The organism is Marilutibacter chinensis, assembly GCF_021725675.1.
Lineage (GTDB): Bacteria > Pseudomonadota > Gammaproteobacteria > Xanthomonadales > Xanthomonadaceae > Marilutibacter > Marilutibacter chinensis.
The window spans coordinates 112,615-223,730 of sequence record NZ_JAKJPO010000005.1 but is presented as its reverse complement, the minus strand read 5'-3'; the positions used below and the strand labels follow the sequence as shown (position 1 = coordinate 223,730).

The following is a 111,116-nucleotide window of genomic DNA, read 5'->3' as shown; positions in this document are numbered from 1 at the left end:
CGGTGGCGACGGGATGTTCACCGTCGGCGACCAGGACAACGAGGACATCTATCACCTCTCCCGCCGCCACTTCCGCCTCAATGGCCGCCGCCACGAGCTGGTGATGCTTCGGCTTCTGACCGCTGAGCTGCGACGCCAGGAGGTCCAGACCTGGAAGAAGGTGATCCGCGTCATCAGCCACGAGCTCAACAACTCGCTGGCGCCGATCGCGTCGCTCGCCCATTCCGGCGCCGAGCTTCTGCGTCGCGGGCAGTACGAGAAGCTGCCCACCGCACTGGCCACGATCGAAGAGCGGGCGCGGCACCTTGAAGGCTTCATCCGCGACTACGCGCGCTTCGCCAAACTGCCTGCGCCGCGCACGCAGCCGGTCGAATGGTCGCGTTTCATCTCGCAGCTGCAGTCGCAGGTCGACTTCGTCGCCGAAGGCGTGCCGGACAGTGGCAGCGGGCGCTTCGACTCCGCGCAGATCGAGCAGTGCCTGCTCAACCTGCTCAAGAATGCACATGAATCAGGCTCGCCGCCGGAGGAGGTCAGGCTGTCGCTGCGCCGTCTGCCCGACGCATGGCGGATCGATGTGCTGGACCGCGGCAGCGGCATGAATGAAGCGGTGCTCGCCAACGCGTTGTTGCCGTTCTACTCGACCAAACGCCACGGCACCGGCCTGGGGCTGGCGCTGGCCCGCGAGATCGCCGAGGCGCACGGCGGCCGTATCGCCCTGCTCAACCGCGAAGGTGGCGGCCTGTGCGTGAGCATGGTGCTGCCGGGCTGACACCCGGGCTGTGCCCGGGTGTCCCCAAAGTTTGCTGCGCAAACCTTGGGCCCGCCGTGCACCTCCACACCCCCATTCGCGCCTGCGGCGCGAATCGCCCCCTGACTCAGGGGGCTGGGTTCCGCGACCGCGTCTCGTGACTACGGTCGTTTCTTTGCCGGGCGCTGCCAGCCGTCGATCGTGGCCTGGCGGGCACGGGCGACGGTCAGCTTGCCTTCCGGCGCCGGCCGGGTGATCACCGATCCGGCGGCGATGGTGGCCTGCGCACCGATCTCGACCGGCGCGACCAGCGAGCTGTTCGAGCCGATGAAGGCGCCATCACCGATCACCGTCTTCGACTTGTTCACGCCGTCGTAATTGCAGGTGATCGTCCCCGCGCCGATGTTGACGCCGGCCCCGACGACAGCATCGCCCAGGTAGGTCAGGTGATTGGCTTTGCTGCCGACGCCGAGATTCGCGTTCTTGGTCTCGACGAAATTGCCGATGCGGGCGCCGTCGGCGAGCACGGTGCCCGGACGCAGGCGGGCATACGGCCCGACGGTCGCGGCACCTTCGGTGACGGCGCCTTCCAGGTCGCAGTGCGCGTGCACCTGCGTACCCGGCCCGAGGCGCACGTCCTTCAGGCGGCAGAACGGGCCGACCTTCACTCCGTCGGCGAGTTCGACCCGGCCCTCGAACACCACGTCCACGTCGATCTCGACGTCCCGTCCCACGGTCACCTCGCCGCGGATGTCGCAGCGTACCGGATCGGCCAGGCGGGCACCCGCCATGCACAATGCACGCGCGGCACGCAGCTGGAACGCGCGCTCAAGCTGGGCGAGTTGCCACGGGTCATTGGCGCCCTCGACCTCGATCGGCGCATGCACATGCACCATCTCGGCGGCATTGAACTCCCCGGCGGCGGAAGTGAACACATCGGTCAGGTAGTACTCGCCCTGGGCGTTGTCGTTGTCGAGCCGGTCCAGCCAGCGCCGCAGCGGCTCGCCGTCGGCGACCAGGATGCCGGTGTTCACCGTGCGGATCTCGCGCTGCTCGTCGTCGGCGTCCTTGTGCTCGACGATCCGCGCCACGTTGCCCTCCGCGTTGCGGACGACGCGGCCGTAACCGGTCGGATCGTCCAGATCGGCGACCAGCACCGCGATGCGGCCCGTCGCGTCCAGCAGGCGCCGCAGGGTATCGGCGGTGATCAGCGGCACGTCGCCGTACAGGATCAGCACCCGTGCATCCTGCGGCACCTCCGGCATTGCCTGCTGGACCGCGTGGCCTGTCCCCAGGCGCTCGGCCTGCTCGACCCACGTGAGATCCGCGTCCTCCGCAAAGGCATCGCGTACCGCCTCTCCGCCATGGCCGTAGACCACCTGGATGGCGGCCGGTTCCAAGGCTCGGGCGGTATCGATCACATGGCCGAGCATCGGCTTGCCGGCGATCTTCTGCAGCACCTTCGGCGCGACCGATTTCATGCGTTTGCCCTCGCCGGCGGCGAGTATGATGACGTTCAACGGAGATGGCATGGAAAAGGTTGTGAGATGGGCGGTCGAATGAAGATTCTAGCGGGTATCCGGGGACGGAACGCCATCACATGACGATCGCACCTCACCGCCAGAACGTCGCGCACAGAGTTCCTCAACCGTATGCCGCTGACGCCGGTGCCGACGGCCGATGAGCGTATTGCGCCAGGGCAAGTATTTCCTGCTCGTAGGTGTGCTGCAGGTCCTGCTGGACTGGGCGGTCTTCGTCGGTCTGAGCGCGTTGGGAGCAGGCCCATCGGCCTCCAACGTCGGCGGTCGCGTCAGTGGCGCCTGTCTGGGCTTCTGGCTCAACGGGAGGATAACCTTCGCCAAGGACGGACAAGCGCGTCTGGGCGGGGGACGCCTGCTGCGTTTCCTTTTTGCGTGGACATTCCTGACCTGCGTCAGCACGTGGGCGATGACATCGCTGGCCACCGGGCCCGGACTGGGCTGGGCGTGGCTCACGAAGCCGCTGGTGGAAGCGCTGCTGGCTCTGTTGAGCTTCTTTGCCTCCCGTCATTGGATCTATCGCTGACGTCATCCCCAGGATCGCGATCGTCCCCTGTTCTCGCGTTGCGAGCGACTTGCTTTCCGTGCTCGTTGGATCGGTAACGAGGTCGACTCGATCTTCGTGGTCGACGATGCCTGCCCCGAGCACACGGGCCAGCGGATCGTGGCCCACAGCAACGATCCGCGCGTGCAGGTGATCACCCATGCCACGAATCAGGGTGTCGGTGGCGCCGTCGCGACCGGCTACCGCGCCGCGGTCGCGGCCGGTGCCGAGGTCGTGGTCAAGCTCGACGGCGATGGCCAGATGGATCCGGCACTGATTCCCGCCCTGGTCCGTCCAATCGCCGCCGGTACTGCCGACTACGTGAAGGGCAACCGTTTCCATCGCCTGGGCTACCTGCGCGGAATGCCGGCAACGCGCCTCTTCGGCAATGCCAGCCTGTCGCTGCTTACCAAGGCGTCAAGCGGCTATTGGCAGCTGTTCGACCCGACCAACGGTTTCACCGCGATCCATGCCACGCTGTTGACGGAGATCGACCTGAACCGCCTGGCCAGGCGCTATTTCTTCGAGTCCGACCTGCTCTACCACCTCAATCAGGTGCGTGCGGTGGTCGCCGATCTGCCAATGCCGGCGACCTATGGCGAAGAGACGTCCAGTCTGCGCCCGGCCCGCATGGTCGTTCCCTTTCTTGCCGGCAATCTCTACAACCTGGTGCGTCGGATCGGCTACAGCTATTTCCTGCGCGGGTTCTCCGTCGCCTCGCTGGAGCTGCTGGCATCACTGCCCCTGCTGTTGTTCGGGCTGGGTTTCGGCGCCTGGCACTGGCTCGTTTCGGTGCAGTCCGGTGAGACCGCCAGCGCAGGCACGGTCATGCTTGCTGCATTGCCGCTGATCCTCGGCACGCAACTGCTGCTCTCGTGGCTGAACTTCGACGTCGGATCCGAACCCCGACAGCCGATCCATCCAATGCTGGCACGGATGCGGCCATCTCATGGAACAGACAGCAGTATGTAGCGGACGTACAGCGCCAGAGACGAAAAACGCCGGCGATCGCCGGCGTTTCGAAGGCCCGCGGACCGCAGCCGCGGCTCAGTGCTTCATGTTCCTGCGCAGGCGCTCCAGCGCCTGCAGCTGCGCCATCGCCTCGGCGAGCTTGGCCTGGGCCTCGGCGACTTCCATCTGCTCGCCGCGATTGGCGAGGATGCGCTCGGCCTCGTCCTTGGCGGCACGCACGGCCGCCTCGTCGATATCCTCGGCACGGATCGCGGTGTCGGCCAGCACGGTCACCACCTGCGGCTGGACCTCGAGCAGCCCCCCGGAGATCGCGAAGTCGAGCTTCTCTCCGCCGGGCAGGGTCACCACCACCTTGCCGGGCTTGAGCCGGGTGATCAGCGGTGCATGCTTGGGCGCGATGCCGAGTTCGCCCATCTCGCCGGTGGCGACGACCAGCTCGGCCTCACCGTGGAAGATCTCGCTCTCGGCACTGACGATGTCGCAACGGATGGTGGTCATAGGTAAACGCTCTTCTGCCTTGTCCTTCTCTCCCGCTTGCGAGGCCGTTCGCTTCGTCCGAACCAGCGGTCCGGGAATCGAACGGTGCCCGGGCGGTGCGAGGACCGGGTGCTGCCTGACCAGACGATGCCGGGTCCAACAGCGGCTGCGGTGCGGGTAAGGGCCGACTCCTCGCGCCCTCACCCCGATCCTCTCCCGCGAGCGGGAGAGGAAACGCGGATTACGCCTTCTCGGTGATCTTCTTGCCCTTCTCGATGGCCTCGTCGATGGTGCCGACCATGTAGAACGCCTGCTCCGGCAGGTGGTCGTACTCGCCTTCCACAATCCCCTTGAAGCCGCGGATGGTGTCCTTCAGCGACACGTACTTGCCCGGCGAGCCGGTGAACACCTCGGCGACGTGGAATGGCTGGCTGAAGAAGCGCTCGATCTTGCGCGCGCGCGACACGGCCTGCTTGTCCTCTTCCGACAGCTCGTCCATGCCCAGGATCGCGATGATGTCCTTGAGCTCCTTGTACTTCTGCAGCGTCGCCTGGACCTTGCGGGCCACGTCGTAGTGCTCGTTGCCGATCACGTTCGGGTCGAGCTGGCGGCTGGTCGAATCCAGCGGATCGACCGCCGGGTAGATGCCCAGCGAGGCGATGTTGCGGCTCAGCACGACTGTGGCGTCGAGGTGGGCGAAGGTGGTCGCCGGCGACGGGTCGGTCAGGTCGTCCGCGGGCACGTACACGGCCTGGATCGAGGTGATCGAGCCGGTCTTGGTCGAGGTGATGCGCTCCTGCAGCACGCCCATTTCCTCGGCCAGGGTCGGCTGGTAGCCCACCGCCGACGGCATGCGGCCCAGCAGCGCCGACACCTCGGTGCCCGCCAGGGTGTAGCGGTAGATGTTGTCGACGAACAGCAGCACGTCCTTGCCCTTGCCGCTCTCGTCCTTCTCGTCGCGGAAGTACTCGGCCATGGTCAGGCCGGTCAGAGCGACGCGCAGGCGGTTGCCCGGCGGCTCGTTCATCTGGCCGTAGACCATCGCCACCTTGTCGAGGACGTTGGAGTCCTTCATCTCGTGGTAGAAGTCGTTGCCCTCGCGGGTACGCTCGCCCACGCCGGCGAACACGGACAGGCCCGAGTGCGCCTTGGCGATGTTGTTGATCAGTTCCATCATGTTGACGGTCTTGCCGACGCCGGCGCCGCCGAACAGGCCGACCTTGCCGCCCTTGGCGAACGGGCACATCAGGTCGATGACCTTGATGCCGGTCTCGAGCAGGTCGTTGGCCGAGGACTGCTCCTCGTAGGTCGGGGCCGAGCGGTGGATCTCCCATTCGGCGCTGGCCTCGACCGGGCCGGCTTCGTCGATCGGGCGGCCCAGCACGTCCATGATGCGGCCCAGGGTGCCGGCACCGACCGGCACCGAGATCGCCTTGCCGGTATTGGTTGCGACCAGGTTGCGCTTGAGGCCGTCGGTCGAACCGAGGGCGATCGTGCGCACCACGCCGTCACCGAGCTGCTGCTGCACTTCCAGCGTGATTTCGGTGTTGTCGACCTTCAGCGCGTCATACACCTTCGGAACTTCGGCGCGCGGGAACTCGACGTCGACGACGGCACCGATGATCTGAACGATCTTGCCCTGACTCATTTTGGTTTCCTCTGAACTCTCTAATCTTGTTGTAGGAGCGGGGGGGGGCCCGACCCCCGGCGGTGGGGGGGGGGGGGGGCCCCCGCCGCCGTCTTGGGGGGGGGGGGCGGGCCGCCCCCCCCCCGCTCCTACGATGGATTCCGTCAAACGGCTGCCGCGCCGCCGACGATCTCCGAGATTTCCTGGGTGATCGCCGCCTGGCGGGCCTTGTTGTAGACCAGTTGCAGGGTGTCGATCAGCTTGCTGGCGTTGTCCGACGCGGCCTTCATCGCGACCATGCGCGCTGCGTGCTCGGACGCCACGTTCTCCAGCACCGCCTGGTACACCAGCGACTCGACGTAGCGGGTCAGCACGGTATCGAGCACGTCCTGCGGGGCCGGCTCGTAGATGTAGTCCCAGTCATGCTTGGCGACCTGCGTCTCCGGCTTCGGCAACGGCAGCAGCTGATCGAAGGTGGCGCGCTGGGTCATCGTGTTGATGAAGTCGTTGTAGCAGACGAACACCCGGTCCAGGTTGCCGTCGCTGAAGCCGTCCAGCATCACCTTGACCACGCCGACGATCTGCTCGAGCTTCGGCTGGTCGCCCAGGTGGGTGACCGAGCCGACCATGTTGACCTTCAGGCGGCGGAAGTAGACCGAAGCCTTCTGGCCGATGGTGACCACGTCGATCTCGACGCCCTTGTCCTGCCAGGCCCGGAACTCGCCCAGCAGCTTGCGGAACATGTTGTTGTTCAGGCCGCCGGCCAGGCCTCGGTCCGACGACACGATGATGTAGCCGACCCGCTTGACCTCGGCGCGCTCCTCCAGGAACGGGTGCTGGTAGTCGGTGTTGGCCTGGGCGAGGTGGCCGATCACCTGCTTCATCACCCGCGCGTAGGGGCGGGAGGCGCGCATCCGGTCCTGCGCCTTCCGGATCTTGGAAGCCGAGACCATCTCGAGCGCGCGCGTCACCTTGCGGGTGTTCTGCACGCTCTTGATCTTGGATTTGATTTCGCGTCCGCCTGCCATGTATCGCTCGCTGTTGTCGCTGCTGGGGCCGGGCCCGCCGGGCGGGCCGTCCGTACTGTCCTGTGCTTACCAGGTACCGGTCGACTTGAACTCTTCGATGCCCTTCTTGAAGGCGGCCTCGATGTCGTCGTTCCAGGCACCGGTCGAGTTGACCTGGTCGACCAGATCGCCCTGGGTGTTGGTGAAGTGGGCGTGCATGCCGTCCTCGAAGGCGCCGATCTTGTTGACCGCGACGTCGTCCAGGTAGCCCTCGTTGACGGCGTAGATCGACAGCGCCTGCATCGCGATCGACATCGGCGCGTACTGCTTCTGCTTCATCAGCTCGGTGACGCGCTGGCCGCGCTCGAGCTGCTTGCGGGTGGCTTCGTCCAGGTCCGAGGCGAACTGTGCGAACGCGGCCAGCTCGCGGTACTGGGCGAGCGAGATGCGGATGCCGCCCGACAGCTTCTTGATGATCTTGGTCTGGGCCGAGCCGCCGACGCGCGACACCGAGATGCCGGCGTTCACGGCCGGGCGGATGCCGGCGTTGAACAGATCGGTCTCGAGGAAGATCTGGCCGTCGGTGATCGAGATCACGTTGGTCGGCACGAACGCGGACACGTCGCCGGCCTGGGTCTCGATGATCGGCAGCGCGGTCAGCGAACCGGTCTGGCCCTTGACCTTGCCATCGGTGAACTTCTCGACGTAGTCGGCCGACACGCGCGCGGCGCGCTCGAGCAGGCGGCTGTGCAGGTAGAACACGTCGCCCGGGTAGGCTTCGCGGCCCGGCGGGCGCTTGAGCAGCAGCGAGATCTGGCGGTAGGCAACGGCCTGCTTGGACAGGTCGTCGTAGACGATCAGGGCGTCTTCACCGCGATCCATGAAGTACTCGCCCATCGTGCAGCCGGCATAGGCGCTGATGTACTGCATCGCGGCGGATTCGGAAGCGGTCGCGGCGACGACGATGGTGTGGTCCAGCGCGCCGTTCTCTTCCAGCTTGCGCACGACGTTCGCGACCGAGCTGGCCTTCTGGCCGATCGCGACGTAGATGCATTTGATGCCGGTGCCCTTCTGGTTGATGATCGCGTCGATCGTCAGCGCGGTCTTGCCGGTCTGGCGGTCGCCGATGACCAGCTCGCGCTGGCCGCGGCCGATCGGAATCATCGAGTCGACCGACTTGTAGCCGGTCTGCACCGGCTGGTCGACCGACTTGCGCCAGATCACGCCCGGAGCGACGCGCTCGACCGGCGCGGTCAGCGCGGCGTTGATCGGGCCCTTGCCGTCGATCGGCTCGCCCAGCGCGTTGACCACGCGACCGAGCAGCTCGCGACCGACCGGCACCTCGAGGATGCGGCCGGTGGTCTTGGCGACGTCGCCCTCGCGCAGGTGCTCGTAGTCACCCAGGACCACGGCGCCGACCGAGTCGCGCTCCAGGTTCAGCGCCAGCGCGAAGGTATTGCCTGGCAGCTCGATCATCTCGCCCTGCATCACGTCGGCCAGACCGTAGATGCGCACGATGCCGTCGGACACCGAGGTGACGGTGCCTTCGTTGCGCGCCTCGGCGGTCAGCTTGACCTGGTCGATGCGGGTCTTGATCAGTTCGCTGATTTCGGACGGGTTGAGCTGGGTGGTTGCCATGGGTGGTTCCCTTGATCCGGCCGCAGCCGGAGTGAATGCGTATGCGTGAGTTCGGTTACTGGGCGAGCTGCGTCTGCAGGCGCGCGAGCTTGCCGCGGAGCGAGCCATCGATGACCACGTCGCCGGCGTCGATCACCGCGCCGCCGATCAGCGACGGATCGACTGCGGTGCTGACCTCGACCTCGCGGCCGAAGCGGCGCTTGAGCGCGGCCTTGATCGACTCCAGTTCGGCGACCGGCAGCTCGCTGGCGGACGTCACCTTGGCGTTGACCACGCGGTCGGCCTCGGCGCGCAGATCCTCGTAGAGACCGGCGATCTCCGGCACCAGCGCGGCGCGCCGGTTCTCGACCAGCAGGCCGAGGAAGCGCTTGAACGTGTCGTCGGCGCCCTCCGGAGCCAGCAGGGCGACGGCATCGGCCTCGCCCAGCTGCGGATGCCCGAGCAGGGCATGCGCCCGCGGGTCGGCCGCAACGCGGGCGGCGAACGCCAGCGCCTGCGACCATTCGGCGGTCCGGCCGGCCTCGCGGGCCAGCTGGAACGCCGCGCGGGCGTACGGACGGGCGAGAGTCAGGGCCTGGGTCATTCTGAAGCGTCCTCGCGAACGTTGAAGCTCATTGCCTTCGGCGACATCCAGCCGTCTGCCGCGCAGACGGCTGTTGGAGCATGCCTCCACATCCCCCGTACCGCGGCTACGCCGCGGTACCGCCCCCTTGACTCAAGGGGGCTCGGAAGAGTCAAAAGCACGGTGCCGACCATCGTCAGATCTCGGCCGCGAGTTCGTCGAGCAGCGCCTTGTGGGCGGCGGCGTCGATCTCGCGACGGATCAGCTTCTCGGCGCCGCTCACCGCCAACGCCGACACCTGCTTGCGCAGATCCTCGCGGGCGCGGTTGGCGGCCGCGGCGATCTCGTCCTCGGCCAGCGCCTTCTGGCGGGCCGCCTCGCCGATCGCCTCGTTCTTGGCCTGGTCGATGATCTGGTTGGCGCGCTGGTGCGCCTGTTCGATGATCTCGTTGGCCTTGGTGCGGGCTGCGCGCAGTTCGGCGTCGATCTTCTCCTGGGCCTGGGCCAGGTGCTTCTGGCTCAGGTCCGCGGCGGCGAGGCCCTCGGCGATCTTCTTCTGGCGCTCCTCGATGGCATTGAGCAGCGGCGGCCAGATCTTGGTCGCGATGATCCAGATCAAACCGGCAAACGCCAGCGCCTGGGCGAATAGGGTCAGGTTGATGCTCATACGTAAGGCTCTGCCAGATGGAATGGGGCGAACGGCACCTCCGGTGCCGACCCTTCATCTCCACACCGGGCGCCCCGCGGGCACCCGGTGCGACGCTCAACCGTTGCTTAGCCGGCGAACTTCGCGGCTTCGGCCAGCAGCGCGGAGGCCAGCGGGTTGGCGAAGGCCAGCAGCAGGCCGACCGCGACGCTGATGATGAACGCGGCGTCGATCAGGCCGGCGGTGATGAACATGCGGACCTGCAGGACCGGGATCAGCTCCGGCTGGCGCGCGGCCGACTCGAGGAACTTGCCGGCCATGATCGCCAGGCCGAGACCCGCACCCAGCGCAGCCAGGCCGATCATGATGCCGACGGCCAGCACGGTGGACGCCTGGACTTGAGCGAGGTGGGCAAGAATTTCCATGGTTTTCTCCGAACGGGTTTGTTGTGTTGCTTAAGGGTGGAAGGGTGAAGCCGAAAAGTTTGGCGCGGCCTGCGCGGCGATCAGTGGGCGTCTTCCGACAGGCTCAGGTACACGATGGACAGCATCATGAAGATGAAGGCCTGCAGCGGAATCACCAGCAGGTGGAACAGCATCCAGCCCAGGCCGAACGCACCACCGGCAAGGGCGCCGAGGATGCCGGCGCCGCCGAGCACCCAGATCAGCAGGAACACGATCTCGCCGCCGAACATGTTGCCGAACAGTCGCATCGCCAGCGAGATCGGCTTGCTCAGCCACTCGACGATGTTCAGGATCAGGTTGAACGGCATCATCCACTTGCCGAAAGGCGCGGTCAGGAACTCCTTGGTGAAGCCGCCGAAGCCCTTCGCGCGGATCGCGAAGAACAGCATCAGGAAGAACACGCTGATCGACATGCCGAGGGTCGCGTTGACGTCGGCGGTCGGAACCGGCTTCCAGTAGTGCACGCCGACCAGCTCGAGCGGCTTGGCGATGAAGTCTGCCGGAATCATCTTCAGCAGGTTCATCATCAGGATCCAGAAGAACAGGGTGATCGCGATCGGCGTCACCAGCTTGCTCGGACCGTGGTAGGTGTCGCGCGCCTGCTTGTCTACGAACTCCAGGCAGATCTCGACGAAGGCCTGCCACTTGCCCGGCACGCCCGAAGTGGCCTTGCGGGTCGCGGCCCAGAATGCAACGACGATCAACAGGCCCATCAGCACGGCGGTGATGAGCGTGTCCAGGTGGAGGGTCCAGAAACCGCCCTCGCCAACCGACGTGGTCAGGTTGTGCAAGTGGTGGTTGATGTACCCGGTGGGAGTCAGTTCCGCCTCGCCCGCCATCTATCCTGAATCCTGGAGTTGAATGAAGTGAATTGGGGTCAATCGATCGGGTCAGCGCCGGCTCATGGCGAGCATCTGTGCGGCCAGGCTGACGATCACGCCCAGCAGCATCGGGACCGGCGGCAGGCGCCATAGCAGCAGCCCCGATCCCAGCACCACCAGCACCAGCACCCACTTGACGACCGCACCGGCGAACCAGCGGATCATCACGCCCGCCGCGGCCTGGACGCCGCCGCCGACCATCAGCCGTGCCGCGACCGCCCCGCCTGCCAGCATGGACGCCCCACCAACCAGCGCCGAGAGGGCGTGCGGAACCCCCTGCAGCAGGAACACCAGGGCCAGCAGCGCTGTCGTTCCGGCCTGCCAGGCGGCGCTGCGGCGCGCCAGGCGATGGCCTGCTTGCAGGGGATCGTACACGCGGGACTCGGTTGTGTTGGACAAAAGCGCCCGGGTGAGCCGCGAGAGTATAGATTGCGGGCGGTCCTCCAGCAACCGCCACAAGTGCGGGACAGCGGGGACAACGGGTTTTTGGAACGTGTGCACGGCGGATAGGCCGAAGCTATCGGGTCGAGCATGGATTTCGATTGGACATGCCACTCCAGCACCGCCATTATCGAGAATGATTCTCAATTGAGACATGGAGCATGACCAAGACCCTGAGCTTCGCGGCGGTGCACTTCAGTGTCGCCTTCGGCGTCGGCTACCTGATGACCGGCAGCATCTGGGTCGGCGGCGCGATGGCGCTGGTCGAGCCGGCGATCAACACGGTGGCCTACCACCTGCACGAGAAGGTCTGGAAGCGGATCCGCGGTCGCGACCCGGCCGGCCGCGGCCCGCTGGCCGCCTGAGCGGGCGCCCGAGTGGCCCCCTGAACCAGGCGATTGAACGGCCGTCCGAACCGTACCGGGAACTTCCGCCCGCCGCGCACGGTCACATCTCCCGAGCCCGCCGCGCCATCACCTCCTCGTCAAGAAGCGGCCGGCCCGACGAAGCCCCGGTCACGCGCCGGGGCTTCGGCTTGTCCGCCGCACAGAGGCCGCGTAGGAGCGGCGTAAGCCGCGCTCGGGCCTTCATGGGAAGACTTCATCGCGGCTTACGCCGCTCCTACGCAAGACTGCTACGGGCTTCGGCCGCCTACTTGCGCTTGGGGATGTACAGATCGGTGATCGTGCCCTCGTAAACCTCCGCCGCCATCGCGACGGTCTCGCCCAGGGTCGGATGCGGATGCACGGTGTGGCCGATGTCGGCGGCCTCGCAGCCCATCTCGATCGCCAGCGCCAGTTCGGAAATCAGGTCGCCTGCATGCACGCCGGCGATGCCGGCGCCGATGATGCGGTGGGTGGCCTCGTCGAAGATCAGCTTGGTGAAGCCTTCGCCACGGCCGATGCCGACCGCACGCGCCGACGCCGCCCACGGGAACTTGCCGACGCCGACCTTCAGCCCCTTCGCCCTCGCTTCGGTCTCGGTGACACCGACCCAGGCGATCTCAGGATCGGTGTAGGCCACCGAGGGGATCACGCGGGCGACCCATTCCTTCTTCTCACCGGCCGCGACTTCCGCCGCGAGCTTGCCCTCGTGCGTCGCCTTGTGCGCGAGCATCGGCTGGCCGACCAGGTCGCCGATCGCGAAGATGTGCGGCACGTTGGTCCGCATCTGCCGGTCGACCGGAATGAAGCCGCGCTCCCCGACCTGCACGCCAGCCTTGTCGGCGTCGAGCTTGCCGCCGTTGGGCGCGCGGCCGACCGCGACCAGCACGCGGTCCCAGGTGCCGGACTCCAGCGCCGGCTTCTGGCCGGCGTCGGCGCTCTCGAAGTGCACGGTGATGCCCTTCTTCGCGGTCTCGACCTTCGCGGCCTTCGTCTTCAGATGGACTTCGACGCCCTGCTTCTTCAGGCGGTCGGCGAGCGGCTTGACCAGATCCTTGTCGGCTCCCGGCATCAACTGGTCCATGAACTCGACCACGGTGACCTCGCTGCCGAGCGCGCGGTACACCGTGGCCATTTCCAGTCCGATGATGCCACCGCCGACGACCAGCAGCTTGTTCGGGACTTCCTGCAGTTCAAGCGCGTCGGTGGAGTCCATCACCCGCGGATCGTCCCACGGGAAATTCGGCAGCTTCACCGCCTGCGAGCCGGCGGCGATGATGCACTGCTCGAAGCGCAGCACCTGGGTGCTGCCGTCGGCTGCGGCGATTTCCATCTCGTTCGGCGACAGAAAACGGCCGACGCCCTGCACCGTGCGCACCTTGCGCTGCTTCGCCATGCCGGCCAGGCCCTTGGTGAACTGGCCGACCACCTTGTCCTGCTTGAAGCCGCGCAGGGTGTCCAGGTCGATCTTCGGCTTGCCGAAATCGATGCCGATCGTCGACGAGTGGGCAGCCTCGTCGATCAGCGCGGCGGCATGCAACAGCGCCTTGGATGGAATGCAGCCGACGTTGAGGCAGACACCGCCGAGGCTCGGATAGCGCTCGACCAGCACGGTGTCGAGGCCGAGATCCGCGGCGCGGAACGCGGCGGTGTAGCCGCCGGGACCGGAGCCGAGCACGACCATCCGGCATTCGATGTCGGCCTTGCGACCGCTGGCCGCGGCAGCGGCCGGCGCGGGCGCGGAAGCCGTCGGTGCGCCTGCAGTTGCCGGAGCGGGCGCGGGAGCGGCCGTTCTGGCGTCGCCGCCGGATTCCGCACCGCCGGCCTGGTCGCCTTCGGCCTCGAGGATCGCGATCACCCTCCCCTCTGACACGCTGTCGCCTACCGCGACCTTCAACGCCTTGACCACGCCTGCCGCCGGCGACGGTACTTCCATCGTCGCCTTGTCGGACTCCAGCGTGACCAGGCCCTGGTCGGCGGCGACCCTGTCGCCTACCGCGACCAGCAGCTCGATCACCGGGACGTCGTCGTAGCCGCCGATGTCGGGGACCTTTACTTCGATCTGTGTTGCCATTGCGGGGGTTCTCCTTCTGGCGTGCGCTCAACGCTCGCGCGCGTCGGTTTCTGAGTCGTTTTCCCGGTCGACGTCGGGCTCGACAGGCGTGCTGCCCCGCTCGACCTCCAGCAGGGCATCGTTGGACGAGGGTGCCGGAGGCGCGGTGTCCTGCGCAGCCGGCAACGCAGGATCGCTTTCGCCCGGAACCGGCGGGTTGCGGCCGAAGATGGCCAGCGCGGCGTCGCCCTGCTGGCCGAAGACGCTGCGGATGTGGAGATCGCGCTGCGGGAACGGGATCTCGATGCCGTGCTCCTTCAGCGAGGTATCCAGTTCCCAGAGATAGGCCGCCTCGATCGCGGCGTTGCGTCCAGCGGCTTCCTCGCTCAGCCAGACCGCGAGGATGAACTCGACCGCACTGTCGCCGAACCCGGTCAGCCAGACCTGCGGCGCCTGGCGGCCCTCCAGCGCCAGCGTGAACGGCACCCGCGCGGCGGCCTCCAACGCCGCCTGCTTCACCCGCTCCTTGTCGGTCCCGTAGGCGACACCGAACGGCACCCGGATGCGGCGCTGGCTCGAACCGTGGGTCCAGTTCACCACCCGCCCGCTGACGAACTCGGAATTCGGCACCAGGATGTCGATGTTGTCGTTGGTGGTGATCTGGGTCGCGCGGATGTTGATCGCCCGGACCGTGCCGCGCGTTCCGGTTTCCAGTTCGACGAAATCGCCGACCTTGAGCGACTTGTCGAACAGCAGGATCAGGCCGGAGATGAAGTTGTTGAAGATCGCCTGCAGGCCGAAGCCGAGACCGACGCCGAGCGCACCGGCAAAAATGGCGAATTTGGCGACGGGAATGCCGACCAGGTCCAGCGCAATCAGGATGCCGAGTGCGATCAGGATGTAGTGCACCATCCGCGACACGGTGTAGAGCGAAGCCGGGTTGACCTGGAGGTGACGTTCGCCGTATCGGGACAGCGCGCGCCGCAGCAACATCGAGACCACGAGGGCCGCCGCCACCACCGCGATCGCGGCCAGCAAGCCGGCCACCGTGACCGTGCTGCCGCCGATCCTGAAGAGCGTGAAATCGAGCAGTGGCTGCAGCCCTTCCGAGCCCTTCTGCAACGCCGCGTCCGCCACTTCGCGGGCACGCTCGCCCGCGGCTTCCAGGCTGTCGCTGGCCGGTGCGGCGGTCATGGCTCAGCCGTTCCCGCCGCCGGCCACCCGCTCCGCCGCCATCTCGTCCAGCGATTCGGCGAGATCTTCCCAGCGCTTGTCGAGCCTGGATTCCCGGGTGTCGGCCGCCTCGATCAACAGTTCGACCTGGTCCACCATCATTTCCGCCGCGCCGCAGCCCGGCACGCCGCCGGCCAGCCGCTGGCCCTCGATCTGCAGCAGCCAGGTGTCGCCCTCGCTGAAGGGGGCATCGCGGTCGGGCGGTACCACCGCCAGGGTCCGCCGCCACGCGTCGATGAAACGCTCGGCCAGCACCGCGGGGATCGGCACCTCCAGCACTTCGGGACGCTGGTCGACCAGCAGTTCGCGCTGCATGGAAGCACCGCTGCCGGTCCAGACCAGCACGCGCTGATCGGCCTCGGCATGACGCAGCGTCCAGCTGCCATCTTCGCCCCGTACCAGTATCACCGCATCCTCGGTGCCGCGCGCGGGCAGCCGGGTCAGCATCAGCGTGGGCGCGGCGCCTCCGGCAAGCAGTTGCTCGACCGCGCTGCCGTAGTTCTCGGTCGCCGGCGGCCAGCCGTGACCGAGCGCGACCTCGCAGGCATCGTCGGCGAGGGCGGGCAGGGACATCGTGCAGGCAAGCACGAGCGCACCCAGGCGCGTCGCACCACGCATGCCGGGCAGGCCGGGCGCGCTCACAGCAGTCCGCGACGCAGGTCGCCGAGCAGGGTCGCGAGGTAGGCGGCGAAGCGCGCCGCCGCGGCGCCGTCGATCACCCGGTGGTCGTAGCTCAGCGACAGCGGCAGGATCAGGCGCGGCTGGAACGCCTTGCCGTCCCATACCGGCTTGATCGACGACTTCGACACGCCGAGGATCGCCACTTCCGGCGCATTGACGATCGGCGTGAACGCGGTGCCGCCGATGCCGCCCAGCGAACTGATCGAGAAACAGCCGCCACTCATGTCGGCCGGACCGAGCTTGCCGTCGCGTGCCTTGGCCGCGAGCTCACCCATCTCCTTCGCGATCTGCATCACGCCCTTCTGGTCGCAGTCGCGCACGACCGGGACGACGAGGCCGTTCGGCGTGTCGGCGGCGAAACCGATGTGGAAATACTTCTTCAGCACCAGGTTCTCGCCACCGGCATCGAGCGAGGCGTTGAACTCGGGATACTTCTGCAGCGCGGCGACCGACGCCTTCATCAGGAACGCGAGCATCGTCAGCTTGACGCCGTTCTTCGCCTTCTCGTTCTCCTTGTTCAGCGTGACGCGCAGCGCCTCCAGCTCGGTGATGTCGGCATCCTCGTGCTGGGTCACATGCGGAATCATCGCCCAGTTGCGGGCGAGGTTCGCGCCGGAGATCTTCTTGATCCGCGACAGAGGCCGGGTCTCGATCTCGCCGAACTTGGCGAAGTCGACTTTCGGCCACGGCAGCAGGGAAAGCCCGCCGAGGGCCTGGCCGCCGCCCGCCGCAGCCGCGCCCGCGGCAAGCTCGCCGGACATCACGCCCTTGACGAACTTCTGCACGTCCTCGCGGGTGATCCGGCCGCCGCGCGCGCTGCCGGCCACCTTCGACAGGTCGACGCCCAGCTCGCGGGCGTACAGGCGTACCGCAGGGCTGGCGTAAGGCACCTTGTCGGGGAGCAGCTCGTCGGCGTCGAACGCGACCGGCGGCGACTTCGGTTCGCCGGCCGAGGGCTGGGTCGGCGGCGCCGGCGGCTCGGGCTTCGATTCGCTGGCGGGCGCGGATCCGGCGGCCGGAGCCGGAGCCGGAGCCGGAGCGGATGCGGTCTTGCCGTCGGCAGGCGCCGGCGCGGCGCTCTCTTCTCCGGCCGGCTCGATCAGCGCGACCACGCTGCCCTCCGACAGTTCGTCGCCGACCTTGACCTTCAGCTCGCGCACCACGCCAGCGAACGGCGCGGGCACTTCCATCGTGGCCTTGTCCGACTCCAGCGTCACCAGCCCCTGGTCCTGGCTCACGGTGTCACCCACGGCAACCAGCAGTTCGATCACGGGGACGCCCTCGTAGTCGCCAATGTCGGGGACGCGCGCTTCCTTCAAGTCAGCCATGGTTCGGGTTCGCCGTGGGAGGGGAAAATCCTATTGTGGCGGCTGAACGCGGCAGCGCCAACCGCGACTTTGGCACGGCAAAGCCTGTCCCCGCGGACATCCGGCGCCCCGCCGCTCCACACGGGCGGGTACGGTCGCCGATCGGGCGCGCTCCACAAAGACCGCGGCGCGACCCGGGTCCGGCGTGAAAAGTTCCTTCAGCCAGCGGGACCGCCGCAGGTCCGCGTTCATCCACGCCCCGATACGGTGTGCCCGCCCTGGCACGCTCCCTCCCCCCGCGTCGCCGGGCTCCCAAGCAGTTACCCCCCTCGATAACAGGAGCCGTAGAAGCTCCAGGAGATTCCGAAGATGCGATTCCGTCACCTGACCCTGGCCCTGCTGGGCACTCTTGCCATCGCCCCCGCCGCATTCGCACAGGACGCATTCAGCACCGAGACCTCGACCGGCAAGCGCTTCGCGGTGGTCGGCGGCGTCGCCCTCGCCGAGCCGACCGAGAACACCTGGATCGGCGATGCCCAGCGCCTGGAAATGGACGGCAGCAATGCCGCCACCCTCAGCGCGAGCTGGTACCTCAACGACCACATCGCGGTCGAGGCCTGGGGCGCGGCGAGCAAGTTCGGCCACCGCGTCAACGCCGCCGGCGGCAAGGCCGGCAGCGTCGATTCGCAGCCGTATGCGATCAGCGGCCAGTATCACTTCCGCGATGCCGATGCGCTGGTGCGCCCGTTCGTCGGCCTCGGCTACTACGAGCAGAACTTCGACGACGAGTCGGTGACCGACAGCGGCGCGCTCGCCGGCCAGCGCCTGGGCGTGGAGACCGCGAAGGGCGCGATGGCCACTGCCGGCGTCGACGTGAAGCTGTCGCCGAGCTGGTTCGCCCGCGCCGACCTGCGCTACCTCAATGGCGACTCCGACCTCTACCTCGATGGCCAGACCGTCGGCGAGGCCAAGGTCAATCCGGTGGTCGTCGGCGTCGGCCTGGGCGCGCGCTTCTGATCAGGCACTCCCGACCGGCATCACCCGGGAACACCGGGTCCGGTCCGGCAACGCCCCGCCATCGCGGGGCGTTGCCACATGCGCGCCCGCCGCAAACGCGGCCCAACGCCCCCGGTACCTCCGCCTATTCCCGCCCGATCCCGCGCGCCGCCTCCTAGGCCGCGATGTAGTCCTCGACCGGCATCGACGCGACCACCTCGGCGACCGGCTCCAGCAGCAGCGTGTCGAGCGACCGGAAGCGCAGGCAGCACTTGCCCATGTCGAACCTCAGGCCGGCCTCGGCATAGGCCTCGCGCAATCGCCGCTCCTGCACGGAATCGGCATACGCCGCCATCAGGTACAGCGCGTAGTGGCGCTTCTGCGCGGCCAGGGCGACATAGCCCAGGGGCTGCTTGTTGTAGGTCTCCGGATAGCGCGACAGCGGGATGCCCCAGCCGATCATCCCGTAGGCCATCGTCTCCTCGTAGCCTGGCGGCATCGCCGCGTTGACCGCGTCGCGTACGGTGGCGACGACCGTGCGCCGCTGCGGCTCAAGTTCCGCCAGATAGGCGTCGACGGTGGCGGCCCGGCTGACAACCATCAGTCGCCCAGCCGGATCACGTAGAAGCCGGCGCCGGCCGGATCGTTGATGCGCGCGATGCGGCCCACGCCCGGTATGTCGAATGCCGCCACCACGCATCTTCCGCCCAGTGCTTCGGCGCGCGCGACGGCCTCGTCGACGTCCTCGACCTGCACGTAGATCGACCAGTGCGAGGGCATCTCGGCCCAGTCCTCGTCCATCTTCAGCAGGCCGCCGACCTGGCCATCGTCGCTGCAGAAGATCCGGTAGCTGCCGACCGGCGCAGCGGTATGGTCCTGCAGGGACCAGCCGAGCACGTCCCTGTAGAACGCTTCCGCGCGCGGCAGGTCGCGGGTCGCCAGCTCGACCCAGGCAATCGCATTCGGTTGCCGGATCGCGTCGACGCCGCCATGCGACCGGGGCTGGTGCAGGGAGAACACCGCACCCTCCGGATCGCTGAGCACCGCCATCCGCAGGTGTTCCATGACCTCGTAGGCCTCGACCACGACGCCGCCACCGCCGGCGCTGGCGCGGGCGACCGCGGCGTCGACGTCGTCGGTACGGAAGTAGATGCTCCAGTGCGGCGGCACGCCCTGCTCGCGCTGCTCGGCCAGCATCGTGTAGCAGGCCGCGACCTCGCGACCGTCGAGGCGGAAGATCGTGTAGTGGCTGCCGTCCGGCATCGGGGTCGCATCGGTCACCCAACCGAACAGCCCGCCATAGAAACGTTCGGCGCCGGCCTGGTCGGTGGTCGCCAGTTCGAACCAGCTCGGCGAGCCTGGCGCGTGCGAAGCGGTGGACATCGGCAAGCTCCTGGGAACGGGCCGTCGAAACTACACCGGTCCCCGTGTCCGGGTCACGGCACGCCGCACCACGGACGACGGGCGATGTTCAGGGGTGCCCCGCCTCGGCATGGACGCGCTCGCGGCGAAGCAGGTACAGGCCGCTGGCGACGATGATCGCCGCGCCCAGCCAGGTCACCGCATCCGGCAGCACGCCCCACAGCCCCAGGTCGAGCAGTACGCCCCAGACCAGGGCGGTGTATTCCAGTGGCGCGATCGCCGACGCCTCGCCGATCCGGAACGCTTCGGTGATCGCGTACTGGCCGAGCGCGCCGGCGATGCCGACGCCAGCGATCACCCAGCCGTCGGCTGCACGTATCGGCACCCAGTCCGGCCACGCAAGCACGCCGGCCCCGGCCGCGATCATCACCAGCAGCCAGAACATGATCGACTGCACGCTGTCGGTGCGCGCGAGCACCCGCACCGTGATCGCGCTGAGCGCGTATCCCAGTGCCGCGGCCAGTACCGCCAGCGCGGCCAGGCTGACCAGGCCCTCGCCGCTGGGCCGCAACAGCACCAGCACGCCGACCAGGCCGATCGCGATCGCGGTCCAGCGCCGCGGCCCGACCTTCTCGCCGAGCAGCGGCACCGACAGCGCGGTGATCGCCAGCGGCGCGACGAAGAAGATCGAATATGCGGTCGACAGCGGCAGGGTGCGCAGCGCGTAGACGAAGCTCGCCATCATCCCGACGCCGAGCGCGCCACGCAGCAGGTGCAGCGACCAGCGCCGGATCCGCAGCGACGCCACCCCGCCGGTCGCCAGCACCCAGACCAGCACGAACGGCAGCGACGCAGCGCCGCGCAGGCTGGCGACCTGGAGCGGCGGATAGCCCACCGACAGCTGCTTCAGGCCGGCGTCCATCAGCGCGAACGCCGCGACCGCGGCGAGCATGGTCCATGCCGCACGGACATTGGCCTGCGGCGCGTTCACGCGGCCCCCGGCCCGCCGGCCATGCCGCGCATCAGCCTTCGCCGCGCAGGCTGGCGATGTCGATCACGAAGCGGTAGCGCACGTCGCCACGCAGCATCCGCTCATAGGCGTCGTTGATCCCGGCGATGCCGATCAGCTCGATGTCGGCGGCAATCCCGTGCCGGGCGCAGAAGTCCAGCATCTCCTGGGTCTCGCGGATGCCGCCGATCATCGAGCCGGCCAGGCGCCGGCGCCTGGAGATCAGCGCACCGGCGGCGACCGGCGCCGGCACCTCGGGAATGCCCAGCAGCACCATCGTGCCGTCGACCTTGAGCAGGCCGAGATACGCGTTGTAGTCGTGTTCGGCGGATACCGTGTCGACGATCATGTCGAAGCGCCGCGCGTGGGTCCTGAACACCTCGCCATCGCCGGTCGCAGCGAAATCGTGCGCACCGAGCGCGGCGGCGTCCGCGCGCTTGGATTCGGAGGTGCTGAGCACGGTGACCTCGGCGCCCATCGCCGCGGCGATCTTCACCGCCATGTGGCCGAGGCCGCCGAGGCCGACCACCGCGACCTTGTCGCCGCGCTCGATCCCGAAGTGTTTCAACGGCGAATAGGTGGTGATGCCCGCGCACAGCAGTGGCGCCGCCCGGTCCAGCGGGAGACCCTCGGGTATCCGCAGCACGTAGGCTTCGTCGACGGTGATCCGGGTCGAGTAGCCGCCGTAGGTCGGCCGCGCCTTGTCGAAGCGGCGTGCGGCGTCGCGCTCATAGCTGTTGTAGGTGCCGCTCATGCCGAAATCGCAATACTGCTCCTCGCCGGCCTCGCATTGCGGGCAACTGCGGCAGGAATCGACGAAACAACCGACCCCGACCGCGTCACCGACCCGGTAGCGCGTCACCGCATCGCCGACCCTGGCCACCCGGCCGACGATCTCGTGACCGGGCACCATCGGGAAGATCGAGCCGCCCCACTCGTCGCGGGCCTGGTGGATATCGGAATGGCAGACGCCGCAATAGAGGATGTCGATCAGGACCTCGGTCGGTCCGGGTTCGCGGCGCTCGATCGAGAACGGCACCAGCGGCGACTTCGCGTCCAGCGCGGCGTAGGCGGGGATGTTGGGCATGGGGCGATCCTCGGGTCGTGGCCGGTATGCAGTCTATCCGTCGTCCGTGTGCCCGGGGTGGCGGCATCGCGGACGTATGGCGGCGGGATCCACGCCCCGGCGACCGGATGCATGCGGTACCCTTTGCGCCCCCGTCATCCGCCGGAGCGCGCCATGCCTTCCTTCGACATCGTCTCCGAAGTCGACAGCCACGAGCTCACCAATGCCGTCGACCAGGCCAATCGCGAGCTCGGCAACCGCTTCGACTTCAAGGGCGTGGACGCCAGGTTCGCGCTCGACGAAGCGGTGATCACCCAGTCGGCACCGAGCGACTTCCAGCTCAAGCAGATGGCCGACATCCTCAATGCGCGGCTGATCGCGCGCGGCATCGACACCCGCGCGCTGGAGTTCGGCGAGATCGAGACCAACGTGGCCGGCGCGCGCCAGAAGATCACCGTCAAGCAGGGCATCGACCGCGAGATGGCGAAGAAGATCCAGGCCGCGATCAAGGCCTCGAAGCTGAAGGTCGACTCGCAGATCAACGGCGACAAGCTGCGCGTCAACGGCAAGAAGCGCGACGACCTGCAGGCGGCGATCGCGTTGCTGAAGGGTGGCGAGTTCGAGCTGCCGCTGCAGTTCGACAATTTCCGCGACTGAACGCCCCGATGCCATCCGCGCGTGCCCTCATCCTGACCGGGCAGAACGGGGCGTCTGTTCTCGGCGCACGTGGCCACGAGCGGGTGTGCGGGATGCGCCGCGGAATCCATCCATGCAAACCCTTCCGGAACTTCCGTGTTTCGGAAAGGCCTGCAGCATGGCCGGTCGCGTCCAGGTACCTTCCGGGAGACGCGTCCCTGCTTCGGCATGAATGATGGAATGAACACCGAAGACCCCATCGTCGCCACCCGCCGCTGGCTGGAACGGGCGGTGATCGGCCTTAACCTGTGTCCGTTCGCCAAGGCCGTCCATGCGAAGCGGCAGATCCGCTACGTGCACAGTCCCGCGCGGACGCCGGAGGCGCTGCTGGAACAGCTCGCCGACGAGCTGCGCTTCCTGCATGCGGCCAATCCGGACACGGTCGACACCACCTTGCTGGTGCACCCACAGGTACTGGGTGATTTCCTCGAGTTCAACGATTTCCTCGACGACGCCGACGCGCTGCTCGCCCGGCTCGACCTCGAGGGGGAGATCCAGGTCGCCAGCTTCCACCCCGATTACCGGTTCGCAGGCACCGGGCCGGACGAGATCGGCAATTTCACCAACCGCGCGCCGTATCCGACCCTGCACCTGCTGCGCGAGGCCAGCATCGACCGCGCGATCGCCGCCTACCCGGATCCGGACGTGATCGTCGAACGCAACATCGCGACGCTGGAGGCACTCGGGATCGGCGGCTGGCGCGAGCTGATGAGGCCCTAGCGTCCCGTAGGACCGCCACGATCCGGATCACGCCTCGCCTGCGGCCATCCGTCGGTCGTTCTCAGCCCAGCGCCGGCTCGATCAGCGCGCGCGCCTCGTCGAGGCTGGCGACGATGCGGTGGCCGAGTGCGCGCACCGCGGCGTCGGGTACGACCAGGTCCGGAACCTGGATCGGGGTCATCCCGGCAGCGAGTGCGGCGCGCACCCCGGGAACCGAGTCCTCCAGCACCACGCAGCGCGCGGGCTCGACCCGCAGGCGCTCGGCCGCGAGCAGGTAGATGTCCGGCGCCGGCTTGGATTCGCGCACCTCGTCGCCGGTGACCACGGTTTCGAAGTAACGCTGCAGGCCGCAGCGGTCTAGCTTCTGTTCGGTACGCCAGCGGTGGGTCGAGGTCACTACCGCGCGTGGCAGACCGACGCCGTCGATCCAGTCGAGGATGCGCCGCGTGCCCGGCCGCAGCGGCAACCCGGCCTCCACCCGCTGGCCATACAGTTCGCCCAGGCGAGCGCCCAGCGCCTCGGCCTGGTCGGCCTGCAGGCGGTCGTGCAGCATCTGCCGGCAGACCTTGTCGGACAGGCCGATCATCGACAGCCAGAGATCGTCGTCCAGTGCCAGCCGCAGCTCCGCCGCGGCTTGGCGCCAGCATTCGAGCAGGCTGCGCTCGCTTTCGATCATCAGCCCGTCCATGTCGAACAGCACCGCCGCGGGACGGAAGCCGATCGCGGGAACCGCGATGACCGGAGCCGCGTCGGCATCGATGCAGGTATCCATCAGTTCTCGTCTCCGAACAATCGTGCCAGATCGCCGACGTCCAGCTGCCGCCACTGGCCTTCGGCAAGCCCGCCGAGTCCGAGGCCACCGATGCAGCTGCGATGCAGCGCCTCGACGTGGTTGCCGACCGCGGCGAACATCCGCCGCACCTGATGATAGCGGCCCTCGGTCAGCGTCAGCCGCGCGTGCCGGGAGTCGAGCGTTTCCAGCGCCGCGGGCGCCAGCGGCGTGGTCTCCGATTCCAGCATCAGCGTGCCGCTGGCGAAGGCCGCGCCCTCGTCGCCGCGCAGGTCGCGCGCCAGCCGCACCTCGTAGACCTTGGCCAGCTTCGACTTCGGCGAAATGATCCGATGCAGCAATGCGCCGTCGTCCGTCATCAGCAGCAGGCCGGTGGTATCGCGGTCGAGTCGTCCGACCGTCGACAGCGTGGGCGAACGCAGGCGGAAGCGCAGCGGCAGCAGATCGGACACGATCCTGCCGGGGTCGCGGGTCGAGCAGGTGTAGCCGACCGGTTTGTGCAGCATCAGCACCAGACCGGCCGGCGGATCGAGCGGCGCGCCGTCGACGCGCACGTCCGCGTGATCGACCCTGTCGTCGGCGTACAGCACCTCGCCCGCGGAGTCGGTGATGCGGCCCTCGCGGAACATCGCCGCGACCTGCTTGCGGCTGCCGTAGCCGAGATTGGCGATCAGCCTGACCAGCTTCATGCGGTATCCCGGTGGCGTCCGCGGGCCATCGGCGGCGCTTTGCGCCTGCGGTGGACGGTCACTGCCGGGCCATGCGTGCCCGGGCGTGCAGCGGCACGACGAACGCCTGCTTGGTCGCCTCTAGACACGCGCCTTTTCTCCCTCGACCACCTTGAAGCCGTCGCGCTGCGCATGCACGCGCAGCGTTCCGAATGCTGCGCCCAGGGCTTCCTCGTACGGCAGGTGGCGGTTGGCGACCATCCACAGCCGCCCGCCGGGCCGCAACGCGTCGGCGGCGACCTGGATGAAGCGGCGGCCGATGTCGGGACGATCGCCGCGACCCTGGGCATGGAACGGCGGATTCATCACGATGGTGTCGAAGCCACTGGGCACACCGCCGGTCACGTCGTGCCAGTGGAAGCCGACCGGTATCCGCGCATCGGCAAGGTTGCGGCGCGCCAGCTCCAGCGCGCGCGCCTCGGCCTCGTACAGCTCGATGGCAGTGACGCCGGGGCAGCGCTCCAGCAGCGCCTGCGCCAGGATTCCGATTCCGGCGCCGAGGTCGGCGGTGCGCCCGGCCAGATCACCCGGCAGGTGTTCGATCAGCAACACCGACGCGGCATCGATACGGTCCCACGCGAACACGCCCGGACGACTGAGCAGACGCCCTCCGGCGACCGGCCGCACCGCGTCCAGAGCGAGCCACTGCTCGAGCAGCGCGGCGTCGGCGGGACCATCCAGCGGCGCGGTCCAGAACGCACGGCACTTGTGCTTGCTCAGCGAACCGCCCGGCCCCGCCAGCCGGCGCAGGTCGTCCTCCGCCGACTTCGCACCCTCGTTGTTCGGCACGCAGGCAAGCACGCGCCCACCCGGAGTGCAGGCCGCGACCGCGCGCGCCAGCAAGGCACGCGACTCGCTGCGCTGGCGCGGCGGCAGCGCCATCACCAGCGGAAGCCGCCCGGCATCGGCGCCCTCCGGATTGCGCAGCACCAGCCCGGAACGCTCCAGGCGCTCAGCCTCCGGCCGATAGCTCTGCTCGCAGACCAGCCCCGGCAGGGCCCGCCGATGCAGCGGATAGCCGTCGCGGGCCCGCAGGAACAACACCGCGCCGTCGCCGGGCCAGGACAACAGCCCCGACTCGAACGGCAGCATCAGGGTGGCGAGAGCGTTGTCCGTGGTGGCGTCGCGCATGGGCTGGAAATGCATGGGGGTGCGGCGATTCTAAACGCCGCATCCCCACACAGCGCTCAACCGTCCAGTTCGCGCAGGGTCACCGATGGCGGTGCGTCGAGGACGCGCCGGGTCGCATATAGCCCGGCCAGCACTGCCGCCGCGATGCCGGTCGCCGCACCGACCGCGGCCATGCCCCAGTCCGCCTGCCACGGCAGGTCGAATACCCTGACCGCGATCACGCCCGACAGCACCGACGCCGCGATCGCCGCGACCGCGCCGGACAGCAGCCCGATCGCCGCGAACTCCGACGCCTGCGCCAGCCTCAGCTGGCGGCGGCTGCCGCCGAGCGCACGCATCACCGCACCTTCCTGCATGCGCTCGTCCTGGCTGGCGGTCACTGCCGCCATCAGCACCAGGACACCGGCGGCCAGCGAGAAATAGAACACCACGCGCACCACCGTGGAGACCTGGTCGGCGGTGCCGCGGACCTGGTCGAGCACGGCGTCGACGTCGATCACCGACAGGTTCGGGAACGCGCGTACCAGCTCGGCGGTGAAACGCGTCCGCTCCGGCGGCACGCTGACCGCGGTGATGTGGCTGGCCGGATAACCGTCGAGCGCACCCGGCGACGCGACCACGAAGAAGTTCGGACGGAAGCTCTCCCAGTCCACGCCGCGCAGGCTGGTGATCGTCGCCTCGAACGGCTGTCCGGCGACGTCGAAGCCGATCCGGTCGCCGACCTCCCAACCCAGATCGTTGGCGAAGTCCTCCTCCACCGACAGCTCGGGTTTCTCCGTCGGCCCGGACCAGAAACGCCCCGCGGTGACCTTGTTGTCGTCGCGCAACGCCGTTTCCGTCGACAGATTGAAGGTGCGTTCGGCCATGCGTTCGGCGCGTCCGCCGCGATCGGCGTAGTCCTCGCCGGTAACCGGCTCGCCGTCGTGCGACACCAGCCGCGCGCGCACCATCGGGTACAGGGTGGGCGCATCGACGCCCTGGTCCGCGATGAATCCGCGCACCGCCTCGAGCTGGTCCGCCTGCACGTTGATGATGAACCGGTTCGGCGCGTCCGCCTCCAGCGCCAGCTGCCAGCGATCGAGCAGGTCGGTGCGGACGAATGTCAGCAGCAGCAACGCCATCAGGCCGAGCCCGAGCGCGGCGACCTGGGCGATGCTGGTGCCGGCATGGCGACTGACGTTGGCCAGGCCGTAGCGCAGGCTGCCACGCAGGCGTCCGCGCAGCCGTCGCACGACCACGATCAATGTCCAGGCCAGCAGCGCCAGCACCGCGAACGCACCGAGCAGGCCGCCCAGCATCGCCAGCGCCAGCGTCGCCGAGCCGGCCTGCCACCACAGCAGCGCGGCCAGACCGGCAAGGCCGGACAGCGCGACCAGCCAGGCCGCCGGCTCGACCCGGTCGAGGTCGCGGCGCAGTACCCGCAGTGCCGACACCCGCCGCAACGCCAGTACAGGCGGCGCTCCGAACGCGAGCAGCACCACCAGTCCGACCGCGAAGCCGCGCAGCACCGGCCAGAACGTCGCCGGTGGGATGTCGACCTCCATCGCGGCCGCCAACCAGTGGGCCACGCCGGCCTGCAGCGCGAATGCGAGCGCAGCGCCGGTCGCGCATGCGGCCAGGCCCAGCATCAGCAGCTCGCCGACGTGCACCGCGACCAGGGTGCGCTGCTGCGCACCCAGGCAACGCATCACCGCGCTGCCGGACAGATGCCGTTCGCTGTGGCGGCGCGCGGCCATCGCCACCGCCACCGCCGCCAGCACCACCGAGACCAGCGCGGCCAGGCCGAGGAAACGACCTGCGCGATCGAGCGAGGAACGCACCTCCGGGCGCGCATCCTGGATCGTCTGCAGACGCTGGCCGCGGCCGAGCGCCGGACGGACGGTGCCGGTGAATGCCTCGACCGCGCCCGGGACGCCCGCGACCACGAGCCGGTAACGGATCCGGCTGCCTTCCTGGACCAGGCCGGTGGCCGGCAGGTCGGCGAGGTTCATGAACACTTTCGGCGCGATGTTGAAGTAGTCGATCGACGCATCCGGCTCCTGGATCACCAACGCATCCAGGCGCAGGCGGCTGTCGCCGACGCCGAGCACGTCGCCAGGACGCGCGTCGAGCCGGTCGGCGCCATTGCGGCTCAGCCACAGGGTGCCGGGCGCGGGGCCGGCGGACACGCTGCGTTCGACACCGCCGGCATCGCGGATCGTGAACGCGCCGCGCAGCGGGTAACCGTCGCCGAGCGCATGCAGTTCGCTGAGCTGCAGGCGCATGTCGTCGCCCTCGCCGACGGTGACCATGCTGTCCAGCTCCAGCGTCTCGGCGCTGCGCAGGCCATCGCGTCCGGCCGCGTCGCGGATCGCACCGCCGATCGGCGCGTCGGCACGAACGACGGCGTCGCCGCCGAGCAGCCGGTTGGCCTCGATCGCCAGTGCGCGCTCGGCACGATCGGTGACGAAACCGACCGAGGTGACCGCCAGCACGGCCAGCACCATCGCCGCGAACAGGATGCGTACGTCTCCGGCACGCAGGTCGCGGCGCAGCTGGCGCCAGGCGAGCGCGAGCGTCCTCATGCGGCCACGCGGATGTCGTCGGCGAGCAGGCGGCCGCTGTCCAGCCGCAACTGGCGGCGGCAGCGCAGGGCCAGATGGTCGTCGTGGGTCACCAGCACCAGCGTGGTACCGGCATCGGCGTTGAGCTCGAACAGCAGCTCGATCACCGCCTGCCCGGTGTGGGTGTCGAGATTGCCGGTCGGCTCGTCGGCGAACAGCAACGAAGGCCGGGTCACGAACGCGCGCGCCAGCGCGACACGCTGCTGCTCGCCGCCGGACAACTGGCGCGGGTAGTGCCCGAGCCGTCCGCCGAGCCCGACCTTTTCCAGGATCGCACGCGCGGGCGGATCGACGTCGCGATCGCCGCGCAGCTCCAGCGGCAACATCACGTTCTCCAGCGCGGTGAGCGAGGGCAGCAACTGGAAATTCTGGAACACGAAGCCGACCTTTTCGCCGCGCACGCGCGCGCGGCCGTCCTCGTCAAGCTCCGACAGCGGTGCCGCGTCGAGCCTGACCTGGCCGCTGCTGGGCACATCGAGCCCGGCCATCAGCGACAGCAGGGTGCTCTTGCCCGAGCCGGAGGCGCCAACGATCGCGACGGTATCGCCATGGGCGATGTCGAAGCCGACCCCGTCGAGGATCGTCAGCTCGCCCGAAGGCAGGACGACACGCTTGCCGAGCCCGGAGACCTGAAGCGCGAATGAGGCGGGAGCCCCGGGGGCGATGGAATCGGCCATGTTCTTCCTTATGCTGGTGTCCACGATCATCTGTCCTCGATCATCGGGAGCATGGATTAAATGTTCTTTAAGACGACTTCGCGCTTCGGGAGGGCGTTCGCGGCCACGATCCGATATGCGGCATCGCCCCGCCGGGTTCAATGTGCCATCGGCTGGGTGGTGGTGCTGTCGTCGTTGCTGGGCCTGGCCCTGCCGGCCGCCGCGCAGGGCAGCGCAAAGGCCGCGACGGCACCGGCCACGACACGCACGGTGCTGGTGATGGGCGACTCGCTGTCGGCCGCGCATGGCCTGGCGGCAGCGGAAGGCTGGGTCGCGCTGACTGCGGCTCGGGTCGCGAAAGTCCGACCGGGCTGGAAGATCGTCAACGCCAGCATCGGCGGCGAAACCACCGCCGGCGGCGCATCGCGGATCGAAGGCGAGCTGCGGCGCCACCGCCCGGCGGTGGTGGTGATCGAGCTGGGCGCCAACGACGGCCTGCGCGGGCTGCCGCTGGCTCAGAGCCGCGCGAATCTCGAGCGCATGATCGATGCAGCGAAGGGGGCCGGCGCACGGGTGCTGCTGATCGGCATGCGGATGCCGCCGAACCTCGGCCGCGCCTACACCGAGGGCTTCGCCGACAACTACGCCGCGCTGGCCCGCGCACATGAACTGGCGTTCGTGCCGTTCCTGCTCGAACCGATCGCGCTGGACCGCGGGGCGTTCCAGGACGACAACCTGCACCCGGTGGCCGCGGCCCAGCCGCGGCTGCGCGATCACGTCTGGCCGGCGCTGGAGCCGCTGCTGGACTGAACCCGGGGCCGGGGCAGTCCTCAAGCCCGGTCCGCGCCCACCGCCGTTCCCGCGCAGCGGCAACCCAGCTGCGCCTTGCAGCGGAACAGATCGATATCGTTGATCCTCAGCGTGTTGCGGCGCCGGCTCACCAGGCCGGCGCGATGCCAGCGCTGCAGTTGCGCGTTGAGCTTGGGACGGCTGGCGTTGATCATCGCCGCGAGGATGCTCTGGGTCGGCGGCAACGTCACCACGAACCGGTCCGGCGATGCCGCGGGCGTGTCGTCCATGCGGTTCAGCAGGTGGCGTGCCAGCCGTGACTCCAGCCGGTGCAGGCACATCGTCTCCAGGCTGTCGACCGCCCGTCGCAGGCGGGTGCACAGCACCGCGTAGGCACGTTCGATCATCGCCGGTTCCGCGACCAGCACGCCGAAGTGGCGCCGCGCCAGCACCAGGACCGTCGCCGGCCCGTAGGCGACGGTGGTGAAACTGCGCCTGCCATGGTCGAGCAGCGCGGTCTCGCCGACGCTTTCGCCGGGCCCGATGCAGTCCACGATCAGTTCCTGCCCCTCGGGCCCGTACAGAATCTTGTAGACGTGGCCGGCAGTCACCACGCCGATGAAATCGCCCGGATCGCTCTTGAAGAACAACGCATCGCCATCTTCGAGCCGGCGCTCGGTCGCATGCCGCGCGACGTGTTCCACGATGTGGTCGGGGAGGCCTGCGAAAAAGGAAGTCGCGGCAATCCGTTGCCGGCGCAGCGCTTCTTCGTTGTCGGCACTGGCTGTCCGGAGGCGGCCGCGGCCACTACCCATGGAGGCGTCCGCCTGCCGACACCGCGGGCGACCGCGCGAACGGGCGCCCTCCGCCTGATCCGGCAGCGATCCGGACCGCATCACCCTGCGCTCCCGCGACCGTCGACGGTCGAGCCGATACCTCTGTCGTCGCGTCCATTTCTGCTTCCCCAATGCTCCTCGATGCCCCTGTCGCGGCCCGCGGGCGCGGGCCCATCGCAGTCACCCGATGGCGCTCCGGCACACGGTGACTGTCGGAGTGGAGTCCACCGTAGCGGCGGACCGCCCGGCGTCGCCATCTCCCTGCAAAGGACTGCGCGACACCGGTTCATCCCAGCATCGCGCAGTTCGGGTCCCGGCCATGATCGGCCGCTGGACTGCAGCGCTTTCGATCGCGGCTTCCTGGACTACAGGCCCTTGGACTGCTGCGGGCTGAACGACTTCAGCACGGTCAGCAGGCTGGTCAGGTTGTCCGCGACGCCGGTCTGGGCGACCTTCTCGGAAGCGCCCGCCGCGGCGGTGGTGTCGACGCTGTAGATCTGCATCACGCCCTGGTTGGTGGCGGCCTGGGACAGCGAGTTCTGCTGCTGCTGCGCCGATACCGAGTTCTCGAACAGGATGCCGGTCGAGTGCGCCATCGTCTGGTACATCGACGCGATCGCCATCGCCGGTGCTTCGCCGACGATCTTGACGTTCGACTGGGTCACCGCATCGGTGATCTGGTTGTTGACGGAGGTGGGATATGCCATTTGACTTCTCCATGTGAATGGCCGGTACGGCCATGGGAATGACGCTCAAACGCGGGCAGCCAGGCCACTTGCGTTCCGCTCGGACCGTTCGGCCGGATCGGCTGGCCGGTCCGGCCGGACTGGTGCATCGGATCTGCCGGTCGGACCCGCCTATCAAGCTGGTCGGTGGGACCGACCGGTCAGCGGAACGCGTTGAGCACGGTCAGCAGACTGGTCAGGTTGTCCGCCACGCCGGTCTGGGCGACCTTCTCGGTGGCGCCGGCCGCGGCGGTGGTGTCGAGGGTGTAGATCTGCATCACGCCCTGGTTGGCGGCGGCCTGCGACAGCGTGTTCTGCTGCTGCTGGGCCGACACGGCGTTCTCGAACAGGATGCCGGTCGAGTGCGCCATGGTCTGGTAGATCGAACTCATCGCGATGGCCGGAGCCTCGCCGACAACCTTGACGTTCGACTGGGTGACAGCATCGGTGATCTGGTCGTTGACCGAAGTTGGGAATGCCATTGCTTCAACTCCTCTTGGGGTTATGCACGGCCGTTGCCGTACGTTTCAGAAAACGTCGCAACCACGCGTTTGTGAAGCACGTTCTCGCGGAATGGCCCGATGGATCGCGAAAGGCACTGCAGGTCCGCTCATGCGCCAGCGCGGCCCTGGCCACGCTTGGCCGAGGCCGCGGCGGACTTCGTCGACGGCGGCTGTGCAGGCGCGGCTTCCGCAGCATGCGCCCGCGGGGACGAGGGCTCCTTTGCGGACGCGTCCGACGACGCCGACAGCGCGGCGAGCGCCTGCTCGAGCTGCTGCGCGAGCAGGCCGAACCGGGTCTGGAACAGCGACTCGACTTCCTTCTTGACCAGGTTGGCCAGGCGATCGGCGATCTGCGTCATCAGCACGTGGCTGGTGGACGACTGTCCCGGATGCAGGCGCGAAGGCCGCAACGAACCCAGATCCTCGGCCTTCTCCAGAAGCCGCAGCAGATCGTGGGTCTCGCTGTCGGCGCCGGCGGCGGCGCGCTCGAGCTGGCGCGTGGCGTCCTCCCTGGCCTGCGAAAGGGTCTGGTCGATCGAACGCTGCCCGGCCCTGACCGCGTCGGCGACCAGCTTCATCGGATCCGGCGTGGCGGGCGGGGACGGCGACAGCCGCATGCCGTCCGCCACCAGCCGCTCGAGGGTATCCCGCTCGGCCTCGGTCAACGTGCGCTTGAGATAGCGCTCGGAGAACTCCAGCACCGCGTTGCGCAGCGGGACATCGACGGTGGGCGCGGTGGGTGCGGGCGGCGACGGGGCCTCGACGGGCGGTACCGGCGGCGGCGGACGCCCCGCATCGGTCCTCTCCGGCGCGCCGCCTGGCTCAGGACTTGTCACGACGGTTCGCCAGCAGATCGGCGTACTTGGCGATGCTCTGATCGATCCGGTCGATCGCGAAGCTCGCCGCTTCCGCCTCCATTGCGCCCGCAGCCGCCGCCACCGCGGCCGCCGCCCCCATCATCACGTCGGTCGCGAGCACGCCTATCGCGTCCTCGGCCGCTTTCTCCAGCTGTTGGCTGACCAGGCTTTCGGTCATGTCCTTGAGCAGCACACCCTGGCTGGCCAGTGCCAGTTTGCTGACGCCGTCGAAATAGCTCGCGGCCGACTGCGCGACCAACCCGGCTGCCTGGCTGATCATCATGTTGGGTCCGATCGCGATCTGGGATGGCGCGTAGGCGGTCGTCTCGGCATTGCTCATCTGCACCGCCTGGACGATCTGCGGATTCAGTGCCGGCACGTCCGGCGGCGCCGCGGTCGACTGGGTCATCAGCCGGTCGGTCATGCGCCCGAAGCTCGAGCGTGGCGGGGGCGGTGCCGGGGGGGCGTCGCCCCCTCCGCCACCGGCTGGGGAGGAAGGGGCTCCGCTCCCGCCCGTGGCTGCACCATCGCTGGCGTTCGAATTCGCGCCCGCGGTTGCATCGTCGCTGACGTTCGCACTCGCACTCGCGGTCGCGCTTCCGTCCGTCGTCGCCGGGTCCGCCGCCGCGGCGGACCCCGGGACAGGAGCCGCCGTGGGCTTCTTCCTGCGCTTGAACCAGAATGCCATCGTGGTCACCTCCCCCTGCTGGCGGCCGATGCATCGACGTCATGCATGCCGATGCCGTGGGTCCGGATCCTGTGCGCGATCACGATTTTTCCCCGATCGCCATGATCAGCGTGGCGGCCTTCGATACCACCGCATTCGATATCTGATTGAGTGCCTGTTGGCTGTGCACCGCGTTCTGCAGCGACAGTCCGGTCGAGTGGCTCGACACCTGGTAGAGCATCGCGATCGCCTGCGCCGGAGCCTCGGCCACGACCTTCACGTTGGTCTGGGTGACGGCGTCGGTGATCTGTGGGTTGACGGGAGGGACGGGTTCGGCCATGGCGCAATCCTTGAGGCGGGGTTGTGGTCGGAATCGGGTAGCCACCGCGCGAACGCCTAACGGTCGCGCGGTGGCCCTGCCCTAACGGGAACGCCCGCTGGACGCGCCTGTGAACGCGGTCAGGCGCGGACTCATATCTCGACGGCCTTGTTCGACTTCGGCTTGCCCTGCGAACTCATGTACTTGCCTTTCTCTACCTGGTCCGCAGGCACGTCGTAGGTCCGCGCGTAGTCGTTCACCGCATCCTGGGTGAACCTGCCCGACTCCTCGTGGCTGACGTGCGGCTGGGTCTGCTTCCGGTAATAGAGGACGCTCGGATGCACCCCCTCGCTCATGGTCTGGGTCATGTACAGCGCCATGTCGGTCTCCTTTGCATTGAACGGGACAGGGGCCGCCGTGCGATGCCCCCTGTGCATGAACGTACGCCGGTCGGCGCTGTGAAGTCCGGACGCTCAGGAAGCATCCTGTCTGCGGCTCCGCAACCGCGAGCGCAGCAGCTGGACCCGCTTGCGCACCAGCGCCTCGCTGACCTTCAGCCGTTCCGCGATCACCGGATACGACAGCTCCTGGACGAACCTGAGACCGAACAGCTGCCGCTGCTCCCGGGTCAGCTGACGGACCGCACGAACGACGCCCTCGAGCTGTTCCTCCAGCTCCAGCCGCTGCATCTGCGAGAGCGCGATCGATCCGGACGCGTGCGTCTGCTCATCCTGCACATCGACCCCATCGTCGATCACCGCGCGCTCGCGCCGTTGCTGGCGGATGCTGTCCAGGAACACGTGCCTCAGCACCACGAACAGAAAGCCATCCGGGTCCGTCATAGCATCGGGCGAGCGCCGCATGAACATCAGCGCCTTGATCGCGGTGGCGGACATCAGGTCGTCCGCGCGGTCCGCATGGCCGTCGGCCAGGCGCCTGGCCCGCCTCAACAACTCCGGACGTGTGCGGTTCCATGCCTCGATGAACATGCGGTCCTCGGAACGCATGGCATTGTTTCGACGTACGCGATCCTGCATCGACAACACTCCATGTCATGTCGGTGATCGCGAGTCTGTGCAGGCCCGGCGAGGAACGCTGTCACCTGGGTGACACCTCGTTGCACCCGATCCGTACCGCCCACGCCCGACGAGCGGCGCTTGCATGCGGCACGATGGCAGCGTATCGTTCGCCGCCTTCCCGTCGGACCGATGCGTCCGACACCTTCCCGAACACTCCTGCAAGGCTTCGTTTCCATGAATTCCGCCAAGCACATCGACAACGGTTTCGCGCTGCGGCCCTCCGGCCTCGGCAGCGGCCGCTGCGTGCAGGGCGGTTTCGATCGCACGATCGAAGCGCGGCGCGAACTGCCGGCCTTGCAGGACTGATCTCCCAACGGGAGGTCGGTCACCCCGACCTCCCGAGGAACGCGAACGCCCTCGGGTCTCCAGCCCGGGGGTGTTTTGTTTTCAGCGTTCGCAAGGGAGCTTTCACCTCTCAAACGATCATCGCGATTGCATCGCGTCTTCCCGAAGCATCCGTATCCGCCGTCAATGCAGGCCGGTGCGAGGCAGGGAATGCCGTGAAGCGCGTGGCGCTGGGTCTGGATGCTTCGGCCCGGGCGGCGACACGATGCGATCGCATAACGGATTGGCGCCTTCGACGAGGCGCCAATGCGGAGCGCCGTTCGATGGCCTCCTGCGGTACGGGCTCGATGTCCCGTCCGGTGCGCGCGGCGATGCCGTGGCGTATGCCCGAGGTCATGCGAAGACGTTCCACGACGGAAGCGATAGCTCAGAGGGAGAGCAGCGGTGCAAGCCGCAGGTCGCGGGTTCGATTCCCGTTCGTTTCGCCACTGGATAGCTCAATTGGTTAGAGCATCGGACGTTTAATCCGAGTGTTGCGGGTTCGATTCCCGCTCCAACAACGACCTGTCACGTCGTTATCACCGGGACGCAAGTCCCTGTCAGGAAACACCCCGTGCGGGGTTTCGCCAGGCGCGGCGCCATCGGTGTCGCGCGCAACGGAACACCGCAGCGGTGGGATCGCCGGGCCCGCGCCCTCGACGCGGCCGGCGGCGACGCATCGGCATCGCGGCAGCCGTATCGCCGTGATGCAGCGAGCTTCGTCGCCCGCTGCCGGCAGCGCGCCGACTCCGCGGCTTCAACGTCAGGGGTGTTTCCATCATTTTTTGCTCTTCTCTCACTTTCGGGGGCAACGATTCCGGAAGGAGCCGCCGACCGGCGGAGTGGAGTCGTAGCTTCGGTGCTTTTCCCCTGGACGCCGGCAACGCATCCAGAAGCCGGTGACCCTGCCTTTGCGGGATCGTCCGCGACATGAATGTCGCGGAAGAGCTCCATGGATGGATTCACGCGTGTCCCGCAAAGGCAGGGTCGGCGGCTTCCTCGCAGATACATCCGCAATCGGGGGGAAGAACCATTTTTCTTGTTCTCGCACGTGCGGAATTTCACAAACAGCATGCGGCAACCGGTCCCCCGCGCATCCAAGCGGACCGGAACACCAGAGCCCACAAGGAGAAATTCCGATGTTCTGGACCAAGAGGGTCGTGATCGGTGACGGCGAGCGCGGCCTGGTGTACCGCAACCGTCAGTTCGAGCAGGTGCTGGCCGCGGGTGTGTACCGCTGGTTCGACCCGTTCGGGAAGATCGAAGTGAAGACGTTCAACATCGCCATGCCGGAGTACGCCGGGCACGATGTGGACGCCCTGATCGCACGCCTGGGCGAGCGCCTGGACGAGGTGTTCGTGCGCGTCGACCTCGCGGCCGATGAAGTCGGTCTGGTCATGCGCAACGGCAAGCTGGAGGACGTGCTCGCACCTGGCATGCGTCGGCTGTACTGGCGTGGTCTGGTCGAGGTGGCGGTGGAACGCGTGTCGCTCGCCGACGGCCTCGAGCTGCGTGCCGACGTGCTGATGCGTCTGCGCCAGCTGGGCCTGTTGTCCAAGGTCGCGGTGGCGGTCGAGGTGCCGGCGGAGTTCGCCGGCCTGGTCTTCATCGACGGCAAGCTCGCGCGCGTGCTCGAGGCCGGCAGCTACGCGTTCTGGAACTTCCGCAAGAACGTGGTGGCGCAGACCCTCGATCTGCGCGTGCAGTCGATGGAGGTCTCGGGCCAGGAGCTGTTGACCCGTGACAAGGTCAGCCTGCGCGTGAACCTCGCCGCCAGCACCCGCGTCACCGACCCGGTTGCGGCCGTGACCCGCGTCGCCAAGTTCGGCGACTACGTCTACCGCGAGCTGCAGTACGGCCTGCGCAAGGCGGTTGCCGCGAAGACGCTGGACGAACTGCTCGGCGACAAGGCTTCACTCGACGCCGACATCTTCGCCTACGTGCGCGGCCGGGTCGGCGAGCTGGGCATCGATGTGCTCGGCGTCGGCGTCAAGGACGTGATCCTGCCGGGCGAGATGAAGGACATCCTCAACGGCGTCGTGCAGGCGGAGAAGTCGGCCCAGGCCAACGTGATCCGCCGTCGCGAGGAGGCGAACGCAACCCGTTCCCTGCTCAACACCGCGAAGCTGATCGAGGAGAACCCGGTGCTGATGCGCCTCAAGGAACTGGAGGCGCTGGAGAAGGTCACCGAGAAGATCGGTTCGATGACCGTGTTCGGCGGCCTGGAAGGCGTGATGAAGGAACTGGTCAGCCTGAAGCCGCCGATCCGGCAGTAACCTTCGCATGGCGAACGGATGCGCCATGCGGAGTCTTTCGAAAAGGGAATTCGCCATGAATGCATTGAACAACAACACGCGACACGACAGCTTCGAGCTGCTGCATGCGGAGGGCACGACCACCCCGATCAAGGGCTGGGTGCGCGGCGTGCCGCTGGAAGAGCAGGCCCATCGCCAGCTGCAGAACATCGCGGCGCTGCCGTTCGTCGGCCCCTGGGTCGCGGTCATGCCCGACGTGCATCTGGGCAAGGGCGCGACGGTCGGTTCGGTCGTGCCCACCCGGGGCGCGATCATCCCGGCCGCGGTCGGCGTCGACATCGGCTGCGGCATGGCCGCGGTGCGGACGACGCTGACCGCCAACGACCTGCCCGACGACCTGTCGCTGCTGCGCAACTCGATCGAGCGCGGCGTGCCGGTCGGCAACGGCCCCGGCGGCAACCACCGGCGCGTTCCGGACAGCGTCTCCACCCGGCTGGCGCAGTCCGGCCTGGTCGAGCGGCTGGCGCTGATCCGCGACAAGCACCCGAAGATCCGTCCGGACCGCCTCGACGTACAGGCCGGGACGCTCGGTGGCGGCAACCACTTCATCGAGATCTGCCTCGACGAGGCCGACACGGTATGGGTGATGCTGCACTCCGGCTCGCGTGGGACCGGCAATCTCGTCGGCACGTACTTCATCGAGCAGGCCAGGCGCCAGCTGGAGAAGCGCGTGCTCGGGTTCCACCTGCCCGACAAGGACCTCGCGTTCTTCCTGGAGGGCGAGCCCCTGTTCGACGACTATGTCGAAGCGGTGTCCTGGGCGCAGGACTATGCCCGGGCCAACCGCGAGGCGATGATGGCGCGGGTGCTGGGCGAGATGCGACATCGCCTGCCGAAGTTCCAGCTCGAGAAGCTGGCGGTGAACTGCCACCACAACTACGTGCAGCGCGAGCAGCACGGGGGCGAGTCGCTGCTGGTGACCCGCAAGGGCGCGGTCAGTGCCCGCGAGGGCGAGCTGGGCATCATCCCCGGCAGCATGGGCACGCGCAGCTACATCGTGCGCGGCAAGGGCAACGCGGACAGCTTCCACAGCTGCAGCCACGGCGCCGGCCGCGTGATGAGCCGTACCGCGGCAAGGAACAGCATCACCCTCAAGCAGCACCGCGAGGCCACCGCCCACGTCGAGTGCCGCAAGGACGCCGGCGTGATCGACGAGTCGCCGGCGGCGTACAAGTCGATCGATGCGGTGATGGCCGCGCAGACCGACCTGGTCGAAGTCCTGCATACGCTTCGCCAGGTCGTCTGCATCAAGGGTTGATCCGCGTCGGCGACACGAGCAGGCCGCTCCTCCGGGAGCGGCCTTTTTTGTTCTTCCCGAATGCCGGCGCGGCGGTGCGGAGCGGCGGCCACGGCGTTGTGGCGCATGCCACCGTCCGCTTCGCGGATCCGCCCCTCGCGCGCAACGCCGGGTGGACTCGCAACCGCGGCCGCCCGGCGCCAGGCTTTCACCGTCCCGTGGCGGCGGACGCGCTAGCGTTCCGATGCAATCGCACTTCCACCCGGCAGGAGTTCCCGATGGGCAGGATCGCCGAACGCATTCATACCGACCAGGCCGAGATCGCGCGGCTGGAAGCGCTGATCGCCCTGCTGCCGAACGACGCGCATGTCGAACTGACCCTCGACGACGGTGGTGTGATCAGCGGCACGGTCGCCGCGCGGCCGACGGTTCAGGTGTTCGAGGACCCGCATGGCAACGAGGGCCTGAACGCGCTGGTCCGGATCGAGGACATCGCCTTCGATCCTGCGGGCACGGCGGTGCCGCGGGATGTCTGGATCGACCGGATCGTCAAGGTCGTGCGTACCACCGAGTCCTAGACAGCGCCCGCCGCCGGCCCGGGACGAAGCGGAAGCCGGGGCTCAGGCGGTCCGCGCGAGTTTCGCCAGCCGTCGTAGTGCCTGCTCGAACACCTCGACCGGCTGGCCGCCCTGGATCAGGTGCTGGTCATCGAAGATCACCGACGGCACCGCGCGGATGCCGCGCTGGGCGTAGAGCTGCTGCTGCCGGCGCACCGCGTCTGCGCATGCGCCGGAACTCAGCAGTTCGCGCGCGGCGTCGGCGTCCAGGCCCACACTGGCGGCGAGCCCGGCCAGCACTTCGTGCGAGGAAATGTCGCGACCCTCGCCGTGATACGCGCGCAGCAGCGCATGCTTCAACGCGCGCTGGTTGTCCGCCGAGCGTTCTCCGGCCCAATGCAGCAGCCGGTGCGCGTCGAAGGTGTTGTGGACGCGGGTACGCTCGCCGAACGCGAAGCCGACCGCATCGCCGCGCTCGCGCAGCAGCTCGCGGTTGCGTGCCAGTTGTTCCGGCGACAGCCCGTACTTGGCCGTCAGGTGCTCATCCGCGTCCTCCCCCTCCGGCGGCATCTGCGGATTGAGTTCGAACGGCTGGAAACGCAGTTCGACCGCGACCTCGTCACCGACCCGCTCGATCGCCCGCTCCAGCGCGTTCAGGCCGATCGCGCACCACGGGCAGGTGACGTCGGAGACGAAATCGATGCGGACGGAGGCGGGGTCGGACATGGCAGGGATTCACGGCAGGAACATTGCCGGAAGATGGGGGCGATCGCGGACAGGCGCAACGCCGGACACGAAAAAGCCCGGCGCGAGCCGGGCTTTTTGTTTCGACCCGCGAGGGTCTGGTGCCTTACAGCGCCTCGACGGCGTCGGCCTGCAGGCCCTTCTGGCCCTGGACGACGGTGAAGCTGACCTTCTGGCCTTCCTGCAGGCTCTTGAAGCCCGAGCCCTGGATCGAGCGGAAGTGGACGAACACGTCCTCACCGTTCTCGCGGCTGATGAAGCCGAAGCCCTTGGCGTCGTTGAACCACTTGACGGTACCGGTTTCGCGATTTGACATCTTGATGTTGCTCCTGGAGCAGTTGGATTGGCCGCTTGCGCGGCATGGAGCTGGTTGCAAGGAGCAGACGAGGCGAAACGATGGGTGGATCAGCAGATCAACGGCACCGGGTCACGATTCAGAGTGACCCTTGACCAACACAGCGCCCCCACAGTACTCGCAGACGCGCCCGAAAACAATCGGGGGCCGGCCCGGCCGGCGTCCCCGTTCATCAAACGGGCAAGCTTCGCCGGCAACGGCGACAATGCGCGGATGAGCCGCCTCGCCCCCCGATCCGCATGAGCGTCTACGTCGACGATGCCGTCACCCTGTGGCGCGGTCGTCGCTGGGCGCACCTGATGGCCGACACCCTGGACGAACTGCACGCCTTCGCCGCGCGCCTGGGCATCCCCCGTCACGCATTCCAGGACAAGACCAGCGGTGCGCATTACGACGTCCCGGCCGACCTGCGCGAGCGGGCGCTGGCGCTGGGCGCGATCGCGATCTCCCGCCACCGCGACCGCGAGCAGGTGCGTGCGGTGATCCGGGTCGCGAAGGCGCAGGGGCGGGGCGAGCATCCCTGACCACCGCCCCCGGCGGTGGCGACGGCATCACACTGTCCGCCGGCATGGGCAGAGCGGCGCAAAAGGCGCATAGTGGAGGCTCGCGCCGCGCGCCGCGCCAGCGGAATGCCGCGGCTTGTCCACCCTCCGCCGGGGGACCCTGCATGGCCCGCGTCAAGAAAAGCTCCACCCCACCCGCTTCCCGTGGTCCCAACACCGCGGGTGCCGATCACAACGTCCAGAAGCGCATCGAAAGCGAGCGGATCTCGGCCGATATCGCCGACTTCGAGAAGTCCGGCGGCCGGATCGAGAAGCTCGGCGTGACCCGCGTGCTGCAGAAGATCGCCCCCGCCGCGCCCGACGAGCACGCGGTCGCCCCACCCGGCGGCCGGGGCCGGCGCGGCAGGTAGGCCGCCGCGGGCTTGCCCGTGCGGCCGGATTCCTTGCCGGATCCTGGCCGGGGGCCTGCCGGACCGCTGCTGAAACGCTGTATCCCCCGCGGGCGTCTGGTCCGCCCGCCGCCGTCGGCGCACACTGCACGCTCCCCCGCAACGACGCGAGACGACGGCGGTCATCCGCCCTCGTCCGCCTGACCGCATGTCCCCCAACGACACACCCGCGGCCGCACGCTCCGCGCCCGCCCGGAGCGCATCATCCGGCTTCGTCACCGGGCGCTCCGCTTCCGATACCGATGCCGGCATGCGCGGCCTCTGGCAGGGGCGCGCCTGGGTCCTCGTCGGCATCGGCCTGTCCGCGTTCACGCTGCGCACCGCAGTCACCTCGCTGACCCCGCTGCTGGAGCGGATCGGCGATGCGCTGGGCTTCGGCACCACGATGACCGGCGTGTTCGGGATGGTGCCGACTGCCGCCTTCGCCGCGTTCGGCGTCGCCACGCCTGCGATCGCGCACCGGGTCGGCCTGGAGCGCACCGCCCTGCTGGCGATGCTGATGGCCACGGCCGGCCTGTTCACCCGCGGCCTCGCACCGGACACCTGGACCCTGCTCGCGGCCTCGGCGCTGGCGCTGTCGGGCATGGGAATCGGCAACGTGGTGCTGCCGCCGCTGGTCAAACGCTACTTCCCCGACCGGGTCGGCACGGTCAGCTCGACCTACATCACCCTGCTGCAACTGGGGACGATCCTGCCGGCGCTGGCCGCCGTGCCGCTCGCCGACGCCGCCGGCTGGCGCGTCTCGCTCTCCGGCTGGGCCCTGGTCGGCGTTGCCGCCGCGTTGCCGTGGATCGGCGTGCTGTGGATGGAGCGGCGTGCGCACGCCGCGGCCGGTTGTTCGCGGCAGGCCCGGGCGCTCGCCGACGTCCACGACCGCGCGGTCGCCGGCGGCGACGAAGCCCCCGAACTGGCGCGCCCCGCGGCCCGCGGCCGGGTCTGGCGCTCGCCGGTGGCCTGGGGTCTGGCGCTGATGTTCGGGATGACGTCGCTGGTCACCTACTCGATGTTCACCTGGCTGCCGGCGCTGTTCAGCGCCGCCGGTGCCAGCTCCGCGTTCGGCGGCAACATGGTCGCGCTGTTCTCGACCCTGGGCATGGCCACCGGGCTGGTAATGCCGATGATCGCGGTACGGATGGCCAATCCGTTCCCGGTGGTGCTCGCCTGCCTGGCCTGCTTCGTCGCCAGCTTCCTCGGACTGCTGTTCGCGCCGATGGCCGCGCCGGTGCTGTGGGTCGCGCTGCTGGGGCTCGGTCCCAGCACGTTTCCGCTGTCGCTGGTGCTGATCAACCTGCGCACCCGCAGCCCGGGCGGTTCGGCGGCGCTGTCGGGTTTCACCCAGGGAGTCGGTTACACCCTCAGCTGCGCCGGCCCGGTGGTGTTCGGTGCGCTGCACGACGCCAGCCACGCCTGGACCCTGCCGTTCGGCTTCCTCGGCCTGTGCCTGGGCGTGCTCGCCGCCGGTGGCCTGCTGGCATGCCGGCCGAGGATGCTCGAGGACACCTGGTAAGGCCGGCGGACAGCAGTCCGGGCGCGATCCGCCGGCGACGTCCGCGCCGCAGGCGTTATCCTCTGCGTTCCGACCTACCCGTACACGCAAGGCCCGCCATGTCCGACACTCCGCCCGACCGCCTGTCAAACGACCCGCGCAGCAAGTTCTACGACGAGGCCCTGCTCGAGCGCGGCATCGGCATCCGCTTCAACGGCATCGAACGGCACAATGTCGAGGAATACTGCATCAGCGAAGGCTGGGTGCGGATGGCGGTGGGCAAGGCGCTCGACCGCCGCGGCCAGCCGATGACGGTGAAGTCCAAGGGCACGGTCGAGGCCTGGTTCCTGTTGCCGGCTGGCGACAGCGAAGACTGACCGGCACGCCATGCCGTCCGGGGCCGCCGTGCGCGCCGCTGGGCTCCCGTTCCACCATCCCGCCGCGTTCTGGGCCGGCTGTGCGCTGATCGTTGCCGGCGTGCTCGCGCATGCGCCGATGTTCCTGATGGGTCGTCACACCGGCTGGACGATGGTCGGCATGCCGATGTCGACGGAGATGTGGCTGGGGATGGCGGCGATTCCGCTCGGCCTGTTGCTGGCCGGTTACGGGCTGATGCCGCGGCTGGAGGAGATGCGCCGGGCGATGCGCGGAGCGGGTGGCGGCATGCCCGCCTCGATCAACTTCCACGTCGCCGACGGCGCGACGCTCAATCGCGAGCACTGGACTCTGGTATTCGTGCTGGCGGTGGCGCTGGTAGTCGACGTGATGAAGCCCGCCACGCTCGGTTTCGTCCTGCCCGGCATGCGCGGCGAGTACCGCATCGGCACCGAAGCCGCCGGCCTGCTGCCACTGGTCGCACTGACCGGCACCACGCTGGGGTCGATCGTCTGGGGCCGGATCGCCGACCTGTTCGGCCGCCGCGCGGCGATCCTGCTGTCGGCGCTGATGTTCATCGGCACCGCGATCTGCGGGGCGATGCCGACTTTCGGCTGGAACCTGCTGATGTGCTTCCTGATGGGGCTGTCCGCCGGCGGCATGCTGCCGATCGTGTTCACCCTGATGGCCGAGACCATCCCCGCCGCCCATCGCGGGTGGTTGCTGGTGGCGCTGGGCGGGATCGGCACCTCGGTCGGTTACCTGGTCGCCGCCGGAGCGGCGGCCGTGCTGGAGCCGCTGATGAGCTGGCGGGTGCTGTGGCTGCTCGGCCTGCCGACCGGCATGCTGGTGCTGCTGCTCAACCGCTGGATCCCCGAATCGCCACGCTTCCTGTCCAGCGTCGGCCTGCCGGACCAGGCGCGGGCGGTGCTGCGGCGCTTCTCGCGCGAGATCGAACGCGACGACGCCGCCCACCCCGGTCCGCCGGTAATCGACGAGGGACATCCGGTCGCCACCACCCGCCAGCTGCTGCACGGTCCGCATGCAGCGATCACCCGTGCGTTGGTGACCTGCGGTCTGGCCTGGGGCGTGGCCAACTTCGGCTTCCTGCTGTTCCTGCCGGTCAACCTCGCGGAGCTCGCGTCCGCGAGCGGGAGTCTCGACGGCAGTCGTGCCAGCGGCCTGATCGCACGCTCGGCGCTGTGGGCGCTGCCCGGAATCGCGCTGGTGGTCTGGCTCTATCACCGTTGGAGCAGCCTGCGCGCGCTGGTGTTGTTCGTCGCCCTGAGCACGCTGGCGCTGCTGGCGTTCTTCGCGATGGGCGCGGCTGGCATCCGTTCGGCGGACGCGCTGACCCTCGCGACCGCGGCACTGCTGGTCAGCCTGAGCGGGGTGATCGCGATGCTGGTGCCCTACGCGTCGGAGATCTATCCGGTGCGGCTGCGCGGCACCGGCTCGGGCGTGGTCGCCGCCAGCTCCAAGGCCGGCGGCATCATCGGCGCATTGCTCGGGGTCGCCGGCTTCTTCGGCCTGTTCGCGCTCTCGGCCCTGCTGGTGGCGGTACCGATGGCGGTTTCATGCGTGATGCTGCTGCGCGCCGGCGTGGAGACGCGCGGGCGGCGGCTCGAGGAGATCGAGACGGCGTTCGCGGAATGACCTACGCGTGGAAGCACGTGGCTCTGTCCGGTCGGGACACGGGCTGTCCTGCAAAGGCATGTCCGGCCGCGGCCTTGCACGGGCCATCAAGCAGCGCCTCGTTGCGCACCGGCCGGCGGCTCAGCTCTTCAGCCGCCAACCGGTGCGGAAGATCCATGTCACCGCGCCCAGGCACAGCACCAGGAATCCGAGGATCGCCGCCAGGCTGATGCCGACGTTCACGTCGGACACGCCGTAGAAGCTCCAGCGGAAGCCGCTGATCAGGTAGACCACCGGATTGAACAGGGTGATCTTCTGCCACACCGGCGGCAGCATGTTGATCGAATAGAAAGCGCCGCCGAGGAAGGTCAACGGCGTGACCACCATCAGCGGGATCACCTGCAGCTTCTGGAAGTCGTCGGCCCACAGTCCGATGATGAAGCCGAACAGGCTGAAACTGACCGCGGTCAGCAGCAGGAACGCGATCATCCAGACCGGATGGGCGATCTCGTAGGGCACGAACACCCGCGCGGTCGCCAGGATCAGCAGGCCGAGCATCAGCGACTTGGTCGCCGCCGCGCCGACATAGCCGATCACCACCTCCACCGACGACACCGGAGCCGACAGCAGCTCGTAGATGGTGCCGGCCCACTTGGGCATGTAGATGCCGAACGAGGCGTTGGAGATGCTCTCGCCCAGCAGCGACAGCATGATCAGGCCGGGAATGATGAAGGCGCCGTAGCTCACGCCCTCGATATCGCCCATCCGCGAGCCGATCGCCGCACCGAACACGATGAAGTACAGCGAGGTCGACAGCACCGGCGAAAGGATGCTTTCGCCAAGGGTGCGGAAGGTGCGCGCCATCTCGAAGCGGTAAATCGCCTTGATCGCATGGAAGTTCATGCCCGCACCTCCTGTACCGCTGCCCCGCCGGCGCGCGGCCCCTGCCGGACCAGGCTGACGAAGATTTCCTCCAGCGAGCTCTCGCTCGAATGCAGGTCGCGGAAGTCGATGCCATGCGCATGCAACTGTCGCAGCAGGCCGGCGATGCCGGTTTCCTCGGACTGCACGTCGAAGGTGTAGACCAGAGACTGCCCATCCTCCGACAGCTCCAGTGGCAGTCCCGCGAGCTCGCCCGGGATCGTCGCCAGCGGCTCCTGCAGGCTCAGGGTCAACTGCTTCTTGCCGAGCTTGCGCATCAGCGTGGTCTTGTCCTCGACCAGCACCAGCTCGCCGTGGTTGATCACGCCGATGCGGTCGGCCATCTCCTCGGCTTCCTCGATGTAATGGGTGGTCAGGATGATGGTCACGCCGTCCTCGCGCAGCCTGCGTACCAGCTGCCACATGTCGTGGCGCAGCTCGACGTCGACGCCGGCCGTCGGCTCGTCCAGGAACAGGATCTCCGGCTCGTGCGCGAGCGCCTTGGCGATCAGCACGCGCCGCTTCATGCCGCCGGACAGCGTCATGATCTTGCTGTCCTTCTTGTCCCACAGCGACAACGCGCGCAGCACCTTCTCCAGATGCGCCGGATCCGGTGGTTTGCCGAACAGGCCGCGGCTGAAGCGCACCGTCGCCCAGACCGTCTCGAACGCGTCGGTCGAAAGCTCCTGCGGCACCAGCCCGATCTTCCTGCGGGCATTGCGGTAATCGCGCACCACGTCATGGCCGTCCGCGACGACCTTGCCGGAGCTGGGATTGACGATGCCGCAGATGATGCTGATCAGAGTGGTCTTGCCGGCGCCGTTCGGGCCGAGCAGCGCAAAGATCTCGCCGCGGCGGATTTCCAGATCGATGCCCTTGAGCGCCTGGAATCCAGACCGGTAGGTCTTGTCCAGACCGCTTACGGTGATGATCGGCTGCATGCGTTCTCCCTGCTTGGATGGGGGGCGCCGGAACCCGTGGATGCGGCGTAGGCCCGGTCGCGAACGTTTGCACACCTTGCGCCATCTTGCGACCCCGCGACGGGTGCGGGCGGGTACCGCCGGCGCGGATGCCGCGCGGCTGGAATGGCACGGTAGCGCGTGGACGGCGACGTGATAAGCCTGCGGCGGGCGGATGCTTCTTCCCGCGACCGGGACAGTCCGCCAGAGGCATTCGCAGCGGCTGAGACGGTCCCGCCGCAGGCTGCGCGAAGGCCTTTCCAGGCCCGCGGCCGATCGCAGCGCGTCATGCAGTTGCACCGCGGACCGGTTACCGTGTCGCCCTGTTCCTGTCCCTCTCCCCAGAGCGAGGCATCCGATGAAGTTCCTGGTCATGATCCATACCGACGACGACCTCGTCGCCGAATTGCCCGAAGGCGAGTTCGACCGCCTGATGAAGGGCTGTTTCGAGAAAGCCGACGAGCTGCGCTCCGCCGGCAAGCTGCTCGATTCGCAGCAGCTCGAGCATGGCAGCACCGCACGCACGCTGCGCCAGCGCGAAGGCCGGCTGTCGATCACCGACGGTCCGTTCAGCGAGGCCAAGGAGGTCTTCGCCGGCTTCAATCTGATCGAAGCCGCCGACATGGACGAGGCGATGGAGATCGCCCGCCAGTTCCCATGGGCGCAGACCGGCCATATCGAGATCCGCCCCGTCCGCGACATGAACGCTGTCCGCGAACGCGTCGGCGCCTGAGGTCCATACCCCTGTCGGGGACACTGCAAGCGCGCTCAGGCAGCGTCGGCGGTTGGCGTGTCCGCCGTTCCGGCACGATGCGCGATGCGCTCCAGCTGCAATCGCAGGCGGGCGCGCTCGATCGCGATTCGCTCCTGCGGCGTGATCACCCGCCACAGGTTGGCGAGGAACTCGTCGGCGGTCGCCTGTTCCATCGCCAGGGTCGACTCGGCGACCCTGCAGAGCGCGATGCGGTCGCCGAGCAACGGCTGCATCGCCCGTTCCTCCTCGTCCATGTGCAGCAGGCAGCCGGCGACGAAGCGGTTCCACGCGTCGTGCAGTTGCTGCCGTGCATGCGCCCGTCGCGACATCGGCAACCGCTGCAGGGATTCGGCCGCCGCGCAGATCGCATCCATCTCCCGGTCCAACTGTTCGTGCTGTTCGTCCAGGCGCCGGGCCAGTTCCGGCGCCATCGCCTGCAGCACCGGCAGCAGCCGCGCGTCCTCCTGCTCGGCATGGCCGCGCAGCATGCCGGCAGCCCGGCGGACCGCATCGAGCAGGCCCGCGTCGTCACTGTCGCCGGCCGACGCCAGCCTGTTGGCGACCGCGTAGATCTCGTGACGGACCAGTTTGTGGATGACGGTGAGAGCGTTCGATTCCATGGGCTTGTTCCCGGTTCCTGTGGCCACGGCGGCCAACGGGAACGAAGCCTATTACCTTAAGTTAGGTTGAGGTCAAGCACCGAAGCACCGGTCGCCGAATCCGTGCCATCCGCCTCGCCGCCTGCAGCGTGGCGAGGGCATCCACCGCTTCGGCGACCGCGGCTACAGCTTCAACTCGCCGTTCTCGACCACGGTGTTGCCGTCGAAGCTCACCGTTGCGCCCTGCAGCGACACGCTGAAGCTGTGCGGCACCGAGTTGTCGCCTCCCGCCCAGGTGTTGTTGCCCGATCCCAGCGACACGGTGCCGGCCGGTACCCAGTTGCCGACCCGGCTCTCCGCCGGCAGCCTGACGTTCGGGTTGATGCCCAGATCGACGAAGCCGAAGCGGTTCTTGCGATCGTCGTCGATCGCGTCGTACACCGCCTTCATCGCCGCGAACCCCTCGCCGTCGCCGGTCACCGAGGTGAGCTCGCCGTTCTCGAAGGTCAGCGTCATGTTCTCGATCGGCTTGCCCTGGTAGTAGCCGTGCGACTGCACCAGCTTTCCATTGGCCGAGCCCGGCACCGCGGCGGCATAGACCTCGCCCGCTGGCAGGTAGGTCATCTGCGCGCCGCCACCCTGCTGTTTCTCCTCGGCGCTGATCGCGCCGTCGCTGACCATCACCGCCCGTCCCTTCACGCTGACCGTCAGGTCGGTGCCATTGGGGTGGGTCACGTGAACCTGGTCGGCATCCGCCATCGCCGCCCTGACCGCATCGCCGCGCTGCTGCAACGCCGCGTAGTCGACGTTGACGCTCTCCCAGAACATCTGCGCCAGCGCGGCTTCGGACAGGCCGAAGCGCTCGGCGCGCCATGGCGTCGGATACAGGCCGTTGCCGATCTCGACCAAGCGCCCGCCACGCTTCATGAATGCATTCTGGACCTCCTCGTCGGCCTTGATCCGGGCGGCGATGCGGGCCGGATCGGCGCCTTCGAACAGGTTTTCACTGGTGCCGTTGCTGACCTCGATCAGGACGTCCGCGTTGTTGGCGACCATCAGCCCGGCCGCGTTGGGAATGCTGTCAAACTCGGCGGGCACATCGAAGAACAGCCGTCGCGACAGGCGGTCGCTGGAGTATTCGACCAGCGGGTAGGCGCCGATCCGGCGGGCCTGGACGGCAAGGTTCTCCAGCAGTTCGGCGTCGTGCGGACGCCCGGCTATCCAGACGATCTCGCCACGGACGACGCCGGCGCTGTCGTTGATGATCCGCCCCGCCAGTTGCTCGAGGTCGGTGGACGGAGCCGGGACGGGGACTTCGGCGGCCGGTGGTGGCGCTTCAGCCTCGGCTTCGGCGGCGCCATCGAGGGTGCCGTCGGGACCGGCCGGCCGGCAGCCGGCCATCGCCGCAAGCAACGCGACGGACAGGACGGCGACGGGGATCGCCATGGACGCAGGTACGCGCGGAGGTTTCATGTCGGACTCCCGGGGGAATGCCCTCGTGGGCAGGCTCCCGGACCAACGCGCGAGCCAGGCGACGGCGGTCACCGCCGGTCGGCGTCTGGCGATCGGGCCGACCGGCGGGACGAGCTTCCCGTCGGGCGCTGCCGCGGCCGGCAGCCACCGGTGCCGCTACTCGGATTCCAGGCCCGCGAGGTCGAGCACCCAGCGCGGCACCTGCGGCTCGCCCGCGTAGAACGCCTTCGGCTTGCGCTCGGCCATCGCCCAGCGGTGCAGCCAGCTCGGCCCCCAGCGCCCCTCGTAGCCGTCGGGGCGGGCGTACGCGGGGTCCGCCACCGCCTCGTCGAGGCCGATCGTCCGGTAACCGCGGCGACGGAGCGCCCCGATCAGTCCGGCATAGGTATCGGCATTGAGCGTGTTGGCGTGCAGCAGCCATACCTGCGGCAACGCGTAGCCGAGCAGCACGATCGACTGTCGCTCGTAGTAGTCGAGCTTGTTGAGCATGTACGGAACGTAGCCGCGGCGCAGGCGTTCGAGCGTCGCCTCCCGGGTCGCCGGATCGGCTTGCTGCAGCGTCCGTTCATAGGCGAACGCCCAGACCCATTCGCCGTTGTCCACGGTCACCGGCGCGACCCGGTAGCCATGATCGGCGAGGAAGTCGGCCACCGCCGCCTTGTCGGCGCGGGTCCGACCGGCACGCAGGTAGGGATGGCGGAACCAGCGCGGTGCCTGGCCGCGTTCGGCCAGCAATGGCCGCAACTGCCGTTCGCCGCGCAGGATGTCCTGCTGGAACGCATCCACGCCGACCGCGTGCAGATCGACATGGCCCCAGGTGTGGTTGCCGAGTTCGAAGCCCGCATCCAGCCAGTCGCGCAGCATCGCCAGCCGTTGGGGCCGGACCGCACCGTCGAGCTCGAGCTTGGATTCGTTGACGAAGCCGACGACCGGCGCGCCGGCCTGCTTCAGTTGCGCAACCAGGCGTGCGTGCCGCGCGGCCAGGTCATCGGCGGCAACCTTGTCGATCCCCTGCCAGGGCAGGTCGTCGATCGTGACCGCGATGCGGCGGTCGGGTACCGAGTCGTCCGGCGTGGCCGTCGACGCAGCGGCCTGCTGCGCATGGAACGCGCCGGAGGACAGGAGCAGGGCGGACGGGAGCAACCCCGATCGCAGCCATCGCAGCAGGGATCGCATCGAGAATTCGCCAGGCACGGCGGTGCAGCATAACAAGCCCGCCGCAGCCGTCGGCGGCCGCGCGATGCGTGCAGAACGCGTGGAACGCAGCCACGCCATCGGCAGGGCCGCGTCCACCCGCGCCGATCACCAGGGCAGCGGCGTGCCGTTGGCGTGCCAGAACGAACCGCTGTCGGCGGCGGCCAGCGTATCGAGGCGTTCGATCAGCTGGGCCGCCGATTCGTCGGGGCTGATCTCGCCGGCGTTGTTCACCATGTCGGTGGATACGAAGCCCGGATGCAACAGGAACACGTCGATCCCGCGCGGCTTGAGGTCGATCGCCAGCGACTTGCCGACCGCATTGACCGCCGCCTTCGACGCGCGGTAGCCGTAGTAGCCGCCGGAACCGTTGTCGGCGACCGAACCCATCCGGCTGGTGATGATGCCGATCCGGCTGCCCTCGCCGAGCAGGCCGGAAAGTCCCTGCACGGTCCGCAGCGGCCCGAGCGTGTTGATCTCGAACTGGCGACGCATCGCATCGAAACCGTCGCCGTCGATGTCGCCGAAGGTCTCGCGCGACAGGATGCCGGCATTGCAGACCAGCACGTCGATGCGCGTATGGCCGAGCCGTCCGGCCAGTTCGGCCAGTGCAGCGGCATCGGCGACGTCGACGCCGGTCTCGACCCGCGCGCCGATGGCGTCGAGCTCGGGGCTGGAATGACGGCAGACCGCGATCACCTTGTCGCCGCGGGCGGCGAAGCGACGGGTCAGGGCGAGGCCGATGCCACGGTTGGCGCCGGTGATGAGGACCGTTTTCATGGGCTGCTCCATGCTTGGGTGTCGTCATCATGGGGGCCGGAGGCGACAGGTTCCACCCGTCCGCACATCCGGCTAGACCCTGCGCAACCGGCGCGTCCGCGAATCGACCTCGAAGCGTACCCAGCGGCCCTGCGCCAGCGCCTCCCGCGGCTGCGGATAGAGGCAGGTCGCGCAAAGATCCGGCGGCAACTCGAAGAACCCGGCCCGCAACCCGTCGTCCGCGACGGTCACCAGGCCGTGGCCGTGGCGCACGGTCTGTGCGTAGCGGATCGCCTCGTTGCCCAGCGGCAGCAGCGCGTCCAGCGCGGCGACCAGGCGCCGGCCCGCTTCCGCCGATCCGGCGTCCGGGTCGGACTCGACGCTGCCTGCCATGATCGCGTTGAGGGTCTGCGAGGACACCGCCGGCACCGTGAACTCGATCGTGCGTGCCGCCAGCTGGGTGGCGAAGCCGGCATGGATGTCGCCCGACAGCACGACCACGCCGCCGGCCGGCTCGAACACTTCGTCGACCAGGCGCCGACGCTCGACCGGGAAGCCGTCCCACTGGTCGACGTTGAGGTAGAACCGGCGCCGGTACAACTCCGGCGCCTGCAGTTCGGGTCGGGTCAGGTCCAGCACCATCGAGGTCATCGACACCGAACTGGCGACCAGCTTCCAGCGTGCGTCGCTGGCCGCGATGCGCTCGGCAAGCCAGGCCGTCTGCGCATCGCCGAGCGCCGACGCCTGGCCTTCGGCCGCACGCAGCGCGGCGAGCAGGTCGTAGCTGTCCTTGACCACGAAGTAGCGGCTGCCGATGTCCTTGAACAGTGCGGTCTTGCCGAGCGCGATCCAGGGCAGGCCACGGGGCAGGCTTTCGTCGACCTCCGCCAGCGGTACCTCCATGAAGCCCGGCACCGCCGCGTTGTAGCGCTGCAGGATGCCGTTGAGCGCGACCACGGCGATTGGTGCATCGATGATCGCCGCGACGCGGCGGCGCGATGCGGCCGGATCCAGGCCCTCGTCGCGATACGCCTTCAGCAGCGCGCGGCGCAGCGCTTTGCGCCATCGCGGCCATTGCGGGTGGCCGGCATCGACATAGGGCAGCAGCTGCGCCCCCAGGTCGTCGAAATTCCCGCCGATCCGCGGCAGCAGGCGACGCAACGCGGGCTCGTCGTAGGCCAGCGCGCCGGGGAATGCGTCCTCCGGGATCAGGTGGTCCGGGCGGTGGCTGCGGTAATCGACCAGCAGCAGTTGCAGATTGCGGCCGAAGCGGAGCTCGCGCCACATCCGGGTGTGCGGGAACAGCCGTGCAGTGTCGACCGACTGCTGTCCGGCGGCGTCCTCCGGGCCGACATCGATGTCGACCGGCATGTATTCGAAGTAGGCCTGCTCGGCATTGACCCGGCGCGCGCCGGCGCGCTCGTCGTCCAGACCGTCGCTGTAGGTGCCGCGGTCCTGCCAGCAATCGTCGGAGAACTCGTGGTCGTCCCAGATCGCGACCAGGGGCGTGCTCGCGAGCAGTTGCTGCAGCACCGGATCGGTGCGCACGGTGCGGTGGATCTGGCGGTAGTTGTCGAGGCTGCACGCGGCCAGGTAGCCATGGCTGCCGCCGCGGACGATCGCGCCGGCAGTGTCGTCGAGCGCGATCCGACGCTCGTCGCCGAGGGTCTGGAAGCTCGGATCGCCGACGGATTCGTAGATGAAGTCGCCCAGGTGCAGGATGAAGTCGGGGCGTGGCGGCGCCGGCATTCCTTCGGGCAGCATACCGTCCAGCAACGTGCCATCCAGCAGCGGCAACAGGCTGTTGTACCAGCGGCCGCCGTAGTCCTGACAGCTGAGGACCGCGAAGCTGACCGGCTCGCTGCTGTCCGCCGCCGGCGCGGTGCGGGTGCGGCCGTGCGGCGACGCGATCCAGCCCTGCCCGGTCTCGCACAGGAACCGGTAGTGGTAATGCGTGCCCGGCGCCAGTCCGCGCAGCCGTACCCGCACGCAGTGGTCGGATACGGCTTCGGCACGCAGCTCACGCTCCGCCAGCAGCTCCTCGAACCCGGCGTCGAGCGCCACCTGCAGGCGCAGGACGACCGCCTCGCCGTTCCCCGCCGGCGCCCGCGTCCACAACATCACGGCGTCCGGCCGCGGGTCGCCGGAAGCCACCGACTGCGGAAACCGGCGCAGCCGCTCCGCTTCGCCCGCGTTCGCCGCCGCAACCGGCCACAGCGATGCGAACGGCAACGCGCTGGCGGTGATCGTCAATGCCTTCAGCAGGCGGCGGCGTTGCAGGTCGACTGTCATCGGAACTTCCTGTCCGCAGCGGCCCGAAGTGGCCGGAAAAGCCGGTGATCGTCGCGCCCACCGGTGTCGTTCTCGTGACAGTCCGAGGCACCCCGGCAGCGCAACAGAACTGCAACCGCCCGCTTCCATACTCCGGCGTTCGTTGCAGCCTGCCGTCCACTTCCACCCGGGGAACCCATGACGACGATCCGAACAGGCGACCGGCCCGGCCGACGCCTCCGTCCGCTCCATTGCGCATTGCAGCTGGCCATCGCCGCCATGCTTCCGGTCACCGCTTCCGCACAGCAGGCCGCGGACGCAGCCGCCGATCGCGACGCCGCGGTCGAACTCGACCGCATGGTGGTCACCGCGCAGAAGCGCGAGCAGCAGGTGCAGGAGGTGCCGATCGCGATCACCGCGTACTCCGGCGAGTTCATGGAGTCGCTGGGGGTGAGCACGATGGGCGACCTCAGCGGCTACGTGCCCGGCCTGCAGGTGCAGGAGCAGAGCCCGAACAACCCCGGATTCGTGATCCGCGGCATCACCTCCGACAGCGGCGCGGCCAACGTGCCTGCCCGCGTGTCGATCTTCCAGGACGGGGTGTCGCTTAGCCGTTCGCGTGGCGCATCGGTCGAGCTGTTCGACATGGAGCGGGTCGAGATCCTGCGCGGTCCACAGGGCACCCTGTTCGGCCGCGCGGCCGAGATCGGCGCGGTCCACCTGATCCAGAACAAGGCCGGCGGCGAGTTCGGCGGCGAGGTCGAGCTCGGCGTCGGCAACTACAACCAGCGCCGTTTTACCGGCGTGGTCAACGCGCCGATCGCCGACCAGGCGCTGTACGCGCGCCTGGCGGTGTTCGGCGAACAGTACGACGGCACCGTCGACAACCTGTCCGGCGGCGACCTCAACGGCAAGGACACCCGCGCCGTGCGCGGCAGCCTGGGCATGCTGATCGGCGAGATGAGCCGGATCGACGTGATCTTCAACTACCAGCGCGACACCCCACCGGGCACCGACTTCCGCAGCGGCACGATCCCGAACCGCCTCGGCAGCACCGACGTGTTCGGCCCCGCCGACCTGAACCGCGGCGACGCGCTGGGGCTGGACCGCAAGGTCTACGGCGCCACCGTGCTCGGCGATTTCGCGCTCAGCAACAACTGGACCCTGGACACGATCAGCGGCTGGCGACGCTTCGATTCGACCGAGGAGTTCGACGCCGACGGTTCGCGGATCGCCGCGCTGGAGTTCGCCGAGATCGCCGAGGGCGAGCAGTTCAGCCAGGAGTTCCGCTTCAACTACGACGCCGGCGGCGCGTTCGCCGGCTTCCTCGGCGCCGGCTACTTCTTCGAGGACGGTTCGCAGACGGTGCCGTTCACCACCGACGAGCGCAGCCTGCTGGCGCTGCTGTCGCACGATCCGAACGTACGCGCGGCGATCGCCCAGCTCGGCCTGAACCTGCCCGAGATCCCGGTGCTGCTGCCGGACGGCTCGCCGAACGTGAACTACCCGCTGCCGCCGCTGCCGTTGCCGCTGAACCCGGCGCACAGCGAGAGCTTCAGCAACTACGGCACGACCCGGGCCTGGGACGTGTTCGCCGATGGCACCTGGCGGATCAACGAGCGCTTCGAGTTGACCGCCGGCCTGCGCTACAGCCGCGAGGACATCGAGGCCGGCTACCAGGCCGATCCCGGCAGCGCGCCGTCGCTGCTCGGCGGCCTCGGCGCCGGGGTGCCGATGCCCGGCTCGCGCAACATCCTCAACCTGGCCACCGACGGTCGCCTGACCCGCAGCGGCAGCTCCGATTCCGTGGTCGGCCGCCTGGTCGGGCGCTACGCCTTCAGCGACACCCTCAGCGGCTACGCAAGCTATTCGCGCGGCCGCCGCCCGGAGGCGATCAACCTCTCGCCGACCGTGTCCGAAGACGTGCCGGCGGAGACCGTCGACAGCTACGAGATCGGCCTGAAGGGCAGCTCGGCCAGCAACCGCTTCGCCTGGGACGTGGCCGCGTTCCGCTACGAGTACGGCAACTTCCAGACCGACATCCCCAACCCCAGCGGCGGCACCCCGCTGTTCATCACCACCAACGCCGGCAACGCCACCGCGACCGGCGTCGAGGTCGCGATGAACGGCGAGCTCGTCCCGGGCCTGGTCGGCTTCTTCAACTACGCCTGGATCGACGCCACCTTCGACGACCGTGACGACGACGGCAACCCGCAGGCCTTCGCCGGCAACCGTTTCCGGCTGACCCCGGAGCATTCGGCCTCGCTCGGCCTGGACTGGCAGCTGCCGTTCGGCGCCGGCCACGCGTTCTATCTGCGTCCGTCCTACACCTGGCAGTCGCGGGTCCATTTCGAGGACGACAACACCGCCGGCTTGGAACAGGACGCCTACGGCCTGCTCAACCTGCGCGCCGGCGTGCGCCTGGACGACGGCCGCTGGGACATCGGCGTCTGGGGCCGCAACCTCGCCGACGAGGCGTACCTGATCGACGCCGGCAACACCGGCCGCCTGTTCGGCACCCCGACCTACATCCCCGGTTCTCCGCGGATGTACGGTGTGACCGTCCGCATGAAGTTCTGATGTTCATGCTCTCTCCCCCCGACCTGGGGTCGGGGGGAGAGGCGGCGTTCAAGGCGATGCGGACCGCTATAGTGGCCCCGATCAGACGACAGGATGCCGCCGACATGCGATCTCCATCGTTCCGGAACATGGGCCTGCTGGTTCTGCTCGCCGTGCTGCCGTTGGCCGGCCATGCCGCAGCGCCCGGCACGCACACGGTGCCCGATGCCGCCGCACTGGACGCCGAGATCCTGCGGGCGATGGACGCGACCGGCGCCGAAGGCATCGCGATGGCGGTCGTCGACGGCGGCGAGGTGGTGTATGTCGGCAGCCACGGCATCCGCAACGCCGACGGAGCGCCGCTGCGGACGGACACCGTCATGTACGGCGCCTCGCTGACCAAGGCCGCATTCGCCTACATGGTGATGCAACTCGTCGACGAGAAGACACTCGACCTCGATCGTTCGATCGCCGCCTACCTGCCCAGGCCGTTGCCCGGGTATCCGGACGAGGACAGGTACGCGCCCTGGCCCGATCTCGCCGACGATCCGCGATGGCGAGATATCACTCCGCGGATCCTGCTCACCCACAGCGCCGGCTTCGCCAACTTCGCCTTCCTCGAGCCCGATGGCAGGCTGCGCATCCATTTCGATCCCGGAAGCCGCTACGCCTATTCCGGGGAGGGCATGATCCTGCTGCAGTTCGTGCTCGAGCGCGGGCTCGGGCTCGATGTCGGCGAGCAGATGCAGCGCCGCGTGTTCGATCGCTTCGGCATGACGCGCACGGGCATGATGTGGCGCGAGGATTTCGCGGAGAACCTTGCCGACGGCTGGGGCGCGGACGGCACGGTCGAGCCGCACGACCAGCGCAGCAAGGTGCGTGCGGCCGGATCGATGGATACCACCATCGCCGACATGGCCCGGCTGGCCGCCGGCTACGTGCGCGGCGACGGGTTGTCGGATGCCGCCGCCGCGGAGCTCGTCCGCGCCCAGTTGCCGATCGCCTCGAAGAGCCAATTCCCGACCCTGCAGGATCCGCTGCCCCCCGACCGGCGCAGGCCCGGACTGGCGGCGGGCCTGGGCGTCGTGGTGTTCGAAGGCCCGCAGGGGCACGCGTTCTTCAAGGGCGGGCACAACGACGTCACCGGCAACACCTGGGTCTGCGTGCGGCGCGGGCAACGCTGCGTGGTGATTCTCGCCAACGATGTGCGCGCCGAGCGCGCGTTTCCGCATCTGGTTGCATTCGCCATCGGCGACACGGGAGCGCCATGGCAATGGGAGTACGGCGACACGGTCTTCTGGATGCCGCAGGCTCCCGCTCCCGACGGGCAGTGAGCGGCTGCTGGACGGCGGCTCACTGCCGGCGGGGCCGGGCTCCGGCAATGAGGCGCCGGTGGGCGTATGATCGCGACGGACCCGCCCGGCCACACCCCCGGGCGTGCCTCGCGGACACGGCTGCCGCCGCTGCTCCGCCCTGCCCCACGTTCCGCTGCGCCCATCCACTCGAAGGAGGTCGTCATGAACGCTCTGATCCAGCTGTGGCTCCCGGTCCTCGTCGCCGCGGTGCTGGTGTTCGTCGCCAGCAGCCTGATCCACATGGTGTTCAAGTGGCACAACCGCGATTACCGCAAGCTCGCCAACGAGGACGACGTGCAGGCGGCGATGCGCGCCGGCTCGCCGACGCCCGGGCTGTACACGCTGCCACACTGCACCGACATGAAGGCGATGCAGGAGGAGCCGATGCTGACGAAGCTGCGCGAAGGCCCGGTCGTGTTCATGACCGTATTCCGCAACGGCCCGCCGAGGATGGGCGCGTCGCTGCTGCAGTGGTTCGGGCTCAACCTGGCGATCGCCGCGATCGCCGCAATGCTGGCCGTGCATGTGCTCGGCACGTCGGTCCGCGCGCCGTACGCCGCCCACCTCGCCGGCGTGCTCGCCTTCCTCGCCTACGGCGGTGGCGGCGTGCAGGCCGGGATCTGGATGGGCAAACCGTGGGGCAGCGTCGCCAAGGACCTGCTCGACGCGCTGATCTACGGCGTGGTCACCGCACTGGCGTTCTGGTGGCTGTGGCCGGGCGGCTGAGCGCGTCGGCAGCACCCTGTAACCGCACGTCCCACAGGCGCAGCGCCTCCTCGGCGATCACGTCGGGCCGCTCCTCCGGCCAGAACAGCTTGTAGCCGGGCAATCGGCGTATGCCACGCGAACGGTCGAACGCACGGTCGAGATGATCGGCATCGTCCGGCGCGAAGATCGTGTCGGCCATGCCCCAGACGATCCGGGTCGGCACCCCGCAGCGGGCCAGGCGCGGACCGATCCCCGTCAGCGGGTTGCGTGCGAGTGCGACCGCGTAGGCATTGGCCAGCCTCCTGCGCCGCGGCGACGCAAGCAGTGGAGAGAAGTAGGCGTCGATCGCCTCGTCGGTCGGATGCCCGGGATCGGCGTAGCACATCGCGCCGATGCCTTCGGCCGATCGGGCCAGCACCGGATCGGCATGCCAGGGCGCGATCCACTCGTCGACCCAGCGGTTCTCGCGCGCCAGCGCGATCACCGGTGCCATCGCTGCCGGCGGGCTGTTGATCTCGGTGTCGCAGTTGCTCAGCAGCAGCGAGCGCACCCGCTGCGGATGCGATGCGACCAGCAACTGCGCGGCCTGGCCACCGCTGTCGTTGGCGACCACATCGACACTATCGATCCCCAGCGCATCCAGCAGCGCGAGCAGCATGCCGACCTGCGCATCCGGCGCGAGGCTCTGTCCGTCGCCGGCCTCGCTATGGCCGAGACCAAGGAAGTCCGGGGCGATGCAGCGGCGATACGGCGCCAGCCGCGCAATCGCGCCGCGCCACTGGAAGCTGTTGAGCGGGAAGCCATGCAGGAACAGCGCCGCCTCGCCTTCGCCATGATCGATGCAGGCCACGTTGCCGAAGTCCGTACGGACGAAGCGGCACAGCCGATGCCAGTCGGCCGCGTCGATCGCGTCCTTCGCCACAGTGGCCGCTGCCGGCCCCGGCAGCAGGCGCGGGCCGGCGGAGGCGGCGCTCGCCAGCGTGCAGAGCGTCAGTGCGATGAATTCCCTGCGTTGCATGTCGCTCTCTCCTGTCGGGGATCGTCCCGTTCGACGAAGAGCTTGCGGACGCTCCGGCATCGCGACAATGACGTCCCGGGTCATCGCATGATGACCTCGCAGGTCATGGTTCCCGGCAATGGCAGGCCCTATGCTGGGCTGCGTCCCGTGCCAGCGAATCGCGATGCCCCTCGTACAGACCCACGATGTCCAGGCCGGCCTGCTGCTGCGCGAATGGCGGCGCGCCCGCCGCTGGAGCCAGTTGGACCTGGCGCTGTCGGCGGGCATATCGGCGCGTCACCTCAGCTATGTGGAAACCGGCAAGGCGCAACCCAGCCGCGAGATGGTCGGGCGCCTCGCCGATGCGCTGGAAATGCCGCTGCGCGAGCGCAACGCACTGCTGGTCGCGTCCGGCTATGCACCGCAGTATCCCGAGCACGGACTGGACGCACCGCAGATGGCCCGGATCCGTCAGGCGATCGACTTCATCCTGCAACAGCACGAACCCTACCCCGCGTTCGTTATGAACCGGCACTGGGACATCCTGCTCGCCAACGACGCGGCCGTCCGGCTCAACCGCCATCTGCTCGACGGCCGCGACAGCCCGCATCGCAACATGCTGCGGCACTTCTTCGACCCCGGCGATCTGCGCGCACGGGTCGACAACTGGGAGGAAGTCGCCGGAGAACTGCTGCGCCATCTGCACGCGCTGGCCGCGTCGGCTCCGTCGGACCTGAAGGCGCGCGCCCTGCTCGACGAGGTCACCGCATTCCCGGGCGTGCCGTCGCAATGGCGGCGCCGCGAACTCGGCAGCGTGCCGGCGCCGGTACTGAACGTGGTGTTCCGGCACGACGGACGCACCCTGGGCTTCTTCTCCACCCTCACCACGTTCGGCACGCCACGGGACATCACCGTGGACGAGCTGCACATCGAGTGCTGCTTCCCCGCCGACGCCGCGACTGCCGCGTTCTGCCACGCGCTGAAGGAACGGGAGCCGACCGCGGTGGCGTGCCGGTCGAACGGCGAAGCCCTGCAGGCGGAGCCGCGTTGAAACGGCACGGCCCTGGGGCATGCGGCTTCGAAGCGCGCGGCTTCGAACCGTGCAGAAAACGTCAGGATCGCGCCACGGGCCGCTGCCGCCAGGCGATCGCGAACACCGCCAGGCCGGCGATCGCGGTGGCGGCGCCGACGTAGCCGGTCGAAGTCCAGCCCAGCCCGGCAGTGATCGCCATGCCGCCCAGCCACGGCCCGAGCGCGTTGGCGGTGTTGAACGCGGAGTGGTTGGAAGCCGCCGCCAGCGTCTGCGCGTCGCCGGCGACATCCATCAGGTGCGCCTGCAGCACCGGCGCCAGCGCGCCCATCGTGCCGACCGCGACCACCGCCGGCAGCAGCGTCCACATCGAATGCGCGGCGAACGGAAACACGAGCAGCAGCGCCGCCGACCACAGCAGGATCACCGCCACCGCCCGGAACTGCAGGCGATCGAACAGCCAGCCGCCGGCCAGGCTGCCGAGGATGCCGCCGACGCCGAACGCGAGCATGCCGAACGGCGTCCAGGCCTCCGGCATCCCGGTGACCTGGATCATCGTCGGCGCCAGGTAGCTGAACACGCAGAACATGCCCGCGAAGCCGATCGCGCCGACGCCCAGCGCCAGCCATACCGGCGCGCGGTTGAAATCGCGCAGTTCGCGGATCGGATCGGCACGCGGCTCGTGCGGATCCGGCGGCAGCGTCAGTAGCAGCGACACCATCGTCGCCACCGCGATCAGCGACACCACGCCGAACGCATAGCGCCAGTCCAGCGACTGCCCCAGCCAGGTCGCCAGCGGATTGCCGACCAGCAGCGCGACTGCCAGCCCCAACAGCACCCGGCTGACCGCGGTGCCACGCCGTTCCGGCGGGCTGATCGAGGCGGCGACCAGCGAGGCGACACCGAAGTAGGCGCCATGCGGCAGCCCGGCGACGAATCGCGCCAGCAGCATCGTCCCGTAGTTCGGTGCCAGCGCGCTGGCCAGGTTGCCGAGCGCGTAGAACGCCATCAACGCCAGCAACAGCGGTCGCCGCCGCAGGCGCGCGCCGAGGATCGCCAGCAATGGCGCGCCGATCACCACGCCGAGCGCATAGACGCTGATCACGTGGCCAACCCGCGGCTCGTCGACGTCGAGCCCGTGCGCGATGTCCGGCATCAGCCCCATCACCACGAACTCGCTGGTGCCGATCGCGAAGCCGCCCATCGCCAGCGCGAACAGGATCGCGCGCACGGCCGCCGCCGGCAGGACGCGCGCGGCGGGGGCTGTCGGGATGCCGGAATCGGCCATGGGTGGGACTCGCAAGGCAGCGGGGCGGACGGGCGTCATTGTTGTGCATTGCAGCAATGCAGGGAAGGCCAATACTGCACCGCAGCGTTGCCGGATGCGGCGGTATCGCCGCGAATACGATTGCAGGCCAGCCACGCGCCGTGCGCCGGCGGGCCGCGGTTCCCCGGTCCCACGCTGGCCGTCCGACCGCGCCGGTCGCGTTCCCGCCGATATCCACACCCGATCCACGCGCCTTCCGTGGAGGCCCCCGATGCACCGCGCGATGTCCGACGCGCGTACCGGAGCCGGACGCCGGCCGACCGCAGTCGACGACACGACGGCCGGCGATGGCCGCTATCGGATCACCGTCCAGGACGAGGCGGGCTTCTCGATGCGGCGGCTGTGCCCGCTCCGGCACACCTACTGCGATCATCCGCTGTTGCGGATCGAACGCCTGGCCGCGCTCGCGCACAGGCTGATGCCGACCCGGCAGTGCCGGTTCATCGTGCCGGGACTGACCGAGGCATCGAAATTCGACCATCGCTCGCGGCCGCTCGACGGACGCGGCATCGACGAGATCTTCGAGCATATCGAGGAGCCGGGCTCGTGGATCGCGCTCTACAACATCCAGACCGAGCCGGAGTACCAGGCCTTCGTCTGGGAGATCCTGCACAGCGCCGGCCGGCTCCTGCAGGGCCGCGAGCGCCCGTACGAAGCCCGCGGTTTCCTGTTCATCTCGGCGCCTCCATCGCTGACGCCCTTCCACATCGACCGCGAGAACAACTTCTGGCTGCAGATCCGTGGCCGCAAGACCCTCAACCTCTGGGACCATACCGATCGCGTCGCCGTCGCCGCGCGCGACGTCGAGGACTTCATCGTCACCCGTTCACTGGAGAACGTCGGGCTGAGCGACGCCGCCCGTCCGCGGGTCCACGTGTTCGAGTGCGGCCCCGGCGACGGCGCCTACTTCCCCTGCACCACCCCGCACATGACCCGTAGCGACCGCTCGTGGGTGACGCCCGGCGATGCGATCTCGATTTCGTTCGGCGTGGTGTTCTACACCCCCGCCACCCGGCGACAGGCCTACGCGTTCGCAGCCAACCGCTTGCTCCGGCGGGCCGGCATCGAGCCGCGGATGCCCGGCGCGCACGACTGGCTGGACCGGGCCAAGCGGCCGTTGGGCACGATCGAGATGGCGCTGCAGCGACGGCACGGCTTTCCGGACCCGCACGGATTCTGAAGCTTCCCGCGGCGTCGCTCCGACCCCGATGCAGCAGACCATCATCCGACCGGCGGTGACCTGTCGCGTTCCGCGCAGGCGTTCGCTGCGAATACGGTCGCGCCCACCGGCACACGCCCGTGCCGAACAACGCAAGGAGGTTCCCTGCATGAAGTTCTCCGCTCCCCCGGCTTCCATTCCGGCTCCCGTCCTGGCTTCCGCCGTGCTGGCGCTGCTGCTGTGCGCACCGGCGGAGCCGGCCGTGGCATCCGGCACGACGCCCGCTGCGCGTATCGCCGACGAACCGGCTGCGGCCGGCAAACGGCACAGGCACCGGCTCACCTATCCCGCGCACGCGCTGTCGTTCGGTTTCGCGCCGTTCGCCCTGCATCCGCGCGGCGTCGACTGGCCTGGACTGAACGGAAACATGAGCCTGACCTTGCGCCGGCCGGCCGACTACAAGGGCGGCCCGGTGCGGCTGACCCTGTTCCACCAGGTGATGAGCGACGACGCCGGCGAGATCACCTTCACCGTGACCCCGGTGACGCTGAACCACGGCGACAGCTTCGAAACCTACGGCAGCGTCGCAAGCGACACCGTGCCCGCGCCGATGACGCTGACGATCCTGCTCGAACAGTCCGCGCTGATCCCGCCAGGCAACGGCTTCTTCCCGGACGGCGACTGGTGGTACTTCGAGATCCGCCGCCAGGGCAGCTACGCCGGTCCGCTGCGGATCATGTCGGTCGCGATCGACTACTGAACGGACGACGGACCGACAGCGGCGGCGACGCTGCCGGCCACCGGCAGGCGGCGCCGATCATGCCAGCCGGATCCGATCGGGGAACCGGCTCCAGATCGCGATCCATGGCGGTTAGTATGCGCGGAACGCATCGCGTGCCGCCGGAGATCCACATGCGCGCCGCACAGGCCGCCCTCACCCGTTTCGCCGCCTGGCTTCTGCCCCTTGCGCTCGTCACCAGCGCATGCGCACCGCGGGTGCGCCCCGGACCGGCAGCGTCGACGACGCAGGCGGTGCATCCGATGCCGCCGGATGCGGCCTGCCCGGAGCTGTTCGCCGCGGTCCAGGCCGGCTGGCTGTTCGAGGACCAGAAGCTGTTCGCCGACGCGGTGCCGAAGCGCGCACCGGCGGCGATCGAGGCCGACTTTCTCGCGCGGCGGACGCAGTCGGGTTTCGACCTGCGGCATTTCGTCGACGAGAACTTCATCCTGCCGCAGCCGGTGGAATCCGCAGCGGTCGAAAGCCACGACAGCCTGCGCGCGCACATCGATGCGTTGTGGCCGCTGCTCACCCGGCGCACGCCGGAACCGCTCGCGCACGACAGTCTGCTGCCGCTGCCGCACGCCTACATCGTTCCCGGCGGCCGCTTCCGCGAGGTGTATTACTGGGATTCGTACTTCACCATGCTGGGACTGGTGGAAAGCGGCGAGCATGCGCTGTCGCGGCAGATGCTCGACAACTTCGCCCATCTCATCGACGTCTGGGGCCACATCCCCAATGGCAACCGCAGTTACTATCTCAGCCGATCGCAGCCGCCGTTCTTCTCGCACATGGTGGCACTGGAGGCGCGCGACGACCCCGACCTGCCGGTGCGCTACCTGCCGCAGTTGCGCCGCGAGCACGCGTACTGGATGGACGGTAGCGAGGGCCTGCCGCGCGGCCAGGCCGCGCGTCGCGTTGTGCGCCTGCACGACGGCAGCCTGCTGAACCGCTACTGGGACGACCGCGACGTGCCGCGCCCCGAGTCCTTCATGCAGGACCGCGAAACCGCGGCGGCCTCGGGCCGGCCCGCCGCGGAGGTCTACCGCGACCTGCGCGCCGGCGCCGAGAGCGGCTGGGACTACTCCAGCCGCTGGCTCGACGACGGCGGACCGGGCACCGGCATGGCCCTGCACACCATCCGCACCAGCGCGATCGTGCCGGTCGACCTCAACAGTCTGCTGCACCACCTCGAGACCACCATCGCCGAGGCCTGCAGGCGCGCCGGCGACGATGGCTGCGCGCGCGAGTACGGGGCGCTGGCGGAACGTCGCGCTGCCAGCATCCATGCGCACCTGTGGCACGAAGACGGCTACTACACCGACTACGACTGGCAACGCGGCCGTCGCCGCGACGGGCTCACCGCGGCCGCGCTGTACCCCCTGTTCGCCGGCATCGCGCCCCCGGAACGCGCCCGCCGTACCGCCGCCACCGTGCGTCGCGACCTGCTGCGTGCCGGCGGCCTGGTCACCACCACCGTCGATACCGGCCAGCAGTGGGATGCGCCCAATGTCTGGGCGCCGATGCAATGGGTGGCCGTCGCCGGCCTGCGCCATCACGACGAGAACGCCCTTGCCCGCGACATCGCCCAGCGCTTCCTCGGCAATGTGAAGGTCGTGTTCGATCGCGAACGCAAGTTGGTCGAGAAGTACGACGCCGATGGCGCGCTGCAGGGCGGCGGCGGCGGCGAGTACCCTCTGCAGGACGGGTTCGGCTGGACCAACGGCGTGGTGCTGAAGCTGTTCGAGGTCTATCCGGAGCTGGAGGAAACGGCCCGCCATGTGCCGGCGCTCGCGGCCGATGCGTCAAGCGACGCCCATCCGGCGTTCACGGCGGCCCGGACGCCGCCGGCCAACGATGGGGGGCCGGATCCGGAATGATCCAGGACGCGGGAGCGGCGGCGGTCCGCACCGGGGAAGTACGCGACGACGCACTCGGCGAGCACTCGTCGAAGTCCACGCCGTGGCTCGAGTCACTTCCGGCACATCACGGTGCGGACGCTTCGAACGACACTGTGGCCACCGCCATCCCGGAGGCCCAGACCTTGCATCGTGCTCCGTTCGCCGCCCTGGCTGCCGCGCTGGTCCTCTCCGTACCGGCGCATGCCGCCGAGCCGGAACACTGCCATTCCGGCGCCTACCTGTTCGAGGACCGGCTGCCGGCGATCCGGACGTTCCTCGACGTCCCCTACGATCTGGAGCACGACCCGTTGCCGACCCTGCGCGCTCGACGTGCTGCAACTTTGGCTGCTCGCCGGAGACGATACCGAGGCGCCGATCGCGACGACCCTCACCCGCCTGCAGAGGCTCGAGCGCGAAGGCAGGCCGATCGACGTCATCGTCTTCCCGCAGGCCGATCACGGCATGATCGCCGTCGAACCCGGTCCCGACGGAGGCCTTGCCGGCACCACGGCGCCCGGCTATTTCGAACGCCTTGGCGACTGGATACTGCGCCAGTCCCGGCACGCCGCGCGGGACTGATCCTCCGGCACCCGACATGCTGGCCATGAGCCTTCCGTTCCGTTTCGCCGTGCTTTCCACGTTGCTGGCCATCTCCGCCATCTCGTTGGCGACCGAACCCGTGGCCAGCGTGCGCGTCACCTTCGACCGCGACGGCATCACCGCGGTCGAGGCGCATGGCCTGGCCGACATCGAGGCCGGCCGCGCGGTCACCGTCGACGACCCGGTCCGGATCGCCTCGGTCTCCAAGCTGATCGTCGCGGTGGGCGCGATGCGGCTGGTGGAGGCCGGGACGCTGGACCTGGACGCGGACGTGTCCGATCTGCTCGGCTGGCCGCTGCGCCACCCGCGGTTCCCGGACACGCCGATCACCCTGCGCCAGCTGCTGTCGCATCGCGCGAGCCTGACCGACGCCGCCGGCTACTACGATGTGCCGCTGGACGGCGAGCTGCGCGACATCGTCAGGGATCCGCGCGCATGGGATGACGGGCACGTGCCGGGCACGTACTTCCGCTACGCCAATCTCGGTTTCCCGCTGGTGGCCTCGGCAATGGAGAACGCGACCGGCGAGCGCTTCGACCGGCTGATGGGACGGCTGGTGCTGCAGCCGCTCGGCATCGACGCCTGCTTCAACTGGGAATCGTGCAGCGACGCCACCCTCGCCCATGCGGTGGTGCTGTACGACGGCGATCGCCAGCCGGTCCGCGACGACCTGCGTGGACGCCGTCCGGACTGCGCGGTCAACCGGTCGAGCACCGGCGACTGCGATCTGTCGCACTGGCGGGCCGGCCGCAATGGCGCGCTGTTCTCGCCGCAGGGCGGACTGCGGATTTCCGCATCGGGGCTGGCGAGGATCGGACGCCTGCTGCTCGGCGGGGGCGAGATCGACGGGGTGCGCCTGCTCTCGCCCGCCTCGGTGCGCACGCTGACCACGCCGGCGTGGACCTACAGGCCCGGCAACGGCCAGAGCGTGGAGGAAGACGACAGCAGCCAGTCGCGGCGCGGCTTCTTCTGCCGCTACGGCCTCGCGGTGCAGACCCTGGCGACCCCGCATCCGGATTGCGGCGACGATCCGTTCGGCGACGGCATCGCCCGCATCGGTCATTCGGGTTCGGCCTACGGCCTGCTGTCGGGACTGTGGGTCGACCCCGCAGGCGGTACCGGCGTCGCCTATTTCGCCACCGGCGTGCCGGATGCGGGGCGCGGCGCGCATTCGTCCTTCACCGCGATCGAGGAGCGCCTTGCGTCCGGTACCGCGCGGTCGGCCGGGAAGCCTGACATCGAGACCGGCGACGTGACCCGGTTCTTCGAGACATTCGACGCCGCCGGCGGCATGCCCGACGCCGGGCAGTTGCAACGCGGGTACCTGGACCCGGGCACGCCGGGGCTTCGCGAGTTCGTGCAAGGCCGGATCGGATCGGCGCAGAAGCTGGCCGACAGCATCGGCCGGAAGCCTGAACTGTATGCCGGGGCCAGACGCTGCGCGGCCATGCTGCCGGGCATCCGCGATGATGTGGCGCGTTCGCTCGACAAGCTGCGGCGGGTGCTGCCGGAAGCACGCTTTCCTCCGGTGACCATCGTGGTCGGCCGCGGCAACTCGGGCGGCACCACCACGCCCTCGGGCGTGATCATCGGCCTGGAAACACTGTGCAGCGCCGAATGGCTGCAGCCGGACCTGCGCGCGCGCTTCGCCCACCTGATCGCGCACGAGTACGCGCACATCCAGCAGCCCGGCGCCCGGATCGACGCGCCGCCGGGCACGCCGCTGCTGTACATGGCGCTGCTCGAGGGGGGCGCGGAACTGCTCGGCGAGATCATCTCCGGCCAGGTTGCCAACGTGCATCTGCAACGCTGGACCCGTGGCCGGGAGTGCGAGATCGGACGGGAGTTCGTCCGCGACGCCGGAGGCGCCGACTACAGCCGCTGGCTGTACAACGGCGTCGGCAATGAGGAACGCCCCGGCGATCTCGGCTATTGGGTCGGGTATCGGATCGCCGCCGCCTACCATGCCCGGTCCGGCGACAGGCATGCCGCGCTGCGCAGGATTCTCGACGTGACGCCTGCCACCGCCGGCAAACTCCTGCGGCAAAGTGGATGGCAACCGCAATGCGGCGACAGGCGCCACGTCCCCGCGCCTACATCGGCAGCGCCGTCGTCTTCTTGACCGTGCGCAGCGCCAGTGTCGACTGCACGCGCACCACGCCGGGCAGCTGGGTCAGGATCTCGGTGTGGATGCGCTCGAAGTCGGCGGCGTCGGCATAGGCGACCCGCACCATGTAGTCGGCGGCACCGGCGAGCAGGCAGCACTCGGTCACCTCGGGATGCTGCTGGATCGCGGTCTCGAACGCGTCCAGCGCGGTACGTCCCTGCTGGTCGAGGGTGACCAGGACGAAGGCGGTGCCGGGCAGACCGGCCAGTTCCTCGTCCAGCAGCATCACGTAGCGCGCGATCAGCCCGCGCTCCTCCAGCAGCTTGACCCGGCGCAGGCACGCCGACGGCGACAGGTTGATGCGCTGGGCCAGTTCCATGTTGGTCAGCCGCCCGTCCTCCTGCAGCAATCGGAGGATCGCGCGGTCGCGCTCATCGAGGCCCGGAGGAATGGAACGCATGTAATTTCAATATTTGGCCAAGCAACCGCAGACAATGCGACTTTTCCGGGCCAGCGGCAACCAGTTTGGAAAGAAAGTGCGTGGTCGTTCGTTCATACTGCCGGGCACTCAGCCCCGCCGTCCTGATCGCTCATTCACGCCCGCGGAGCGACGGTAGCAGCGCTGCAGAAACGGTTCCGGATCGATTCGGGACAGGCCGAGGCGGCCTTTCACGGGACCGCCTCATTCCCGTCCCGCATCGCTCCTGCCGCGTTCCGCAGGCCGGTCACGACAGCGCCACTCCAACCCAGAGAACCCCGCCATGCGCATCGGCGTCCCCAGCGAAATCAAAGTCCACGAGTACCGCGTCGGCCTCATTCCCTCGTCCGTGCAGGAACTGGTCCACCACGGCCATGAGGTCACCGTGCAATCCGGCGCCGGCCTCGGCATCGGCCTGAGCGACGACGACTATGTCGCTGCCGGCGCGACCATTGCCGCGAGCGCCGACGAGGTGTTCGCCCAGGCCGACATGATCGTCAAGGTCAAGGAGCCGCTGGCCGAGGAGCGCGCCCGTCTGCGACCGGGCCAGGTCCTGTTCACCTACCTGCACCTGGCCCCGGATGCGCCGCAGACCCACGACCTGATCAAGTCGGGCGCGGTCTGCATCGCCTATGAAACCGTCACCGCCGCCAACGGTTCGCTGCCGCTGCTGACGCCGATGTCCGAGGTCGCCGGCCGTCTCGCGCCGCAGGTCGGCGCGCATGCGCTGGAGAAGGCGCAGGGCGGTCGCGGCGTGCTGCTCGGCGGCGTGCCCGGCGTGCCGGCGGCGGAAGTCGTCGTGCTCGGCGGCGGCGTGTCCGGCACCCACGCGACCACGATCGCGATCGGCATGGGCGCGAACGTGACCGTCGTCGACCGCTCGGCCGACGCGCTCAAGCGCCTGGCGACCCAGTTCGGAACCTCGATCTCCACCGTGTTCTCGACCCGCCAGGCGATCGAGACCCTGGTCGCCCGCGCCGACCTGCTGATCGGCACCGTGCTGATCCCCGGCGCCGCGGCGCCCAAGCTGGTCACCCGCGAGATGGTGAAGACGATGAAGCCGGGCTCGGTGATCGTCGACGTCGCGATCGACCAGGGCGGCTGCGTAGAGACCTCGCGCGCGACCACCCATGCCGAACCGACCTACGTCGTCGACGACGTCGTCCACTACTGCGTCGCCAACATGCCCGGCGCGGTCGCCCGCACCTCGACCTTCGCGCTGAACAACGTGACCCTGCCGTTCACGCTGGCGCTGGCCAACAAGGGCTGGAAGCAGGCGCTCGCCAGCGACGCCCACCTGCGCAACGGCCTGAACGTCTGCGAGGGCAAGGTGACCTGCGAACCGGTCGCCCAGGCCCACGGCCTGGCCTACGTGCCCGCGGAGCAGGTGTTGGGGCTCTGACCCGTCGCGGCCGGCGGCCGCTTCCCGGACTACATGGACGGGCCCCGCGCGGGCCCGTCTTTTTTGGCTTCCGGCACCCGCTCGCCGACGCAGCAATCCGTCGCAATGACGCGGCCGAATCCGGCCAGCTTCGCCTGCGTCCGCTGCCCACACTGTGCGCCCCTTCCACGGAGCACGCATACGACATGGCAGCACAGACACTGACCGGCAAGGTCGCGATCATCACCGGCGCCAGCTCGGGCATCGGACGCGCGGCGGCCCTGCGATTCGCCCGCGAGGGCGCGCGCATCGTGGCCGGAGCGCGGCGCGCGGACGCGCTCGCGCAGCTGGTCGACGAAATCGAGCGTGCCGGCGGCGAAGCGGTCGCGTGCGACGGCGATGTCCGCGACGAAGCCCACGCGGACCGGCTGGTCGACACCGCGCTCGAGCGCTTCGGCCGTCTCGACATCGCCTTCAACAACGCAGGCAGCGTCGGCGCGATGGCACCGGTGACGCAGATGAACGTCGACGACTGGCGCGACACCCTCGACACCAACCTGACCGGCATGTTCCTCGGCGCCCGCCGGCAACTGGCGGCGATGCTCGAAGCCGGACGCGGCTCGATCATCTTCACCTCGACCTTCGTCGGCCACACCGTCGGCATGCCCGGGATGGCCGCCTACGCCGCCGCCAAGGCCGGCGTGATCGGCCTGACCCAGGTGCTCGCCGCCGAGGCGGGCCCACGCGGCGTGCGCGTCAATGCCCTGTTGCCCGGCGGCACCGATACGCCCGGCGCGCGCGACTTCACCCAGGCGCCGGAGTCGCGCGCCTTCGTCGAAGGGCTGCATGCGCTCAAGCGCATCGCCGATCCCGCCGAGATCGCGGAAGCCGCGCTGTTCCTCGCATCGGATGCGTCCAGCTTCGTCACCGGCAGTGCGATGCGGGTCGACGGCGGCGTGTCGATCAATCGCACCTGAGTCCCGAGCGGCTGGCGGTATCGCCCGTCCCGGTCCCCTGACCCCGGCGGCGCCGGTGGTCCGGGAACCGGGTGGAGCCACCTTTGGCCGTCAGTGCAGGCCGCCGCTGGCGACGATCTGCTCGCCGGTCAGCCAGCGCGAGTCGTCGGAGGCGAGGAAGACCGCGATCGAGGCGATCTCGTCCGGCTGGCCGACGCGGCCCAGCGGGGTCTGTGCGACCACGCCCGCCTCCATCTCCGAACCGATGACCCCGGCGGTGCGGGTGCCCTCGGTCTCGACGATGCCCGGGTTGATCGCGTTGACGCGGATCCCTCGCTCGGCCAGTTCCTTCGACAGCACCCCGGTGATCGCGTCCACCGCACCCTTGGTGCCGGTGTAGACCGCGGTATTCGGCGGCGTGACCCGGGTCACCACCGAACTGACGTTGATGATGCTCGCGCCCTCGCCCATGTGCCTGGCGGCCGCCTGGGTGGTCAGCAGCAGGCCGAGCACGTTGATGTCGAAGTGGCGGTGGAAATGCGCCTCGTCGATCTCCTCCAGCGGCGCGAAACCGTAGACGCCGGAGTTGTTGACGAGGATGTCGAGGCGGCCGAAGTGCTCGATCGCGGCACCGACGATCGCCCGCGCCCCGGCCAGATCGGAGACGTCGCCCTGTACCGCGACGGCACGGCCGCCGGCGGCGGCGATCTTCGCGACGACGGCATCGGCACCGTCCCGGCTCGACGCGTAGTTGACGACGACCGCCGCGCCTTCGGCGGCCAGTGCGGTGGCGATGGCGGCACCGATGCCCTTGGAGGCGCCGGTGACGACGGCGACCTTGTTCTGCAGCTTGCTCATGTCGATTGTCCTGGTGGGAGACTGGGAGAGAGGTGGCGCGACGGCGGCGCACCTGGCCGCCATCGACCCGGATGAACTGCGAGCGCAGGCGCGCCCGCAAAAGAGCCGGAACAGGGAATGAGCATCCCGCGGGCGGGAAGGCGGGAACGGTGGCCCGGTCGCAGGAGCGTCCGTGGGAGCGGCGCAAGCCGCGACGGGCCTTGATGGAAGTCTCATCGTGGCTCGCGCCGCTCGGGCCCTACCGGCGCGTCGGCACCCTGACGGCGTGCTGTCGGTTCGACAGGACGTCCGGTCCGGCCGGATCGGACGACGCCCGGCCGGGCCACAACGAGCATCGCGGCATCGTCCCGCTGCCGGAGCCCGTCATGACCACCCTCGTCCGCCGCGGCCTTCATGGCCTGCGCTACACCCTGTTCACCGTATCCAGCCTGCTGGTCGCGGCCTATGCCTTCGCGTTCCTGCGGATGCGGCCGTTCAACCCGGACGATCCGTTCATGGCCAAGTTCGCGGTGTCCGGAATCGACGTGCCGATGCACTTCTTCGGTGCCGGCCTGGCCCTGCTGCTGGTGCCGCTGCAGGCCAGCGGCTGGATCCGCCGACGACTGCCCGCGCTGCACCGCACCGGCGGCTGGCTGTATGCGGGCGGCGTGCTGATCGGCGGCCTGGGCGGGTTCTCGCTGGCATTCGACGCGCACGGCGGCTGGGCCTCGGGCGCGGGCTTCCTGCTGCTGTCGGTGCTGTGGCTGGCGGTCACCGCCAATGGCATCCGCCTCGCCGTCGCCGGCGACTTCGTCCGCCACCGGCGCTGGATGAGCCACAGCCTGGCGTTGACCTTCGCCGCAGTGACCCTGCGGGTGATCCTGTTCGTCGGCACCGGACCGCTGGCGCTGCCGTTCGATGCGGTCTACATCTTTTCCGCATGGACGAGCTGGTCGCTGAACATGGCGCTGTGCGAACTGCGGCTGCGTTGGCCGCAGTGGCGCGGACAGTGACGACGCCCGGACGGCGGCGCCCCGCCGCACCTTCGCGGCGGATCCGGGCACCCGGGAGCGGGTCAGGGAACCGTCGTCGTCCGGGCGTGCCGCGCCCGCCATGCGCTCGGCGTCGCCCCGGTCTCGCGCTTGAACGCGGCGTTGAACGTCGACTTGGACGTGAATCCACAGGCGTAGGCGATGTCGAGGATCGTACGCCCGTCGTCCGGATCGGCGAAGCAGCGGCGGGCGGCGCCGATCCGCTGGCGGTTGACGTAATCCCAGAAGGTGCAGCCGAAGCCGCGGTTGATCGCCAGCGAAACCAGGTACTCGGGGTAGCCGCTGCGACGGGCGACCTGGGCGATCGTCAACGCCGGCGCCAGATACAGCGCCTCCTCTTCCATCAGCCGCTCCAGCCGCGCCTGCACGTCGGGCAGGCGCGGGTCGTCGGCGGATCCGGTGGAACCGACGGAGTCGACGATCGACGCGGCCGCGCTGCCGGCGGGATCGTCAGGCGCCGCGACGTCGCCGGCACCGGTCCCGGCACACGCTTCCTCCGCGTCGCGCTGCCGTTCCGGCGACACCGGCGCCTGCATCAACCCGAGGTAGCCGAGCACGCAGGCCCAGGCCGCGACCGCACCGTAGATCGACAGGTAGTCGATGCCACGGATGCGGGTGGTGTCGTGCAGCAACGCGATCGCCCAGATCACCACCTGCCCCAGCGCCATCGCCACCACCCAGCGCAGCGACATGCGGTCGGCATCGGAGCGGCGCTCGCGCACCTCGCGCCGGTAGCGGACCACGCGCAGCAGCGCGGCCGCCACGTAGCTCAGGCTCCATGCATACAGGAACACGCTGTACCACGGCACCGGCGGCGGAAGCGCATGCGAGAGCCACTGCCGCATCATCGCCTCGTTGAGCGCCGCATCCGCGAGCAGCGCCGGCCCGAGCAGACCAAGCGCGACCGCGAAGCCCGCCAGATGCAGCACGTCGCGCCACGCCAATCGGCGCGCGGTGGTCAGCGTGCGGACATACAGGTAGAAGAAGACGCCGTACACGAACGGAAGCGCGCCGACCGGCAGCAGGACACGGAACAGCCACGGTGCCGGCGCCGCCAGGAATGCCGCCTTCACCGCCAGATCGAAGCCGACCACGCCCAGCCACGCCGCCAGCAGCCGGTTGGCCGCGGCGTTCGCCGGTCGCCGCCACAACGCCAACGCCAGCAATGCCGCCTGCGCGGCTCCGATCGCATAGACGACGATCCAATGACTGGCGGGAGCCGGGCTCATGGGTTCGGGATTATGTCAGGCAGCGCAGGCCGCGGACCCGCGGGCCGGTCGCACCGCACGGCAGCGGAACGCCGGGCCACGCGCCCGTCCTGCCGCGCGGGGCTGCACGAGGGCGGCTGCGCCACCTCAATGACAGGTCCGCCCGCCCCCCTCATGCCGCGACGGCGGCCAGCCTCCGACCGATCGCCGTACGCAGCGCCGGGCCGTCCGGCAGTCGCAGCTCGAATTCCTCCCGCAGCACCGCGACCACCTCGTCGGCGTCGGCCAGCTCGCGGCGCCGGCTCTCCTCGCCGATACGATGCACCGCGAAGCTGCTGTCGCGCAGCGTCTTGCGGAATCCCGGACCGGTGCGTGCCGCCCGCAACTGGCTGCGGAAACCGGAGTCAGGATGGGTGGCGACGTACCAGTTGCCGACCTCCAGGTCGATCTCCTCCTGCGGCTGCAGGTCGAACACGTACAGCGGGCGCCATTCGTCCACAATCTGCGCGCTCAATACGTAGCGTCCCGCGCGTTCGACCAGCCGGTACGGCTCGTGCGGGGTGGCCTGCGCTGCGCCGGTGTCCAGCCGCAACGGGGCGGTCGGCACCATCCCGCCGAAGCCGACATCGGCGACGTGGCGCACGCCGTCGATCGTCACCAGCACCAGCAGGTGGGTGCGCGCGGTCAATGCATCCTCCGAATCGCCCATCACCACGCGCGCGGTCAGAGGGCGGGCGTCATAGCCCAGCGTCCGCAACAGCGCCAGGAACAACCCGTTGAGCTCGAAGCAATAGCCGCCGCGACCCTCGTGCAGCAGCTTGCGTTCCAGCGACGGCAGGTCGATCGGCACCGGCGCATGCAGGAAGGTGCTGATGTTCTCGAACACGAACGCGGCGGTGTGGCGCTGCTGCAGCGCGCGCAGCGTGTCCGGCGTCGGCGCCGGCGGCGCGTGGAAACCGAGACGGTCCAGGTAGAGGTCGAGGTTCTGGAGGGGCGTCGTCATTGCGGCATGCTCATGGGCGAGGGATCGCGACGCTAACGCCTCAAGTGCGGTTGAGGTCAACTCCCGCAAACAAGAACGAATCGTATCTGTGCTAGGTTCACCGGTGACTTGCAACGACGGGACACCATGGTTGCCAGGCCTCCATTCCCTCTTCCGGCGGTCTTCCTTCCCGCGCTCCTGCTGCTCGCCGCCTGCGGCGCGCGGGACGAGGCGGACGAAGGTACGGACACGGCCCGGATCACCGTCGCGACGGTGGAGCAGGCCGCGCTCGGCGAACGCTTTTCCCTGACCGGCACGCTGACCGCCGAGCGTGACGCGCAGCTGTCGCCACGGGTCGATGGCCTGGTCGCGCGCGTGCATGTCGATGCCGGCGACCGCGTCAGCGCCGGCCAGGTGCTGGTCGAACTCGATCCCGCGGTGGGCCGGCAGGCCCTCGCACGGGCACGTGCGCAGGCCGCCGAGGCCGAGGCGGCCGTAAACGAGGCGGCGCGCCTGCTCGCCGAGGCGCGCCGCCTGGGCGAGGACCGGCTCATTGCCGCCACCCAGGTCGATGCGCGCGAATCCGAACTGCAGCTGGCGCAGGCGACCCTGGCATCCGCCCGCGCCAGCGCGCGCGAACAGGCCGAGCTGGTCGAGCGCCACATGCTGCCGGCGCCATTCGACGGCGTGGTGGCCGAGAAGCTGACCGAAGCCGGCGAGTGGGTGCAGCGCGGCACGCCGGTGCTGTCGCTGGTCGCCACCGACCGCGTGCGCCTCGACCTGCGCGCGCCGCAGGAGCGCTTCGGCCAGCTCGACGACGATGCGAAGGTGCGCGTGTTCGCCGATGCGCTCGGCGGCACGCCGCTGCAGGCGCGAATCGGTGCGCGCGTGCCGGTCACCGATCCGGGTGCGCGTACCTTCCTGCTGCGCCTGCTGGTCGACGACCCCGACGGCCGGTTGCTGCCGGGCACTTCGGCACGCGCCGAGATCGACCTGCCCGCATCGGCGCCGGCGCTGGTGGTCAGCCGCGACGCCCTCCTGCGCCAGCCCGATGGCGGCTACAGCCTGTTCGTGGTCGAGGACGGCGAGGCCGGTCCCGTGGGCCGCCAGCGCAGCGTGCGGGTGCTGCGCGAGCGCGACGGCCTCGTCGCGGTCACGGGCGACCTGTCCGCCGGCCAGCGCGTGGTCGTGCGCGGTAACGAAGCGTTGCGCGACGGTCAGCCGGTCGAGATCGCCGGGCCCTGAGCGGTGGGCTTCGACCACGTCCTCCGCCATGGCACCTTGATCGCGGTCGCGGTGCTGATCCTGTGCGTGCTCGGCATCGCCGCCGCGCTGCGGGTGCCGGTGCAGATGATCCCGGACCTCGAAGTACGCACCATCAGCGTCGACACGCGCTGGCCGGGCGCCACTCCGCAGGACGTGGAGAAGGAAATCCTGATCGAGCAGGAACAGTACCTGCGCACCCTCCCCGACCTGCGCCGGATGGTGTCTTCCGCCAGCACCGGGCGCGCCAGCATCGAGCTCGAGTTCCCGTTCGGCGTCGACATCAACGAGGCGCTGATCCGCACCAACAACGCGCTCAGCCAGGTCTCCGACTATCCCGAGAACGTCGACGAGCCGGCGCTCAGCACCAGCTCGTTCTCGGCCAATGCATTCATGTACTTCCGGATCGGCGCGCGCGCGGACAGCGCGCTGGACCTCGACCTGGACATGATGCGGGACTACGTCGAGGACAGCGTGCGCCCGCGCCTGGAACGGGTGCCGGGCGTATCCCTGGTCCAGGTCGGCGGCGGCGCCGAGCGGCAGGTCCGCGTCGAGGTGGACCCGCAGCGGCTGGCCGAACGCGGCCTCGACATGGGCGACGTGCGCGACGCGTTGCGGGCGCGGAACATCGACAGCTCCGGCGGCGATCTCGAGAGCGGCAAGCGGCGTTACCTGGTGCGCACGGTCGGCCGCTTCCGCGACCCGGGCGCGGTCGCCGACCTCATCGTCGCCGAGCGCGACGGCGCGCTGGTGCGCATGTCAGACGTGGCCTGGGTCCACCTCGATCATTTCGAACGCCGCGACCTGTCCTTCAACAACGGCGAGCCTTCGCTGAGTCTGTCGTTGCGCCGCGAGCCCGGCTCCAACGTCATCCAGATCAAGTACGCAGTACTGCCCGAGATCGAGGCGATCAACGCCGAGCTGCTGGCGCCGCTCGGGCTGGAGATGACGCTCACCAGCGACGACGTGCGCTACGTGGAGGAGTCGGTCGCCAACGTGATGCGCAACCTGGTCCTCGGTGCGCTGCTCGCGACCCTGGTGATGCTGGCGTTCCTGCGTTCGCTGCGGGCGACCCTGACCGGCGTGGTGGCGATCCCGATCTGCACCATTGCCGCTTTCGTCGGCCTCCTGCTGGCCGGACGCACGCTCAACGTGATCTCACTGGCCGGGGTCGCGTTCGCGATCGGCATGACCGTGGACAACACCATCGTCGTGCTGGAAAGCATCGACCAGGCCCGCCGTCGCGGGCTGCAACGGTTCGACGCGGCGGTGGCCGGCGTGGCCCGGGTCTGGCCCGCGGTGCTGGCCTCGACCCTGACCACGGTGCTGGTGTTCGCACCGATCCTGTTCGTGAAGGAAGAAGCCGGCCAGCTGTATTCGGACATCGCGATCGCCATCTCCGCATCGATCCTCACCTCGATGGCGGTGGCGGTGACGGTGGTGCCGGCGCTGGCCGCGCGGCTGATGCCGGGCGGCGAAGGCGGCACGCATGCGGCCGGCGACGACCTCTTCGAGCGGCTCGGCGATCGCATCGGCTGGCTCAGTCGCGGACCGCGGCGACGCGCCCTGGTCCTGGGCGGCACGGTGGCGGTCGCGGTGCTCGCCCTGGCGCTGCTCACCCCGCCGGCCGAGTACCTGCCCGAAGGCGAGGAACCGAAGACGTTCTCGCGCATGAACGCGCCACCCGGCTACAACCTCACCGAGATGGAGGCGATCGCGCGCGAGCTGATGGAAGGCCTGCTGCCGCACCTGGACGACCCGCCCGAACGCTTTGCCGACGGCGGGACCGACATGCCCGCGCTGGCCTACTTCAATCTATCGGTGGACCCGCAGGGGCTGCGTATCATCGCCGAGCCGAAGGACACCCGCGACATCGATGCGCTGATGGACGCGCTCGACGCACGCTTCCTCCAGTACCCCGGCATGCGCGCGTTCTCCTCGCGCGGCTCGATCATCTCCAGCAACGACGGCGGCAGCCGCAGCATCAACCTCGACATCTCCGGCCCCGAGCTTGCCGCGATCTACCGGGTCGCCGGACGCGCGTTCGAGCGCGCGCAGGAGCTGTTCGACGGCGCCCGCGTCGGGTCATCGCCATCCTCGCTCAGCCTCGACCAGCCGCTGCTGGAGCTGCAGCCGCGCTGGGAGCGCCTGGCCGAGGTCGGACTGGACGCGAGAAGCTTCGGCTATTCGGTGGCGGCGCTCAGCGACGGCGCGTTCGCCGACGAGATGATCCTCGGCGACCGCAAGGTCGACATCTTCCTGTTCGGCAGCACCGGCGGCGAACAGCGCCTCGACCGCCTGCGCGACCTGCCGGTCGCCACGCCCTCCGGCGCGGTGCTGCCGGTATCCGCGCTGGCGGAGCTGCGCGAGTCGGCCGGCACCGACAGCATCCGCCGGCTCGACGGCCGCCGCACCGTCACCCTCAACATCGTGCCGCCGCGCTCGGTGGCGCTGGAAACCGGCGTCGCCCGCGTGCGCGAGGAGCTGATCGAGGCGATGCGCCGCGAGGGCGAGATCCCGGCCGATGTCTCGATCGACATCTCCGGCGCCAGCGACCAGCTCGATGCCACCCGCGAAGCGGTGTCGGGCAACTTCGCCATCGCCCTGCTGCTGTCGTACCTGCTGCTGGTGGCGATCTTCCGCCACTGGGGCCTGCCGCTGTTCGTGATGGCGACGGTGCCGCTGGGCATCGCCGGCGGCATCGTCGGGCTGGCCCTGCTCAACGGGCTGGGTGCCGTGCTCGGTGCGATCGGCCTGACCCGGATCACCCAGTCCTTCGACATGATCACCCTGCTCGGCTTCCTGGTGCTGCTCGGCACCGTGGTCAACAACCCGATCCTGATCGTGATCGAGACCCGCAAGCGGCTGGAGGAAGGTGTGGCATCGACGGTCGAGGCCGTGAACGACGCGGTGCGCACCCGCCTGCGGCCGATCCTGATGTCCACCTGCACCACCATCTTCGGCCTCGCGCCGCTGGTGCTGATCCCCGGCGCCGGCACCGAGCTGTACCGAGGCCTGGGCGCGATCGTGCTGTCCGGCATCGCCACCTCCGCGGTGGTCACGCTCACCTTCCTGCCCTGCCTGCTGGTCGCGGTGTTCGCGCTGCGCGAGCGCGCCAGCGGGCTGCTGCGCGGCCGGGCCTGATCGCATTCGCGCACGCCGGCGCCAGACCAACGGTCCGGCTGCTTCGCTGCCACGGCAGGTTCGTCGATCACCGGCGCGGCCGGAGCGTCGCGACATCCGGCAGCCGGCGCGCTGGTCCGTTCGAACGGCTCCTGTCATGCGGAAAGCTGCCGGAACGGGTGGCCCGGAAGACGCGGCTTCGCATGGCGCCAGCTTCACCGCGTTGACCGGCGGCGGCGCGCGGCCGAAGCAGGTCGCCGAGGCCGCGGTCGGCACGCTCCTGGTGTACTACGGCTGAGGCCGCTGCGCGACGTCGCCTTCGCATCCTCTGTCCGTGCGCTGGCGCAGCTCGGTGCACAGCCGCGCAGCCTGATCGGTGTCGCCCGCCTGGCGCAGCACGGCGGCCAGGCCGGAGGTGGCTGCGGCGTCCAATGGCGCATGTCTCAGCACACGGCGATACCAGGCTTCAGCCGCGGTGCGATCGCCCTGCGCATGCAGACGCGCGGCGATCAGCACACCCAGGTCCGCCTGCCAGGGCCGTACCCGTGCCGGGTTGTCGGCATAGCCGCGCTCCATCGCCGCGTAGGCGCGCTCGAACCAGGCTTGCGCCTCGGCATCACGCCCGATGATGCCGAGCACGTCACCGATGTTGATCATCGGCCCCCAGGCATCCGGGTCGAGCTCGACCGCCCGCCGGTACGCCGCAAGCGCGTCATCGAATCGCCCTTGCGCGCTGGCGACGAAACCCAGCGCCTTGAGCGCGGCCGACGAAGCAGGAGCGAGCTCCACCGCGCGTTCGGCCAGCAGGCGCGCTCGCTCGACCTGGGCGCGCTGCGGTTCGCGTCTCAGGTGGCCGTTCGCCAACGCGTCGCCAAGACGGCGGAACTCGACCCGCTCCACTCCCCCCGTGCGGGGCCAGCGCAGTCCGCGCTGTACCAGCGCATTGGCGAGGCCGGCCATTGCCGCCGGATCGTCCGGATGCACGCCCAGCACCCGCTGGTAGAGCTCGATCGCGGCTTCGTTGTCGGTCCGCGAGAACTGGAAATAGGCGTCGTCGGCACGTGCCAGCAGTGCCTCGCGCTCGCGGACCTCGGCCATTCCCCCGGTTCTCCCCGCTGCGGAGCCATCGTCCGCTCTGGAGGCCTCCCGCCAAGCCCACGCGGAGATCAGCGCGACCCCAGCGATCAGCGCCACGGCGGCCGGCCGGCGCCACGCGCGCGATCCTCGCGGCGACACCGCACGCGGCGAGGGATCACCTGTTCCAGGCGTGGCATCGGGCTGCTCCCCGTCCGCCAGGTTCCACTCCACCGGCGCGCACCAGCGGTAACCGCGCTTGGCGATGGTTTCGACGTATCGCGGCGAACGCGCGTCGTCGCCCAGCGCCTGCCGCAGCTTGAACACGCTGCGAGCCAGGCTGTCGTCGCCGACCACGATCCCCGGCCACAGCGCATTCATGATCGACTCGCGACCGATCACTTCGCCGGGCCGCGAGGCCAGCAGAAACAGCAGGTCCATCACCTTGGGTTCCAGCCGCAGGGTGCCTTCCGGGCCGCTCAGCTCGCCCGAGGCACGCGTGGCCCGCCATTCGCCCGTGCGCAAGGTGCCACTGCAACTGTTTGATTCCACGGCAGACAACCCGTCGCGAGAAAGAGATCAGGAAAGCAGGAGCCTTCCCTCATGGTCCGATAGGATGGGCCGGCGTTCCATTGGACGGCAAGCCGCGGACGGTCCGCGGCCCCAACTCCGGAGCCTCCATGCCCGTCCTTCGCCCACTCCTGCGCGCCTGTACCGCTGCCGTGCTGCTGTCCGCTGCCGCCTGCTCACCGGCCATCGAACGTGCGGATGCCGTAGTGGTCGGAACTCCCGCGCCGGCAGCCGAGTCCATCCCGGCGGATGCCCTGCGCGCCGACTTCGACGCGCTCTACTCCGGCCTTCAGGCGGCTCACTACGACCTGTATGTCCGTCGCCCGAAGGACGAGTACGACGCGCGCTTCCGGGCCACGCGCGAGGGCTTCGATACCCCGATGACGCCGGTACAGGCGCGGATCGCCTATCAGCGCTTCGTCGCCTACGGCAATGTCGCCCATGCGCGGATCGACCCACCGATGGAGGCGTGGGAACGGTTCCGCAGCGCGGGCGGCAGGGCCTTCCCCCTGTCCGTGCGGGTGGACGGCGACCGGGCGTACGTGATCGGCGGAACCGGGGACCTGGACGGCCTGGATCCGGGCGACCGCCTGGAAACGGTCGACGGCGCGCCGGCGCTGGAATGGCTGGGCCGGATGCGAACCCACATCTCCGCCGACAACGACTACATGGCGTGGTCGCAGCTCGAGGGCCGACTGCCGCTGCTGGCCTGGCTCGAGCTGGGCCAGGTCGAGAGTTTCCACATCGGCATCGCCAAGCCCGACGGTCGCCGACTGAGCCTGGATGTACCCGCTCGCGACCGCGACGAGGCACGCGCCGCTGCGGCTGCCGCACCTCCGCACTTCGAACTCAACTGGAATACCCGCGAGGCGCGCCTGCTCGACGGCGGCATCGCCTACCTGCGCCCGGGACCGTTCTACGACAATCGCCCGGAAGCCTCACATCCGTGGGACCCGACTGACTTCATCCGCTTCATCGACGAGGCATTCGCACAGTTCAGGGATGCCGGGGCCAGCCGCCTGTTGATCGACCTGCGCGACAATCCTGGCGGAGACAACTCCTTCAGCGATCCCATGATCGCCTGGTTCGCCGACCGGCCGTTCCGCTTCAGCGAAGCCTTCGAGATCAGGGTGAGCGAGGCCACGGTGACGTCCAACCGCGCGCGGCTCGATGCCCAGGGCGGCGATCCCGACAGCACCTCTGCACAACTTGCGGCCGCGTATGCTGGCCAGCCCCCCGGCAGCATCGTCCGTTTCCCGATCCCCGCCGTCGAACCCCGTCCCACCCGCCGTTTCGATGGCCGGGTCTACGTACTGGTCAACCGGCGCAGCTACTCGAACACGGTGATGGTCGCCGCCATCGTGCAGGACTACGGATTCGGCACCGTGCTCGGCGAGGAGACCGCCGACCTGGCGAGCACCTACGGCGCGATGGAGCGCTTCACCCTGCCCCGCACCGGCATCGAGGTCGGCTACCCGAAAGCCCGCATCCTGCGTCCGAACGGCGATCCGCGTCCCCGCGGCGTGATTCCCGACATCATGATCGACTCGCCGATCGCAGGCTCCGCAACCGACGTGGTGCTGGATCGCGCGATCGAACTGATCGGGGAAGACGCCGCGGCCACGGGCCGCTAGCGTCGGACCTGCCTGCGGCCCGCCCCTGTTGTCCGCTCCGCGAGCGACGCCGCGATGTGCCCACGCAGCCACTGGTGGGCCGGGTCGCGGTGCACGCGCTCGTGCCACAGCATCACCAGCTCGAATGCCGGGACCTCGACCGGCGGCTCGACCACCCGCAACGTCGGGTATCTCGCCGCCAGCCGTTCCGGCAGCATCGCCACCAGGTCGGTATCGGCGACCGCCGACGGCACGAACAGGAAGTGCGGCACCGACAGCACCACCCGGCGCGACAGCCCGCGCAGGGCCAGCGCCTCGTCGGTCGCGCCCCGGAAGCCGCCGCCATCCGGCGACACGATCACATGCTCGAGCCGGCAGAACTGCGCCAGCGTCGGCCGCCGCCGCAATCGCGGATGGTCGGCGCGCCCGACCAGCACGTATCGCTCGGCGAAAAGCCGGCGCTGGCGCAGTTCCGGCGGCGCGTCGTCGAGCGTGTGGAACGCCAGGTCGATTCCGCCCTGCTCGGCCTGGCGCGCGATCTGCGCGGGCACCATCCTGACGATCGCCAGGCGCGTGTCCGGTGCCGCCACGCGCAGCCCGGCCAGCGCCGGATGCACGACGGTGCTGGCCGCATAGTCCGATGCCGCGACCCGCCAGTCCCGCTCGGCGGTCGCCGGATCGAACGGCCCGGTCGGCGCGACCGCCTGCTGCAGCGCCTCGAGCGCTTCGCGCAGCGGCACGTGCAGCGCCTCCGCCCGCGCGGTCGGACGCATGCCGCGCGGACCGGGCAGCAGCAGGGGATCGTCGAGCGCGGCGCGCAACTTCGACAGCTGGACGCTCACTGCGGGTTGGGACAGGTGCAGACGCTCGGCGGCACGGGTGACGTTGCGCTCGACCAGCAGCGCATCCAGGGTCACCAGCAGGTTGAGGTCCATCCTGCGTAGATCAACCATGTTTATACCTGGAATTCAGGCAATTCATTTCCAATATACAGAACGTGGACGCAGGCTGGGGAAAACCACCAGGAGCCACATCCCGTGAACGTACTGCTCGTCCATGCCCATCCCGAACCGCAGTCCCTGAACGGCTCGCTCAAGACCTTCATCGTCGATCACCTGCGGCACGCCGGGCACGCCGTGCAGGTATCGGACCTGTACGCGATGCGCTGGAAAGCGGTGCTGGATGCCGACGACAGTCTGGACGGCGCGATCAACGGGCGCTTCCATCCCGAGCTCGACTCGAAGCACGCCTACGAGAACGGCCGGCAAAGCCCGGACATCGCCGCCGAGCAGGACAAGCTGCGCTGGGCCGACGTGGTGATCCTGCAGTTCCCGTTGTGGTGGTTCTCGATGCCCGCGATCCTCAAGGGCTGGATCGAGCGCGTCTACGCCTACGGATTCGCCTACGGCGTCGGCGAGCATTCCGACCACCGCTGGGGCGACCGCTACGGCGAAGGCACGCTGGTCGGCAAGCGCGCGATGCTGGTGGTGACCACCGGCGGCTGGGCGTCGCATTACGCCCCGCGCGGCATCAACGGACCGATCGACGACCTGCTGTTCCCGATCCATCACGGCATCCTGTACTACCCCGGGATCGAGGTTCTGCCGCCGTTCCTGGTCCATCGCACCGGCCGCATGGACAGCGCACGCTACGACGAGACCACCGCCGCGCTGGCCGGCCGCCTGGACACGCTGGACAGCACACCGCCGATTCCCTTCCGCCGCCAGAACGGCGGCGACTACGAAATCCCGTCGTGCATCCTGCACGAGCACATCGCCCCGGGCGTGCAGGGGTTCGCCGCGCACCTGCGCACGGACGTGCCCATCGCGGTCGTCCAGCCCGAGCCGGAATCCGAGCCGGCGTCGTCCCACCGCCTCGTCCCGGCATCCGCATGATGGCCGCCGCAGCGCACCGGCGGCGTTGACATGGATGCGCCCCGGACGAATCCGGGGCACATGGTCGTGCGGACGAGGTGCCCGATGAACCTGATCTACTCGCACAACTACGCCGCCGCACGCGCGTTCGCGGCGCACGAGGAACTGATGCCGGGCGACTGGCAGTGGATCCGCGATGCCGGCGTCGTCCGCCAGTATCCGCGCGCCAACGTCTTCAAGGTCCCCCACTGGGACGCGAATCCACGCCGCCAGCAGATCGATCTCGCGCTGCAGCGCGCCGCCGAAACCCATCGCCTGGGCATGCTCGTCGACGTCGGCGAAGGCTCGGGCACGCTGGGCATCTCCGGAGCCTGAGGACGACCGATGCCCGCTCGTGCCGGCGTCGCCGATGGACGGGATCTCGCGCGACCGCCGGCAGCGTTACCATCCGGGCGTCGCACGAGGACATCGGGGGGTGTCCGATGATGACGATCCCACGCACCATTACGGCGGCGGCCTGGCTTGTCGCCGCTGCGCTCGCCTGCAGCCAGACCGCGGCCGCGCATGGAGGCGGCCTCAACGCACAGGGCTGCCACAACGACCGCAAGAACGGCGGCTATCACTGCCATCGCAGTCCCGCCGCGGCAAGGCCGCCCGCACGCGATACCGCCGTCGTCAACCGGCTCGACCAGGGGACGGGCGGGGCCGTCCACTACCAGAACTGCAGCGCGGCCCGCGCCGCGGGTGCCGCACCCGTGCATCGCGGCGATCCCGGATACGGGCGTCATCTGGATCGCGACGGAGACGGCATCGGCTGCGAATGAGTGCCGGTGGTCGGAGCGTGCCGGTTCGGCAAGCCGCTCGTGCTGCCCATGCAGAGCGGAGGGTCCGGACTTCGTCCTTCCGCTTTCTGGCACTCTGATTCCCGATTTCGGCCCTTGTCGGAGCGGTGCAGACGCGCCCAGAATCCGGATTTCATTCATCAGGAACCGGAGAGACAGGATGCCGCGCACCACCGCAGGCGTATCGATGCTGTTCGCCACATTCGCCGCGAGCGTGGCGCTGACGGCGTGTTCACCGGAGGCATCCGGGCCATCGGCACGGGCGCAGGGCGACGCTCCGGCGGCCAGCAGCCCGTTCCAGCCGGCACCGACGCCCGCGAGCGACGACATCCGCACCTTCGCGATCGGCGAGCTGAAGGCGACCGCACTGCGCGACGGCGCGCTGGCCTTCCCGAACGACAACCAGGTGTTCGGCATCGGCCACACGCCGGAAGAGGTCGCCGGCGTGCTGCGCGACGCGCAGCTTCCGACCGACACCCTGCAGCTGGGCCTGCAACCGTTGCTGGTCGAGGCCGGCGAGCGCGTACTGCTGTTCGACAGCGGCGGCGGCGCCAGCTTCGGCGACGATGCCGGCCAGCTGTCGGCCTCGTTGCGGGCGGCCGGGATCGAGCCCGGCGAGGTCACCGACATTTTCATCTCGCACGCCCACGGCGATCACGTCGGCGGTCTGGTCGGTGCCGACGGCGTGCCGGTCTTCGCCAACGCCAGCATCCACATGTCCGCACCGGAATGGGCCTTCCTGTCGGGAATGAGCGCCGAGACCGCGAAGAACGTGGTGATCCCCGAACACGCGGCCTTCGTCGCCGCGCTGACGCCGAAGGTCGCCACCTTCGAACCCGGTGCCGAGATCGTCCCCGGCATGGTCGAGGCGGTCGCGATCGAGGGCCATACGCCCGGCCACTCCGGCTACCTGATTTCCTCGGGCGCGGAATCGCTGCTCTACGTCGGCGACGCGATGCATCACTCGGTGGTGTCGGTGCAGAAACCCGGATGGCCGAACGGCTTCGACGGCGAACCCGGCACCGCCGCCGACAGCCGCAGCGCCCTGGTCGAGCAGCTCGCCGCCAGCGGACAGCGCGCCTACAACGTGCACGCCCCGTTCCCGGGCCTCGGCCGGATCGAGAAACAGGGCGACACGCTGGTCTGGGTCGGGGAGTGATCGGACGCGGGCACCCTACGCGCGACCCGACCGGAGGGCCGCTTCAGTGGTTGTCGTGCGCGTCCAGCCATGCCAGGACACGCTGCCAGTACCGGTCCTCCGCGTAGCGACTGAATCCGGCGACCTCCGCCGGATCGGTACCTGCCTCCAGCAGCATCAGGGCGATGTCCTCGTCACTGGTGCCGGCCAGTGCCGGCAGCCCATACGTCCCGGGTGCCGACGCATCGAGCCCCCGGTCCAGCAGGTAGCGCACGAACCGGGCATCGTTCGCCGCGGCGGCGATATGCAACAAGGTCTTGCCGTCCGCCGCCGCCGCGGTCAGATCGCAGCCCTTCCCGGCCAGCCACTCCGCGATTTCCCGCCCCTGCCACGGGATCTTTCGATAGCGATCGTTGGACAACAGCAGCGTTACCGGAGATCGCTTGCGGACCGTCGGCTCCCCGGGCGACACGTCGTCGAACTCCAGCGCGGGGCGCCGCCGCGGCCCGGATGCATTCCAGACCGCCTCGACCACATCGAGCCGTCCACCCATGATCGCCGCGCGGAAAGCCGCGTCGATCCTGGCCTGATCCACCCGGCCGCCGGTTTCCAGCGCTCCCCTGGCAATCAACGCCTCGACGACGGCCAGACGGCCGTTCCGCGACGCCATCTCCATCAAGGGCCTGAATTCGCCTTCGAAACGCGTATTGCGCGTGGCGCCCTCGATGGGCGTGCCCAGCTCGATCAGGCGCACGACTCCCTCGCTTGAGCCGTCGCGCTCCACGGCCCGGGCCAGCAGCGCGGCCCCGGCTTCCGACTCGAAGTCGAACCCCTCCTCCTGCAGCCACTTCACCGCCTCGCCGGACAGGTTCACCCACCCATCCGCGCGCGCAACCGCGTCGATCTCGTCCTCGAACGCCGAAACCACGCGTGGCATGCCGGCCTTCTGCCCCACGTAGTCCTCGATGCGATGCACCTCTCCACCGACGTCGAGGGTCACGGTGTAACCGGGCTGGTCGGTGATCTCCGCCAGATAGGCAGGCCTCATCGACCACAGAGCCTTCTCGCGCGCACTCTCGACCAGTCGCGCGACGTCCTCCACCGGAACCCGGTAGGCATGCCGGCCCTCGACCGCGACGAACCGTCGTCCCTCATAGACGGCCTGGCCGTCGCCGCGGATCTCGACCCGGTACATGGGACAGGACCCCAGGCACGCGCTGCGTTCCAGGCCGATACGCACCCGCTCGAGCGGCGCCTGCGGCATCGGCACCGGCCGCTGCGGGCGCTCCTCCTCGGCGATCTCCTCGGTGACGATCGCCGCGACGGGCCGACCGTCCAGCACGAAGGGCCGGTATCGCAGTGCCTTGAGCCCGGCACGCTGCACTTCGCTCAGCGGCCGCGCCATCCCGGATTCGTCCTTGTCTTCGTGGCACACGACCCTGCCGGTTTCATCGACCCGGACCCTCAGCTGCAGTCCCCATCGATCCCGCTGCGTGCCGAACGGGTATCGAAGCACCGGCAACTCGATCTCGCGATGAGCCTGCACTGCATCCCGGTCAGGCACATGGCCTAGCAATTGCTCACGGTTGCACACCGGCCAATCCACTTCATGCACCGATGCGCCCTGCGAAGGCTGCGCGCACGACGACAGCAGCGAGCACGCCAGCACGGCGACATTTCCTGCAACCGCGGAAGCTTTCATCGCGCGCTTCCTCTCCATGGATCGGTCCTTGCGATGTCGAGTGGCGGAGCGAGGATCAGGCCCGCTCCGGTGCCGCCGTGGACGGCGCGTTCCGCTGCGTCGCTGTCCGCATCGCCTGGCAGGCGCCCCAGGCCAGCATGGCCAGGCCGATGGCCGAGGCGAGGTTCAACAGCAGGCTCACCGCCCCGAAGATGCCCAGCATGCCGCTCATGCTCTGGTAGGAGCCCTGGCTGCCGTGTATCAGCCAGGTCTGGGCGATGCCCATGATCGCGCTCAACATCGATGCGCCGAGCATCATCCCCACGCCGCCGATCGCCAGCGCGCGGCCCGGCGCCGCGGACGTCCATACCGTCAGCAGGGCCAGGCCGGCGGTGCAGGCGAGCAGGTTCGGCAGCTGGTAGCCCAGCATGGTCAGGGCCTGGACGAGGAAGCCATCCATGTACATGAGGGGTCGGATCCGGATTGAAGATGCGACAAGACTAACCCGACCCGCCAGCATTCACCTCTTGGTCCGCGGGCACCTGCTGCGCATGCACCGTCACGACTCGCGCGACGCCTGCGACATCCGTGCCGGTGACATCCGCGTGGGCTCCGTGCCGCGGATGTCCTCCGGTTTCGGCGCGTCTTCCAGGATGTAGTCGACGAGGTTGCGGCGCCCCCCGGACCCGGAAGGACGGCAGATGACGCTGATCTCGCCCGTCACCTCGAGGATCGCGACTTCGACCTCGGACAGGTCGCGCGCACCGGCCATGCGCAGCTTCGCGTGGAGCTCGCGCAGGGTGGTCCGTTCCCGGTCGAGCGCGTCCTGGTCCACGACGCCATCGCGGACGAGCACCTGCGGCCGCGACTCGAGATAGTCGCGCACCTTCGAGTGGTGCTCCGCCAGCGTTTCCATGCCCATCGTCAGCCCGACCACGCCGAGCAGGATCACCACCGCGTATCCGACCGGCACCTCGGGGTACAGGATCGCGTCGCCGGCAGCACTGCCCAGCGCCACCATCAGCAACTGGCTCATCGGGCTCAGGTTCTGCTGACCGCGCTTTCCGAGCATGCGCAGCACCAGCAGCAGGACCGCGAACACCATCAGCGTCTTGACCACGATTTCCGCGAAGTACAGCGGCGGAGGCAGCCCCAGAAGCATCCTTTCCCAATCGAACACTTCGATATCGAGATCCATCGTTCACCTCCTCGTCGTCGATGCCGTGCCGGCGCCGCGATCGGCGACGTCCGGCTCACCTGCCCGCATTGCGCAACGCATCCAGCAGCTCGGCGAACCGCTCCGGGACCGCCGGATCGAAATGCGCATGTGCGTCCACCAGGTCCAGCAGGCCGCGACGGGACATCGGCGCCAGCTGGCCGTCCCACGCCATCTGCGCAGCGGTGGACAGCAGTTCGTACAGCCGCGGCTGTTCGGCCGCCATCTGCCGCGCCGCCCACCGCCGCAGATCGCGCTCGACCGGTAGGCCGGCGGCCTCGCAGCCCGCGGCGAGCTCATGCGCGCGTGCCCACGCACCGCGGTACCACTCGCTGTGGCCGCCGGCGAGCATCGGCATTGCCAGCGGCGCCGGGCAGCGGTGCGCGGCGAGGTCGCGATGGAAGCGCGTCTCGCAGGCGCGCGATTCGCGGCGGCTGTCGAGCCGTATCAGGCAGCTGGATTCCAGCTCGAAAATCTCGAACCAGCGCGGATGGAAGCTCTGCCAGCGCACCAGCGGCTGCCGGCTCATGCCGACCTTGAGCACGTCCTCGAAGCCCGCACAGGCCAGCACGTAGACGTGGTCGTCGCCGGAATAGGCCATCGCATCCTCCATCCCGGCAGTATCCGCCTCCGCCCGCATCGCGCGCGTTCACGGGAACCGCACGTGGCGCGCGAGCGGACTGGCGACATCGAATGCGTCGCGCATCACCGCCAGCGCACGCTCGCGGTCCTCGTCAATGCACGAGGCCACACCGTCGCGCGGCACCGTCACCCGGTAGCCCCTCACATGCGCGTCCGCGGCGGAACTGAGGATGCACGATTCGGTCGCGATGCCGACCAGGACCAGGCGCTCGCTGCCAAGCTGCTCGAGCAGCAGCGGCAACGGCGTCTGGTAGAACGCCGAATGCCGCGGCTTGAGGACCGACGAGTCTTCCGGTGTCGGCCGCAGCCGGGCGACGATCGCATGGCCGCGCGAGCGCGGACGCGCGCACTTCTCCACCAGTTGGCGGAAGTCGGAGGTCCACTCGGTGAAGTTGTCGTTGACGTAGATGACCGGCACGCCGCGCGTCCTCGCGCGCTGCCGCAGCCGCGCAACCGTCGGCGCGATCGACAATGCGGCGTCGCGCAGCCGCAGTCCGTCCTTGAAGCGGAACGTGTTGATCATGTCGATGATCAACAGCGCATCGCGCGTCCGAGCACGCTGCATGCGCCGGTCCTACATCAGCTTGTCGCGTGCCTGTTCCGCCCGCGATGCGCCGATCGCCGTCTCCACATTCTTGACTTCCTCCGGAGGCGGCAGCACCGCCGGCAGGCCGAGCGCGTCCAGCCACAGCTCCCGGGTCCAGCCGGTGGTGTGGTAGAGGTGATGATCCTCGTCCTTCTCGACCGCCTCGTGCGCCTGCTTGAGCACGCGCGTCTCAGGGCCGCGGCCCTTCTCCGCGAGCAGGCCGATCAGCTGCCAGTTCAGATGGTCCTTGGTCTCGGCAAGCACCACGCACTCGCCGGCAACCAGCTCGGCGCCGCCGGCATCGCCCGAGGCACGCGCCATCTCCATCGCCTTCACCAGCGACTGCCCGATGTGCGCGACCACCTGCCGCCCGGGCGTCTGCGCGTCCGGGTCCAGACCGAGCTCGCCGAACACGTTCAGCAGCACCTGCTGGTGCGTGCGCGTTTCGTCGAGGTATTCCTGCCACTCCTTCCGCAGATCGTCGTTGACCGCGCACTGCAGCGCCGCCTCGTAGACCTTCTCGCCGCCCAGCTCCGTCTCCAGCGCCTGGTACAGCAGCTCGTGCAGGTGCTTCGCGTCGTAACCCTTGCTAGCCATCGTGCTTCTCCGTTGCCCGGCGCCCCGGCAGAGGCGCTCTGTGATCGAGCACCTGTATGAAGCCTCCGGCGTTAAGCCCCGGTCGGATCGGCGTGCAGCAACAGGAAACCTTCATGAACGTCACGGTGGCGCTCACGTTGGTGTATGGGCGATGTGGAGCGACAACGCGCCTGGAGCCTACTTTGATGAGGGCCCAGGGCGGCGCTCCGGTTGCGGCGTCGTTTTGGACACCGACCGGATCGCGCCGGTATGCAGGCGAGCTGTACCGCCGGAGCCCTGCCCGATACCGATGGCCGAGCCGCTATCCGTGGTCTGTCGCATCGCCCAGGAATCCGACCGGCACCTCATCGGTCAGCCAGACGCCATTGTCGGAGCGGTAGAAGCGGTAGCCCTCGGCATGCATGCGACCGGCATCGACATGCAGCACGACGACCCTGCCATGGCGTCGGCCTACCGCGGTCGCGGTTTCGATATCCGCCGACAGATGCACGTGGTGGCGATCGCCGCGCAAAAGGCCCTGTCGGCGAATCGACTCGAGAAAGCGCGTCGCGGTGCCGTGGAACAGCCGCGTTGGTGGCTCGCAAGGCGCAAGCGCCAGGTCGACCGCGATCGAATGGCCCTGGCTGGCGCGGATGCGCAAACCGTCGTCGCTGATGGCGAAGCGTCGCTTGCTGTTGCTCTCCACCACTCGTTGCAGCAGCTCACGGCTGATCGGATGGTGCGGCTGCATGCGCAGCAGCAGTTCGTCGATGTCGGCCCATCCCCGCGGGTCCAGCTGCAGGCCGATCCTGCCGGGCTCGTGACGCAGGATCAGACTCAGGAACCTGCTGGTTCGGGTGAGCGTGTCGGTCATCGGCAGGCATTCTAGCGGGCGTGGCGCGTACCGCATTGCCTTCGCCGCGAGCCGCCGACGGTGTTTCGCTGCTTTGCGGTTGCCTCCGATGCTGCCTTTCTTCGGGCAGCGCCGCATGGATCACCCCAAGAGCGGTCAGGCGGCAGCCGCCTCTCCGCGATAGATCATGTACACATCCGCCCGCTGGTAGTGCGTGCCCGGCTTCACTCCGGGCTGCAGCTCGAAGCCCACGCTCTCGTACAGTCGCAGCGCGGGCTGCAGGCGCTTCTGCGATTCCAGGAACAGTTCGCGGCCGCCCAGGCGCCTGTACTCGGCGATCGCGGCCTCCATCAGCCTGCGGCCGATGCCCAGCCCCTGGTGGCGTTCGGTGACGGCCATCTTGGTCAGCTCGTAGACGCCGGGGGCGTCGACCATCAGCGCGCAGGTGCCGACCGCCTCGTCGCCGACCACGGCGATCAGGATCGAGCCGCCCGGCTCGATGATGTGCTTCTCCGGTTCGGACAGCACGGCGTGGTCGATCGGCTCGATCTGGTAGTACTTCGCCAGCCACTCGGCGTTGAGCCGGTAGAAGTCGCCGCGCCACTGCGGCGCGAACGGCACGATGCGCACCTGTTCGGCCTGGCGCTGGCGCAGCCGCCGCGCGACCTCGGCCGGCAGCGGCTGTTCGTCGAGGCTGGCCTCGTAGCGCGACAACGCGTCGAGCAGGTCCACGCCGGTGGCGGTGATCCGGTGCTCGACGGTCTCGCGCATCGCCTGCCACAGCGGGCGGGCGGCCTTGAGCTCGGCCTCGCAGCGCTCGGTCAGCGCCAGCACCCGCTGCCGGCGGTCGCCGGGCGCGGGCTCGCGCCGCAGCAGGCCTTCCCGAGTGAGCCGGGTGGCCAACTGGCTGATTGCCGAATGGGTCAGGCCGATCTCGCGGGCGATCTCGCCCACGCTCAGCGGCCCGCGCTCCTGCAACAGCCGCAGCACCGGGAACCAGCGCGCCTGCAGGCCGATGCCGTGCTCACGGTAGACCTGGTCGACCAGGTCGTAGCTGCGCTCGCTGACCACCTTAAGACGGCTGGCAAGGGCCAGGGTGCCCTGGACCGAAAGAAAGCTCATGGCGGTATCCGACGGTATTTGCGTAAGCGCTAACATAAACGTCGGTACCGCCACCGGCAAGCCCTCTAGCGCAGCCGTTCCACCCCCAGTACCGGGGTCTGCACCAGATGCGGCCCGAACCATTGCAGGGTGTCCACGCCTTCCAGCGAGTACCAGGGCGCCCGGCTGCGTACATGCAGGTAGGTCCGGTTGGCCTGGCCGACGCCGTCCGGGTCCACGCGCAGGAAGACCGTGGCGTCGGCCTGCCCGCCCGACCCGTTCAACACCACCCGCGCCCCCTCGGGAATGAGCGCGGTCTGCGCGTCGCGCACGATTGTCACCAATGCTTCGATCATCACGTTCTCCGTAGGCGCACGACAGGGGCGCCCCCGCTGCAAGGACGTCGCCGCCTGAGGCTTGTGAACATCGGCAAAGAGGCTACCGGCCAAGCTCGGATCGCGCCATATCGCGCCAAAGTGGACCGGATCGCGCCAGATACTGGCGCGATCCGGAAGACGAGCCCTGGCAAGCCAGCCAACCGGCGGCGCTGATCGAGGAGTCGCCGCACTTCAGGGCGCCATCCCGAACGGAGCCTGCGGCCCGCGCTTCCCGGCAAGCCTCCGTTGCGACGATCTGCGGCCCTGCGGCCTCGATTGAGATCCCGTACGGGATCAAACCACGGCCACGCCATTCCGTGGAAACTTACCCGAACGGTAAAACTCCTCTGGCGGCGCGATGATGGCCGCCAAAAATTCCCGAGCGGGACAAGCCACCGCCATCTCCGATTCCGCAGCGCCGATGCGTCGGTGGCGCGACCGGTCTCGCTGCCGCCCGGCGATGCAGCGCATGTCGGCGCGGGTACGCAACGGGTTCTACCGCCTGCTGCCCCAAGGCGCGGTAAGCGAGGCGATCACCACTCGGCTGCGGATCCCCGACCGCGACGACTTTGCCCTGCTGGCGGCGATCGACGGCGAATGCGCGGGCGCTGGTCGGCATCCGCGCACCCGGCGTCGCCCCGTCCGGCCGCAGGGGAGGACCCCGACCAGGAAAGCCCTGCTCTACCTGCCGGCCGACGACACCGGCCCCTGTTCAGGCAGACATCGCATTCAGCGGCATTGCACGCAGCCGTGGCTACACTCGCGGCTCAGCCCGAACCCGTCGCATGTCGTATGTTCCACGTCCGCCCGACCTGCCGATTCGCCGGCCTCGCCATCGCCCTGGCCGCAGCCCTGTCCGCGTGCGGCTGGAACCGCAAGGCGGAGCCGCCGCCGTCGGGCGAAACGTTCGCTGCCGACGACACCTATTCGCGCACCTACCCGGTGCCGCCCGCCACCGCCTGCGAGGCCACCCGGCGCGCGTTGCTGGGACAGGGCTACGTGATCGGCGAGACCGCCGCGGACGCGCTGGAGGCGGTCAAGAGTTTCCAGCCCGAGTCCGACGTCCATACCCAGCTCAACGTGCGCGCGACCTGCGTGCCGCAAACCGGCGGCGGCTCGATCGTGTTCGTCAACGCGGTCCAGGACCGCTACGAGCTCAACACCACGGTCAAGTCCGCCAGCATAGGCGCGAGCATGCTCGGCTCGGTATCGCTGCCGATCGGCAGCAGCGGCGCCAACCTGGTGCGGGTCGCCAGCAATACCGTGCAGAACCAGGATTTCTACCGCCGCTTCTTCGAGCGGGTGGCGTACTACGTGCCCAGCACCGAAGGCCTGGCCCCGCCGCCTCCCCCGCCGGTGTTCGAAACACTGCCGCCTGATCCGGTGCCGAGCAGCGAGTCGCCGGCCGCTGAAGCGGACGCGCCTGTGGGAGTGATGGATCCGCGGTGATCGAAGAGGGGGCGGATTCATTCACTGGACTGTGAGCGGGCCGGGCTTCTTTTCGATCCCGTACGGGATCGAATGACCCGGCAGTCCGGCCGCTCCATGGAAGTTTTCCCGAACGGTAAAACCTGTATGGCGGCGCTGCGATGGCCGCCGAAAGCTCCTGGCCAGGGCAGTCCACCTCGGTGCCCGCCCGAGGATTCCGACGAGGACGACGAGCCCTGGGACGAATGGACCGTCGATGGGCTGAAGCTGGTCGCCTTCTATACCAGCGACTTCAAGGGCCTCGACGCGCTGACCGTCATGCTGCCGGAAGAGGATCGATCGGCCCGCCGCGCCCGTCCTGAAGGCGGGCGCGTGCAACCGGGGGGCTGTCCGACTGAGGGATCGGATGCGTAGGGGCGGGTTCTGTGCGCTTTGGCTGGCGTGCGCGTGCGGCCAGCGCGCTCAGCCACGCATCAAGGCAGCGGATTCGACCAGCGTGCCGCCCGCAGGCCGCGATCGAGCTGGTCGGCCAACTCCTCGAAGCATTGAGCCAGCACGGTGAGCCTGAGCGGCGACTCGGCCTCGGGCGCGTCCTCCTGCACAGCGCGCGGCGCGGCCAGGCGCGCCAGCAGATCCAGGCGGTCACGCGCCTGTTCCAACGCGCGATAGGCGTCCTCGGGGAGCAGGTAGCCGGCGGTGTGCGTGGTTGGGTCAGCTCGGAGCTTGCGCATCTATCACCCTCCATCCGACAGCCCCGTCACGGATTGCGTCAAGCAGCGGGAGCGTCTACTAGTCGTGAGCCCCCTCCAGCCCGTCGCGGCTTCTCTGCGGCTTAGGTCTCAGGTGGCACGCTATCTACATTTAATGTAGAGTCTACAGCAACCGCTTCGCGCCGGCCATGATGGGTTCCCATGCCCAGCCATGACCCCGTGCGAAACCTGACCGCTGCCGCCGTCTTCTCCAAGCGCTTGAAGCAAGCGCGAGAGATGGCGGGCGTGTCTCAACGCGAACTTGGCGCCCTGATCGGCCTGGGAAAGAGCGTGGGCAGCACCCGTATCAACCGCTATGAACAGCAGACGTCGCTATGCGACATGGAGACGGCAGCCACGATCGCCAAGCAACTCGGCGTGCCGCTGCCGTACCTGTTCACCGAATCCGACCTGCTGGCGGAGATGATCCTGGCCTACTCGAAGTTGCCATTGGCCGAACAGCGCCAGTTGCTAGGGGATCCCCCGAAGGAAGCTAGATAGGCCGCAGTTACCCTTGCCCAGTTGGCTCCAACACCGACTGAGACTTCTCCCTACCCTCAACGCCCAATCATTCAAGCATCCTTTGAGCGCCGTAGATCAATGAAACAGAGCCTTCCCGTCGCTTGTGTAGACCTGTTCTGTGGAGCCGGAGGCCTAACACATGGGTTGTTGAAAAAGGGTATTCAGGTGACTGCTGGAGTGGACATGGACCCCGCGTGCCGTTACCCCTACGAGACTAACAACCGTGGAGCACGCTTTATCGAGTGTGATGTCGAATCACTATCCTCTGAAGACATCGGAGAGCTGTTCCCTAAAGATAAGCATAGCCTCTTGGCAGGATGCGCACCGTGCCAGCCCTTCTCGACCTATGCCAAGGGCAAGGACACATCCAAAGATGCGAAGTGGAAGCTTTTACGTTCGTTCGCAAACTTGGTGCGCAAGACGCAGCCCGACCTCGTCACAATGGAGAACGTGCCACAGCTCCCAAAGCACTCGATCTTTGATGAGTTCTTGTCAGCGTTCAATGGCTACGAAACTTGGTTCGGCGTGGTCCAATGCGAGGACTACGGAATACCTCAGCGTCGCCGCCGCCTGGTATTTCTAGCATCCAAACTAGGCCCCATCTCTCTTATCAAGCCGACCCACAAAGACAGACAAATCACAGTAGCCGATGCGATATCTTGCCTCCCCGACATCAAAGCCGGAGAAATACACTGGAACGATTCTCTGCACGCCGCGGCCGGTCTGACCGATATAAATCTACGGCGCATTCGCCAATCAAGACCTGGCGGCTCGTGGCAAGACTGGGACGCAGATCTTGTAGCAGCATGCCATCGCCGTGATTCCGGCAAGACCTTCAACTCGGTCTATGGACGCATGCGTTGGGACAAGCCCTCGCCGACGATGACTACACTCTGTTACGGATTTGGGAATGGCCGATTCGGACATCCTGAACAGGATCGCGCCATCAGCCTGCGTGAGGCAGCGCTTTTCCAGACCTTCCCGAAGAAGTATCGCTTCATGCCAAAGGGCGATGCTGTGAACTTCAGGGTGATCGGACGTTTGATCGGAAACGCGGTACCAGTGCGATTGGGTGAAGTGATAGCGATAAGCATCGCCAAGCACTTGAAGCAGGTGGAAAAGACACAAAATATGGGCTAAGGAAAGAGCAGTGCGCGTAGTCGCTCTTCAAGCGATCTCGGATCGCGCGTCTCGCACTCCCAAATGATCTCGACGCGCCACCCTTCCGCCCTGAGCTCGTTTTCCTTACGTGCGTCTCGTTCGACGTTGCGGGTGAACTTATCATGCCAGAACTCGACGTTGGAACCAGGGATGCTGGCCAGCCGGCAACCGGGATGACGGTGCCAAAAGCAGCCGTGGACGAAGATGCATAGCCGCCGACGAGGAAATACAAGATCGGGGCGGCCCGGAAGATCCTTGCGGTGCAACCTATAGCGTGCGCCGATCGCATGAGCGATACGGCGCACAACCATTTCTGGCCCAGTGTTCTTCTGGCGAACGGAACGCATGATGGCGCTCCGCCGCATGGTCGAGATGATCTCTGGCATCCTCAAGGTCAAACGATGTGCCGGATAATGTCCTCAATAGTGGACACGTCAGGCGATTTTTCGATGTACTCCTGGTAGGCGCGCCTGGCGTTCGTGATCATACCCTTGTAGGTAAAAGCCTGCATGTCCTGTTTACGAAGGTCATCCAGTGCATCGCCAAATGGCGTTTTCGGCAGTTCTTCGGTCACGAAGTAGACGTCAATCGGAGGCCGTCTACCGTTGTATCCAGCAAGATCGGGATGCTTGCTCAGGTACTGGGTCACGGCCGCCTTATACTTCTTGCCTTGCTTGATCAGGTCTTCGACTTCGATCGACCTCAGACCAGGCCGTTTGAGCTCCACGATTACATGCCTGCCCGTGGACGTACGGTAGGCAATATCGAGTCGCGCACCTGTTTCAGTGTCTGGCGCTATTTCCTTCAGCTCCTTCGTTAGCGTCTGCTCCATGATCTTGCTTTCACCGACAGGCCCCCATGTCGGATCGAGCAGCCATAGATGCTCAAAGAGATACTTCTGAGCAACTTTCTCCAGCGCAGCCGTGTCCACAATCTCCTTTTCAAACTTCTCAATGACCTGAAGTCTAGACCTGGTGATTTCGTGGTAATGACTTGCCTCAATGTCATCAATGCTGTGGAATATCTTCTGAAACTCGACGGACATCACGTCCTGGATTTGGTCGAGGCGATCAAGCTGCTTTCGGATCCTCAGCTTCTCGAAACCCACTATCGCACTTCGAATCAGGTCGCGCTTGATGGTGTTATTCTTCGCTTCGTCGTTGGAATGCTCTGTGGTCAAAATCGGGGTGATCAGCTTCTTGGCGAGTTTCACATCGCGTGGATCTTCAAGCGAGGTATACCAGGCTTCCAGCGCGAGCTTGGTTTGCTCGTCGTCACTCTCGACGTTCTGTTGACGGCGCCACTCATCCCACTGGTCTGCGATCTCGGCAAGTACAGTCTTAAGCCAGTCTCTTACAGCGGATACCAACGGATCTCCAGTCTTAACGGCCTCTCGATTGGCAGTAGCCCGATCGGTCCCATCCGCATCAAGGAAGTCGGCGTGGATCTCCCCAACAAGATAGCTATTAAATATCTTCGCATTGCCGATGTCCTTCAACATATCCTCCTGAAAGACACGTCCATTGGCGAAGAGGGAAATCTGGTTAATATTGTCATCGGTTTTCTTTAGCTGCTTCGGCTTTGCAACCGTAGCGATGACTCCCCGGAGCTCGTAGGCCTTCCCGTCATGAGCCACGATGTGATTGAGCCTCGCTATGCATCGCTCACCGTTCTCATCGCTTGCCAGCGACGTCGCTAGCGATAGCTGCTCCGCACGAGTCGCGTCGTCCAGGTCCCACCAAAACTGGAGATCGCTGTGATAGCCGCGATCGCGCGTTGTGACCTCCTGGCCATTGATATAGACCTTGAAGTTATGGAGATCGCCTACTACGCTAAAACGACGGGCGATACGCGGTCGCAGAAAAGCTTCGGTCTTGTCCGTGCCTGCGTTGAGTTGGGATAGCACGATCCGTGTGCCAGTGCCAGTATCCCAACCGTACTGTTCAATGGCAGGCTCAAGCATGTATATGATGTTCTTGCTTATCTTTTCCTTGAGCTTATCTACAAGGACGGCCCCGGCTACTTCTGGGCAGCCTTCTTTCTTAGACCAGATGTCGATTCTATTGGCCAGTGAGAACATGGCTAGCTTGCCGATTCCCTTTCTCCCCATGACGGGCCGGTCGTACTTCGGGCTTCTGCTTCCGCCTGGCTGTTCTCTACGGGCATAGCCGACTTTTAGGAAGCGCCCTTGAAGTTCCGCCGCTCCCATGCCGTGCCCATCGTCCTGGACGATAATTTCACCGCCCTTAATCTCAATTTCGACACGGGTCGCATCAGCGTCCCATGCATTCGCAACGATTTCCGTTACGACAGCGGGAGTGCTGCTATAGAGTCCGATCCCCAGATGATTCAATACGTTCAAGTCGACCTCAAGCTTGAACTCCGTGCTTTCCGTTTTCTCGACCACCATGCTCACTGATGCCCCCTGCTTGATTCAATCCGCAACGCCTGATCCGGAAATATGTCGCCAAACCACTTTACTACGCAAGACACTAGCCGATGACGACGGGCTAGCTCCACCGATAGCCAAGATTTGGCCGACGGACTATTGAAAGCTACCGAGCGGATTAGGCTTCTTTCCATCATCCTTGCACAGCTTGTTCGCCTGCAGCTGGAACAGCAAGACGGAGCCTCGCCGGGGGAGACGTTCGGCACCGAGGACATGTATTTACGCACCTATCCGGTGCCGGCGATCAATAGCTTCCAGCCCGAGTCCGACACCCAAACCAAGCTCAACATGCGAGCGACCTGCGTTGAGCAGCCGGGTAGCTCCATCGTGTTCGTCAACACGGCGCAGGACCGTTGCGTGCTTCCGGACAAGCCACTCTGTTCCGGGCGGATTAGGTTATTGCTATTTCTCCTAGATGTGCCACCAGATATAGGGAGGCTCGCCTCCGTGCGTTCGACCAAACCAATTGACGAGCATCCTTGCTTGAGCTTGAGATTCATCCACGCCCTCATCGTTCGCGTCGCTAGCCCGGAGCAAACGACCACCGCTCTCCGTGGAGATTGAGCCGAAGAAGTAGCGCGTATTCACTGCTCCCAACGGTAACTCGATGCAGAACTCGCCGGTTCTAGCGCCGAACCTATGGATGAACTCCAGCTGGGGGTACAAGCGCGAAAGATCGCCAAACGTGAGCTGCCCAAAATGAAACGGCCCCACGTTCTCTAGAGTCGTCTCATAGGCTTCCCCCTCAATCATCACGAAGGCGAACTCGGCAACAACTTCATCCTGAACTTTTAGCTGTAGCTGCGTGTCCGAAAAGCGGTAGAACCAGTAGTTCTCACTCACGTAATGTGGGACACCAAGAAGTTGGCGAACACGCTCCCCCGTAATCCCTGGGGAAAGATGATCGGGAAGATCCTTGGGTGTTTTCCTGTAGGGCGCAAATATCCTATTAGGGTCACGCTCCAAGTCACCCGATACGCGGATTGCCGCAATGCGTTCGCGAGTCAAGGATTCAAGGCGAGTCGCAACCATCAGAGGGCGAATGGTTCCCCCTTCCCAGACCTTTGACTCCCACCGCGATTCCGCGTCCCGCCACCTAATCCAAGCATCTTGTGCCTGCTGAAACGCAGCCGCTTCCTCCGGCGAGTACGTTGCCATTTTCTCGATTACAGTGCTTGCTAATTCGTTGTCGGCTCTGGCGTACATCGCGTAAGCCCGCTCATTCATTTCTGCCTGCGTGATCGCTTCTCCACCCTCCTCCATCAGGTCGGTGGGCTGCTCGCGCAGGTACTCAGCTCGCTCAATGAATAGGTCGCGGTCGCCACAGCCTGCTCGACAGGCTTGCCTAGCAACTGTTGCCGTAAGTTGTTGATGTCCTCAACCGAGACGTTACCGTCGTTCATCGCTCGCTGGAGATCAACAAGCTCTCGAACTCTCTTAATCTCCTCGGACTCGCCAGTCCTCTCAATTCTTCTGCGCCCAAAGTAGCTACCAGCAGCGTATATGCCACCAGCCACTGGAAGAATTAGAAGTTTGAACGTGTTGCTTTCGAGCACCGAGTTAAGCCACGCCCATGCAGCGGCGAGTTTCATGTGCCAACACACCCCTGTGACTATCGTCGACAACATACATGGAGGAACACCGCAGCGCACACTGTAGCGACCCCTGGCCATGTGCATGCGACTTGTACAGAGCGCTTACAAGGCTACCGCGAGGCAGGAAGATGGGCTAGACCGGGAGGCCTAACCCTTTGCCTTTCTGGTTCTGGTGGGGAGAGAGAAGCTCACCGCCACATATTGCCACCGGCGTATCTTTAGTCCATCGTCCTCATCAAACCCCAATCGGATTCGGCGTCTCCACGTCGATCTTATACTCCTTGATCGTGCGGGTGACGTCCTTGGCGCTCATCTTGCCGTCGGCGGCCAGGGCGGCGATCACGGCGTGGGCGATGTGGAAGCGGTCGACCTCGAAGTGGCGGCGCTGGTTGGTGCGGGTGTCGCTGCGGCCGAAGCCGTCGATGCCTGGGACGGTGTAGCGCATCGGCACGAACTCGCGGATGCGTCTTCTTGTGAAACGCAGAACCGCCTAGATCAAACGAGCGCTTGCTCTCGAAAGTCCTTCAAGGATTGGCGTGGCGACGGCATCCGGGAAGTCGTGCGGCAGTTCGCTGGAGACTCTTTCAATGACCCGCTGCGCTTGCTCTGCCACTTCGGCGAGCAATTGTTCACCATCGACACCACAATGCCGGGCCATGGCCTCCCACTGGCGCGGCACGATGTTCCGGATCTGGTAGTGCCGATTCCTGGAGACCACGGCCATGGCCAGCTTGGCATCGTACGGATCGAGTTGGTTGGGGCCTCTTCCCATGATGGGATAGGCAGACAGCACGTCATACAGCGGCGTCAACCGGTAGGCGCCGCCTGCACCCAGAAAGATGCTGAAGTTCTTGGCGTGACCATCGGTTGCAGCCAGTGCCCAGAAGACGATCTGCGCCTTGAAGAAAACGTTTCGATCCCGATCAGCCTGCTCGGAACGCCGCAGCAATTCCATGATGTCCCGCACGCCGGGGCCGCCGTCGACTTCGTACCGGTGGTCCGGGTGGACGCCGAGGGCCTGGCACATATCTTCCTGCGGCAGGCGCAGCCACCAGTCGCCACGCTCGGATCGACGGCGGTCGAAGCGCTCGACGATCAACGCCTTCTGCTCCTCGAACGTCGCGATGCGGGTCCGGGCAACAGGTATGTCAAACGCTTCGACAATACGGCTGCAAAGCCACTCGTTTTCGACTGAAGTGCTGAAATCGGCCTGCATGTTGCCCACTTTGCCAAGGGGCAGCTTGAAAATATGCGTCGTTGGCGTTGAGTTCCGCGGAAGGCACCAGCGGCCTTCGTGCCAAAGCAAGGCGGTTTTTTCCTGTGCGCCTGCGATGGAAATGCGGAAATCACCCCGCTCTGCCGCCCCAGGCGTCCTCGTTACGGGAACGTCGCGCAACACCTGGGCGACCTCCGCATCCGTCAGCGGTTCCGCGTCGATCTGCTCCAACCCTTCCGGCTGCCGTCCGACCGGAAGCAGCTGCACGGCTCCGACACAATCCCGGCCAATCTCTGCCAGTAGATCGAAGGCGGCTGTCGATCGGGCACCGGTCCGCTGGCGGAGCCGACGCCGGATGTCAGCGCTGTCAGGCAGGAGGTTCTCGAAAAAGTACTCGACGGCAGTTCCCCGGTGAACACCGCCTTCCGGGAGCAGCGGCAGCGACAACGACAGCGGACGCGCATGTGGCGCAACCAGCCAATCGGCAGCATAGGTCAATGTCTGGGCCCCGCTGCGTCGCTCCTCCCAGAGGCCGACCTGCTCGCCATTGATCCAGACGGCAAGCGCGCTGGTTGATGAGGCTGCCATCGGTCTACCACTCCACCGGCGCAGATCGCGACCTGCTGCCTTCCTGCTGGGAGCGGGGCTGCAAAACGATATCCACGTTCAACGCGCCAAGAAATCGCATCAGTCGGTCGAACGTCGCCTTTTCCGGATGCCGCTCCAATGCACTGATGGCCTGATGAGTCACACCCAGCTTTGCGGCGACCTGCGCCTGGGAGAGATCGGCCTGGGCCCGCAATGCTTTGAGCAATGGGGCAAGTTGGCGTGGATGTTGGATGAGGTACTTCATGCCGTTCCACCTCGAATCAAGCGAATTTCAAGAAATAGATTGAACTCTGCGAGTTCAACTTAAACCTTGAATCTCGAAAAATCAATCTGTAGATTGAATTATACAAATTCAACCTATACGTTGATTTTCAACATGTCCGATGCAGAAGGCGCAAACGCAGAAGGGCGACCCCAAGGTCGCCCTTCCCAGTGCTTTGTCGAGCGTCCTCAAACCCCAATCGGATTCGGCTTCTCCACGTCGATCCTGTACTCCTTGATCGCGCGGGTGACGTCCTTGGCGGTCATCTTGCCGTCGGCGGCCAGCGCGGCGATCGCGGCGTGGGCGATGTGGAAGCGGTCGACCTCGAAGTGGCGGCGCAGGTTGGCGCGGGTGTCGCTGCGGCCGAAGCCGTCGGTGCCCAGCACGGTGTAGCGCATCGGCACGTATTCGCGGATCTGGTCGGCGAAGGCGCGGACGTAGTCGGTGGCGGCGATGGCCGGGCCCTGGCGGCCGTCCAGCAGCTCGGTCACATACGGTTTGCGCGGGGTCTTGGCCTCAGGGTTGAGGCGGTTCCAGCGTTCGGCGTCGACGCCGTCGCGGCGCAGCTCGTTGAAGCTGGGGCAGGACCAGATGTCGGCGGTCACGCCGAAGTCCTTGTCGAGCAGTTCGGCGGCGGCGATCGCCTCGCGCAGGATGGTGCCGCTGCCCAGCAGTTGCACGCGCAGCTCGCTCTTCTTCGGCTTGCCGGCGTCCTTGAGCAGGTACATGCCCTTGATGATGCCCTCGGCGCTGCCCTCGGGCATGTCCGGGTGGCTGTAGTTCTCGTTCATCAGGGTGATGTAGTAGTACTCGTCCTGCTGCTCGGCGAGCATGCGCTGCATGCCGTGCTGGACGATCACGGTGACCTCGTAGCCGAAGGTCGGGTCGTAACTGCGGCAGTTCGGGATCGCGCCGGCGAGCAGGTGGCTATGGCCGTCCTCGTGCTGCAGGCCCTCGCCGTTGAGGGTGGTGCGGCCGGCGGTGGCGCCGAGCAGGAAGCCGCGCGCGCGCATGTCGGCGGCCTGCCAGGCGGAGTCGCCGATGCGCTGGAAGCCGAACATCGAATAGAAGATGTAGAACGGCAGCATCTGCAAATCGTTGGTGCTGTAGCTGGTGGCCGCGGCCATCCAGCTGGAGAACGCGCCCGCCTCGGTGATGCCCTCCTCCAGCACCTGGCCGGCGGCGTCCTCGCGGTAGTACATCAGCTGGTCGCGGTCGACCGGCTTGTACTTCTGGCCCTGCGGGGCGTAGATGCCGAGCTGGCGGAACAGGCCTTCCATGCCGAAGGTGCGCGCCTCGTCGGCGACGATCGGCACGCAGCGCGGGCCGACCTGTTTGTCGCGCAGGGTGATGTTGAGGGTCTGCACGAAGGCCATCGTGGTGCTGATCTCGCGATCGCCGGTGGACTTGAGCAGGCGCTCGTAGGTTTCGAGCTTCGGCACTTCCAGCGACTGGCTGGCCTTGCGCCGGCGCTGCGGCAGGAAGCCGCCCAGCGCCTTGCGGCGCTCGAGCATGTACTGCACTTCCTCGGAGTCCTTGCCCGGGTGGAAGAACGGCACCTGGCCGTCGGCGAGCTGCTTGTCGGTGACCGGGATGTTGAAGCGGTCGCGGAACGCGCGGACCGCCTCGTCGTCGAGCTTCTTGGTCTGGTGGGTGGGGTTCAGCGATTCGCCGGCCGCGCCCATGCCGTAGCCCTTGACCGTCTTGGCCAGGATCACGGTCGGCATACCCTTCATCTTGGTCGCCGCGTCGTAGGCCGCGTAGACCTTGTGCGGGTCGTGGCCGCCGCGGTTCAGACGCCAGATGTCGTCGTCGGACAGGTTGGCGACCAGGCGCTCGGTCTCCGGGTACTTGCCGAAGAAATGCTCGCGGGTATACGCGCCGCCGAAGGCCTTGCAGTTCTGGTACTCGCCGTCGACGGTCTCCATCATCAGCTGGCGCAGCTTGCCGGAGGTGTCGCGCGCCAGCAGCGGATCCCAGTAGCTGCCCCAGACGGTCTTGATCACGTTCCACCCGGCGCCGCGGAACTGGCCTTCCAGTTCCTGGATGATCTTGCCGTTGCCGCGCACCGGGCCGTCCAGGCGCTGCAGGTTGCAGTTGATCACGAACACCAGGTTGTCCAGGCCCTCGCGGCCGGCGACCGAGATCGCGCCCAGGCTCTCGGGCTCGTCGCACTCGCCGTCGCCCATGAAGCACCAGACCTTGCGGTCGGACTTCGGCAGCAGGCCGCGGCCTTCCAGGTATTTCCAGTTGCGCGCCTGGTAGATCGACGCGATCGGACCCAGGCCCATCGACACGGTCGGCAGCTGCCAGTAATCGGGCATCAGCCACGGGTGCGGGTAGGAGCTGATGCCGCGGCCGTCGACCTCCATGCGGAAGTGGTCGAGCTGCGATTCGCTGATGCGACCTTCGAGGAAGGAACGCGCGTAGATGCCGGGCGAGCTGTGGCCCTGCACGCCGATCAGGTCGCCGGGGTGGTCGCCTTCTGGGCCGCGCCAGAAATGGTTGAAGCCGACGTCGTAGAGGGTCGCCGCGGAGGCGAAGCTGGCGATGTGGCCGCCCAGGTCGCCGGGCTTGCGGTTGGCGCGCACGACCATCGCCATCGCGTTCCAGCGGATCAGCGAGCGGATCCGCCATTCCATGGTCTGGTCGCCCGGGGTCTTGGGCTCCAGGTGCGGCGGGATCGTGTTGATGTACTCGGTGGTCGGCGAGAACGGCAGGTGGGCGCCGGCGCGGCGGGTGACCTCGACCATGCCCTGCAGCAGCTGGTGGGCGCGCTCGGCGCCGTCGCGGGCGATGACGGCCTGGACCGACTCGACCCATTCCTGGGTCTCGGCCGGGTCCGGGTCGTTGTGCAGCAGATCGGCGAACGGGCTCTCGTAGGTCTGGGTCATGCGCTTCGCGGCCCCATGGCCGCGCCTCGTGGTTCAAGGGGGAATTAGAGCTCCGATTCTAGCAGCCGGACCGCGCCGTTCCGATGTCGCCCCGGCGGCCGCCGGCTCCGCCTTTGGTCGCTGGTATGCGATGTCCACGGCCATTGCATACCAGCGCGTGGGGTTGCCGCACATGGCGCGCCGCCACGCACCGCCCGCTCGCCCGCGCCGGCCGGCTGCCGTTCGGCCGGCGCTCTGCCGCCTGCCTCACGCACGCGTGGCGCCGCGGCAGCGACAATGCGCGCATGAATGCCTGCCGACGCGCCCTGCGCCGCCCTTCTCCTTCTCCGTCGCCGTGGTGGCTGCTGGTCGCGCTGTTCCTCGCGCTGCCGGCCGCCGCGCAGCAGGACGACGATGCCGCCACCCTCGACACGGTGCAGGTGCTGGGCCCGCCGCGGCCGCTGCAGGCGTTCCCAGGCGCGGTGGACACGGTGGACGGCGCGACGCTGCGCGCGGGCCAGCGGCAGGTGTCGCTGGCAGAGACGCTGGTGCGGGTGCCGGGCATCGGCGTGCTCGACCGGCAGAACTACGCGCAGGACCTGCAGATCCAGAGCCGCGGCTTCGGCGCCCGCTCCACCTTCGGCATCCGCGGGATCCGGCTTGTGGTGGACGGCATCCCGTCCTCGGCGCTGGACGGCCAGGGCCAGGCGGCGAACTTCCCGCTGGGCGCGCTGGACCGGGTGCAGGTGCTGCGCGGGCCGCTGGCGCTGCAGTACGGCAACGCGGCCGGCGGCGCGATCGTCGCCGAGACCGCGCTCGACGGGCCGGGCGGACCGCGCGTCGAGGGTTGGCTGGGCGGGCATGGCAGCCATCGACTGCAGGCCGGCTACGAGCAGGCGGATGCGGATTCGCCGTGGCGCTGGCAGGCGCTGGGCAGCCACTTCGCCACCGATGGCGAGCGTCCGCACAGCGCGGCCGAACGCGCGCAGCTGGACGCGGTCGCGCAATGGGCGCCGGACGAACGCCGCCGGCTGCGGCTGGCCGCCGGCGCGCTGCGCCAGCCCGACACCGAGGATCCGCTGGGGCTGACCCGCGCGCAGTGGCGCGAAGATCCGCACGGCACCGCGCCGAACGCGCTGGCGTTCGACACCCGCAAGCGGATCGACAACGCGCAGCTCGGCGCGCGCTGGGAGCACGACTACGCGCCAGGGCGCAGCTACTGGATCGGCGCGCACGCGGTCGGCCGCGACGTGCTGCAGTACCTGGCGGTGCCGGCGTTCGCGCAGCAGGCGCCGACCAGCGCCGGCGGAGTGATCGACGTCGGCCGGCGCTCGGCCGGGCTGGAGGCGGGCCACCGCTGGGAAGGCGCACGCGGCGGGCTGTCGATCGGCATGGACGCGGGCCGGTTGGATGAGGACCGCCGCGGCTACGAGAACTTCGTCGGCGACCGCCTCGGCGTGCGCGGGCGGCTGCGCCGCGACGAGGACAACACCCTGCGCAACGTCGACGCCTACGCGCTGGGCGACTGGACGTGGGGCGAAGCGTGGAGCGCGCTGGCCGGCGTGCGCCGGAGCCGGTTGCGCTTCTCCTCGCACGACCGTTACCTGGCCAACGGCGACGACGGCGGCCGGCTGACGTTCGAGGAGACCGCGGCGTCGCTGGGGGTGGCGCGGGCGTTCGGCTGGGGCGAGGCGTTCGCCAGCGTCGGCCGCGGCTTCGAGACGCCGACCGTCACCGAGCTGTCGTACCGCTCCGACGGCGGCGCCGGCTTCAACCGCGAGCTGCGCGCGACGCGCTACGACAGCGGCGAGATCGGCGCGCGCTGGCGGCGGGCGGACGGCCATGCCAGCGTGACGCTGTACCGCATCGACGGCCGCGACGAGATCGTGCCGGCGCACAACCAGGGTGGCCGGACCAGCTACGCCAATGCCGGACGCACCCGCCGCGAGGGCATCGAAGCCGGTTTCGAGGGGCGGTTCGGCGAACGCTGGTCGTACGCGGTTGCCGCCAACTGGCTGCATGCGCGCTTCGTGTCGCCGTACGCGTACCGGGTGGCCAGCGGCGGCGTGCCGGTGCGGCGCGAGGTCGCCGCCGGCAACCGGGTGCCGGGCGTGCCGCGTGCGCACGGCTATGCCGAGCTGGCCTGGCACGGCGCCGGCGACCGCCTCGGCGCGGCGCTGGAGCTGCGCGCCAGCGACCGGATCGCGGTCAACGACCTCAACGACGACCACGCGCCGGGCTACGCACTGCTGGCGTTGCGGCTGCAATGGCGCGCGCCAGCTTCGGGCTGGCACGGCTTCGCGCGGGTGGACAACCTGTTCGACCGCGACCATGCCGGTTCGGTGATCGTCAACGAGGGCAACGGACGCTACTTCGAGCCCGGCGCCGGTCGCGGATTCACCGTCGGCATCGGCTGGAGCGGCGGCCGCTGAGCCCCGCCGCCATCGGGCGACCGGCCCGGCCCCGGCCATGGCGGGGTGTGTGGCGCGGCCGGCACCGCAGGCCGTTCGATCAGCCCGATGCGATAGCCGTCGGGACAGGCGATGAAGACGATGACCTCGGGATGCGCGCGCTGCGGCGATGCGTGCGTCATCGGAGCGGCCGGCCGGAAGACGCGGCCGCCGGCGCGGCCATGAGCCGGCTCAGTTCTCCGGGCAGGCGAAGCGCCTCCACTCGCGGCCATCGTAGCGCAGCACGCAGTCGTCGCCGACGGTCCAAAGCGCCTGCTCGCACGCGTCCAGGGCCAGGAAAGCCAGCGGTCCCGCCACCGGCACGGCCGTCTCGCGGAGCTTGCGGCCGTCGAACTCGAGCAGGCGGTCGACGGCGGCGACGTAGAGCCGGCCGTCGAACTCCGCCAGGTCCTCCAGCACGTCCGCGCACACGGACCGGTCGCCGACTTCGACCCAGCCACCGCGGCGGTCGCCGCGCAACAGCACGCCGCCGGCACCGCCGGCGTAGACGTGCCCGTCGGCGGCGCAGCGGACGCAGTACAGCGGCAGGTCCGTGCCCGACGGCTGCGGCGTCCAGCGCCGGCCATCCCAGTGCAGGATCGCGCCGCCGTCACCGACCGCGTAGATCTCATCGCCACCGAAGCCGTCGATCGCGTTGAGACACGCGGTAACCGCGTCGTCCAGCGGCTGGACGATCCCCTGGTCGATGCGCTGCCAGTCGCTCCCCTGTCCGCGCAACACCTGGTTCTGGGTGCCGCAGGCATGGAGCACGCCGTCGATCTCTCGCAGGTCCATCAGCCAGGGGCGGGCCGGCAACCGGGTGTCCCTGAACTCGCCGCCGGAGGGCCGCTCCGCCAGCAATCCACCACGGCCGAGGAAGCAGAACACCGCCCGCCCGTCGCGGGACGGCGGTCGGCGCACGCTGGCGTAGACGACGTCGGGCAGGTCGCGCAGGTGGAACCACTCGCCGTCGTCCACGAACATCGTCCGGGTAACGCTGGGCTCGTCCCGCTCCAGGTAGAGGTGGCCGCACAGGATCGCGCTGTTGGCGTCCAGCGCGATCCCCCCGGTGAAGTACAGGGCGGTGTTGCGTTTTCGGGGCATCGCGATTCCTTGCGTTCCGGGGACAGGGGATCGTCCTGGCGTCGGCCGGCGGGACCGGTACGGCGCCGGGCACGGAGTACGGCGCATCCCTGACCCGGCGACATCGTGCCGGCCGGCGGATGCGCCGCGCCGTCAGCTGTCCTTGCGCCCCGCCCGGATCTGCGCGTCGACCGCGGCGATGGCGGTCATGTTGACCACCCGGCGCGAGGTCGAGTTCGGGGTCAGGATGTGCGCCGGCTTGTCCAGGCCCATCAGGATCGGGCCCAGCGCGACGCCCTCGGTCATCATCCGGATCATGTTGTAGGTGATGTTGGCCGCGTCCAGGTTCGGCATCACGAACAGGTTGGGCCGGCCCTTGAGGGTGGTGTTCGGGAAGATGCGATGGCGCAGCTCGTCGTCCCAGGCGGTGTCGGCCATCATCTCGCCGTCGACCTCCAGCTTCGGCATGCGCCGGGCGAGGATCTCGCGGACCTTGCGCATCTTCGCCGCCGACGGGTTGTCGTGGCTGCCGAAGTTGGAATGCGACAGCAGCGCGACCTTGGGCTCGACGCCGAACAGCTTCAGCCGGTAGGTCGCCTGCAGGGTCGCCTCGGCGATCTGCTCGGCCGGCGGGTCGACCTGGACATGGGTGTCGAGGAAGAACCAGACGCCCTTGTCGTTGATCACCCCGGTCATCGCCGCGGTGCCGGTGACGCCGCGGTCGAAGTCGAACACGCTGCGCAGGTAGCCGAGCTTCTTGTGGAAGCGCCCGACCAGGCCGCAGATCATCGCGTCGGCCTCGCCGCGCTCGACCATCAGCGCGGCGATCAGGGTCGGCCGCGAACGCAGCAGGTTCTTGGCCGCGGCCGGGGTCACGCCGCGACGCTCGGTCAGCGCGTGGTACTGCTGCCAGTAGTCGTTGAAGCGCGGATCGTCGTTGATGTTGGTCAGCTCGTAGTCGGCGCCTTCGCGCATGCGCAGGCCGAGCCGCTCGATGCGCGCGTGGATGACCTCGGGACGGCCGATCAGGATCGGGTAGGCCAGGCGCTCGTCGATCACCGTCTGCACGGCGCGCAGCACGGTTTCCTCCTCGCCCTCGGCGTAGACCACGCGCTTGCGGTCGCTGCGGGC

Annotated in this window: 110 protein-coding genes, 2 tRNA genes and 2 pseudogenes (2 of these 114 only partly in view); 46 read left to right on the top strand and 68 right to left on the bottom strand. The window is 68.3% G+C overall.

Translation table 11 applies throughout. The annotated features are described in order from the left end of the window. Positions 1-769: the 3' portion of a sensor histidine kinase gene (locus L3V18_RS11005; protein ID WP_237054799.1), read on the top strand. It extends 545 nt beyond the left edge of the window; the window shows 769 of its 1,314 coding nt (coding positions 546-1,314); its start codon lies off the left edge, out of view; the stop codon is at positions 767-769. A gap of 140 nt (positions 770-909) precedes the next feature. On the opposite strand, the gene glmU is transcribed toward L3V18_RS11005, so the two are convergent. Further along, positions 910-2,280 carry a bifunctional UDP-N-acetylglucosamine diphosphorylase/glucosamine-1-phosphate N-acetyltransferase GlmU gene (gene glmU / locus L3V18_RS11000; RefSeq protein WP_237054797.1) on the bottom strand — a complete coding sequence of 457 codons (1,371 nt, stop codon included), beginning with the start codon at positions 2,278-2,280 and terminating at the stop codon, positions 910-912. A 148-nt stretch (positions 2,281-2,428) separates the two neighbouring features. On the opposite strand from glmU, the gene L3V18_RS10995 reads away from it, so the two are divergent. Together L3V18_RS10995 and L3V18_RS10990 are read left to right on the top strand one after the other, a co-directional pair. Next, positions 2,429-2,812: a GtrA family protein gene (locus L3V18_RS10995; protein ID WP_237054795.1), complete on the top strand. Its 384-nt coding sequence runs from the start codon at positions 2,429-2,431 to the stop codon at positions 2,810-2,812. 138 nt (positions 2,813-2,950) lie between these two features. Next, positions 2,951-3,802 carry a glycosyltransferase family 2 protein gene (locus tag L3V18_RS10990; RefSeq protein ID WP_237054794.1) on the top strand — a complete coding sequence of 284 codons (852 nt, stop codon included), beginning with the start codon at positions 2,951-2,953 and terminating at the stop codon, positions 3,800-3,802. A gap of 75 nt (positions 3,803-3,877) precedes the next feature. Here L3V18_RS10990 and L3V18_RS10985 read toward each other — a convergent pair whose 3' ends face one another. The 9 genes from L3V18_RS10985 to L3V18_RS10945 all read right to left on the bottom strand — a co-directional run bounded on the left by L3V18_RS10985 (position 3,878) and on the right by L3V18_RS10945 (position 11,479). Continuing rightward, entirely contained in the window at positions 3,878-4,300 is a 423-nt protein-coding gene (locus L3V18_RS10985; protein ID WP_237054792.1) for a F0F1 ATP synthase subunit epsilon, read from the bottom strand. Between the two features lie 220 nt (positions 4,301-4,520). Next, positions 4,521-5,927 (bottom strand): F0F1 ATP synthase subunit beta, encoded by a 1,407-nt coding sequence (atpD, locus tag L3V18_RS10980; protein WP_237054790.1) that lies wholly within the window; start codon positions 5,925-5,927, stop codon positions 4,521-4,523. A gap of 143 nt (positions 5,928-6,070) precedes the next feature. After that, positions 6,071-6,934, bottom strand: coding sequence for a F0F1 ATP synthase subunit gamma (gene atpG / locus L3V18_RS10975; protein WP_237054788.1), 864 nt, complete (start codon positions 6,932-6,934; stop codon positions 6,071-6,073). A 66-nt stretch (positions 6,935-7,000) separates the two neighbouring features. Continuing rightward, positions 7,001-8,551, bottom strand: a complete 1,551-nt coding sequence (gene atpA, locus L3V18_RS10970; RefSeq protein WP_237054786.1) for a F0F1 ATP synthase subunit alpha — start codon at positions 8,549-8,551, stop codon at positions 7,001-7,003. A gap of 55 nt (positions 8,552-8,606) precedes the next feature. Further along, the gene (locus L3V18_RS10965; RefSeq protein WP_237054784.1) at positions 8,607-9,134 is read right to left on the bottom strand and encodes a F0F1 ATP synthase subunit delta; all 528 of its coding nucleotides are present in this window, start codon (positions 9,132-9,134) and stop codon (positions 8,607-8,609) included. Positions 9,135-9,309: 175 nt separating this feature from the next. After that, positions 9,310-9,780, bottom strand: coding sequence for a F0F1 ATP synthase subunit B (locus tag L3V18_RS10960; RefSeq protein ID WP_237054782.1), 471 nt, complete (start codon positions 9,778-9,780; stop codon positions 9,310-9,312). 107 nt (positions 9,781-9,887) lie between these two features. After that, the gene (atpE, locus tag L3V18_RS10955; RefSeq protein ID WP_237054780.1) at positions 9,888-10,184 is read right to left on the bottom strand and encodes a F0F1 ATP synthase subunit C; all 297 of its coding nucleotides are present in this window, start codon (positions 10,182-10,184) and stop codon (positions 9,888-9,890) included. An 80-nt stretch (positions 10,185-10,264) separates the two neighbouring features. Beyond that, positions 10,265-11,062, bottom strand: coding sequence for a F0F1 ATP synthase subunit A (gene atpB / locus L3V18_RS10950; protein ID WP_237054778.1), 798 nt, complete (start codon positions 11,060-11,062; stop codon positions 10,265-10,267). A 51-nt stretch (positions 11,063-11,113) separates the two neighbouring features. After that, positions 11,114-11,479, bottom strand: coding sequence for a hypothetical protein (locus L3V18_RS10945; RefSeq protein ID WP_237054776.1), 366 nt, complete (start codon positions 11,477-11,479; stop codon positions 11,114-11,116). A 227-nt stretch (positions 11,480-11,706) separates the two neighbouring features. On the opposite strand from L3V18_RS10945, the gene L3V18_RS10940 reads away from it, so the two are divergent. Further along, the gene (locus L3V18_RS10940) at positions 11,707-11,910 is read left to right on the top strand and encodes a DUF2061 domain-containing protein (RefSeq protein ID WP_237054774.1); all 204 of its coding nucleotides are present in this window, start codon (positions 11,707-11,709) and stop codon (positions 11,908-11,910) included. 286 nt (positions 11,911-12,196) lie between these two features. Here L3V18_RS10940 and lpdA read toward each other — a convergent pair whose 3' ends face one another. The 4 genes from lpdA to aceF all read right to left on the bottom strand — a co-directional run bounded on the left by lpdA (position 12,197) and on the right by aceF (position 17,223). Then, positions 12,197-14,002, bottom strand: a complete 1,806-nt coding sequence (gene lpdA, locus L3V18_RS10935) for a dihydrolipoyl dehydrogenase (RefSeq protein WP_237054773.1) — start codon at positions 14,000-14,002, stop codon at positions 12,197-12,199. A 27-nt stretch (positions 14,003-14,029) separates the two neighbouring features. Beyond that, complete coding sequence (locus L3V18_RS10930; RefSeq protein WP_237054771.1) at positions 14,030-15,175, bottom strand: mechanosensitive ion channel family protein; 1,146 nt, start codon at positions 15,173-15,175, stop codon at positions 14,030-14,032. Positions 15,176-15,178: 3 nt separating this feature from the next. Then, a complete protein-coding gene (locus tag L3V18_RS10925; protein ID WP_237054769.1) occupies positions 15,179-15,787 on the bottom strand; it encodes a hypothetical protein in 609 nt (202 codons plus the stop codon). Between the two features lie 65 nt (positions 15,788-15,852). Then, the gene (gene aceF / locus L3V18_RS10920; RefSeq protein WP_237054767.1) at positions 15,853-17,223 is read right to left on the bottom strand and encodes a dihydrolipoyllysine-residue acetyltransferase; all 1,371 of its coding nucleotides are present in this window, start codon (positions 17,221-17,223) and stop codon (positions 15,853-15,855) included. A 348-nt stretch (positions 17,224-17,571) separates the two neighbouring features. On the opposite strand from aceF, the gene L3V18_RS10915 reads away from it, so the two are divergent. Further along, complete coding sequence (locus L3V18_RS10915; protein ID WP_237054765.1) at positions 17,572-18,219, top strand: OmpW/AlkL family protein; 648 nt, start codon at positions 17,572-17,574, stop codon at positions 18,217-18,219. Positions 18,220-18,373: 154 nt separating this feature from the next. On the opposite strand, the gene L3V18_RS10910 is transcribed toward L3V18_RS10915, so the two are convergent. From L3V18_RS10910 to L3V18_RS10895, 4 genes are all read right to left on the bottom strand, one after another. Further along, entirely contained in the window at positions 18,374-18,799 is a 426-nt protein-coding gene (locus L3V18_RS10910) for a DUF1801 domain-containing protein (protein ID WP_237054762.1), read from the bottom strand. After that, positions 18,799-19,581 (bottom strand): VOC family protein, encoded by a 783-nt coding sequence (locus L3V18_RS10905; protein WP_237054760.1) that lies wholly within the window; start codon positions 19,579-19,581, stop codon positions 18,799-18,801. The genes L3V18_RS10910 and L3V18_RS10905 overlap by 1 nt, the downstream gene beginning before the upstream one ends. 88 nt (positions 19,582-19,669) lie before the next feature. After that, positions 19,670-20,512, bottom strand: coding sequence for a DMT family transporter (locus tag L3V18_RS10900; RefSeq protein WP_237054878.1), 843 nt, complete (start codon positions 20,510-20,512; stop codon positions 19,670-19,672). Between the two features lie 70 nt (positions 20,513-20,582). Next, positions 20,583-21,656, bottom strand: coding sequence for an NAD(P)-dependent alcohol dehydrogenase (locus tag L3V18_RS10895; protein WP_237054758.1), 1,074 nt, complete (start codon positions 21,654-21,656; stop codon positions 20,583-20,585). Positions 21,657-21,809: 153 nt separating this feature from the next. Here L3V18_RS10895 and L3V18_RS10890 point away from each other — a divergent pair, with 153 nt between their 5' ends. Then, positions 21,810-22,292, top strand: coding sequence for a YajQ family cyclic di-GMP-binding protein (locus L3V18_RS10890; protein ID WP_237054756.1), 483 nt, complete (start codon positions 21,810-21,812; stop codon positions 22,290-22,292). Positions 22,293-22,511: 219 nt separating this feature from the next. Then, entirely contained in the window at positions 22,512-23,051 is a 540-nt protein-coding gene (locus L3V18_RS10885; RefSeq protein ID WP_237054754.1) for a DUF1415 domain-containing protein, read from the top strand. A gap of 61 nt (positions 23,052-23,112) precedes the next feature. Here the strand turns inward: L3V18_RS10885 and L3V18_RS10880 are convergent, their stop codons facing one another. From L3V18_RS10880 to L3V18_RS10860, 5 genes are all read right to left on the bottom strand, one after another. Continuing rightward, positions 23,113-23,823 (bottom strand): HAD family hydrolase, encoded by a 711-nt coding sequence (locus tag L3V18_RS10880; protein WP_237054752.1) that lies wholly within the window; start codon positions 23,821-23,823, stop codon positions 23,113-23,115. Continuing rightward, the gene (locus L3V18_RS10875) at positions 23,823-24,530 is read right to left on the bottom strand and encodes a pseudouridine synthase (RefSeq protein ID WP_237054750.1); all 708 of its coding nucleotides are present in this window, start codon (positions 24,528-24,530) and stop codon (positions 23,823-23,825) included. Before L3V18_RS10875 ends, L3V18_RS10880 begins: the two co-directional genes overlap by 1 nt. 120 nt (positions 24,531-24,650) lie before the next feature. After that, on the bottom strand, positions 24,651-25,715 hold the full coding sequence (locus L3V18_RS10870) for a class I SAM-dependent methyltransferase (RefSeq protein WP_237054748.1): 1,065 nt from the start codon (positions 25,713-25,715) through the stop codon (positions 24,651-24,653). A 41-nt stretch (positions 25,716-25,756) separates the two neighbouring features. Continuing rightward, entirely contained in the window at positions 25,757-28,264 is a 2,508-nt protein-coding gene (locus L3V18_RS10865; protein ID WP_237054746.1) for an ABC transporter permease, read from the bottom strand. Further along, entirely contained in the window at positions 28,261-28,980 is a 720-nt protein-coding gene (locus L3V18_RS10860) for an ABC transporter ATP-binding protein (RefSeq protein ID WP_237054744.1), read from the bottom strand. The genes L3V18_RS10865 and L3V18_RS10860 overlap by 4 nt, the downstream gene beginning before the upstream one ends. 60 nt (positions 28,981-29,040) lie before the next feature. Between L3V18_RS10860 and L3V18_RS10855 the strand changes: the two genes are divergently transcribed. Continuing rightward, positions 29,041-29,769 carry an arylesterase gene (locus L3V18_RS10855; RefSeq protein ID WP_237054742.1) on the top strand — a complete coding sequence of 243 codons (729 nt, stop codon included), beginning with the start codon at positions 29,041-29,043 and terminating at the stop codon, positions 29,767-29,769. 20 nt (positions 29,770-29,789) lie between these two features. On the opposite strand, the gene L3V18_RS10850 is transcribed toward L3V18_RS10855, so the two are convergent. The 8 genes from L3V18_RS10850 to L3V18_RS10815 all read right to left on the bottom strand — a co-directional run bounded on the left by L3V18_RS10850 (position 29,790) and on the right by L3V18_RS10815 (position 34,662). Then, the gene (locus tag L3V18_RS10850; protein WP_237054741.1) at positions 29,790-30,452 is read right to left on the bottom strand and encodes a Crp/Fnr family transcriptional regulator; all 663 of its coding nucleotides are present in this window, start codon (positions 30,450-30,452) and stop codon (positions 29,790-29,792) included. 497 nt (positions 30,453-30,949) lie between these two features. Continuing rightward, positions 30,950-31,291, bottom strand: a complete 342-nt coding sequence (locus L3V18_RS10845; protein WP_237054739.1) for a RebB family R body protein — start codon at positions 31,289-31,291, stop codon at positions 30,950-30,952. Between the two features lie 179 nt (positions 31,292-31,470). Next, complete coding sequence (locus tag L3V18_RS10840) at positions 31,471-31,791, bottom strand: RebB family R body protein (RefSeq protein WP_237054737.1); 321 nt, start codon at positions 31,789-31,791, stop codon at positions 31,471-31,473. A gap of 128 nt (positions 31,792-31,919) precedes the next feature. Then, on the bottom strand, positions 31,920-32,648 hold the full coding sequence (locus L3V18_RS10835) for a hypothetical protein (protein WP_237054735.1): 729 nt from the start codon (positions 32,646-32,648) through the stop codon (positions 31,920-31,922). Beyond that, positions 32,635-33,357, bottom strand: coding sequence for a hypothetical protein (locus L3V18_RS10830; protein ID WP_237054734.1), 723 nt, complete (start codon positions 33,355-33,357; stop codon positions 32,635-32,637). Before L3V18_RS10830 ends, L3V18_RS10835 begins: the two co-directional genes overlap by 14 nt. Positions 33,358-33,436: 79 nt before the next feature. Then, positions 33,437-33,676: a RebB family R body protein gene (locus tag L3V18_RS10825; protein ID WP_237054732.1), complete on the bottom strand. Its 240-nt coding sequence runs from the start codon at positions 33,674-33,676 to the stop codon at positions 33,437-33,439. A 131-nt stretch (positions 33,677-33,807) separates the two neighbouring features. Continuing rightward, positions 33,808-34,035: a hypothetical protein gene (locus L3V18_RS10820; protein ID WP_237054730.1), complete on the bottom strand. Its 228-nt coding sequence runs from the start codon at positions 34,033-34,035 to the stop codon at positions 33,808-33,810. A gap of 93 nt (positions 34,036-34,128) precedes the next feature. Then, entirely contained in the window at positions 34,129-34,662 is a 534-nt protein-coding gene (locus tag L3V18_RS10815) for an RNA polymerase sigma factor (RefSeq protein WP_237054728.1), read from the bottom strand. Positions 34,663-34,908: 246 nt separating this feature from the next. Between L3V18_RS10815 and L3V18_RS19260 the strand changes: the two genes are divergently transcribed. From L3V18_RS19260 to L3V18_RS10790, 6 genes are all read left to right on the top strand, one after another. Further along, entirely contained in the window at positions 34,909-35,040 is a 132-nt protein-coding gene (locus L3V18_RS19260; RefSeq protein ID WP_255783929.1) for a hypothetical protein, read from the top strand. A 395-nt stretch (positions 35,041-35,435) separates the two neighbouring features. Then, a tRNA-OTHER gene (locus tag L3V18_RS10810) sits at positions 35,436-35,507 on the top strand. 1 nt (position 35,508) lies between these two features. Continuing rightward, a tRNA-Lys gene (locus L3V18_RS10805) sits at positions 35,509-35,576 on the top strand. Positions 35,577-36,197: 621 nt separating this feature from the next. Beyond that, positions 36,198-37,334 (top strand): slipin family protein, encoded by a 1,137-nt coding sequence (locus L3V18_RS10800; RefSeq protein ID WP_237054726.1) that lies wholly within the window; start codon positions 36,198-36,200, stop codon positions 37,332-37,334. A gap of 55 nt (positions 37,335-37,389) precedes the next feature. Then, positions 37,390-38,631: an RtcB family protein gene (locus L3V18_RS10795; RefSeq protein WP_237054724.1), complete on the top strand. Its 1,242-nt coding sequence runs from the start codon at positions 37,390-37,392 to the stop codon at positions 38,629-38,631. Between the two features lie 257 nt (positions 38,632-38,888). Further along, positions 38,889-39,188, top strand: a complete 300-nt coding sequence (locus L3V18_RS10790) for a DUF3247 family protein (protein WP_237054722.1) — start codon at positions 38,889-38,891, stop codon at positions 39,186-39,188. A gap of 42 nt (positions 39,189-39,230) precedes the next feature. On the opposite strand, the gene L3V18_RS10785 is transcribed toward L3V18_RS10790, so the two are convergent. Further along, the gene (locus L3V18_RS10785; protein WP_237054720.1) at positions 39,231-39,893 is read right to left on the bottom strand and encodes a DsbA family oxidoreductase; all 663 of its coding nucleotides are present in this window, start codon (positions 39,891-39,893) and stop codon (positions 39,231-39,233) included. Between the two features lie 124 nt (positions 39,894-40,017). After that, positions 40,018-40,227: a cold-shock protein gene (locus tag L3V18_RS10780; protein ID WP_111267608.1), complete on the bottom strand. Its 210-nt coding sequence runs from the start codon at positions 40,225-40,227 to the stop codon at positions 40,018-40,020. 278 nt (positions 40,228-40,505) lie between these two features. On the opposite strand from L3V18_RS10780, the gene L3V18_RS10775 reads away from it, so the two are divergent. From L3V18_RS10775 to L3V18_RS10755, 5 genes are all read left to right on the top strand, one after another. Continuing rightward, the gene (locus L3V18_RS10775; RefSeq protein ID WP_237054718.1) at positions 40,506-40,790 is read left to right on the top strand and encodes a DUF4031 domain-containing protein; all 285 of its coding nucleotides are present in this window, start codon (positions 40,506-40,508) and stop codon (positions 40,788-40,790) included. A 143-nt stretch (positions 40,791-40,933) separates the two neighbouring features. Next, complete coding sequence (locus L3V18_RS10770) at positions 40,934-41,179, top strand: hypothetical protein (protein WP_237054716.1); 246 nt, start codon at positions 40,934-40,936, stop codon at positions 41,177-41,179. Between the two features lie 289 nt (positions 41,180-41,468). Continuing rightward, a complete protein-coding gene (locus L3V18_RS10765; protein ID WP_237054714.1) occupies positions 41,469-42,725 on the top strand; it encodes a CynX/NimT family MFS transporter in 1,257 nt (418 codons plus the stop codon). Positions 42,726-42,823: 98 nt separating this feature from the next. Further along, positions 42,824-43,081: a DUF3297 family protein gene (locus L3V18_RS10760; RefSeq protein WP_237054712.1), complete on the top strand. Its 258-nt coding sequence runs from the start codon at positions 42,824-42,826 to the stop codon at positions 43,079-43,081. Between the two features lie 10 nt (positions 43,082-43,091). Then, positions 43,092-44,735, top strand: a complete 1,644-nt coding sequence (locus L3V18_RS10755; RefSeq protein WP_237054710.1) for an MFS transporter — start codon at positions 43,092-43,094, stop codon at positions 44,733-44,735. 120 nt (positions 44,736-44,855) lie between these two features. Here L3V18_RS10755 and L3V18_RS10750 read toward each other — a convergent pair whose 3' ends face one another. Next, positions 44,856-45,617, bottom strand: coding sequence for an ABC transporter permease (locus tag L3V18_RS10750; protein ID WP_237054708.1), 762 nt, complete (start codon positions 45,615-45,617; stop codon positions 44,856-44,858). Beyond that, positions 45,614-46,576, bottom strand: coding sequence for an ABC transporter ATP-binding protein (locus tag L3V18_RS10745; RefSeq protein ID WP_237054705.1), 963 nt, complete (start codon positions 46,574-46,576; stop codon positions 45,614-45,616). Before L3V18_RS10745 ends, L3V18_RS10750 begins: the two co-directional genes overlap by 4 nt. Positions 46,577-46,952: 376 nt before the next feature. On the opposite strand from L3V18_RS10745, the gene L3V18_RS10740 reads away from it, so the two are divergent. Further along, a complete protein-coding gene (locus tag L3V18_RS10740; protein WP_237054703.1) occupies positions 46,953-47,327 on the top strand; it encodes a YciI family protein in 375 nt (124 codons plus the stop codon). A gap of 35 nt (positions 47,328-47,362) precedes the next feature. Here the strand turns inward: L3V18_RS10740 and L3V18_RS10735 are convergent, their stop codons facing one another. From L3V18_RS10735 to L3V18_RS10715, 5 genes are all read right to left on the bottom strand, one after another. Further along, positions 47,363-47,968 (bottom strand): hemerythrin domain-containing protein, encoded by a 606-nt coding sequence (locus tag L3V18_RS10735; protein ID WP_237054701.1) that lies wholly within the window; start codon positions 47,966-47,968, stop codon positions 47,363-47,365. Between the two features lie 162 nt (positions 47,969-48,130). Continuing rightward, positions 48,131-49,420 (bottom strand): aminopeptidase, encoded by a 1,290-nt coding sequence (locus L3V18_RS10730; RefSeq protein WP_237054699.1) that lies wholly within the window; start codon positions 49,418-49,420, stop codon positions 48,131-48,133. A gap of 156 nt (positions 49,421-49,576) precedes the next feature. Then, complete coding sequence (locus L3V18_RS10725) at positions 49,577-50,584, bottom strand: polysaccharide deacetylase family protein (protein WP_425493512.1); 1,008 nt, start codon at positions 50,582-50,584, stop codon at positions 49,577-49,579. Between the two features lie 138 nt (positions 50,585-50,722). Then, a complete protein-coding gene (locus L3V18_RS10720; protein ID WP_237054695.1) occupies positions 50,723-51,394 on the bottom strand; it encodes an SDR family oxidoreductase in 672 nt (223 codons plus the stop codon). Positions 51,395-51,466: 72 nt separating this feature from the next. Beyond that, positions 51,467-53,665, bottom strand: a complete 2,199-nt coding sequence (locus L3V18_RS10715; RefSeq protein ID WP_237054693.1) for an alkaline phosphatase D family protein — start codon at positions 53,663-53,665, stop codon at positions 51,467-51,469. Positions 53,666-53,923: 258 nt separating this feature from the next. Between L3V18_RS10715 and L3V18_RS10710 the strand changes: the two genes are divergently transcribed. The 3 genes from L3V18_RS10710 (at position 53,924) to L3V18_RS10700 (ending at position 58,284) form a co-directional block, all read left to right on the top strand. Further along, positions 53,924-56,224 carry a TonB-dependent receptor gene (locus L3V18_RS10710; protein WP_237054691.1) on the top strand — a complete coding sequence of 767 codons (2,301 nt, stop codon included), beginning with the start codon at positions 53,924-53,926 and terminating at the stop codon, positions 56,222-56,224. 104 nt (positions 56,225-56,328) lie between these two features. Beyond that, positions 56,329-57,537 (top strand): serine hydrolase domain-containing protein, encoded by a 1,209-nt coding sequence (locus L3V18_RS10705; RefSeq protein WP_237054689.1) that lies wholly within the window; start codon positions 56,329-56,331, stop codon positions 57,535-57,537. A 183-nt stretch (positions 57,538-57,720) separates the two neighbouring features. Beyond that, the gene (locus L3V18_RS10700; protein ID WP_237054687.1) at positions 57,721-58,284 is read left to right on the top strand and encodes a hypothetical protein; all 564 of its coding nucleotides are present in this window, start codon (positions 57,721-57,723) and stop codon (positions 58,282-58,284) included. Here L3V18_RS10700 and L3V18_RS10695 read toward each other — a convergent pair. Continuing rightward, positions 58,244-59,284 carry an alpha/beta fold hydrolase gene (locus L3V18_RS10695; protein WP_237054685.1) on the bottom strand — a complete coding sequence of 347 codons (1,041 nt, stop codon included), beginning with the start codon at positions 59,282-59,284 and terminating at the stop codon, positions 58,244-58,246. The genes L3V18_RS10700 and L3V18_RS10695 overlap by 41 nt on opposite strands. A gap of 163 nt (positions 59,285-59,447) precedes the next feature. On the opposite strand from L3V18_RS10695, the gene L3V18_RS10690 reads away from it, so the two are divergent. After that, the gene (locus tag L3V18_RS10690) at positions 59,448-60,314 is read left to right on the top strand and encodes a helix-turn-helix domain-containing protein (RefSeq protein ID WP_237054683.1); all 867 of its coding nucleotides are present in this window, start codon (positions 59,448-59,450) and stop codon (positions 60,312-60,314) included. A 61-nt stretch (positions 60,315-60,375) separates the two neighbouring features. Here the strand turns inward: L3V18_RS10690 and L3V18_RS10685 are convergent, their stop codons facing one another. After that, positions 60,376-61,497: an MFS transporter gene (locus tag L3V18_RS10685; RefSeq protein ID WP_237054876.1), complete on the bottom strand. Its 1,122-nt coding sequence runs from the start codon at positions 61,495-61,497 to the stop codon at positions 60,376-60,378. A gap of 334 nt (positions 61,498-61,831) precedes the next feature. On the opposite strand from L3V18_RS10685, the gene L3V18_RS10680 reads away from it, so the two are divergent. From L3V18_RS10680 to L3V18_RS10660, 5 genes are all read left to right on the top strand, one after another. Further along, positions 61,832-62,800 carry a hypothetical protein gene (locus L3V18_RS10680; RefSeq protein ID WP_237054681.1) on the top strand — a complete coding sequence of 323 codons (969 nt, stop codon included), beginning with the start codon at positions 61,832-61,834 and terminating at the stop codon, positions 62,798-62,800. 148 nt (positions 62,801-62,948) lie between these two features. Next, a complete protein-coding gene (locus L3V18_RS10675) occupies positions 62,949-63,539 on the top strand; it encodes a hypothetical protein (protein WP_237054679.1) in 591 nt (196 codons plus the stop codon). 152 nt (positions 63,540-63,691) lie between these two features. Then, on the top strand, positions 63,692-65,437 hold the full coding sequence (gene treA / locus L3V18_RS10670; RefSeq protein WP_255783927.1) for an alpha,alpha-trehalase TreA: 1,746 nt from the start codon (positions 63,692-63,694) through the stop codon (positions 65,435-65,437). 351 nt (positions 65,438-65,788) lie between these two features. Beyond that, the gene (locus L3V18_RS10665) at positions 65,789-66,037 is read left to right on the top strand and encodes a hypothetical protein (RefSeq protein ID WP_237054677.1); all 249 of its coding nucleotides are present in this window, start codon (positions 65,789-65,791) and stop codon (positions 66,035-66,037) included. Positions 66,038-66,062: 25 nt separating this feature from the next. Next, positions 66,063-68,180: a serine hydrolase gene (locus tag L3V18_RS10660; RefSeq protein ID WP_237054675.1), complete on the top strand. Its 2,118-nt coding sequence runs from the start codon at positions 66,063-66,065 to the stop codon at positions 68,178-68,180. Here L3V18_RS10660 and L3V18_RS10655 read toward each other — a convergent pair. After that, a complete protein-coding gene (locus L3V18_RS10655) occupies positions 68,152-68,625 on the bottom strand; it encodes an Lrp/AsnC family transcriptional regulator (RefSeq protein WP_237054673.1) in 474 nt (157 codons plus the stop codon). The genes L3V18_RS10660 and L3V18_RS10655 overlap by 29 nt on opposite strands. A gap of 301 nt (positions 68,626-68,926) precedes the next feature. Between L3V18_RS10655 and ald the strand changes: the two genes are divergently transcribed. Together ald and L3V18_RS10645 are read left to right on the top strand one after the other, a co-directional pair. Next, complete coding sequence (gene ald, locus L3V18_RS10650) at positions 68,927-70,045, top strand: alanine dehydrogenase (RefSeq protein WP_237054672.1); 1,119 nt, start codon at positions 68,927-68,929, stop codon at positions 70,043-70,045. A gap of 185 nt (positions 70,046-70,230) precedes the next feature. Next, positions 70,231-71,001, top strand: a complete 771-nt coding sequence (locus L3V18_RS10645) for an SDR family oxidoreductase (RefSeq protein WP_237054671.1) — start codon at positions 70,231-70,233, stop codon at positions 70,999-71,001. A 90-nt stretch (positions 71,002-71,091) separates the two neighbouring features. On the opposite strand, the gene L3V18_RS10640 is transcribed toward L3V18_RS10645, so the two are convergent. Further along, entirely contained in the window at positions 71,092-71,838 is a 747-nt protein-coding gene (locus L3V18_RS10640) for a glucose 1-dehydrogenase (RefSeq protein ID WP_237054670.1), read from the bottom strand. A gap of 365 nt (positions 71,839-72,203) precedes the next feature. Here L3V18_RS10640 and L3V18_RS10635 point away from each other — a divergent pair, with 365 nt between their 5' ends. Further along, a complete protein-coding gene (locus tag L3V18_RS10635; RefSeq protein WP_237054669.1) occupies positions 72,204-72,830 on the top strand; it encodes a DUF2306 domain-containing protein in 627 nt (208 codons plus the stop codon). Between the two features lie 62 nt (positions 72,831-72,892). On the opposite strand, the gene L3V18_RS10630 is transcribed toward L3V18_RS10635, so the two are convergent. Then, a complete protein-coding gene (locus tag L3V18_RS10630) occupies positions 72,893-74,098 on the bottom strand; it encodes a helix-turn-helix domain-containing protein (RefSeq protein WP_237054668.1) in 1,206 nt (401 codons plus the stop codon). A gap of 151 nt (positions 74,099-74,249) precedes the next feature. After that, entirely contained in the window at positions 74,250-75,080 is an 831-nt protein-coding gene (locus L3V18_RS10625; protein ID WP_237054667.1) for an arylamine N-acetyltransferase family protein, read from the bottom strand. 126 nt (positions 75,081-75,206) lie between these two features. On the opposite strand from L3V18_RS10625, the gene L3V18_RS10620 reads away from it, so the two are divergent. The 3 genes from L3V18_RS10620 to L3V18_RS10610 all read left to right on the top strand — a co-directional run bounded on the left by L3V18_RS10620 (position 75,207) and on the right by L3V18_RS10610 (position 79,743). Next, positions 75,207-76,304 carry an efflux RND transporter periplasmic adaptor subunit gene (locus L3V18_RS10620; RefSeq protein ID WP_237054665.1) on the top strand — a complete coding sequence of 366 codons (1,098 nt, stop codon included), beginning with the start codon at positions 75,207-75,209 and terminating at the stop codon, positions 76,302-76,304. A 3-nt stretch (positions 76,305-76,307) separates the two neighbouring features. Continuing rightward, positions 76,308-79,466: an efflux RND transporter permease subunit gene (locus tag L3V18_RS10615; RefSeq protein ID WP_343226327.1), complete on the top strand. Its 3,159-nt coding sequence runs from the start codon at positions 76,308-76,310 to the stop codon at positions 79,464-79,466. 136 nt (positions 79,467-79,602) lie between these two features. Then, a complete protein-coding gene (locus L3V18_RS10610; protein WP_237054663.1) occupies positions 79,603-79,743 on the top strand; it encodes a hypothetical protein in 141 nt (46 codons plus the stop codon). Here the strand turns inward: L3V18_RS10610 and L3V18_RS10605 are convergent. Then, entirely contained in the window at positions 79,734-81,044 is a 1,311-nt protein-coding gene (locus tag L3V18_RS10605; protein ID WP_237054662.1) for a tetratricopeptide repeat protein, read from the bottom strand. The genes L3V18_RS10610 and L3V18_RS10605 overlap by 10 nt on opposite strands. Before the next feature lie 155 nt (positions 81,045-81,199). On the opposite strand from L3V18_RS10605, the gene L3V18_RS10600 reads away from it, so the two are divergent. After that, positions 81,200-82,723, top strand: coding sequence for a S41 family peptidase (locus tag L3V18_RS10600; protein ID WP_237054661.1), 1,524 nt, complete (start codon positions 81,200-81,202; stop codon positions 82,721-82,723). On the opposite strand, the gene L3V18_RS10595 is transcribed toward L3V18_RS10600, so the two are convergent. Next, positions 82,720-83,655: a LysR family transcriptional regulator gene (locus tag L3V18_RS10595; protein WP_237054660.1), complete on the bottom strand. Its 936-nt coding sequence runs from the start codon at positions 83,653-83,655 to the stop codon at positions 82,720-82,722. The genes L3V18_RS10600 and L3V18_RS10595 overlap by 4 nt on opposite strands. 84 nt (positions 83,656-83,739) lie before the next feature. Here L3V18_RS10595 and L3V18_RS10590 point away from each other — a divergent pair, with 84 nt between their 5' ends. The 4 genes from L3V18_RS10590 (at position 83,740) to L3V18_RS10575 (ending at position 86,577) form a co-directional block, all read left to right on the top strand. Further along, a complete protein-coding gene (locus tag L3V18_RS10590) occupies positions 83,740-84,597 on the top strand; it encodes an NAD(P)H-dependent oxidoreductase (protein ID WP_237054659.1) in 858 nt (285 codons plus the stop codon). Between the two features lie 84 nt (positions 84,598-84,681). Beyond that, positions 84,682-84,951: a hypothetical protein gene (locus tag L3V18_RS10585; RefSeq protein ID WP_237054658.1), complete on the top strand. Its 270-nt coding sequence runs from the start codon at positions 84,682-84,684 to the stop codon at positions 84,949-84,951. Between the two features lie 110 nt (positions 84,952-85,061). Further along, on the top strand, positions 85,062-85,400 hold the full coding sequence (locus L3V18_RS10580; protein WP_237054657.1) for an excalibur calcium-binding domain-containing protein: 339 nt from the start codon (positions 85,062-85,064) through the stop codon (positions 85,398-85,400). Between the two features lie 178 nt (positions 85,401-85,578). Next, positions 85,579-86,577, top strand: coding sequence for an MBL fold metallo-hydrolase (locus L3V18_RS10575; RefSeq protein ID WP_237054656.1), 999 nt, complete (start codon positions 85,579-85,581; stop codon positions 86,575-86,577). A gap of 43 nt (positions 86,578-86,620) precedes the next feature. Here the strand turns inward: L3V18_RS10575 and L3V18_RS10570 are convergent, their stop codons facing one another. From L3V18_RS10570 to L3V18_RS10530, 9 genes are all read right to left on the bottom strand, one after another. Next, on the bottom strand, positions 86,621-88,258 hold the full coding sequence (locus tag L3V18_RS10570) for an ankyrin repeat domain-containing protein (protein WP_237054655.1): 1,638 nt from the start codon (positions 88,256-88,258) through the stop codon (positions 86,621-86,623). 55 nt (positions 88,259-88,313) lie between these two features. Further along, on the bottom strand, positions 88,314-88,703 hold the full coding sequence (locus L3V18_RS10565; RefSeq protein ID WP_237054654.1) for a hypothetical protein: 390 nt from the start codon (positions 88,701-88,703) through the stop codon (positions 88,314-88,316). 93 nt (positions 88,704-88,796) lie between these two features. After that, positions 88,797-89,435: a DUF421 domain-containing protein gene (locus L3V18_RS10560; RefSeq protein ID WP_237054653.1), complete on the bottom strand. Its 639-nt coding sequence runs from the start codon at positions 89,433-89,435 to the stop codon at positions 88,797-88,799. A gap of 55 nt (positions 89,436-89,490) precedes the next feature. After that, positions 89,491-90,054 (bottom strand): GIY-YIG nuclease family protein, encoded by a 564-nt coding sequence (locus tag L3V18_RS10555; RefSeq protein ID WP_237054652.1) that lies wholly within the window; start codon positions 90,052-90,054, stop codon positions 89,491-89,493. Between the two features lie 48 nt (positions 90,055-90,102). Next, on the bottom strand, positions 90,103-90,660 hold the full coding sequence (locus L3V18_RS10550) for a cysteine hydrolase family protein (protein ID WP_237054651.1): 558 nt from the start codon (positions 90,658-90,660) through the stop codon (positions 90,103-90,105). A gap of 9 nt (positions 90,661-90,669) precedes the next feature. Then, positions 90,670-91,278, bottom strand: a complete 609-nt coding sequence (locus L3V18_RS10545) for a hypothetical protein (RefSeq protein ID WP_237054650.1) — start codon at positions 91,276-91,278, stop codon at positions 90,670-90,672. 301 nt (positions 91,279-91,579) lie between these two features. Then, positions 91,580-92,131 carry an RNA 2'-phosphotransferase gene (locus tag L3V18_RS10540; protein ID WP_237054875.1) on the bottom strand — a complete coding sequence of 184 codons (552 nt, stop codon included), beginning with the start codon at positions 92,129-92,131 and terminating at the stop codon, positions 91,580-91,582. A gap of 135 nt (positions 92,132-92,266) precedes the next feature. Further along, the gene (locus L3V18_RS10535; RefSeq protein WP_237054649.1) at positions 92,267-93,232 is read right to left on the bottom strand and encodes a bifunctional helix-turn-helix transcriptional regulator/GNAT family N-acetyltransferase; all 966 of its coding nucleotides are present in this window, start codon (positions 93,230-93,232) and stop codon (positions 92,267-92,269) included. Positions 93,233-93,297: 65 nt separating this feature from the next. Then, complete coding sequence (locus L3V18_RS10530; protein ID WP_237054648.1) at positions 93,298-93,567, bottom strand: hypothetical protein; 270 nt, start codon at positions 93,565-93,567, stop codon at positions 93,298-93,300. Positions 93,568-93,946: 379 nt separating this feature from the next. Between L3V18_RS10530 and L3V18_RS19450 the strand changes: the two are divergent. From L3V18_RS19450 to L3V18_RS10520, 3 genes and pseudogenes are all read left to right on the top strand, one after another. Next, positions 93,947-94,186: pseudogene (locus L3V18_RS19450) on the top strand (HipA N-terminal domain-containing protein); the annotation flags it as partial. 194 nt (positions 94,187-94,380) lie between these two features. Next, the gene (locus L3V18_RS10525; protein ID WP_237054647.1) at positions 94,381-95,037 is read left to right on the top strand and encodes a DUF2242 domain-containing protein; all 657 of its coding nucleotides are present in this window, start codon (positions 94,381-94,383) and stop codon (positions 95,035-95,037) included. Positions 95,038-95,109: 72 nt separating this feature from the next. Then, positions 95,110-95,430, top strand: coding sequence for a hypothetical protein (locus tag L3V18_RS10520; protein ID WP_237054646.1), 321 nt, complete (start codon positions 95,110-95,112; stop codon positions 95,428-95,430). A 59-nt stretch (positions 95,431-95,489) separates the two neighbouring features. On the opposite strand, the gene L3V18_RS10515 is transcribed toward L3V18_RS10520, so the two are convergent. Continuing rightward, the gene (locus L3V18_RS10515) at positions 95,490-95,747 is read right to left on the bottom strand and encodes an XAC0095 family protein (RefSeq protein ID WP_237054645.1); all 258 of its coding nucleotides are present in this window, start codon (positions 95,745-95,747) and stop codon (positions 95,490-95,492) included. 180 nt (positions 95,748-95,927) lie between these two features. Here L3V18_RS10515 and L3V18_RS10510 point away from each other — a divergent pair, with 180 nt between their 5' ends. Both L3V18_RS10510 and L3V18_RS10505 read left to right on the top strand, forming a co-directional pair. Further along, positions 95,928-96,266 (top strand): helix-turn-helix domain-containing protein, encoded by a 339-nt coding sequence (locus tag L3V18_RS10510; protein ID WP_237054644.1) that lies wholly within the window; start codon positions 95,928-95,930, stop codon positions 96,264-96,266. Between the two features lie 99 nt (positions 96,267-96,365). Continuing rightward, positions 96,366-97,427: a DNA cytosine methyltransferase gene (locus tag L3V18_RS10505; RefSeq protein ID WP_255783923.1), complete on the top strand. Its 1,062-nt coding sequence runs from the start codon at positions 96,366-96,368 to the stop codon at positions 97,425-97,427. Here the strand turns inward: L3V18_RS10505 and L3V18_RS10500 are convergent. From L3V18_RS10500 to aceE, 8 genes and pseudogenes are all read right to left on the bottom strand, one after another. Beyond that, positions 97,424-97,834, bottom strand: coding sequence for a very short patch repair endonuclease (locus L3V18_RS10500; protein WP_237054642.1), 411 nt, complete (start codon positions 97,832-97,834; stop codon positions 97,424-97,426). The genes L3V18_RS10505 and L3V18_RS10500 overlap by 4 nt on opposite strands. An 8-nt stretch (positions 97,835-97,842) precedes the next feature. Then, positions 97,843-99,858, bottom strand: coding sequence for a BbrUII/HgiDII family restriction enzyme (locus L3V18_RS10495; RefSeq protein ID WP_237054873.1), 2,016 nt, complete (start codon positions 99,856-99,858; stop codon positions 97,843-97,845). A gap of 450 nt (positions 99,859-100,308) precedes the next feature. Beyond that, positions 100,309-101,160, bottom strand: a complete 852-nt coding sequence (locus L3V18_RS10490; protein WP_237054641.1) for a lysozyme inhibitor LprI family protein — start codon at positions 101,158-101,160, stop codon at positions 100,309-100,311. Further along, the gene (locus L3V18_RS10485) at positions 101,160-101,489 is read right to left on the bottom strand and encodes a hypothetical protein (RefSeq protein WP_237054640.1); all 330 of its coding nucleotides are present in this window, start codon (positions 101,487-101,489) and stop codon (positions 101,160-101,162) included. Before L3V18_RS10485 ends, L3V18_RS10490 begins: the two co-directional genes overlap by 1 nt. Before the next feature lie 238 nt (positions 101,490-101,727). Beyond that, positions 101,728-101,958, bottom strand: a pseudogene (locus L3V18_RS10480) (hypothetical protein); the annotation flags it as partial. A gap of 24 nt (positions 101,959-101,982) precedes the next feature. Beyond that, a complete protein-coding gene (locus L3V18_RS10475) occupies positions 101,983-103,296 on the bottom strand; it encodes a type II toxin-antitoxin system HipA family toxin (RefSeq protein ID WP_237054639.1) in 1,314 nt (437 codons plus the stop codon). 4 nt (positions 103,297-103,300) lie between these two features. Continuing rightward, positions 103,301-103,561, bottom strand: coding sequence for a helix-turn-helix domain-containing protein (locus L3V18_RS10470; protein ID WP_237054638.1), 261 nt, complete (start codon positions 103,559-103,561; stop codon positions 103,301-103,303). A 206-nt stretch (positions 103,562-103,767) separates the two neighbouring features. Then, on the bottom strand, positions 103,768-106,473 hold the full coding sequence (gene aceE / locus L3V18_RS10465) for a pyruvate dehydrogenase (acetyl-transferring), homodimeric type (protein ID WP_237054637.1): 2,706 nt from the start codon (positions 106,471-106,473) through the stop codon (positions 103,768-103,770). Positions 106,474-106,757: 284 nt separating this feature from the next. Here aceE and L3V18_RS10460 point away from each other — a divergent pair, with 284 nt between their 5' ends. After that, positions 106,758-108,884, top strand: coding sequence for a TonB-dependent receptor family protein (locus L3V18_RS10460; RefSeq protein WP_237054636.1), 2,127 nt, complete (start codon positions 106,758-106,760; stop codon positions 108,882-108,884). A 210-nt stretch (positions 108,885-109,094) separates the two neighbouring features. Here L3V18_RS10460 and L3V18_RS10455 read toward each other — a convergent pair whose 3' ends face one another. Then, positions 109,095-110,006, bottom strand: a complete 912-nt coding sequence (locus tag L3V18_RS10455) for a WD40/YVTN/BNR-like repeat-containing protein (RefSeq protein WP_237054635.1) — start codon at positions 110,004-110,006, stop codon at positions 109,095-109,097. Positions 110,007-110,138: 132 nt separating this feature from the next. After that, positions 110,139-111,116: the final stretch of an NADP-dependent malic enzyme gene (locus L3V18_RS10450; RefSeq protein WP_237054634.1), read on the bottom strand. The gene runs 1,308 nt beyond the window's last position; 978 of the gene's 2,286 nt are visible here — the last part of the coding sequence; the start codon falls outside the window, past its right edge; the stop codon is at positions 110,139-110,141.

Excerpts from the sequence above, each read along its gene's own strand:
- L3V18_RS10595 (WP_237054660.1), bottom strand. The coding sequence starts at position 83,655 with ATGGTTGATCTACGCAGGATGGACCTCAACCTGCTGGTGACCCTGGAT.
- glmU (WP_237054797.1), bottom strand. The coding sequence starts at position 2,280 with ATGCCATCTCCGTTGAACGTCATCATACTCGCCGCCGGCGAGGGCAAA.
- L3V18_RS10530 (WP_237054648.1), bottom strand. The coding sequence starts at position 93,567 with ATGATCGAAGCATTGGTGACAATCGTGCGCGACGCGCAGACCGCGCTC.
- L3V18_RS10870 (WP_237054748.1), bottom strand. The coding sequence starts at position 25,715 with ATGCATTTCCAGCCCATGCGCGACGCCACCACGGACAACGCTCTCGCC.
- atpE (WP_237054780.1), bottom strand. The coding sequence starts at position 10,184 with ATGGAAATTCTTGCCCACCTCGCTCAAGTCCAGGCGTCCACCGTGCTG.
- L3V18_RS10485 (WP_237054640.1), bottom strand. The coding sequence starts at position 101,489 with ATGAAACTCGCCGCTGCATGGGCGTGGCTTAACTCGGTGCTCGAAAGC.
- L3V18_RS10620 (WP_237054665.1), top strand. The coding sequence starts at position 75,207 with ATGGTTGCCAGGCCTCCATTCCCTCTTCCGGCGGTCTTCCTTCCCGCG.
- atpA (WP_237054786.1), bottom strand. The coding sequence starts at position 8,551 with ATGGCAACCACCCAGCTCAACCCGTCCGAAATCAGCGAACTGATCAAG.
- L3V18_RS10520 (WP_237054646.1), top strand. The coding sequence starts at position 95,110 with ATGACCCGGCAGTCCGGCCGCTCCATGGAAGTTTTCCCGAACGGTAAA.
- L3V18_RS10645 (WP_237054671.1), top strand. The coding sequence starts at position 70,231 with ATGGCAGCACAGACACTGACCGGCAAGGTCGCGATCATCACCGGCGCC.
- L3V18_RS10630 (WP_237054668.1), bottom strand. The coding sequence starts at position 74,098 with ATGAGCCCGGCTCCCGCCAGTCATTGGATCGTCGTCTATGCGATCGGA.
- treA (WP_255783927.1), top strand. The coding sequence starts at position 63,692 with ATGCGCGCCGCACAGGCCGCCCTCACCCGTTTCGCCGCCTGGCTTCTG.
- L3V18_RS10515 (WP_237054645.1), bottom strand. The coding sequence starts at position 95,747 with ATGCGCAAGCTCCGAGCTGACCCAACCACGCACACCGCCGGCTACCTG.
- L3V18_RS10460 (WP_237054636.1), top strand. The coding sequence starts at position 106,758 with ATGAATGCCTGCCGACGCGCCCTGCGCCGCCCTTCTCCTTCTCCGTCG.
- L3V18_RS10585 (WP_237054658.1), top strand. The coding sequence starts at position 84,682 with ATGAACCTGATCTACTCGCACAACTACGCCGCCGCACGCGCGTTCGCG.
- L3V18_RS10510 (WP_237054644.1), top strand. The coding sequence starts at position 95,928 with ATGCCCAGCCATGACCCCGTGCGAAACCTGACCGCTGCCGCCGTCTTC.
- L3V18_RS10940 (WP_237054774.1), top strand. The coding sequence starts at position 11,707 with ATGACCAAGACCCTGAGCTTCGCGGCGGTGCACTTCAGTGTCGCCTTC.
- L3V18_RS10685 (WP_237054876.1), bottom strand. The coding sequence starts at position 61,497 with ATGGGCGGCTTCGCGATCGGCACCAGCGAGTTCGTGGTGATGGGGCTG.
- L3V18_RS10740 (WP_237054703.1), top strand. The coding sequence starts at position 46,953 with ATGAAGTTCCTGGTCATGATCCATACCGACGACGACCTCGTCGCCGAA.
- L3V18_RS10910 (WP_237054762.1), bottom strand. The coding sequence starts at position 18,799 with ATGGTTGTCAGCCGGGCCGCCACCGTCGACGCCTATCTGGCGGAACTT.
- L3V18_RS10560 (WP_237054653.1), bottom strand. The coding sequence starts at position 89,435 with ATGGATCTCGATATCGAAGTGTTCGATTGGGAAAGGATGCTTCTGGGG.
- aceE (WP_237054637.1), bottom strand. The coding sequence starts at position 106,473 with ATGACCCAGACCTACGAGAGCCCGTTCGCCGATCTGCTGCACAACGAC.
- L3V18_RS10765 (WP_237054714.1), top strand. The coding sequence starts at position 41,469 with ATGCGCGGCCTCTGGCAGGGGCGCGCCTGGGTCCTCGTCGGCATCGGC.
- L3V18_RS10825 (WP_237054732.1), bottom strand. The coding sequence starts at position 33,676 with ATGGCCGAACCCGTCCCTCCCGTCAACCCACAGATCACCGACGCCGTC.
- atpG (WP_237054788.1), bottom strand. The coding sequence starts at position 6,934 with ATGGCAGGCGGACGCGAAATCAAATCCAAGATCAAGAGCGTGCAGAAC.
- L3V18_RS10830 (WP_237054734.1), bottom strand. The coding sequence starts at position 33,357 with ATGGCATTCTGGTTCAAGCGCAGGAAGAAGCCCACGGCGGCTCCTGTC.
- L3V18_RS10635 (WP_237054669.1), top strand. The coding sequence starts at position 72,204 with ATGACCACCCTCGTCCGCCGCGGCCTTCATGGCCTGCGCTACACCCTG.
- L3V18_RS10600 (WP_237054661.1), top strand. The coding sequence starts at position 81,200 with ATGCCCGTCCTTCGCCCACTCCTGCGCGCCTGTACCGCTGCCGTGCTG.
- L3V18_RS10845 (WP_237054739.1), bottom strand. The coding sequence starts at position 31,291 with ATGGCATATCCCACCTCCGTCAACAACCAGATCACCGATGCGGTGACC.
- L3V18_RS10570 (WP_237054655.1), bottom strand. The coding sequence starts at position 88,258 with ATGAAAGCTTCCGCGGTTGCAGGAAATGTCGCCGTGCTGGCGTGCTCG.
- L3V18_RS10855 (WP_237054742.1), top strand. The coding sequence starts at position 29,041 with ATGTTCTTTAAGACGACTTCGCGCTTCGGGAGGGCGTTCGCGGCCACG.
- L3V18_RS10925 (WP_237054769.1), bottom strand. The coding sequence starts at position 15,787 with ATGTCCCTGCCCGCCCTCGCCGACGATGCCTGCGAGGTCGCGCTCGGT.
- L3V18_RS10775 (WP_237054718.1), top strand. The coding sequence starts at position 40,506 with ATGAGCGTCTACGTCGACGATGCCGTCACCCTGTGGCGCGGTCGTCGC.
- L3V18_RS10875 (WP_237054750.1), bottom strand. The coding sequence starts at position 24,530 with ATGAAGCTGGTCAGGCTGATCGCCAATCTCGGCTACGGCAGCCGCAAG.
- L3V18_RS10915 (WP_237054765.1), top strand. The coding sequence starts at position 17,572 with ATGCGATTCCGTCACCTGACCCTGGCCCTGCTGGGCACTCTTGCCATC.
- L3V18_RS10660 (WP_237054675.1), top strand. The coding sequence starts at position 66,063 with ATGAGCCTTCCGTTCCGTTTCGCCGTGCTTTCCACGTTGCTGGCCATC.
- L3V18_RS10455 (WP_237054635.1), bottom strand. The coding sequence starts at position 110,006 with ATGCCCCGAAAACGCAACACCGCCCTGTACTTCACCGGGGGGATCGCG.
- ald (WP_237054672.1), top strand. The coding sequence starts at position 68,927 with ATGCGCATCGGCGTCCCCAGCGAAATCAAAGTCCACGAGTACCGCGTC.
- L3V18_RS10680 (WP_237054681.1), top strand. The coding sequence starts at position 61,832 with ATGCACCGCGCGATGTCCGACGCGCGTACCGGAGCCGGACGCCGGCCG.
- L3V18_RS10795 (WP_237054724.1), top strand. The coding sequence starts at position 37,390 with ATGAATGCATTGAACAACAACACGCGACACGACAGCTTCGAGCTGCTG.
- L3V18_RS10995 (WP_237054795.1), top strand. The coding sequence starts at position 2,429 with ATGAGCGTATTGCGCCAGGGCAAGTATTTCCTGCTCGTAGGTGTGCTG.
- L3V18_RS10675 (WP_237054679.1), top strand. The coding sequence starts at position 62,949 with ATGAAGTTCTCCGCTCCCCCGGCTTCCATTCCGGCTCCCGTCCTGGCT.
- aceF (WP_237054767.1), bottom strand. The coding sequence starts at position 17,223 with ATGGCTGACTTGAAGGAAGCGCGCGTCCCCGACATTGGCGACTACGAG.
- L3V18_RS10500 (WP_237054642.1), bottom strand. The coding sequence starts at position 97,834 with ATGCCAGAGATCATCTCGACCATGCGGCGGAGCGCCATCATGCGTTCC.
- L3V18_RS10820 (WP_237054730.1), bottom strand. The coding sequence starts at position 34,035 with ATGGCGCTGTACATGACCCAGACCATGAGCGAGGGGGTGCATCCGAGC.
- L3V18_RS10555 (WP_237054652.1), bottom strand. The coding sequence starts at position 90,054 with ATGGCCTATTCCGGCGACGACCACGTCTACGTGCTGGCCTGTGCGGGC.
- L3V18_RS10860 (WP_237054744.1), bottom strand. The coding sequence starts at position 28,980 with ATGGCCGATTCCATCGCCCCCGGGGCTCCCGCCTCATTCGCGCTTCAG.
- L3V18_RS10580 (WP_237054657.1), top strand. The coding sequence starts at position 85,062 with ATGACGATCCCACGCACCATTACGGCGGCGGCCTGGCTTGTCGCCGCT.
- L3V18_RS10575 (WP_237054656.1), top strand. The coding sequence starts at position 85,579 with ATGCCGCGCACCACCGCAGGCGTATCGATGCTGTTCGCCACATTCGCC.
- L3V18_RS10705 (WP_237054689.1), top strand. The coding sequence starts at position 56,329 with ATGCGATCTCCATCGTTCCGGAACATGGGCCTGCTGGTTCTGCTCGCC.
- L3V18_RS10755 (WP_237054710.1), top strand. The coding sequence starts at position 43,092 with ATGCCGTCCGGGGCCGCCGTGCGCGCCGCTGGGCTCCCGTTCCACCAT.
- L3V18_RS10905 (WP_237054760.1), bottom strand. The coding sequence starts at position 19,581 with ATGTCCACCGCTTCGCACGCGCCAGGCTCGCCGAGCTGGTTCGAACTG.
- L3V18_RS10700 (WP_237054687.1), top strand. The coding sequence starts at position 57,721 with ATGAACGCTCTGATCCAGCTGTGGCTCCCGGTCCTCGTCGCCGCGGTG.
- L3V18_RS10770 (WP_237054716.1), top strand. The coding sequence starts at position 40,934 with ATGGCCCGCGTCAAGAAAAGCTCCACCCCACCCGCTTCCCGTGGTCCC.
- L3V18_RS10505 (WP_255783923.1), top strand. The coding sequence starts at position 96,366 with ATGAAACAGAGCCTTCCCGTCGCTTGTGTAGACCTGTTCTGTGGAGCC.
- L3V18_RS10540 (WP_237054875.1), bottom strand. The coding sequence starts at position 92,131 with ATGACCGACACGCTCACCCGAACCAGCAGGTTCCTGAGTCTGATCCTG.
- L3V18_RS10550 (WP_237054651.1), bottom strand. The coding sequence starts at position 90,660 with ATGCAGCGTGCTCGGACGCGCGATGCGCTGTTGATCATCGACATGATC.
- L3V18_RS10930 (WP_237054771.1), bottom strand. The coding sequence starts at position 15,175 with ATGACCGCCGCACCGGCCAGCGACAGCCTGGAAGCCGCGGGCGAGCGT.
- L3V18_RS10640 (WP_237054670.1), bottom strand. The coding sequence starts at position 71,838 with ATGAGCAAGCTGCAGAACAAGGTCGCCGTCGTCACCGGCGCCTCCAAG.
- L3V18_RS10715 (WP_237054693.1), bottom strand. The coding sequence starts at position 53,665 with ATGACAGTCGACCTGCAACGCCGCCGCCTGCTGAAGGCATTGACGATC.
- L3V18_RS10780 (WP_111267608.1), bottom strand. The coding sequence starts at position 40,227 with ATGTCAAATCGCGAAACCGGTACCGTCAAGTGGTTCAACGACGCCAAG.
- L3V18_RS10495 (WP_237054873.1), bottom strand. The coding sequence starts at position 99,858 with ATGGTGGTCGAGAAAACGGAAAGCACGGAGTTCAAGCTTGAGGTCGAC.
- L3V18_RS10470 (WP_237054638.1), bottom strand. The coding sequence starts at position 103,561 with ATGAAGTACCTCATCCAACATCCACGCCAACTTGCCCCATTGCTCAAA.
- L3V18_RS10865 (WP_237054746.1), bottom strand. The coding sequence starts at position 28,264 with ATGAGGACGCTCGCGCTCGCCTGGCGCCAGCTGCGCCGCGACCTGCGT.
- L3V18_RS10625 (WP_237054667.1), bottom strand. The coding sequence starts at position 75,080 with ATGACGACGCCCCTCCAGAACCTCGACCTCTACCTGGACCGTCTCGGT.
- L3V18_RS10720 (WP_237054695.1), bottom strand. The coding sequence starts at position 51,394 with ATGAAAACGGTCCTCATCACCGGCGCCAACCGTGGCATCGGCCTCGCC.
- L3V18_RS10880 (WP_237054752.1), bottom strand. The coding sequence starts at position 23,823 with ATGGATACCTGCATCGATGCCGACGCGGCTCCGGTCATCGCGGTTCCC.
- L3V18_RS10710 (WP_237054691.1), top strand. The coding sequence starts at position 53,924 with ATGCTTCCGGTCACCGCTTCCGCACAGCAGGCCGCGGACGCAGCCGCC.
- L3V18_RS10475 (WP_237054639.1), bottom strand. The coding sequence starts at position 103,296 with ATGGCAGCCTCATCAACCAGCGCGCTTGCCGTCTGGATCAATGGCGAG.
- L3V18_RS10730 (WP_237054699.1), bottom strand. The coding sequence starts at position 49,420 with ATGAAACCTCCGCGCGTACCTGCGTCCATGGCGATCCCCGTCGCCGTC.
- L3V18_RS10565 (WP_237054654.1), bottom strand. The coding sequence starts at position 88,703 with ATGTACATGGATGGCTTCCTCGTCCAGGCCCTGACCATGCTGGGCTAC.
- L3V18_RS10695 (WP_237054685.1), bottom strand. The coding sequence starts at position 59,284 with ATGCAACGCAGGGAATTCATCGCACTGACGCTCTGCACGCTGGCGAGC.
- L3V18_RS10525 (WP_237054647.1), top strand. The coding sequence starts at position 94,381 with ATGTTCCACGTCCGCCCGACCTGCCGATTCGCCGGCCTCGCCATCGCC.
- L3V18_RS10785 (WP_237054720.1), bottom strand. The coding sequence starts at position 39,893 with ATGTCCGACCCCGCCTCCGTCCGCATCGATTTCGTCTCCGACGTCACC.
- L3V18_RS10490 (WP_237054641.1), bottom strand. The coding sequence starts at position 101,160 with ATGGAGGAGGGTGGAGAAGCGATCACGCAGGCAGAAATGAATGAGCGG.
- L3V18_RS10895 (WP_237054758.1), bottom strand. The coding sequence starts at position 21,656 with ATGCCCAACATCCCCGCCTACGCCGCGCTGGACGCGAAGTCGCCGCTG.
- L3V18_RS10890 (WP_237054756.1), top strand. The coding sequence starts at position 21,810 with ATGCCTTCCTTCGACATCGTCTCCGAAGTCGACAGCCACGAGCTCACC.
- lpdA (WP_237054773.1), bottom strand. The coding sequence starts at position 14,002 with ATGGCAACACAGATCGAAGTAAAGGTCCCCGACATCGGCGGCTACGAC.
- L3V18_RS10985 (WP_237054792.1), bottom strand. The coding sequence starts at position 4,300 with ATGACCACCATCCGTTGCGACATCGTCAGTGCCGAGAGCGAGATCTTC.
- L3V18_RS10545 (WP_237054650.1), bottom strand. The coding sequence starts at position 91,278 with ATGGCTAGCAAGGGTTACGACGCGAAGCACCTGCACGAGCTGCTGTAC.
- L3V18_RS10745 (WP_237054705.1), bottom strand. The coding sequence starts at position 46,576 with ATGCAGCCGATCATCACCGTAAGCGGTCTGGACAAGACCTACCGGTCT.
- L3V18_RS10760 (WP_237054712.1), top strand. The coding sequence starts at position 42,824 with ATGTCCGACACTCCGCCCGACCGCCTGTCAAACGACCCGCGCAGCAAG.
- L3V18_RS10610 (WP_237054663.1), top strand. The coding sequence starts at position 79,603 with ATGCGGAAAGCTGCCGGAACGGGTGGCCCGGAAGACGCGGCTTCGCAT.
- L3V18_RS10800 (WP_237054726.1), top strand. The coding sequence starts at position 36,198 with ATGTTCTGGACCAAGAGGGTCGTGATCGGTGACGGCGAGCGCGGCCTG.
- L3V18_RS10815 (WP_237054728.1), bottom strand. The coding sequence starts at position 34,662 with ATGCGTTCCGAGGACCGCATGTTCATCGAGGCATGGAACCGCACACGT.
- L3V18_RS19260 (WP_255783929.1), top strand. The coding sequence starts at position 34,909 with ATGAATTCCGCCAAGCACATCGACAACGGTTTCGCGCTGCGGCCCTCC.
- atpD (WP_237054790.1), bottom strand. The coding sequence starts at position 5,927 with ATGAGTCAGGGCAAGATCGTTCAGATCATCGGTGCCGTCGTCGACGTC.
- L3V18_RS10735 (WP_237054701.1), bottom strand. The coding sequence starts at position 47,968 with ATGGAATCGAACGCTCTCACCGTCATCCACAAACTGGTCCGTCACGAG.
- L3V18_RS10690 (WP_237054683.1), top strand. The coding sequence starts at position 59,448 with ATGCCCCTCGTACAGACCCACGATGTCCAGGCCGGCCTGCTGCTGCGC.
- L3V18_RS10655 (WP_237054673.1), bottom strand. The coding sequence starts at position 68,625 with ATGCGTTCCATTCCTCCGGGCCTCGATGAGCGCGACCGCGCGATCCTC.
- L3V18_RS10750 (WP_237054708.1), bottom strand. The coding sequence starts at position 45,617 with ATGAACTTCCATGCGATCAAGGCGATTTACCGCTTCGAGATGGCGCGC.
- L3V18_RS10900 (WP_237054878.1), bottom strand. The coding sequence starts at position 20,512 with ATGCTCGCCGCGGTCGCGGCGTTCGCGCTGATGGACGCCGGCCTGAAG.
- L3V18_RS10965 (WP_237054784.1), bottom strand. The coding sequence starts at position 9,134 with ATGACCCAGGCCCTGACTCTCGCCCGTCCGTACGCCCGCGCGGCGTTC.
- L3V18_RS10885 (WP_237054754.1), top strand. The coding sequence starts at position 22,512 with ATGAACACCGAAGACCCCATCGTCGCCACCCGCCGCTGGCTGGAACGG.
- L3V18_RS10790 (WP_237054722.1), top strand. The coding sequence starts at position 38,889 with ATGGGCAGGATCGCCGAACGCATTCATACCGACCAGGCCGAGATCGCG.
- L3V18_RS10840 (WP_237054737.1), bottom strand. The coding sequence starts at position 31,791 with ATGGCATTCCCAACTTCGGTCAACGACCAGATCACCGATGCTGTCACC.
- L3V18_RS10535 (WP_237054649.1), bottom strand. The coding sequence starts at position 93,232 with ATGAGCTTTCTTTCGGTCCAGGGCACCCTGGCCCTTGCCAGCCGTCTT.
- atpB (WP_237054778.1), bottom strand. The coding sequence starts at position 11,062 with ATGGCGGGCGAGGCGGAACTGACTCCCACCGGGTACATCAACCACCAC.
- L3V18_RS10960 (WP_237054782.1), bottom strand. The coding sequence starts at position 9,780 with ATGAGCATCAACCTGACCCTATTCGCCCAGGCGCTGGCGTTTGCCGGT.